Raw genomic sequence first — 109807 nt, forward strand, 5'->3', positions numbered from 1 at the left:
CCGGCTTCATCCATTTTTCCGGCCACGGCGAGGTCAATCAGCCAAGCAGCGGCCGGCCGGTCTTTGCCATCGATCTCGTCGACCAGTCGCTCGATCCCGACACGTGGCGCGCGCTGGTCGCGGCCGCGCATGGCAAGGGCAATCCCTTCTATTTCTTCAATGCCTGCGACACGGGCAAGTCGCAGATGCTCGGCGGCTTCGTCCAGGGCTGGGGGCCTGCGGTGCTGGCTGGCGGCGCGTCCGGCTTCATCGGCGGCATGTGGCCGCTGACCGACCGCGCCGCGGCCGCCTTCTCGAGCGATTTCTACGGCGGCATCAGCGCCCGACTCAAGGATGGACCGGTTTACCTGGCCGACGTCCTTCAAGGTGTGCGCAAGCGCTTCTATGAAACCGGCGACCCGACCTACCTTGCCTACACGTTCTACGGCAATGCCAACCTGGAGGTGGTAGCGCAGTGAGCCGCAGGTTGGTCAGAGGAACCGGGCCGAAGCCCGGCGTCAGCCCGTAGTGGCTGCCGGAAGTGAGATCGTGTAGCGCGGTGGTGTCGATGCCTTCCGGCCTCTTCTCCACTGCTTAAACCTGTCTCTCAAGCGGATCGGAGGTTTCTCGTAGATTGGCGGAGCCAGGCCGGTGAGCCCATAGTAGCCGTCGAGAATATTGGTACGCAGCAATTGGCGTTCCTGCGGATAGAAGCTGAAATGCGCAACGATCAGGTCGCCAAAAATCTTGCCCGGCCGATCCAGTTTCATCGGCAGCGTTGCCGACAGCCACTCTTCCTCATCGCCTGACGGCGGGTGAAAGCGTTCCCCCAGACTGACAATGTCTGATCCGAAAAACCCGAGGGCGTTGATCGAAAATCGCGATAGCCTGATCTCCCGGTCCGGCACGCGGAAGTCATCAAGCCGGTTGGTCCGGACCGCTTCGATGAAGACCGGATGAAGCGCCTGCGGGAAGCTGGCATGGGCCCAGGAGAATTCGCACGAGGCCTGACAGGTGAGCGGGCCGTCCACCAGAACCCGGGAAAGCTGCTTGATCAGTGAATTGCAGATGGCGTTGTTGATGATCAACGGCGCGTACCAAATCGCCGATCCTCTTTCAGCCATGACCCTTGCCATGAACTTTTGAAAGAAGCCGTCCTCGACAAAAACCACATCGTCATCAAGGCGCAGATAGAAAGCTTCGGCATCGTCGCAGAAACGATAGAAATCGCCGATGACATTGAACCCACCATCGGCATGTGGAAGTTTTTTGATCCTGCAGCGTGGATCGGAAGCGGCCAGTCGTTCCAGGTAAGCCCGATCGGCTTCGTTGCGACAATTGTCCCAGAGGTGCCATTCATGCACTTCGGGGCTCTTCAGAACATGGTGGCTAAGCAAGCGAAGATATTTCTCGCGGCCGGCTGGGGTGACAACAATCAGCTTCATGGAATGCTCGTCTCGTATTAGCGGCGCATCTAACTGGCGCATCTTGATCATCGGCAACTGTCACAATGACAGCGTGATAGTTCATCGCTGCAGCAGCCATCGGCATGGCAGGCTTCGAGCCTATCGCTTGGAGTTCTATAATGAAGTGGGTCGAGATGTACCGTCTCGACGCCCTAATAGTACTGCCAGGACATCCCGTCCAGTCATGCCGGGAACAAGTCTCCCGCATAGTGGCCCTTCGCATTCATCCAGCTTTGGTGTAGGGGCTCGCCACGACGCACAACTCCGGACCAAGCATGACTGTCGAAAGCAGACCTTTGACGAATGCAGCTCGCAATCTCGTCGTCGTCAGGGCCGATGACAACTCTCTTCATCGCGGATGGGGGGCGGACGATCCTCGCTGTGAATTCGATTTGATAGTCAGCTACTACGGCAGCGATCCGTCAGCGTTTCGTCTGCCTTGTGAAAACCGTGTCGATTACAAGGGCGGAAAATGGGACGGCATACACGCTCTGTTCGCAGAGCGGCCCGAACTGCTAGATCACTACCGATATATCTGGTTCCCGGACGACGATATCGAGGCCGACCGGGCGACCATCGAAGCTTTGTTCGTCAATATGCGCCGGTTCGACCTGCACGTCGGCCAGCCAGCACTGACGCTGGATAGCTATTACACCCACCTGCCGTTTCTTCGCTGCAAGAGTTTCGAATTTCGCCTGATCGACAAGATCGAGGTCATGGCTCCCTGCATAAGGTCCGACATCGTGGCCAAGATGCTACCGCTTTTCGAACACTCCATGGGCGGTTTCGGTCTCGACTCCTTGTGGACGCGGCTTGCCGTACGAAACCTTGGAACATCAGCCGTATTCGACGCCTTACCTGTCCGCCATACGCGGCCAGTTGGAGTTCACTTGGCTACCACGATGCTCGGGTCCGGCCACACGGCGGAGTCGGAACTCCGCCAACTCGGGTTGCGATATGGATTTGGCGAGTTCTTTCCCCTGTCTTACGAGGCCGTTGATCTCAAAGGCAGGCGTTGGCGATCGCGGCCGATTATCGGCTTGCGCATGGTGGCTGACTATGTTCTGGGCCGAAGAGCCTTTCGTCAGCTGCACAAGTGGAAAAGGCGACTTTGGCACCTGCTGCGCAGGCAGTATTCCAAGGCGGTCGAACTGTCTCAGATCAAACTCTAACCATAAGTCGGCAGATCCGGGAATGGACAAGAACCAGCTCAGCGAAGCCGACATTCTCATTGTCGGCGCGGGCTTTTATGGCGCGACGCTCGCCGAGCGCATCGCCACGCAACTCGGCCGGCGCGTGCTGGTGATCGACCGGCGCCGACACATCGGCGGCAATGCCTACACCGAACAGGATCCCGCCACCGGCGTCGAGATCCACCGCTACGGGCCGCATCTGTTCCACACATCCAACGAAGAGGTCTGGAATTATCTGCGCGGCTTCACCGGCTTCACGGCCTATCGCCATCGCGCGTTTTCGACCTATCGCGACAAGGTCTATCCGCTGCCGATCAACCTGGCCACGATCTGCCAGTTCTTCGGCAAGCGGCTGAGCCCGGACGAGGCGCGCGGCATGATCACCGAGCAGGCGGCGGAACTCGGCGACCGCCCGCCCGCCAATCTCGAGGAGAAGGCGATCTCCCTCGTCGGGCGTCCGCTCTACGAGGCCTTCATCAAGGGATATACCGCCAAGCAGTGGCAGACCGACCCGCGCGAATTGCCGGCGCAGATCATCGCCCGCCTGCCGGTCCGCTACACATTCGAGGACGGCTATTTCAATGACCGTTTCCAGGGCCAGCCTCTGGATGGCTACACGGCGATCTTCGAAAAAATGCTCGCGCACGAGCTCATCGAAACGCGGCTCGGCATCGACTTCTTTGACATCAAGGCCTTGCTGCCAAAGGACCTGCCGGTCGTCTATACCGGTCCGATCGACCGTTATTTCGACTATTGCGAGGGCGAGCTTGGCTGGCGGACCATCGACATCGACCTCGAGGTCATGAACACGCCGGACTATCAGGGCACGGCGATCATGAACTATGCCGACGAGGCCGTGCCCTATACCCGCGTGGTCGAATACCGGCATTTCAACCCGGAACGCCAGCACAAGACCGACAAGACACTCATCGGCCGCGAGTACTCCCGTTTCGCGCGCCGCGCCGACGAGCCCTACTATCCGATCGACACACGCAACGATCAGGCGATCTACCGCCGTTACCTCGACCGGGCCGCCAACGAGAAAACGCTGCATCTCGGCGGCAGGCTGGGCACGTACCGCTATCTCGACATGCACCAGGCGATCGCCGCGGCCCTCAAGGCCTTCGAAACCGTCTTTGAACCCCATTTCGCGGGTAATTCCCTTTCACGCTCGGCGTGAGCGACTGATCCTGGAACGCGCGGAAGGCCTCCCGGCGTTTCAGCCCGCCGAAGCCACGTTGCTTGCGGTGACAATCTGCTGGCTTGCGGTGGTGGCAATCTGCCGGCGAAACCATTCGAAGGTGCGCTGGATGCCGTCCTGATAGCTGGTCCTTGCTTCCCAGCCTGGAAGAACACGCCTCGCCTGGGTCAGATCCGGACACCGGTTTGTCGGGTCCTGGGGAACCGGAGGATGGTGCTGGATGCGGCTGCCAGGGACAAGCGAGCTGACGAACTTGGCCGTCTGCAGAACCGAAACCTCGTGATTGTTGCCGATGTTCAGGGGACCACGGTGCGTGATGCTGTCGCGCCAGAAGAAACGTTCCAATCCATCGACAATGTCGTCGACATAACCCCAGCTGCGCGATTGGGAGCCATCGCCGTAGACGGTGAGGACGCCTGTTGTCAGGGCCTGGCTGACAAAGTTCGAAATGGCGCGGCCGTCATCGATGCGGGTTCGCGGCCCATAGGCGTTGAACAGCCTCACGACACGAACATCGAGCCCGCTGACGCGCTGCTGCTCGAACAAAAGCGCCTCGGTGCAGCGCTTGCTTTCATCATAGGAGGCCCGAGGACCGGTGCAGTCCACGGAACCCCTGTAGCTCTCGGGTTGCGGGGAAACCAGGGGGTCGCCGTAAACTTCCGAGGTCGAGGCAAAGCAGAAACGACCACCTGGCCTGAGCAACGCCAGAAGATTGAGCGCGCCTCCTATGTTGGCCTTGATGGTGCGCGCTGGCTCGCGCATGTACCATACCGGCGAAGCCGGCGATGCGAGATGTATGATCTCATCGAAGCGCTGAATGGATGCGAAGCTCTCGGCGTCGGCAATCTGCAGGCTGAAACGCGGGTCGGCGACATGCGCGATGTTGTCGCGCACCCCGGTCCACAGATTGTCGACGACGACCAGCTTCTCCACGTCGCTTCGCCGCAGCAGGCGGTCGACCAGATGCGAGCCCAGGAAACCGCAACCACCAGAAACCAATACGCTGCGCGACATGGAAAATTCCCCCTCCAGACACTCGGCTAGTCAACGAGCCGCAGGGCTTGTTTCCCAAGGAATACGAGGCCATCGCCACCGAATCCCAAAACCTTTCCGCCAGTCAATGCGCTCATCTACGCCGCGAAGGGCCACAAGCGCAACGAGCAAGCTCTGGCAATCCACACGGACTGGCGGCGGCCACCGGCCTCCGCTTTGAGAAGAAAAGCTGCTGAGCGAGGAGCGGCCGGGTCCCGGCGCGGAGCGCCGCCGAAGCAATCGTCGGGCAGACGATTGGTGTCCTCAGGCGATCTACAGCGCCCTTTGCGGGCATGGCGCTCCGGCTGCATCACCGCAGCGCGACGCCGTGGGCTGGGGTCGGAAACTCATCTCCCCGGACTGGCGCACCAACTCGGCGAAGACAAGAGCGAAACTTCCCAGCATCAGAAAGACGATGATCAGGCGTGTCACCGGCAACGGATCGGCCTCGACTGGCTAGGCCCCACGCCACCCGTCCAATGCCGGCTAACATGAACGGTCCGCCTTTACGAGAGTTTAAGCTCCGCCTTAACCATCACTTTCACCTGTCTCGCGACACGAAACGCGAGCCACCGAGACAGCGTCCTTGCTGCTTCACCCGAAAGGAGGCGGTCTCTCTTTGCAGACGTGCCCCGCCCATGCTACCCCGGCGCTGGCGCGGCCCGGCAACCTGCCGCAGCCAATCGCTCGCCATCGGGGAACCATGAGCACAGCCGCCAGCAGCATCGCCTTCGTCTCGTCCGACACAGCAGACGCCAAGGCGGCGCTGGAGAGCCTGTCGGCGCGCTATGGCCAGTGCTCGGTCGCGGATGCCGGGGTTGTCGTTGCCTTGGGCGGCGACGGCTTCCTGCTGCAGACCTTGCGCGACACGATGGGAACGGGAAAGAAGGTCTACGGCATGAACCGTGGCACCATCGGGTTCCTGATGAACGAGTACCGTTACGGTGGCCTGACGGAGCGTATAGCGGCCGCGGTCGCCGAAACGATCCGCCCGCTGGAGATGCTGGCCGTCACCTCTGAAGGCGAAACGGTTTCGGCATTGGCCATCAACGAGGTGGCGCTGTGGCGCCAGTCCTATCAGACGGCCAAGATCCGCATCAGCGTCGATGAACAGATCCGGCTCGAGGAATTGAGCTGCGACGGCGTGATGATCGCGACGCCGGCGGGTTCCACGGCCTACAATCTTTCCGCGCACGGGCCGATCCTGCCGCTCGACGCGCCACTGCTGGCGCTTACCCCGGTCAGCCCGTTTCGTCCGCGCCGCTGGCGCGGCGCCCTGCTCTCCAACAAGGCGACCGTCCGCTTGGACATCCTCGAGCCGGAAAAGCGACCAGTGAACGCCGCCGCCGATCATACCGAGGTCAAGGCCGTGACCTCGGTAACGGTGCGGGAATCGCCGACGGCGACGGCGACGCTGCTGTTCGATCCCAATCATTCCTGGAACGAGCGCATCCTGGCCGAACAGTTCCGTTACTGAGCCGGCACACAGACAAGCGGCCGAATTAAGCATCGCGATTAAGGTTACAACTTCACAATCGTTCCAATCCCGCCCGTTTGTGTTGACAAATCGCGGACTTGCGCCTAATCGCAATACCAATCTTGCAGGCGCGTGGCGCTTGCCGCGACAGACGCCGTTGCGCTTCCCCGAACCAGCCAAAGACAACAACACTTGTCCTCAGACACCACGATCGCTCAAGAAGCGTTGACCTTCGCAGACCTCGGCCTGTCGCCGAAGGTCCTTTCCGCAGTCACCGATGCCGGCTACACCCAGCCGACGCCGATCCAGGCCGGCGCCATCCCGCATGCCTTGCTCGGCAAGGATATTTTGGGCATCGCCCAGACCGGCACCGGCAAAACGGCGTCCTTTGTGCTGCCGATGCTAACCCGGCTGGAAAAAGGCCGGGCGCGCGCCCGCATGCCACGCACGCTGATCCTGGAGCCGACTCGCGAACTCGCGGCACAGGTCGAAGAGAATTTCATTCGATACGGCAAGAACCACAAGCTCAACATCGCGCTGTTGATCGGCGGTGTGTCCTTCGACGAACAGGACAAGAAGCTGGAGCGCGGCGCCGACGTGCTGATCGCGACGCCCGGCCGCCTGCTCGACCATCGCGAGCGCGGCAAGCTGCTGCTCAACGGCGTCGAGATCCTCGTCATCGACGAAGCCGACCGCATGCTCGACATGGGCTTCATCCCCGACATCGAGCGCATCTGCGAGATGATCCCGTTCACCCGGCAGACGCTGTTCTTCTCGGCGACGATGCCGCCGGAAATCACCAAGCTCACCGAGAAATTCCTGCACGCGCCGGTGCGCGTCGAGGTTTCGAAGGCGGCGTCCGCCGCAACCAACATCATCCAGAGACTGGTCAAGTCAGGCTCGAAGCCTTGGGACAAGCGCGAGACGCTGCGCAACCTGATGAAGGCCGAAGACGCCGAACTGAAGAACGCCATCATCTTCTGCAACCGCAAGGTCGAGGTGTCGGAGCTGTTCCGCTCACTGCTGAAGTATGATTTCGACGCTGGTGCGCTGCATGGCGACATGGACCAGCGGGCGCGCATGCAGATGCTGGCCAATTTCCGCGATGGCAAACTTCGCTATCTGGTCGCCTCCGACGTCGCGGCGCGCGGTCTCGACATTCCCGACGTCAGCCACGTCTTCAATTATGACGTGCCTATCCATGCCGAGGACTATGTCCACCGCATCGGCCGCACAGGCCGCGCGGGGCGCTCTGGCAAATCCTTCACCATCGCGACCAAGACGGACACCAAGTATATCGACGCCATCGAACGGCTGATCGGCACCAAGATCGAGTGGCATGACGGCGACCTGTCGACGGTGGTCGCCAGCGAAGGCGAGGACGATGCTCCGCGCCGTGGCAAAGGCGCGCCGCGCCGTGCCGGCCGCAAGGACGACGATCGCAAGGACAGGGGCGAGCGCAAGAGGGGCGGCGAACACCGTGCCGGACGCAGCGAGGAAGTTGCCCCAGCCGTCGTTGCACAGCAGCACGAGCAGCCTGACGTGGCTGAGACCGCCGCCGCCGAGAACGGTGAACGGCGCGCGCGCAAGGACGCAATCCGCTCGGACAACACCGAACGCAAATCCTCCGATCGCAACGAGCAGCGCGCACCTGAACGTGGTGACACCAGGCCGCAGCGAGACAACAGCCGCCCTGCCCGCCAACGCCACCAGGAAGACAACGATGCCACCGTCGGCTTTGGTGATGACATGCCGGCGTTCATGCGGATCGTCGCCAAGGTCTGATTCCAGGCCGCCTTCGAAGGCAAGCCGGCCATCCGGCTTGCGCTCTCGGTAAAGCCTCCTGAAGCACGTCGCTTTCGAACGGATCAAGGCGACGCGCTTTAGGTCTTTGTTTGATGCATGTCGTGCTCCCAAAACCGGGTCCACTTTTGGGCGACATGCATCGGCCTGGCTCGCCCGTTACATCGGCCCAGGCATCATCTTGGTCGGTTTCTCCAGCATCGGAAACTCGGCCTTGGTGCATTTCACGTTCGGGTTCGTCGGACTGAACATGCCGTTCGGATTGTCACTGAACAGCCAGGCGTGAAGATCGTAGTGGACGAACTCCCTCGGGATGAGCGGATAGTGTCCCTCCATCGGGCCCATGAAGGTTTGGCCAAACAGCTTCGGCGGCGCTTTGACGTCCGGCGTCAGCGGCACCAGCCATTCCACCCCGACCAACTTCAAGCCTTTCTTGGTCGGCTCGTAGATCAGGACGTTGGGCTTCATCGGGTCCAGTTTCTGGCCGACGCTTGGAACGTTGACAAAATGGATGCCCATGGCGCCTTTCGGGTATTCCATCGAGCCCGGTATCTTTTCTCCGCTGTAGTAGACGCAGCCGACTGTCGACAGATAGAGGTCGCGAACGGCGGCGGTGTAGTCCTCATATTTGGCGAGCGATTTTTTCAAGGCATCGATGTCGGCCTTGTTGGCGTCCTCGGCCCGAGCCGTGGCGACGCCCAACCATGCGCCGACAAGACTTGTCAAAGCGAGGACGCCGCAGCGCCCAAGGCTGGCTATTCTTGTCATGCATTCCTCCCAGATTTTCTGATCTGGCCGTGCAAGACCGAGGCGGAAAAATGCTGATTGCGCGGCCAGTTGTACCGCCTCATCCCCTCCGGAACAGCGACGATGCTATTCCTTTCCATGGTTGCCGGAAAGTAGCTATTTAGAACTAGCTAATTCTATGGTGCGCCAATCCGAAGAGCGCCGACGTCCGCTCTGTCGACGTCCGCTCAAACAAAAAACGGCCCCACATGGGGCCGTTTCGCATTCGCTTGCCGAACAGATCAGGTGAGCGGCGACAGCTGGATCTCGACGCGGCGATTCTGGGCGCGGCCTTCGGCCGTCGCGTTGGATGCGACCGGACGAGTCTCGCCGAAGCCGGTGACGGCGAAGCGGCGCTGATCGACGCCCTGACCGGCCAGATAGTTGGCCACCGCCAGCGCACGACGCTGCGACAGATCGAAATTGTGCTGGTCGCCGCCGGTCGAATCGGTGTGGCCGAAGACGTCGACCGTGGTCTGTTTGAACTTCTTCAGCACCAGAGCGACCGAGTTCAGCACCTGGTAGAAGCCGGGCTTCACAGCATCCTGATCCGTGTTGAAGGTGATGTCGGACGGCATGTTGAGGATGATCTGGTCGCCGCTGCGGGTGACGCTGACACCGGTGCCCTCGAGCTGCCGGCGCAGTTCGGCCTCGTTCTGGTCCATTGTGGCGCCGATGGCGCCGCCGGCCAGCGCGCCGATACCGGCGCCGATCAGTGCGTTGCGGCGGTCATTGCCACCGGCAAGCAGGCCAAGGCTGGCACCCGCCAGAGCGCCAAGCCCGGCACCGGCGGCCGTGTTGGAAATCTTCTGGTCCCCGGTATACGGATCGGTGGTGGTGCAGGCACTCACGAACAGAGCCGTCGCCACAACGACGAGCACGGTCTTCTTCATAGGATGGTCCCTCTCCAAGTCGCGCCTTGAGACGGCGCCAAATCAGCCCTTCCCGCGTCTTGTACATGAAATGCGGCAAAAAGCGGAACGGCAAAAGCGCCGCCCACGGCTTTTCCCGAGGGACCGAATTGATCCGCAAAGCGCCATTGCCGGTTGGGCTACCAGAGATTCTTGCCGTCGATAATCACCACTTCGACCTTGTCGAGATCGAAATCATCGAACAGCCGCGAATTGACGCTGATCTTTGGGTTGTCGAAATCCGGCTTGCCAGTCGACCAGTCCGGTGTCTCCGTAAACGTGCCGCAGCCGCAGGTGGCGCAAAAACCATGCTTTACGGTTTTCGATCCCCACTCGTAGACAGAAACGTTTTCCGGTGGACTGGTCAGCTTGAATTGCGACGGCGTGTAGTAGGCCCACAGCGAACCCCGTTTCGAGCAGAATGAACAGGTGCACTGCGTTACCGTCTGCGGTGCCTGCGAAACCTCGAATGTCGTCGCCCTGCAATGACAGCTTGCCTTGATGGTCATCAACGAACTTCCTCCTGTCGCCCGCCGCCTCGCGCGGCAAGGGCAGCATAAAGGGGCGCTCCTGACAACTGTCCGTCAGCAGATCCGGCCAGAGAGCCTGATTCCTCCCTGGCTTGGTCCAAACCAAGAAGAGGCCTAGTAAGACGATGGCGGCACGAACAGGCAGATGGTCTTGCCGGCATCGAGCCCGGCCTGATGCGCGCACCAATGGAATTCGCCGTCGGGCGAATCCTTGATCCGCCTGTCGCTGTAGGCCACCACCTCTCCCGTGTCCTTGATGACATAGCCCTCCGGGCGCTCGCTGATCGAGGTCTGCGACACCTCGCGGCAGTCGTAATTCGCGCAGCAGGCGAACGGGTAGCTCCAGCCTTGCGGCTTCGCCGCGGTCGGCTTGGCGTCATGCGCCAAGGCCGGCGCCATCAGCGCCAAGACCGCAAAGGTTGCGCACAAGGAGAGGAGAAGCTGGCCAACCGATTGAACGGCAATGGCCGATCTGGACCTGGCGGCAAACATGGGAACATTCCTTTCAAACGAGATTCAAGCGTTTCGCTTGCCCGTTCCCGGAACGTGTCTTCCCAGCGGCCGATCGTCAGCTTGCAGATACGCCGCGCCCGGCCATAGATGCTTTTTCTCCCCTCAACGCCGTGATGGTGAGCCGAAATGTGAGTCGGCGCAAGAAATTGCTGGTGGCCGGCCGACGCTATTCGTCGACGGCTTTGGCAGTCACGACATGCTCTTCATATTGCGGCAACTCGTCGGTGATGGTGAACCAGCTTGCCTTCGAACCCACGAAGATGTGGGCGGACGGACGAATCGATGGCTCGTCGACCAGGGTCCCCATGGCGACATGGAAGAAGGTTGCTTCGCGCACCAGCGAATAGAGCAGTGAACCACACAGCCCGCAGTGCGCGTCATGGCCGCTTTGGTCGCCAAAGATCAGAAGGTTGCCCTCGCCTTGCGTCAAGACAAGCTTGTTGCGCTCGATACCGGCGAACGGCTTGAAGGCCGAGCCGGTGGCTCGTCGGCAATTGGAACAGTGGCAGTTGGCCGCGTAAGCGAATTCGTCCGTCACGGCGTATTGCACAGCGCCGCAGAGGCATTTTCCGGCAAGCTTGCGCGCCATCGCCCAACCCGGATCCATTTCAGGCCGCAGTCCCAAGGCCTGAAGCGCGCTGCGTTGAAGCCGAGTCACGCAACGCGCTTTAAGCCCTTGTTTTTATGCATTTCGTTGCCCCAAAAATGCTGCGCGCATTTGAGCAACATGCATCAATCCAGGTCGGCCACAACCTCACCCGCACCGCCCTCGATGCGCTGCGACAGCGAGGCTTCCATGAAATCGTCGAGGTCGCCATCGAGCACACTTGACGGGCTGGTGCTCTCGACGCCGGTGCGAAGATCCTTCACCAGCTGATACGGCTGCAACACATAGGAGCGGATCTGGTGACCCCAGCCGATATCGCTCTTCGACGCCTCGGTGGCGTTCGCAACCGCTTCACGCTTCTTCAGCTCTTCTTCGTAGAGGCGCGAGCGCAGCATCTCCCAGGCCTTGGCCTTGTTCTTGTGCTGCGAGCGTTCGGCCTGGCAAGCGACCGCGATGCCGGTGGCGAGATGGGTGATGCGCACGGCCGAATCGGTGGTGTTGACGTGCTGGCCGCCCGAACCGGACGAGCGATAAGTGTCGATGCGGACATCGGATTCGGAAACATCGATCTCGATCGTGTCGTCGATGACCGGATAGACCCAGATGCTGGCAAATGAGGTGTGGCGGCGCGCATTGCTGTCGTAAGGCGAAATGCGCACCAGGCGATGGACGCCTGATTCCGTCTTCAGCCAGCCATAGGCATTGTGGCCCTTGATCAGCAGCGTGGCGGACTTGATGCCGGCTTCTTCGCCGTCATGCACTTCCAGAATCTCGACCTTGAAGCGGCGACGCTCGGCCCAGCGCGTGTACATGCGCAGCAGCATCGAGGCCCAGTCCTGGCTCTCGGTGCCGCCGGCGCCCGCATGGACTTCGAGATAGGTGTCGTTGGCGTCGGCCTCACCCGACAGCAGCGTCTCGATCTGGCGGGCCTTCGCCTCGCCACGCATCGAACGGATCGCTGCTTCGGCCTCGGCGACGACGCCTTCGTCGTGCTCTTCCTCACCGAGTTCAATCAGGCCGATATTGTCCTCCAGCGCCTGCGTCAGCCCCTTCACCGACGCGATGCCTTCCTCGAGGCCCTGGCGTTCGCGCATCAGTTTCTGCGCTTCCAGCGGTTCGTTCCAGAGGCTGGCGTCCTCGGCGCGCACATTGAGGTATTCAAGCCGCTTTATGGCCTGATCCCAGTCAAAGATGCCTCCTCAGCAGGGTTATCGCCTGCCTGATCTCGTCGACGATGTTTTGCGTTTCCGCGCGCATGGCTGGCTGTTCGTCCTGTTTGCTGAAATGGCAATCGGTCGGCGCGATACATAGGGAGGCTGCCGCCGGCTGTAAAGCAAAATGGGCTGGCGCAAGGCCAGCCCATCCGCCCATGAAAATCGTCAGTAAAGGCCGCCGCCGCCGTCCTGGATCTCCTGGTTGGCCTGCGGCGACAGTGCTCCGCCGGAACCATTGGAACCGTCGGCGCCCATGCCGATCACCCAGTAGCTGTCGGCGGGACCGGTACCCGGCTTGAAGGCTTCGATGATGGTGCCCGGATCGCCCGACGTGGCACGCATGCCGGTCTTGCGATTGATGGCGACCAGATTCATGCCATCCGGAACCTTGAAGTCGACATTGGGTGTGCCGTCCAGCGCCACCCGCATGAAGTCCTTGAAGATCGGCGCGGCGAGACCACCACCGGTGGCGCCATGGCCAAGGCCGCGCGGCGTGTCGTAGCCCATGTAGAGACCGACGACGAGGTTGGGCGTGTAACCGATGAACCAGGCGTCTTTTTCGTCGTTCGTCGTTCCGGTCTTGCCCGCGATGTGGCGGCCAAGTTCGCCGATGGTGGCGCCAGTGCCGCGCTGCACGACACCTTCCATCATCGAGGTGATCTGATAGGCCGTCATCGGATCGAGCACCTGCTCGGAATTGTCGACCAGCTCCGGCTCCGGCTGGTTCTGCCATTCGGCCGCGTTGCAGCCTTCGCAGCCGCGTTCGTCCTGCTTGAACACCGTCTTGCCGTAGCGATCCTGGATGCGGTCGATCAGCGACGGCTTGATCGACTTGCCGCCATTGGCCATGATCGAATAGGCCGACACCATGCGCATCACGGTCGTTTCGCCGGAGCCCAGCGCCATCGGCAGATACGGCGCCAGGTGATCGTAGACGCCGAAGCGCTCGGCGTATTCCACCACCAGCTTCATGCCCATGTCATTGGCAAGCCGCACCGTCATCAGGTTGCGCGACTTCTCGATGCCGGAGCGCAGGGTTGCCGGCCCCGCCACCGTGCCGTCGTAGTTCTTCGGTGTCCAGGTGGTGTTGCCGCTCTGGATGGTGATCGGCCCGTCCATGATCACCGAGGCCGGCGTATAGCCATTGTCGAGCGCGGCCGAATAAACGATCGGCTTGAACGAAGAGCCCGGCTGACGCATGGCTTGCGTCGCACGATTGAATTCCGACTGTGCGTAGGAGAAGCCGCCGACCATGGCCAGCACGCGACCGGTGTGCGGATCCATGGCGATCAGGCCGCCCTCCACCTCAGGAACCTGACGCAGGCTGTAGGCGCCATCGGCGCCGTCGTTCTTCTGCACAAAGATGACATCGCCCGGCTTCAACACGTCCGCCGGCGACTTTGCCTTGACGGTCTTGCCGCCGACCACATGGCGCATGGCAAAACCCATGTCCTCCTTGCTGACGGTGCCTTCGACGCGTTCCTTGACGATATCGCCCGACGCCTGGCGCGCGGGCTGCAGGCCGATCGACAGACCGGACTCCGAACTGTCGAGCACGACGGCGAGCGACCATTCGGGCACATCTTCCAGTCCTTTGACGGCACCCAGCCGGGCGCCCCAGTCACCGGACACGTCGATTGACGTCACCGGCCCGCGATAGCCGCGCAACGTGTCGTATTTTATCAACCCGTTCTGCATCGCTGTGCGGGCGATGAGCTGGACTTTCGGATCAAGGGTCGTGCGAATGGAAAGGCCGCCCTCATAGAGCGCATTCTCGCCATAGCGGGCGATGATCTGCCGACGAACCTCTTCGGTAAAATACTCGCCCGCGAACAAATAGGAGCCGGTGCGGCGTGGGACGACGCCAAGCGGCTCGGCCTTCGCCTTCGCACCCTCTTCGGGGGTCACGTAACCGTTCTCGACCATCTGGCCGATGACCCAGTTTCGCCGCTCAAGCGCACGATCGGCGTGTTTGAAGGGATTGTAGTTGGCCGGACCTTTCGGGAGCGAAGCCAGATAGGCGGCTTCGGCCACGGTCAGTTCGTTCACCGATTTATCGAAATAGGTCAGTGCGGCGCCGGCGACACCATAGGCGTTGAAGCCAAAGAAAATCTCATTGAGATAGAGCTCAAGGATACGATCCTTGGAATAGGCCTGTTCGATGCGGAACGAAAGGATGGCCTCCTTGGCCTTGCGTTCCAGGGAGCGCTCGTTGGTGAGAAGGAAGTTCTTGGCAACCTGTTGGGTGATGGTCGAACCACCCTGCATCGGCCCCCCCGAAACGTAAGTAAGCATGGCCCGGCCCAGTCCGGTTATGTCCACGCCAGGGTGGGTATAGAAGTTCTTGTCCTCGGCGGACAAAAAGGCCGCCTTGACGCGATCCGGGATCGCCTGGATCGGCAAATACAGGCGCCGTTCGCGCGCATACTCCGCCATCAGCGAGCCATCCGAGGCATGGATGCGGGTGGTCACCGGCGGCTCGTACTTGGCCAGCACTTCGTAGTCAGGCAGATCCTTTGCTACATGGCTGATGTAAAGCGCAACGCCCGCCGCGACCAGAAGGGCCAGCGTCGTGCCGATGCCGAAAAAATAGCCAATGAGACGAATCATACCCGCTCCAGTCCTTGGTTCGGGAATTTCCTAAACGAAGCCGCCTTTCGCGCAAGCTTTCGAACCGGTCCCAAACCGCAATCGAAAACCCATGTCGCCACCATGTGGACAAAATACGGCAATGCCTGATTTCGTGACCGCAAGGCGGAAATAAAGGCACCAGGTGTTGTCGTCGCGCAACGCCGCCTCTGGTTGCAGGCCCGCCGAGCCTGTCAGCCTCCGGCGCCCGCTCCGGTGCGGGCGGAGGCGAACAACGCGACGGCATTGGTGATGCTTTGAGCCGCCTTGCCGCGCCAATCGGCGTCGAGCAGCTGCGCCTCGTCCTTGGCGTTGGAGAGATAACCGAGTTCGACCAGAACGGATGGCACGTCCGGCGCCTTCAGCACCTTGAATCCCGCGGAACGCTGCGGATTGTTGATGAGGCCGACACTGGTCGAAAGCTGTCCGACCAGCGTGTGGGCGAAACTCATCGAGAAATTGTGCGTCTCGCGGCGGATCAGGTCGATCAGGATGTCGGTCACTTCCTTGTTGTCGTTCTTGATTTCCAGGCCGGCGAACTGGTCGGAGAGGTTTTCGCGGTCGGCGAGCGCCTGCGCCTCGGGATCCGAAGCCTTGTCGGAGACGGTGTAGACGGTGGCGCCGCGGATGCCCTTGACGCTGATGGTGTCGGCATGGATGGAAATGAGCAGATCGGCCTCGTGCTGCCTGGCGATGCGCACGCGGTCGTCCAGGCGCAGGTACTCGTCGGTATCGCGCGTCATGTAGACATCGTATTTGTCGACGGCTGCGAGCTTGTCCCGCAACTCCGTGGCGAAGGCGAGCGTGACATTCTTCTCGATAGTGCCGTTCAGGCCCTCGGCGCCGCCGTCGATGCCGCCATGGCCAGGATCGATGACGACGGTGAAGCGGTGGCCCGGATTGGAGACCGGCCCGGTGCCGACCCGCCCCCCCTTGTCGGTCGAAACCGTCGAGCCAGTGGTCAGTGCTTGGTTGGCAAGCGCGGCGTCAAACTCCCGTTCGGAGGCCGCCGACATGTCGATGGCGATGCGGTAGCCGGTTCCATCCTCGTTCTTGAGCACATCGAGCTTGTCGACGGCGAACGGCCCCTTGCCGGTGAGAATCAGCCGCGAAACGCCCTCGCCGAGCGCGCCCAGGCGCACGCCCCTGACCAAGCCGCGCGCCTTCAGGTCCTTGGCGCCAATTGCAAATCTCGCATTCGCAAGATCGATGACAAGGCGGTTGGGCCCCCGCAGCAGGAACCATTTGACATCAGGTTCGCGATTGAAATCGATGACGATGCGCGTCTTGGTGGCATCGCCCGCCATCTTGTAGCCGGTTGCCACCAGCGGTGCGTCGGCGGCATTGGCAACGGTGGAAGAAGCAGAAGAGACCACCAGCAGCAGCAAAAGACAAAAAACGCCGAGAATCTGGCCGCCAACACGACATCCCTTGTCTGTGAAGTCCGCCAGTCCCATCTCTTTCCAGTCGCTCCCGGTTTGGCGCAGGCGCCCGGTCGTTTCGTCGAAGTGCCGGTTAGGCCGCGAACTCGATTAACGATTGGTATCCAGAGAAGGTTAACCAAGCCTTTTCATGCAAGGGTCTTAGCCTGTTCTTACGCTACGGAACCGCTTTTTGCCGGCATCGGAAATCGGGGTTGCCTTCCACCCCGCCAAATCATAAAAGCGATGGTGGATCACTGCAATCCTGGAACCGCCCTCCTCCGCAGCTTCCTGCTACAGGGTCAGACGAAGGGCGGCTCCTTTCGCTTCACGCGAAAAGGCCTCAGGTGATCGCGACGAATTTCGCAGGTGTGCGCCCGTGGCGGGGGAATCGCCTGCGTGAGGAAAACGGCCGGGTTTGTTCCCGCGCCGGCTCTGTATGAGCAAACAAGCTGGTCCGGTTTGCCGGGCTTTGGTTCAAAAGGTTCTGCTGGTGACGATGGCTTCAAGCGCAATCATGGAAAGGTCCGCATCAAACCGCGCCATTATGGCTGCGGGCGGCACCGCCATGGCGCTCAAGCGGCGGCCGGCGGACATTCAGACATCCGGCACCCACACTCCAGACACGCAGCAGCGGGCCTTGCCTTGCAAGCTGCGGCTGGCGGCTGCCGGGAGGAAACGAAATAATGCCCAACAAAATGCTGATAGACGCCTCCCACCCGGAGGAAACACGAGTTGTCGTCGTACGCGGTAACCGTATCGAAGAATTCGACTTTGAATCCCAGGACAAGAAGCAGCTCAAAGGAAATATCTACCTCGCCCGCGTAACGCGCGTCGAACCCTCCCTCCAGGCAGCCTTTGTCGAATATGGCGGCAACCGTCACGGTTTTCTCGCCTTCAGTGAAATACACCCCGACTACTACCAGATTCCGGTCGCCGACCGTCAGGCACTGCTGCGCGCGGAAGCGCAGGAGGCTGAGGACGAGGAGGACGAGGACGGCGAAGGCGACGATCGCCAGAGCCGCGATCGCGGACGACGCGGGCGCCGGCGTGGCGGCAAGAGCCGCGACCGCGGTGAACACAGGCGCGATGCAGGCGCAGCCGATTCCGGTGAGGCAGGCGAAGGCAACGACAACAGCGCCGATGCCGATGCGGTTGCTGAAGACGCCTCTCCCGCTTTCGAGACCATCGAACACGCTGCCGATACATCGGAACACGCCGATACGTCCGACCATGACGAGGATTCCGCCGACCAGGGCGAAACCGAACCCCGCGAAGGCGGTCCTACGTCGATCGCGGCCTCCATCGAGGCCGATGTGATTTCCGAAGCCGTCCCGCAGGCGGAACAGGGAAGCGAAGCGACGTCCGGCGACAACGATCGTGGCATGCTGGAGGAGGTGCAGTCATCGCATCCGGATGATCACGAGATCGAATCCGTCGGCGCCGAGGATGCGCTGGAGGAAGTGCGCAACCGCCGCAAGCCGGTGCGCCGCCAGTACAAGATCCAGGAAGTGATCAAGCGCCGGCAGATTCTGCTGGTGCAGGTCGTCAAGGAAGAACGCGGCAACAAGGGCGCCGCACTGACCACCTATCTTTCGCTGGCCGGCCGCTATTCGGTGCTGATGCCGAACACGGCGCGCGGCGGCGGCATTTCGCGCAAGATCACCAGCGCGGTCGACCGCAAGCGCCTCAAGGAGGTGGTTGCCGATCTCGAAGTGCCGCAGGGCATGGGCGTCATCCTGCGCACCGCCGGCGAGAGCCGCACCAAGGCCGAGATCAAGCGCGACTACGAATACCTGATGCGACTTTGGGAAAACGTCCGCAATCTCACCTTGCAGTCCACGGCCCCTGCCCTCGTCTATGAGGAAGGCAGCCTGATCAAGCGTTCGGTGCGCGACCTCTACAACAAGGATATCGACGAGATTCTCGTCTCCGGCGAGGAAGGCTATCGCGAGGCCAAGGACTTCATGCGCATGCTGATGCCCAGCCATGCCAAGGTCGTCCAGCCCTTCCGCGACACGACGCCGATCTTCGTGCGCAACGGCATCGAGGCGCAGCTCGACCGCATGCTGCAGCCGCAGGTGACGTTGAAAAGTGGCGGCTACATCATCATCAACCAGACCGAGGCGCTGGTCGCCATCGACGTCAATTCGGGCCGCTCCACCAAGGAGCACTCGATCGAGGACACGGCGCTCCATACCAATCTGGAAGCGGCGGAGGAAGTCGCCCGCCAGCTCAGGCTGCGCGATCTCGCCGGCCTGATCGTCATCGACTTCATCGACATGGAGGAGAATCGCAACAACCGCTCCGTCGAGAAGCGGTTGAAGGACCACCTCAAGAACGACCGCGCGCGCATACAGGTTGGCCGGATCTCGCATTTCGGCCTGATGGAGATGTCACGCCAGCGCATCCGCGCCAGCGTGCTGGAATCGACCATGAAGCCCTGCCCGCATTGCGGCGGCACCGGCCATGTGCGTTCCGATTCGTCCGTCGCGCTGATGGTGGTGCGGGCGATCGAGGAATTCCTGCTCAAGGATCTCGCGCAGCCACATCACCGTGCGGACACCGGCGGCCACTGCGCTCTACGTGCTCAACCACAAGCGCGGTACATTGGTGGAACTCGAAAGCCGCTTCGGCCTGACCATCACCATCGAGGCCGACGATTCGGTCGGTGCGCAGCACTATGCGATCTTCCGCGGCGCGCTGGCTGAAAAGCCCGAAGGCTTTGTCGAGGCCCGGAGCTTCCCGGCCTATGTCGAGCCGGACGAGCCCGAGGACGAGACTGTCGTGGTGGAGGAAGACGACGAGACACCGGCGCAGGCCGAGCAGCCCCGCCAGCAGCCGCAGCAACAACAGCCGCGACCTGCCAGCGGAGAGGAAGGCGAAGGCCGTGACCGCAAGCGTCGCAAACGCCGCAGGCGGCGCGGCGGCAAGGATCGCGATCGCGAACATGGCGCCGCTACGGACGGTGCTTCTGTCTCCGCTCCGGCGGGCGATTCCTCTGAATCAGCGAACCTGACCGACGACGACACCGAAACCGAGGACACAGCTCCGCTCGGCGCCGCCGAAACGGACGAAACGGTCCAGGCTTCGGATGAGGGCCAGGGCAAGAAGCGCCGGCGCGGCAAGCGCGGCGGCAAGCGCAACCGCCGTGAAGACGGTGAAGGCGAGACCGAGGCAAGTGTCGGCGAAACGACCGAACCGTCCGAGGGCGACGCCTCCGCAAGCGAGGCTGCCTCGATCGAGCCGGCAATCGCCGCGCCCGTCGAAGAGCCAGTGGCTGCGGTGAGCGACGAAGCGCCGAGCGCCGAGAAGCCCAAGAAGCCGCGTCGCGCAGCCAAGCCGAAGAAGGCAGCGGCCGAGGTCGTCGCCGAGGCGACTTCTGTCGAAGCCGCCGAGGAAGCACCAATCGAGGCTCCGGTTGCGGTCGCGGACGAAACGGTGGTCGCGGCTGTCGAGGAAAAGCCCTCGAAGGCCCGGCCGTCACGGCGCAAGCCGGCAGCAGTCGATGCGCCGGTCGTGCCGGTGGTCTCTTCGATCGTTGTGGACGAGCCGGCAGCCAAAACCGAGGACAAGCCGAAGCGCGCAGGCTGGTGGCAGCGGAAGGGCTTTTTCTAAGCCTTTCAGTCGCTTGAATTGATCTTTTGACAAAGAGAATCCCGTGCCGTTCGAAAACGGCGCGGGATTTTTCATATCTGGCGCTCTGCTAGCTGGCGATATGCTATGGCGCGAAGATCGACCAGTTCATCATCCTGGCCAACTTCTCCAGCGCGATCGAGCCCAGCTTGGAATTGCCGTTGGCGTTGAGGCCGGGTGACCAGACGGCAAGCGAGGCGATGCCCGGCACGATGCCCAATATGCCGCCGCCGACGCCGCTTTTTCCCGGAATGCCGACGCGAAAGGCAAAGTCGCCGGAGCCGTCATAGTGGCCACAGGTCAGCATCATCGCGCCGATGCGGCGCGCGCGCTCGGCCGACACCACGGAATGCCCGGTCGCTGGATTCTTGCCGCCATGCGCAAGGAAGCGGCCGGCGAGCGCCAATTGCCGGCAGCTCATGGCGATGGCGCAATGGTGGAAATAGACGCCCAGCGCCAGCTCCGGCTCGTGATGGAGATTGCCGAAGGATTTCATATAGTTGGCGAGCGCGAAATTGCGATAACCGGTAGCCCTTTCGGAAGCGGCGACCTCGCGATCGATGATAATAGTCTCGTCATCGGCCAGGAACTGGATGAAGCGCAGGATTTCGCCGATCGCCTCGCGCGGCTGGTGGCCGGCAAGCAGGATGTCGGAAACGACAATGGCGCCGGCATTGATGAACGGATTGCGCGGAATGCCGTTCTCCTGCTCGAGCTGCACGATCGAGTTGAACGGATTGCCCGACGGCTCGCGTCCGACCCGCTGCCATAACGCGTCGCCGACATTGCCGAGCGCCAAAGTCAGCGTGAACACTTTCGAGATGCTCTGGATCGAAAAAGCCTGATCGGCATCGCCCGCCATCAGCACGCGGCCGTCATTGGTGACGGCGGCGATGCCGAACTTCTTGGGATCGACCTTGCCGAGTTGCGGAATGTAGGTGGCGACATCGCCACGATCGGTGCGTTCGGCCATTTCGGCGGCGACTTCGGCCAGCGCCTGCTCGAGCTCCGGCATGATGCTACCTCAACCAGCGTTCGATGCGCGCCATCGCCTCGACCATGTCGTCGTGGCTGCCGGCATAGGAGAAACGCATGGTGCGGTGCCCAGCCTGGGTGTCGAAGTCGCGGCCGGGCGTTGCCGCCACATGCGCTTCCGCAAGCATCTTTCGCGCGAAGGCCATGCTGTCATTGGTGTGCCTGGTGACATCGCAAAAGGCATAGAAGGCGCCATCCATGGGTGCAGCCAGCGGAAAGCCGAGTTCCGGCAGACGCTTCATCAGCAGTTCACGATTCCAGGCGTAGCGGCCCTTGACCGCTTCCAGCTCTTCGGTCGCGGCGAAGGCCTCGATCGCGGCGATCTGCGACAGCTCCGGCGGCGAGATGTAGAGGCTCTGGGCGATGCGCTCGACCGGCCGCACCAGCTCTTCCGGCAGCACCATCCAGCCGATGCGCCAGCCGGTCATGCAATAGTATTTGGAGAAGGAATTGATCACCGTCACGCTGCTTCCATAGGCAAGAGCCGTGGTGTCTGGGGCAGCGTAGGCCAGCCGATGGTAGATCTCGTCGGAAATCACGGCGATGCCGAGGTCTTCCGCCGTCTTCACCAACGCCGACAGTTCGGCGGCGGGAATGACAGCGCCAGTTGGGTTGGCCGGGCTAGCAAACAGAACGCCCTTCAGCGGCTTCTCGCGATGCGCGGTCTCGAGATGGCCGGCATGCAGGTAGGCCTCGTCGCCAAGCTCGATCTCGACCACCTCGATGCCGAGCGCTGCCATGATGTTGCGATAGGCGGGATAGCCGGGCGCGGCGATGGCGACGCGGTCGCCAGGGTCGAACATTGCCAGAAAGGCGAGGTTGAAAGCGGCCGACGATCCGGTGGTCACCGCGATCCGGCTGGGTGGAACATCGAGGCCATAGTGATCGGCGTAGTGTTCGGCGACCGCCTTGCGCAGGGCGGCGAGGCCGAGCGTGTCGGTGTAGCCGATGCGTCCGTCCTGCAAGGCCTTGACCGCCGCCTCGCGGACACGAGCCGGTGCCGGATCGGAGGGCTGTCCGACGGCCATGGAAACGACAGACACCCCTCGTGCCTTCAGCCGGTTTGCTTCGGCCAGGATGTCCATCGCGTGGAATGGCTCGACATTGCCACGGCGTGAAAGCGAAACGACCATTTAACCAATATTCCCGATGGCTGAGGGCGCCAACTTCTGGCGCATGCGCCGCACAAATGCCCGATTGATGTGAGGATCACAAGTTGAGGAAGTTTCCGGCGCCGACTTTTCATCCTTCGCCCGCTCGTCTACCAGTGGACACGTCATGTTGAGCCGACCCAGATCGACGATTGCCCAGGCAGCGCGCGTCTTCGCGAGGCTTTCGCTCGGGGCTGTCGTTGCGGTGACGAGTTCGGTCAGCGCCCTCGCCCAGAACGTGCCCGTGATACGCGATGCCGAGATCGAGGCACTGGTGCGCGACTATGCGCGGCCGATCTTCAAGGCGGCGGGACTGGCGAATGACGGGATCGACATCGTCCTGGTCAACGATCAGAGCTTCAATGCCTTCGTCACCGGACGCCGGTTGTTCATCAACACCGGCGCGCTGATGACGGCCGAAACGCCCAACGAGATCATCGGCGTCATCGCGCACGAAGCCGGCCATATCGCCGGCGGCCACCAGCAGAAACTGCGCGACCAGCTCGAACGCGCCAAGACGATGGCGATCATCGCCACATTGCTTGGCGCCGGCGCCATCGCTGCCGGCGCCGCTACCAACAGCCGCGGCCTTGCCGGCGCCGGCATGGGTGTGGCGGCCGGCGGCGGCGAGATGGCACAGCGCAGCATCCTCGCCTATCAGCGGACCGAGGAGATGACCGCCGACCGTTCGGCGATCACCTACCTCAACGCCACCGGCCAATCCGGGATGGGCATGCTGAAGACGTTCCGCCGTTTCCAGACGGCGCTGTCGCTATCGGGCGCACAGGTCGATCCCTACCGGATCAGCCATCCGATGCCGCAGGATCGTATCGCCAATCTGGAAGTGCTGGTGAAGCAGAGCCCTTACGTCGACAGGGTCGACCCACCGGCGCTGCAGCAGCGGCACGACATGATGCGTGTGAAGATCGCCGTCTACATGGACGGCCAGGCGGCCGCGTCGCGGCTGATACGCAAGATGCCGGGCAGCCTCGCCGCGCAATATGGCGATGCTCAGGCAACCTACCTGTTCGGCGACATCGCCACCGCGCTCGCCAAGACCAATGTACTGATCAAGACCCAACCGAAAAACGCCTATTTTCAGGAATTGCGTGGCGATATCCTGATGAAGGCGAACAGGCCCAAGGATGCCGCGGACGCCTATGCCAAGGCGGTCAGCCTCGATCCGGCGCGGTCAGGGCTGCTGCCGGTTTCCTGGGGCCAGGCGCTGATGGCCATCGGCACGCCAGACTCCTTGAAAAAGGCAGTGGTGCAGATCAACAATGGTCTGGGGCGCGACAAGGAAAATTCCGCCGGATACCGTTACCTGGCGCAGGCCTATGGCGAACTGGGTGACATCCCGGGCGCCGAACTTGCCACCGCCGAAGGTCACTTCTATTCCGGCAACTACAAGGATGCGAAGATTTTCGCCATGCGGGCGCAGCAGCAGATGAAGCGCGGCGAGCCGCGCTGGCTGCGCGCTCAGGACATCATAAACTACACACCGTCAAACAAGATCAAGATCAAATGAACCTTCCGGCCACGCGCTGCGACAGAGCCAGGCATACCGGGCCGGAAAACAGGCAAAAGGAACAGGAACGATGAAAAAAGCACTGCTGCTGGGCACCACGGGGATTGCGGTCGCCCTTGCCATGCTGGCTTTCGGATTCGTGGCCGGAAGCCCGCAGATTGCAAAGGCCGGCACGGCGCAGCCTGTCCAGATGGCGGGCGACACCAAGATCGACCGCGCCGAGGTCGAAGGCATCATCCGCGACTACCTCTTGAAGAACCCGGAAGTGCTTCTGGAGGTTCAGGACGCGCTTGAGGCCAAGCAGAAGGAAGAGCAGCGCATCGCCCATCTGGGCGTGATCAAGGACGCCAAGGACCAGATCTTCAACTCGGCTTTCGACGGCGTCGTCGGCAACCCGAGCGGCAAGGTCACCATCGTCGAGTTCTATGACTACAATTGCGGCTTCTGCAAACGCGCCATCGACGATATGCGGGCGCTGACCAAGGCCGATCCGGATCTGCGCTTCGTGCTCAAGGAATTTCCCATCCTCGGACCGGATTCGCAGAAAGCGAGCGTCGTCTCGATGGCGTTCCACCTGATGATGCCGGAAAAGTACGGCGAATTCCACAACGCGCTGCTCGGCGGTCAGGGACGCGCCACGGAGGCAGCGGCCATCAAGATCGCGCTTTCGCTCGGCGCCGACGAGGCCACGCTGCGCGAGAAAATGAAGGACCCGTCGATCCCCGAGGCTTTCTCCAAGACCTATGATCTTGCCAACAAGCTGGCGATCACCGGAACGCCATCCTATGTGGTCGGCAACGAGGTCGTGTTCGGGGCGCTCGGACAGGAAGTGCTCGCGGAAAAGATCCAGGCGGCGAAAGCCGCGCTTTGATCAACCTCGCTTTTCTTCACGGGCGCATTTCCGCCTGTTGTGGACAGTGAAAGAACGCACTTGCGCTCTTTTCGCGGACGTCTATGCCCATTATAGAGGGCCCAGCGCGCCGGCTTGACGTCGGCGCCTAAGAAGGTCGGCTTTTTTGAAAACTGTTTTCGTCCTGAACGGTCCCAATCTCAACGCGCTCGGCAAGCGCGAGCCGGGCATCTATGGCGGCAAGACGCTTGCCTCGATCGCCGACGACTGCAAACAGGCCGGCGCGTCGCTTGGGTTCGAGATCGATTTCCGCCAGTCGAACCACGAGGGCGACCTTGTCGACTGGATTCAGGAAGCCGGAGACAAGGCTGTCGGCATCGTCATCAATCCGGGCGCCTACAGCCACACCTCGATCGCGATCCACGACGCCATCCGCGCCGTCGCGCCGCTGCCAGTCGCCGAAGTCCACCTTTCAAACATCCATGCGCGGGAATCATTCCGCCACGTCTCCATGGTCGCGCCGGTTGCCGTCGGCATGATCTGTGGCTTTGGGCCGCTCGGCTACACGCTGGCGCTGCAGGCGCTGGCCGCACGCCTATGACCGGCCAACAAACAGAAGGCTCGAAAATGTCGATAAAGAAGACCGGTGTTGACCAGCAACTGATCCGCGATCTGGCGGGCATACTGAACGACACCAACCTGACCGAGATCGAGGTTGAACTGGGCGACCTGAAGGTGCGCGTCTCGCGGCAGGCACCTGCCGTCCATGCGATCGCAGCGCCGCAACCAGCCTATGCGCCAGCAGCGGCCCAGCCCGCTGCCGCGGCTGGCCCGGCAACGGTTGACGTGTCGAAGAACGCGGTGGCCTCGCCGATGGTCGGCACCGCCTATTTGGCGCCGTCGCCCGACGCCAAGGCGTTCATCGAAGTCGGCCAGAAGGTCAAGGAAGGCCAGACACTGCTGATCATCGAGGCTATGAAGACGATGAACCAGATCCCCTCGCCCCGCGCCGGCACGGTGACGGCGATCCTGTTCGAGGACGCGCAGCCGGTCGAGTACGGCATGCCGCTCGTCGTGATCGAGTAGAGCGGGCCGGATGTTTCAGAAGATTCTCATCGCCAATCGCGGCGAAATCGCGCTTCGGGTGCTGCGCGCCTGCAAGGAACTCGGCATCCAGACGGTGGTCGTGCATTCGACCGCCGACGCCGACGCCATGCATGTGCGGCTGGCCGACGAGAGCGTCTGCATCGGGCCGCCGCCATCGCGCGATAGCTATCTCAACATCCATCAGATCGTCGCCGCCTGCGAGATCACCGGCGCCGACGCGGTGCATCCGGGCTACGGCTTCCTGTCGGAGAACGCCAAGTTCGCCGACATCCTGGCCGCACACAACATCACCTTCATCGGCCCATCGGGCGACCACATCCGCATCATGGGCGACAAGATCGAGGCCAAGCGCACAGCAAAGCGCCTCGGCATCCCGGTGGTGCCCGGTTCGGACGGCGCTGTGACCGATCAAAAGGAAGCCAGGCGCATTGCCGCCGAGATCGGCTATCCCGTGATCATCAAGGCATCGGCTGGCGGTGGCGGGCGCGGTATGAAGGTCGCCCTTACCGAGGCTGACCTTGAGATCGCCTTGCAGACAGCGAGCACGGAAGCGGGTGCCGCGTTCGGCGACGATGCCGTCTATATCGAGAAATACCTGGAAAAGCCGCGCCACATCGAGGTGCAGGTGTTCGGCGACGGCTTCGGCCGCGGCGTCCATTTCGGCGAGCGCGACTGCTCGCTGCAACGCCGTCACCAGAAAGTCTGGGAAGAGGCGCCCTCGCCGGCACTCAATGCCGAGGAGCGCGCCCGCATCGGTGACATCTGCGCCAAGGCCATTGCCGACCTTGGCTACTCCGGCGCCGGCACGATCGAGTTTCTCTACGAGAATGGCGAATTCTACTTTATCGAGATGAACACGCGCCTGCAGGTCGAGCATCCGGTGACGGAAGCGATCACCGGTATCGATCTGGTGCACGAACAGATCCGCGTCGCCTCCGGCGGCGGCCTCTCGGTGAAGCAGGAGGACATCAAGTTCAACGGCCACGCCATCGAATGCCGCATCAATGCCGAGGACCCGCGCACCTTCACCCCCTCGCCCGGCACCATCACCCACTTCCACACGCCTGGCGGCCTTGGTATCCGCGTCGATTCCGGCGTCTATTCCGGCTACAAGATCCCGCCCTACTACGACAGCCTGATCGGCAAGCTGATCGTCCACGGGCGCAACCGCGTGGAGTGCATGATGCGGCTGCGGCGGGCCCTGGATGAGTTCGTCGTCGACGGCATCAAGACGACGCTGCCGCTGTTTCGCGATCTTGTCGGCAATGCGGACATCGCCAATGGCGACTACGACATCCACTGGCTGGAAAAATACCTGGCCAAAGGCGAATAGCGCGGGAACGCGATGACCCGTCCCTACGCGCCCGGCTATCGCATCCCCACCGACCTGCTGCTCAAGGCCTATGCCTCGGGCGTCTTTCCGATGGCCGAAAGCGCCAGCGATCCCGAAGTGTTCTGGGTGCGGCCGGAAACGCGCGGCATCATCCCGCTCGAAGGTTTTCACACGCCCAAGAGCTTGAAGAAGACGATCCGCAAGCACCCGTTCGACATCCGTTTCGATTTCGATTTCGAAGCGACGATCGATGGCTGCGCCGAAAGGCGCGAGGAGCGCCGGTCGACCTGGATCAATGCGCCGATCCGTGAGGCCTATGTGCAACTGCATCGGCTGGGCCACTGCCATTCGGTCGAGGCCTGGCGCCAGGACCGGCTGGTCGGCGGCCTCTATGGCGTGTCGCTCGGCCGGGTGTTCTTTGGCGAAAGCATGTTCGCCAGGGAGACCGATGCCTCCAAGACCTGCCTGTTTTATCTGGTCGAGCGGTTGAAGGAACGGGGCTTCGCATTGCTTGATACGCAGTTCACCACCGAGCACCTGAAGCGCTTCGGCGCGGTCGACGTGCCGCGTGGCAAGTATGAGAAGATGCTGGCCGAAGCGCTTAAGGGCGAGGCGATCTTTTTCCCTGACGATCAAGCCTCTCACTTCCGGGTCGCGGTCTCCAACGGTGTCTGCGAATGGAACATCATTTTCCAGCCGTTGACGCGATGGACATAGCCGGTGCTGACCAACGCCGCGTAGGGTTCGCCATTCTCGCGTGTCGCATGGGCCTCGTAGGTCAGCATGATGATATCGCTGCCCGGCTCGATTATTCCCTTGAGCTCGATATCGAGGTCGCGCCAGCGGTTGGGCTTGGTCGCGGTCTTGGCGAGATCGGCATTGTCCATCGCCTTTGCCATCTGCGGAAAGGCAACCAGGCATTCGGTGTCGGCATTGGCCGCGTAGTAGGCCGCATCGCCTGTCCAGAACCCCTTTTCGAGTTCGAGCAGCTCTTTCTTGCTGGCGGTGATCCGCTTGTGGTCTGACATGGGAAAATCATCCTCCAGGCGCATTGATGCGCTGTCGTTCGTGGCCCCAACGCATGATGGCGGCGACGGTTCCGGAGGATCAGTTGGCTTCGGTGGTATCCGGTTATGCGGGATCGGGCTGCGCCACATCCGGGGTGGGTGCAGTCTCCGGCTTGGCTGCAGCAGGCTTCGCAGCGTCGGCGTTGGTCCCGTCAGCCTTGGCGGCGTCTGGCGCAGGGACATCCGACTTCTGCTTGCAGGCCTTCAGCCAGACGTCATAGACGGCATGCTCGACGGCGTTGAGGCCAGGGCTTTCGGCGAACATCCAGCCGGTGAAGATACGGCGAATCTTGCGGTCGAGCGTGATCTCGTCGACCTCGACGAAGGAATCCGTCTTCGGCTCCTCGGTCTGCGGCCGCGAATAACAGACGCGCGGCGTCACCTGCAAAGCGCCGAACTGCACCGTCTCGTCGATATAGACGTCAAAGGTGATGATGCGGCCGGTGATCTTGTCGATGCCGGCGAACTCGGCAACCGGATTGGTGATGCGATCCGACCCCGCGGGCGCCGCCGGCGCGGGCGCGGCGGGTGTGGGCGAAGCGGCAAAGGCTGCGGTGCTCACGGCAAGGCCGGCGGCTACCGTCAGGCCGCCCATCGATGTCAGGCTGAAAAAGCTCATATAGGGATACCGGTGGTTCGCGCCCGGGTGATTCTGTCGATCGCCAAGGCTAGTCGCCGTTTTCTGATCAGCAAGCAGCTAAACACCAATTGTGGCGATAAAGGATCGGCCTGCACTTGCGCCGTTACAAGCCGGGGCCGTTACGACCCGGGCGTCCAGGCGTCGTAATCGCCAGTGACCTGCGGGCGATGCTGATTGGTCAGCACCGAGCCCTTCGGCCGATAGGCCGCCGGGCTGCCGGTCAAATTGGGCTGATGCGGCTTCTGCCAGTCGCGTGGCTTGTAGTCCTCGCTCGGCGGCGCGACATCGACACGGTGATGGATCCAGCCGTGCCAGCCGGGCGGAATGGCCGAAGCTTCCGAATAGTTGCGATAGATGACCCAGCGGCGCGTGCGGCCTTCCGAATCGGTGCCGCCCTCGTAGTAGACGTTGCCCGTCTCGTCCTGGCCGACCTTCCTGCCATGCCGCCAGGTGTGCAGGCGCGTTCCCAGCGTCTGGCTGTTCCACCAGGTGAAAAACTGCGTAAGGAAAGTCTTCATCTCAGAACCCTCGCGCCGACGGCGCCCGTTTCCTGCTTATGGCGTCAGGCCTTCGGGAAGGCAAGGCTTTTGCCGCAGGGAGCGCGCAAATGGCTTGCCGGAGACCCGACAAAAGCCCGCGATCTTGTCCTTCGCCGGATGCGCGCTTGCCAAGCCTTTGCGGTCTTTCTAAAGCTCTGCGCGCCCATGCGGGTATCAACCCGGCTGCGGCCGAAGGAGGTGACGATTGGCCCCGGAATTGCCGACCACCGACATTCGCATCAGCGCCGATCTGATTCGCCGCCGCAAGGGCGGCACGCCGATCGTCTGCCTGACCGCTTATACCTATCCCTTTGCCCGTTTGCTTGACGAGCATGTCGATCTGCTTCTGGTCGGCGACAGCGTCGCCATGGTCCTGCATGGCCACCAGACGACGCTGGGTGCCTCGCTCGAGATGATGATCGCGCATGGGCAAGCGGTGATGCGCGGTTCGGCCAAGGCCTGCGTCGTCGTCGACCTGCCGGCCGGCAGCTATGAGGATTCGGCAGCGCAGGCCGTTGCCTCGGCGCGGCGGGTGGTCGAAGAAACCGGCTGCCAGGCGGTGAAACTCGAAGGCGGCGTCGACATGGCCCGGCAGATCGCGGCGATCGTGGCCGCCGGCGTTGCGGTCATGGGGCATATCGGCCTGCTGCCGCAATCGGTTGAGAAGGATGGCGGCTACAAGATCAAGGGCCGGACCGAGGAGAACGTGGCAGCATTGGTTCGCGACGCGCTCGCCGTCGAGGAAGCCGGTGCGTTCTCGGTGGTTATCGAAGGCACGGTCGAGACAGTTGCGGCCGATATTACCCACCGCATCGCCATTCCAACCATCGGCATCGGCGCCAGCCGCGATTGCGACGGCCAGATCCTGGTCATCGACGACATGGTCGGGCTGACCGTCGACCGGGTGCCGAAATTCGTCAAGGAATATGCCGATCTGCGCAGCGTGATCTCTCATGCCGCGGCAAGCTACGCATCGGAGGTGCGAAGCCGGGCATTCCCCGGCTCCGGCCATGTCTTCCCGGCCAAAAACCGTAGGGATGACGCATGAGCCGGCCCGTAGTCGTCGATAGCGTTGCCGCACTGCGCGCGCAGGTCCATGGCTGGCGGCGCGACGGCCTTCGCATCGCCATGGTGCCGACCATGGGCGCGTTGCATGACGGGCACATCTCGCTGATCAGGATCGCGCTCGAAAAAGCCGAACGCTGCGTCGTGTCGATCTTCGTCAATCCGACACAGTTCGCACCGTCCGAAGACCTCGACAAATACCCGCGCCAGCTCGCCCGCGACCTCGACCGGCTGGGACTGGCTCGGGCCGACCTTGCCTTCACACCAACGGTCGGCGAGATGTACCCCGCCGGCTTTGCCACCAAAGTCTCGGTCGGCGGCCCAGCCGCCGGGCTCGAATCGGACTTTCGCCCGACCTTTTTCGATGGCGTCGCCACAGTGGTGGCAAAGCTCTTCCTGCAGGCAACGCCCGACTGCGCGGTCTTTGGCGAAAAGGACTACCAGCAGCTTTGCGTCGTCAGGCAGCTCTGCCGCGACCTGGACCTGCCCGTCGAAATCATCGGCGCACCGACGATCCGCGACGCGCATGGCCTCGCCATGTCGTCACGCAACGCCTATCTCGGCGAAGCCGAACTCAGCATCGCCCGCCAATTGAACGTTATCCTGCGAAAGGCGGCCGCGGAGATGGCGGCCGGCGCCGACCAAAAAGACGCGACCGCCGAAGCCAGCCGTGCCCTCATCGCGACCGGTTTCACTGAGGTCGACTATGTCGAGGCGCGCGAAAGCCTGACGCTCGCGCCATGGCGTCGCGACCGTCAAGGGCGCCTGCTCGCGGCGACATGGCTCGGCAAGACCAGGCTGATCGACAATGTGGAAGTCCCCACCATCTAGGGCGCAGGTTCGATCAGTCGCTTTTCGCTTCCTGCCGCGCCTAACCCTGTCTTTTTCGCACGCTGGTCCTGACGAACAATTGCCCCACGACGATCCCGATAGCCCCGGCTGATGCTTTCACGAGTGCGTCGGCAAGGTGCGCGTGGCGGCCGGGATCAATGATCTGAAGCAATTCCAGCATGCCGGCGGTCATGACAACAAAGATCAAGGCTTGATACAGACGGCTGGGGAAGCCCAGTGCCAAGGCGAAACCCAACAACACATAAGCCAGGGCGCGCTCAACATTCGCCTCCGCCATGTGGGGCCGCATCTGGATCGGCGACAAGGTCGCGAAAATGATGATGGCGAGCAGCGCCAGCGCTGTGATGCGAAACAGTTTGGTCATGCCCTTGCATATCTGTCGTGAGCCGGCACAGCAAATGCGAGGATGACGCAGGGCCGCACCTGGGGCGATCTTCATCGCCGCCGCCGGCACCGCCCCGATCCCTGCACTGGAGGCGATCGGCGCGCTGTTTGGCCTGACCGCGGCGGAAAAGCGCGTTGCCGGCCATGTCGCCGCCGGCAAGACGCGTAAGGAGATTGCCGCTGCCAGCGGCGTCTCGGATGGTACGATCAAGTCGCAACTGGCGACGATCTTCGACAAGACCGGAACCGGCGATCAACGCCAACTCGAATTGCTGATCCGCGAATTGTCGCCGCCCTTGCGTTCACGCAACGGGGCGTGACCTGACGCATCGGCGCCTATTCCTCGCTCGGCATATGCAGATACATCGACTGGATGCCGACCCGGCCAGGGCCAGTAAAGCGGTTGACGATGAAGTTCATGTTGGCGCCGAAGAAGCCGCTCGACAGGCGGTCGATCTTCGTTTCCATCTTGACCGAGACATCCTTGAACAGCCAGCCGCCCGGCTCAATATCGATGGTCTCGCCGGCGGCAAGCGTCTTTTCGAAGACATTGCCGTAGCCGTGCAGCCAGACGATGCCGTCGCCGGCATCGCCGCGAAAACGGTCGATGAAAAAGCCGCTTTGGCCGAACAGCATCGTCGCCAGGCCGCGCACACGCTCGAAGGTGTAATCGACGTTGCCGGTCGCGGCGAGAAACTGGTGCTCGCGCACCTGAATCTCCTCGCCGTGCCTGAGGTGGATCGGCACGATATGGCCGGGCCCATCGCGGCTGAAAGCAATGATGCCTGCTCCTGACGCCTCGGTGACGAATATCTGCATGCCGGCCATCATGCGCTTCAGCGCGCCCTTCAGCGATTTCAAGCCGATGTTGATGGTGGAGTTCTTCCAAAGCAGGATGTGGTGCTCGAAATAGACTGGCATCCGCGTCACATCGACCGAAAGCACGGGCACCAGTTCGCCCGCTATGTGATAGGTGACGCCACCAAAGGTTTCGTCCGACACCTGTGTCGGCATCAGTTCCGGTAAGCTCGGCATGGTTTCCCCCCAGCGCTACCCAGCGTGCCGGTCCATTCCGGCTTCCGCGCGGTCAGCACGGCAGCTTTGGGGCGGGGCCCCCAGGCCGTCAAACAAAAACGGGGCGCATGCCGCGCCGCTCGCGCGAAGGTGATCCAGACAGGTGCGCGCCGAAGCGATCAGCCGGCAAGAGGCCGGCGATAGACCAGCATCGGCTCGCGGGAGACATCGGTGTCCTCGCTGGCATCGCCGGGTCGCACGAAGCCGTTTGCTTCGTAGAAGGCGATGGCGCGCGTGTTCTGCGCCTCCACTTCCAGACGGATGGAGTCGGCCTCGGGAAAACTTTCGATGATCTCGTCGAGCAGCATGCCGCCGATGCCCCGCCCCTGCAGGCTTGGAAGCACGTAGAGCTGCCTCAGGACAACCATCTTGCCGCTGTCGGTGCTTTCGGCGAAAGCCACGCCGCCAATGCGCTTGCCGTCATCGGCGACGAGAAACTCGCTGACCGGCTTGGTCAGCCGCGCCTTCAGCGAGGCAATCGAGTGCCCTTCATCGGTGATTTCGGTGACCTTGGCGGCGCCGTAGATAGCATCATAGGTTGCATGCCAGGTTTCAACCAGCAGCGCCCGGATGGCAGCCAGGTCGCGTTCCCCGGCAGTGCGGACAAACATGATTCACTCTCCAGCCTATGCCGCGACGCGATTGCGTCTGAAATCGATTGCCGCAAGCAGCACGACCCAGACCAGGAGGACCATGCTGCCCGGCATGTTGGCAGCCATGGCAACGCCGGAGAAACCGGTTGCCGCGGTGGCAAAGCCACCGAACAGGACGCCTACGGCGCCGGCGGCGCCCAGCAGCGACAGCCACAACGGACAGCGCCTGGCCCGATACAGCGCAACGTTGGCGAACAGAACCGTCAGGCCAAGCAGCATGGCGCTGATCGCGGCAAAGCCGACCTCGACCTGGCGCACCGCGAAGGCGGCGCTGAACAGCGACGGCTTTGTCGCCGCATCGGCCATCGCCCAGGCGTTGACCACCGCCTTCAGCGCAATGCCATCGACAGCCTGCAAGGCAGCGGCGGCCGCCAGCGATGCCGCGCCGAACACGATCGTCAGAAGGGTCCAGCCGCGGGCCGGCCCCTCCGACAGACGGCCAAGGATCAGCAGCAACCCCGCTACCATCGCGAAGACACCGGCAAGCTGTGCCATGTGGCTATAGAGCCAGATATGGTCGGCTGCATATTCGCCGAAGGCGGCAAGCGCGTCATTCGGATCTTCATGCATCGGATGCAGCGACGTGCCGACAAAAAGCAGCACGGCACCGGCAATCAACAGGACCGACGAGACGCTTGCGGAATTGCCCGGCTTTGCGTCTCCGCTCATTGATCCGATATGCCGAGCTTGGCCTTGACGAGGTCGTTGACCGCCTGCGGGTTGGCCTTGCCGCCCGTCGCCTTCATCACCTGGCCGACGAACCAGCCGGCCATGCTCGGCTTGGCGCGTGCCTGTTCGACCTTGTCCGGGTTGGCTGCGATCACCTCGTCGACAGCCTTCTCGATGGCGCCAGTGTCGGTGACCTGCTTCATGCCGCGGCTCTCGACCAGCTGGCGTGGATCGCCGCCCTCGTTCCAGACGATCTCGAACAGATCCTTGGCGATCTTGCCGGAGATGGTGCCATCCTTGATCAGATCGATGACCGCGCCGAGCTGATCGGGCGAAACCGGAGCATTTTCAATACCCTTGCCGGCCTTGTTCAATTGCCCGAGCAGATCGTTGATGACCCAGTTGGCAGCAAGCTTGCCGTCGCGGCCGGCGGCCACCTTTTCGAAATAGTCGGCGATCGGCTTTTCCGACACCAGGATCGACGCATCATAGATCGACAGGCCGAGCGAGGAGATCAGCCGCGCCTTCTTGTCGTCGGGCAGTTCCGGCAATTCCTTCGCCAATGCGTCGACATAGGCTTGGTCGAATTCCAGCGGCAAGAGGTCGGGGTCAGGGAAATAGCGGTAGTCGTGCGCCTCTTCCTTGGAGCGCATCGAGCGCGTCTCGCCCTTGACGGCGTCGAAAAGCCGCGTCTCCTGGTCGATCTTGCCGCCATCCTCGAGGATGGCGATCTGCCGGCGGGCCTCATAATCGATGGCCTGGCCGATGAAGCGGATCGAGTTGACGTTCTTGATCTCGCAGCGCGTGCCGAACTCGCCGCCGGGCTTGCGCACCGAAACGTTGACGTCGGCGCGCATCGAGCCTTCGTCCATGTTGCCGTCGCAGGTACCGAGATAGCGCACGATGGTGCGCAGCTTGGTGACGTAGGCCTTGGCCTCATCGGCCGAGCGCATGTCGGGTTTCGAGACGATCTCCATCAGCGCCACGCCGGAGCGGTTGAGATCGACATAGGACATGGTCGGATGCTGGTCGTGCATCGACTTGCCGGCATCCTGCTCCAGATGCAGCCGCTCGATACCGACCTCGATGTCCTCGAACTCGCCCTGACGGTCGGGCCCGACCGAGACGATCACGGTGCCCTCGCCGACGATCGGCTGCTTGAACTGCGAGATCTGGTAGCCCTGAGGCAGGTCGGGATAGAAGTAATTCTTCCGGTCGAAGACGGACTTGTGGTTGATCTGCGCCTTCAGTCCGAGGCCGGTGCGGATCGCCTGCTTGACGCATTCCTCGTTGATGACTGGCAGCATGCCCGGCATTGCCGCGTCGACCAGGCTGACATTGGCGTTGGGCGCAGCGCCGAAAGCGGTCGAGGCGCCGGAAAACAGCTTTGCCTCCGAGGTCACCTGCGCATGCACCTCAAGGCCGATGATGATCTCCCAGTCGCCGGTGGCGCCCGGGATCAGGCGCTTCGTGTCGGGAGTGCGGGTGTCGATGAGGGTCATGGCGGGCCTGCGAATTACGGGAGTGAACTCACTTTTGAACGTGACTTTCACGTCTGGCGTGAAAGCCATTCGCTAGTGCAAACAGCCAAAAGAGACAAGCGCAGAAAGCTGAAGCGGAAGAAAGCCGTTTCGTCGTCGGCTGGCGGATCCTACCAAATAACCCAGCGCGGGCTCGCACTCGTCCGCCCCGAGCTCGACAACAGGTGACCCCGCCGGTCGGGTCTCCGGCCGGCGGTTCCTTTCGCCGATCACGCGGTGGCGATGTAGGCCCTGATCTCGTCGGCCTCGCGCTCGACGTCCTCGATGCGGCGCTTGACCACGTCGCCGATGGAGATGATGCCATCGAGCATGCCGTCCTTTTCCACCGGCAGATGGCGGAAACGGTGCCTGGTCATGATTTCCATGACCTCGTTGACCGTGTGGTTCTCGTTGCAGATCTTCACTTTCGGCGTCATCGCCGAACGCACGGCGATATCGAGCGCCGCAGCGCCTTCCTTGGCGACGACCCGCACGATGTCGCGTTCCGACAGAATGCCGACAATCTTGCGATCGCCATTGGTGATGACCAGCGCTCCGATCTTGTGTTCAGCCAGGATACGGATCGCTTCGCTCAGTTTTTCGTTCGGCCCGAGCGTCAACACGTCATGGCCTTTTCTTTCGAGAATTGCCTTAACCGTCATGGCGTCCTCCTCTGCTTTTGCCTGCCGGTTCCTGCCCTGACCGGCTTCACGTAAGAGTGAACATCGTGCGCCGTGATCGGTTGCATTTCAAGTGCGGCGGTCGGTGGTCTCCCACTCAGGCGCCTGCCATCGCCTGTCGAACCAGCGCAGGCCGAAGAAGCCGGCGACAAAGCCGCCAATATGGGCCTCCCAGGCGATCTGCCCGTCTGTTCCCGGGGCAAAGCCGAGAAGGCCGGTGGCGAGATTGATGATCATCCACATGGCGAGGAAGATCACCGCGCCGCGCGAGCGCAGCACCATTGCGATCGGCAACACAGGGCCAGCGAAGGCAGCCTTGCCGGCCGAGCGGTCGGTGCGGAAACCGAAACGCGCGGCAGCGCCCATCATGCCAGAAATGGCGCCCGACGCACCAACCAGAGGCGCCTCTCCGTACGGATGCATGGCCCAGAAAAGCACAACCGACGCCAACCCGGTCAGGGCGAAGAACAGCGCGAACCAGAGCGCGCCGAGACGGTTGGCCAGCGGCGAGCCAAAGGCTGCGAGCCACACCATGTTGATGGCGATATGGGCAAAACCGCCATGCATGAAGGCATAGGTGAAGGGGCGAGAGAACAGGAACCAGTCGAAGCCGTATTTCCCGGTGTAGAGAACGGGGATGAAAGCCCCATCGTAAAGCAGGGTCAGCTGTTGCGTTTCAGTCAGCACATACTGCTGCAGCAGATAGACCACGACGCAGATTCCGATTACCGCCAGCACGATCGGCGGCAGGTTGAACACCGGCTCGCGACGCGGCTCGGGCTCGCGCTCCGTCTGTTCCATTTCCGGTGGGCTTACGGGCTCGTTCATGCGTGCTAGCACTCGGTCCAGGGTTTGAATCAGGTGAGCATCTAGACCACCGCCCGCCGACTCACAAATGGCGAATCGCCTCGGCGCGAGATCAAAAAAAACCGTTCAAGGTTTCCCTTGAACGGTTGGTCGAGCCCCCTGCTCCCCTAAAACTCTTGACTGAAGTGCTGCCGATCGTCGCGAAACGACCGCTTCTGGAGTGGTTTTTATGTGCCACGGGCCTCGCCTCGGCGCAACGTAAACCACTTGTTAACCTTAACGGTCCCGACCCGTGAACAAGTGTTAACGACGCTGGCACGCTTCCTGCTGCGCAACGCATGTAAGTCATCGGAGGGCGCCCTTCTGTTCACCGATGGGACATCAGACGACAGATTGCGCGGAGCAGCATAGCATGAACCAGAACGGATCGATCACGCTGTTCCAATATTGGAATCGCCTGCGTGACGGACGCCCCGCTCCGAAGCGTTCGGAGGTCGAGCCGGCCGACATCAAGTCGCTTTTGGCCGATACGTTCATCCTGGAAAGGGACACCCGCGGGCAAGCCGTATTCCGGTTGGCTGGTACAAGACTTTGCGCCTACTATGGCCGCGAGCTGAAGGGCTTTTCCTTTCCGTCGCTGTGGCGCGAGAAGGACCAGCGGCTCGTCTCGCGCCTGATTCATGGCGTCTTCGACCAGAAATCCGTTGTTCTCATTGCCTTTGAGGGTTTCAGCCGCAGTGGCCGCTCCAACAGGTTCGAACTGCTTGCCTTGCCGCTTGACGGCGGTGTCGAAAGTCCGCGCTGCCTCGGCGTGATCAGCGCCGTGGAAAAGCCCTTCTGGCTGGGCGCTGACCCGATCACCGACGCATTGATCGATTCCATCCGCGTCATCGATCCGGAGAAGGAGCTGCTGAACAACCGTCCGGCGATCAATGTTCCCTCGCTCGTTCCCGACGACCTCGAGGCACCCGAGACGATTTCGGCGCTCGGCCGGGTTCGTCGTATCCGCCATCTCGTCGTCTTCGACGGCGGGCGTGAGGAATAGTCCGGAATCCGGCGGCGTAGAGCGCCCGCTTTTCCCCTTTGTTAACCCGTTTTGTTGTACTTCTGCGATGAAGTTCCTCGCATCGACGCGTGGGATGCCAAAAGGGGTGTAGGCAGTTATGAGGTCAGCGGCGGTCGACTACTCGCCGTCCCAAGCTGAAAGGCGTAACTTTCAGCGCGTCCGGGTCAAGATATACGGGCGCTTCATGCTGGAAGACCGCACCGAACACCCCTGCCAGGTGGTCGACATGTCACCCGGCAACGTAGCGCTTCGCACCGACCGCGTCGGCATGCCCGGCGAAAAGGTCATCGCCTATATCGACCATATCGGCCGCATTGAAGGTGTCGTTACCCGCACCTTGCAGGATGGTTTCGCGATGACCGTCATCGCGTCGGACCGCAAGAAGGACAAGCTTGCGGCGCAGTTGACCTGGCTTGCCAACAAGCACGAGCTCGACCTGCCCGAAGACCGCAGGCACGAGCGCGTAGCGCCACGCAATCCAACCAGCGTGCTGCAACTCACCGATGGCCGTCAGTACCAGTGCCGTATCATCGACCTGTCGCTTTCCGGCGCGGCGATCGAGATCGACGTCAAGCCGGCGATCGGCGTCCAGGTCATGCTTGGCACCATGCGCGGGCAGATCGTTCGCCATTTCGAGGATGGCGTCGCCATCGAGTTCGCCGTCATCCAGCGCCCTGAAACGCTCGATTCCGAATTCAACACGCCGCGCGTCTGACAAGGGCCGACAGACGTACACGAGAAACCGGCCGTTGCTGCCGGTTTTTTTCGTTCATAGCATCAGCGATCGAGATGCTCCGGCCAGGATCGAGACCGCTGCGGCAAGGTCCTATACCGAGGCTCGGAAGGATTAATCCTCCGGGGAATTCCAAACAATTCAATACTTAAATGAATCAAATTTTATGTTTATTCTACAGGCGTTTTACTTAAAATCTACTTCGCGCTTTTGCGTCAAATAAATCCACTTGTGGCAATGTCTCCCTCGAACGGGGAGACTACAACAATGAAAAGAACGAGGGGCAGGCTGTTGCTGGTGGCAATGGCGATGCAGCTTTCCGCCTGGGGATCGGCATATGCGGCGGGACCCGCATTCATGCACACCGGCGGACGCACCACACAACCTGTTGGCCACTATGAATTCTGCCAGCGCATGCCTGGCGAATGCAGCGAACGGACCCCCAGCGGGGCGCCGGTCGAACTGACCCGCAAACTATGGGCGGCGATCGTCAACATCAACAATTCAGTCAACACACGAATCAAGCCGCGCACCGACATGGAAAACTACGGTGTCGAGGAATACTGGGCCTATCCCGACAATGGCTATGGCGATTGCGAGGACTACGCGCTGGAAAAGCGTCGCGAACTGATGGATGCGGGCGTGCCCGCCGGCAATCTGCTGATGACGGTTGCGCGCCAGCCAAATGGCGACGGCCACGCGGTGCTGACCGTGCGCACCAGCCTGGGAGAATTCATCCTCGATAATCTGGAAACCAAGGTGCTGTCCTGGACGGACACCGACTACACCTACCTCAAGCGCCAGTCAGACCAGAATTCGGGCGTTTGGGTGACGATCAACGACGGCCGCTCCGATGCGGTCGCCAGCGTCCGCTAGGGACGCCGACGCATGTCACCCAAAAGCGCCAAGCGGTTTTGGGATAACGACATGCACAAAGCAGAGGTCAAGTGCGCCGCATGAATGCAACGCGCTTAAGGAGAAACCCGGTCGAGTCCCCACCCTCCCCGTCCCCAACGACCGGGTCAAAGGAGCCGGCCCCGTCCCCGGGCCGGCTCCGCCATTTCTGGCGGTACGTCATTGTTGCGTCGCGCGAGGACAACCACCGGCCCTAGTACGACGAGTGGATCAGGGGCGAGGCTCAGACGTTCTTCAACCCGGCCTTGAAGCGCTTGCCGTTGGCGACGTAGTGCGCCGCCGAGCCGCGCAATCTTTCCACGGCAGCGTCGTCCAGCACCCTGATCACCTTGGCCGGCGAGCCGACGATCAGCGAATTGTCCGGAAACTCCTTGCCTTCGGTGACCAGCGCACCGGCGCCGACCAGTGAGTTCTTGCCGATCTTCGCACCGTTCAGCACGATGGCGCCCATGCCGATCAGGCTGTTGTCACCGATCGTGCAGCCATGCAGCAAGGCACGGTGGCCGATCGTGCAGCCCTGCCCGATCGTCAGCGGGAAGCCGGGATCGGTGTGCATGACCGTGTGTTCCTGCACATTGGTGTCGGCGCCGATGACGATGGGCTCATTGTCGCCACGGATGACGACACCGAACCAGAGGCCGGCGTTGCGGCCGACGCGCACATCGCCGATCAATGTCGCATCGGGCGCGATCCAGTTCGAGTCCGGATCCGCGAAACCGGGCTCCTTTCCATCAATCGCATAAAGCGGCATTTCGGTCTCCGAATCGTCTCAGGCTGGGAAGCTGGAGCCTAGGAGACCGGCCGTCCACGAGGCAATGGCAAGCACGACGACGCCCAGCGCCAAAGCCCAAGCCGCCGCCGTGCAGCCGCAGGACATCAGCGCCACTGTTGAAATGCGGCGCTCGCGCCGGGCATCGAGGGCGTCGTTGACCAGCATGAAGGGCCCGGCACAGGCAGCGGCGACCAGCGAGCGCAGCACATGCGACGGCGACACGTAGGGCTCGGTGAAGGCGACCTTGCGCCCATAAACCAGCTCCATCGCCGATCCGACCAGCCCGCAGGTCGTGAGCCCGACGACAAAAGCGAACAGAGTGAGTTCCAGCTGGCCCATCTTTACTTTCCATTTACCATGAAATCGCACAGTCGTGCGTAGCGCGCTGCAAAAGCCATGCCGCGCGATGTGTGCCGCCCGAGGACACCCAGGGGCACAGCAGAGGTAGCCGAGGAACTGAGATGAAGCAGGCAGTGATTGCCGACGGCCCCGAACTCACCGTGGTCGATTCCACGCTGATGAAGCGGGTGTTCTACGTGTTCGCGGCGTTGGCCTTGCTTTCGATAGCGATCAGCCTTGGCGGCAAATGGTTCGGCCGTTCGATCGCGATGGCCGGATACACCGACGATGCAACGATCCACGAGGTCGTGATCGGCAACAATGTCGTCGCCGTGCCGGCCAACGTCATCCGTTTCGACCAGGCCCGTCGCGACGGCATCGCCTCACGTCTCGACCTCTATCTGCGCTACCCTCAGATGGACGGCTACAGCGAGGCCGCGCGCGACGATTTCAACCATACGGGGGCGAGCAGGAACATCATCTTCCTGTCCTTCGAGCAACAGATGATGTCGCGTGACATGAGCGGCCGTTTCGCGCCGATCTACAGCGCGCTGATCACGCAGGCCGGCATTGCGGGACCTGGCGGCACGACGGTCTACGGCTTCAATGAAAAATCAGGCTATCTGAACGAGGTGCTGGTTGTCGGCAAGCGTCCCGGCAAGGACCCCTTCGTGGCCCGCTGCCTGAGCGGGCCGACTGCCGACGAATCGCTGGCGCCCTGCGAGCGTGATATCCAAGTTGGCGATGAGCTCAGCCTCACCTATCGCTTCCCCAGGGAGTTTCTGGGCGATTGGCAGGCGCTTGACGCGGCGATCGCCACCGAAGCCGCGCGCATGCTGAAAACGAGACATTGAGAGATTTGGGTGGCAAGGCCGGCCGCCGCCGTGCTGCCCGGCCAGCCTTGGCTCCGCAGGCTCACGCCAGATCGATGTCGAGGATCGCCATCGAGAAATTGTAGTCGCCGTCGTCCTCGTCCTTGAAGACGATGCCGAGGAACTCGTCACCGACATAGACCTCGGCCGAATCTTCCTTGCGCGGCCGTGCCTTGACCTCGATCTTGGGATTCTGGAAGACGCGCTTGAAATAGGCGTCCAGCTTTCTGATTTCGTCCGGCTTCAACAGTCTTCTCCGATCATCGGGCTTGCTCGTTCGAACGCGCTTCTGGCACGTCGACAAGGGCGATGTAAAGGCAAGCGGCTTGATAAGACGAGAACAACCGCCACTCATACCCACGGCCGGAATCCGGCCGCGGCCGGCGTGTGCGTGAAAATCAGATGTCGAAGCTGACGACCTGATCCATCGTCTGCGAAGGCAGAAGCTGGTCCATCTGACGCGACGGCTGATCGCAGCCGGTTTCGCCGACGACCCGGGCCGGCACGCCGGCAACCGTCTTGTTGTGCGGCACTGGCGACAGCACCACCGAGCCGGCCGCGATCTTCGAGCAATGGCCGACTTCGATGTTGCCGAGGATCTTGGCGCCGGCGCCGATCAGCACGCCGTAGCGGATCTTGGGATGACGGTCGCCACCGGCCTTGCCGGTGCCGCCCAGCGTCACGCCGTGCAGGATCGACACGTCGTCCTCGATCACCGCCGTCTCGCCGACCACAAGCCCGGTGGCATGATCGATGAAGATGCCCTTGCCGATGCGGGCAGCCGGATTGATATCGGTCTGGAAGACCGAGGATGAACGGCTCTGCAGGTAGAGCGCGAAATCCTTGCGACCCTGGTTCCACAACCAATGCGCCAGCCGATGCGTCTGGATGGCGTGGAAGCCCTTGAAATAGAGCACCGGCATGATGAAACGGTCGCACGCAGGGTCGCGGTCATAATAGGCCTGGATGTCGACGCGCACGGTCGTCGGCCAGTCCTTGTCGTCGGCCAGCATGGACTTGAAGGTCTGGCGGATGAGATCGGAGCCGATGTCCTGATGGGCGAGCCGCTCGGCCAGCCGGTGGATGACCGCCTCCTCCAGGCTGTCCTGGTTGAGGATCGTCGAATAGAGGAACGCTGCCAGCAGCGGGTCGCGGTTGACCGCTTCCATCGCCTCGTCGCGGATAGAGCGCCAGATCGGATCGACCGGCTGCAACGCGTTGTGTCGGGAAATGCTGATGCTGTTCATCGACGTCTCGTCCTGCCGGCTTGTCTAGTATCCGGCCGCACATATAGGCCAGATCGTAGCATGATTGAACTCAATTTTCCTTAGTGCTTTGTCAAATGGATTTGGTTCGCGGGATTTCAAGCAGCCATGGAAAACGAACCCTTGATCGACAACGCGCTGAGAAGCGCTCTTACCGCGCGGTGCAACGATCTGGCTCCAGTGAGCTCAAACTCACCGCGACGTCGACGACACTGCGCTGCGATGGCGGCTTTTCACGTCGGCAGCGGCTTGCCGGCCTGTTCCGCCACCAGGTATTCGGCGTACCAGTCTGGCCAGTTCTCATCGCGCTGTCCGCCGGTCCGCTTCTCGTGCTCGCCATGTGCGGCCGCCGCACGCCGCAGCGCTGCGGCAAGCTCGGCCGATGAGGTGAATGTCGTGTCATGGGCATCCACGCGCCCAGGCAATCGATGGGTGATCTCCTGCAGCAGCCAGCTGTTGCCGTCCGGATCGCTGAACGAGGCATAGGAGGAATAACTGCGCCCCTCCGGATCTCTGCCGCTGACCGGCGGCTGCCCGGGGCCCGCACGGTGGAACACTTCGCTCGCATCGACCCCACGCGCCACCAGTTCGGCACGTGCCGCCTCGATATCGGAGACCACGAGATAAAGACCCTTTGCCGAGCCTGGCACGGCGGTCGTGAGCCCCTTGCCGAAATGGATCGAGCTTGGTGATCCCGGAGGCGTGAACTGTACGACCCGAAACACATCGCCAACGACGAAGTCGGCGTCGAGCCTCCAACCCAGGCCACCATAAAAACGCTTGGAGCGGTCGGCATCCGCAACGGCGATGATGACGGCCTCCAGCTTCATATCGATGGTTCCCGGTCGCGGCGTTTCGCTGCTGGACGACGAGGTAGTGGTCATATCAGCCTCCTTGAGTACTCTCGGAATGGCAACATTCCTCAGAGCCCCTCCCGGTGCAAGGGTTCAGAGTGATTGGTTTTGACTCGGAGTGGCTAAGATCGATTAACTGGATGGATGACAGAAATGAAAGACCAGCCCTTGATCGACGAGCCGCTGAAACAGGAACTCTCGGCACTCTATCGGGCCGAAACCCGCCACTATCACAACCTCGCCCATATCGAAGCGATGCTGGTGCTGGCCGGAGACTATCGGGGGGTGCTCGGCGATCCCGAAGGCGTCGAAGCCGCGATCTGGTTCCACGATGCCATCTATGACAGCAAGGCCAAGGACAACGAGGCACGAAGTGCTGCCCTTGCCGAGAAAAAGCTCGCCGGCCGCGTCGATGCCGAGCGCCTCGGCCGTATCACGGCGATGATCCTCGCCACCGCCACGCACCAACTGCCGCAGGTTGGTGACGCGACGGCCATGCGGGACGCCAGTCTTTTCCTCGACATGGACCTGTCGATCCTGGGCGCCGCGCCGGACGCCTTCGACGCTTATGAGCGCGCGATCCGCCGCGAATACGACTGGGTGGAAGAGCCGATGTGGCGCGCTGGCCGCGGCACGGTCCTGAAGAGTTTCCTCACCCGCCAGCACATCTTCCACACCGAGGAGTTTCGCCAGCGTTTCGAAGAACAGGCCAGGCTGAACATGGCACGGTCGCTGGAGGCGCTCGCCACAGGCTAAGGTCAATCAGGCAAAAGCGCCTATCGTCGACGCCGTCGCCGTGAGAATGCCAAGCCCTGCCAGCACCGACAGACTGTTGAGGACTATCCCCAGAAGGCCAATCGAGCGACTGTCGTTAGGACGCGCCGCCACCAGGCTGGTTATCGCGATTGCCCCGGCGGCGAATGCCAACAATGCCGACCGACTGTTTGCCGAATTTACCTTGCGCCACCGCGCCCGGCATCACGACGGTGCCGCCCCATTGTGCCACTGTTGCCCGCTCCCCGCTCAAAGCGGATTTTCGGCGTAGAACTCCAGCACGCGCTGCTTGAAGGTCTTGTCCCCGACGGCCAGCATATGGTCGCGACCCTCGATGTGGAAGGCCCTGGCGTTCGGCATCAACGCCGCCAGTTCGTCGGGCGAGCCGCCAATGTCGTCCGTTGTGCCGACAGCGATCAGCGTCGGCTGTGCGATACGGGCAACTTCTTCCTCGCTCAGCAGCTCCCGCGAGGCGACGATGCAGGCGGCCAGCGCCCGGCGATCACTCCGGGTCTGGTCGGCAAAGGCGCGAAACGATCGGCCGCGCGGATGGCCGGTGGTGGCGGGATCATCGGCGAGCAGAGCCGCGGCGATCGGATCCCAATCGCCGACACCGTCGATCATACCGATGCCGAGGCCACCAAAGACCAGCGTCGCCACCTTGTCCGGATCGGACAGTGCCAGGAACGCCGCTATGCGCGCTCCCATTGAATAGCCCATGACATGGGCGCGCTCGATGCCGAGATGATCCAGCAAGGCGGCGGCATCCGAGGCCATCTTGGCCGGCGTATAGTTGGCCTCGTCATAACTCTTGGACGACGAACCGTGGCCGCGATTGTCGAAGGCGATGGCGCGGTAACCAGCGTCGTTCAGTGTCTTGAACCAGCCGGGCGACACCCAGTTGACATAGTGGGTCGAGGCGAAGCCATGGATCATGAGCACGGGATCGCCCTCGCCCGAGGCCGGCTGGCGGTCGAGGAAGGCAAGATCGAAGCCGTCATGGGAAAAAAACTGCATCGAAAGGCGATCCTTCACGCTCAGTCGGGATCGACGCTCGGCGAATCGCCCTTGTCCGCCGGCGGCATGCCGGGAGATGACGCGGTGCCGATTGCCGGATGACGCAACAGATCGCCATCGGCGATCCCATCCCTGGCAGCTGTGCCGGCCTTGAGCTCGAGCACGAAGCGGATCGGCTCACCGGGCGAGATGATCGCCTCGGATTGCGGCTCGCCTGGTTTGATCGCGCGGATCCTGCCGTCCTGGCCGACGAATATAAGGTCCAGCGGCATCGGCGTATTCTTCATCCAGAAATTGACGTCGCGTGTCTCCTCGAAGACGAACAGCATGCCATGATCGCCAGCCATGTCTTCGCGAAACATCAGGCCGGCCTCGCGCTCGGCCTCGGTATCGGCGACTTCGATCGAGAAGGAGCGTTCGCCGCTTTTTGTCACCACGACCAATGGCGTCGGGTCGACAGGCAGGATCATCGCCTGGCCATCGGCCGCGCTGGAGTTCTCGGAATAGAAGAAGGCGCCAGCGGCGACGATGACGGCAATCACGGCGCACATCACGCCCGCCGTCAGCCAGTTCCTGTGGGTCATAAGAAGTCCTCGGCCGGAACCGCCCTAGTGCGAAACCGGCAAGGTGCCCATATCGGGGTGAATTTCGGCGGCCATAAGGCCTTTGTCGCCGCGCCCGAAACGAACAAGCACGACCTGCCCCGGCCGAAGCTCGGTGATGCCGTAGCGGCGCAAGGTCTCCATGTGAACGAAGATGTCCTCGGTGCCCTCGCCGCGCGTCAGGAAACCAAACCCCTTGGTGCGGTTGAACCATTTCACCAAAGCGCGTTCGAGGCCGCTCTCCGGGGTCACCGCGACATGGGTGCGCTGCTCCTGCATCTCGGCCGGATGGACCGCGGTGGTGACATCCATGGAGAGCACCCGGAAAGCCTGTAGTCCGCGTTCGCCCTGCTTGACGAGACAGACCACGCGCGCGCCCTCCAGGGCAGTCTGGAAACCATCGCGTCGAAGACATGTCACATGGAGGAGAATATCGCCCGAAACGCCGTCATCCGGGAGAATGAAACCGTAGCCCTTGGCCACATCGAACCACTTGATGGCGCCGGCAATTTCGGTCAAGTCGGCAGCATCGCCGCCTTCGTCGTGCCTCAAGGCGTCGCCAAGGGTTCCGGCCCGCCCCGTCAAAGAGGCCTTTTCCCCCATAAGAATGCCCCCTTTTTTCAAGAACACCGCAACTGATTCTTGACACCAGATTAACACTGGGGCTTCCGGTGTGTGCAAGACCTGCCGTGCCTTTTTTCACGGTTCATTGCGGCAATACCGGATTTGTTCTTTGCCGGCATTGCCCGCCGCAGGCGGATTGCCCTTTGACCGGGCCGACCCTATCTTGCGCCGCACCCAACAGATCGAGGAAAAATACATGCGCTATCTGCACACCATGGTCCGCGTCGCCGATGTCGATGCCTCGCTCGATTTCTACTGCAACAAGCTCGGCCTGAAGGAAGTGCGCCGCCATGAGAGCGAGCAGGGCCGCTACACGCTGATCTTTCTGGCGGCCCCCGAAGACGAGCAGAGCGGCATCGCCGACAAGGCTCCACTCGTCGAACTGACCTACAATTGGGACCCGGAAGATTACAAGGGTGGGCGCAATTTCGGCCACCTCGCCTATGAGGTCGACGATATCTACGCCACCTGCCAGCGGCTGATGGACAGCGGCGTCACCATCAATCGCCCGCCGCGCGACGGCAACATGGCTTTCATCAAGTCGCCGGACGGCATCTCGATCGAGCTTTTGCAGAAGGGTCCGGCGAAGGCCAAGGCCGAACCCTGGGCGTCAATGCCCAACACGGGAAGCTGGTAGCCAATCACGCTATCTTGAGCGGACAATGCTCGGCTGACAGGCGTGGTGCCGTTTGGCATTTCCCGGGACGGCTCACTATCTGTCCGGCTACGGCGCCTGCCCCCCAGGCTGGCGCCATGTCACGCAAACAGGCGCTGTCCAGGAGAGTTCATGCCGACCAGCCATGCCGACGTCACCACCGAACATGCCAGCCGCTACCTGCAGCAGCTCTGCAAGCACTGGGCGCACAAATTCCCCGTCGAGTTCGATCCCACCCATGGCACCATCGACCTCTCGCTCGGCCGCACCGTCATGGATGCCGATGCGGCCGCACTGCACATCACGGTGTCGACGGACGAAGCCGGGTCGATCGAGCGCCTGGAGAGTGTCGTCGCCGATCACATCAAGCGCTTTGCTTTCCGCGAGGAACTGACCTTCGACTGGAAGCCGGCCTAGGCAGCGCAGCGGTCTACTTTCCGCCGGCCATCTCCAGCAGCGCCAGCACCGAGCGCCAGTTGCGCGCGGTACCGGGCACCTTCAGGGTGCGCGGGATCAGCCCGGCAAACACCGATTTGCCAAGCCCATCCGGCGCGTGCAGGTAGAGCACGTCACCCTTGATCTCGAAGCTTTCAGGACCGGTGCACTTTTCAGCCAGCCGCGCCGCCTCGTCGGCAGTCGGCTCGCGCTCCAGCACATAGGCGTGCAGCTTCGTGTGCTCCGCCGCCGCTTCCGGATAGGGATTTTCGGCCACCAGCCGCTCGAACCAGCCGAGATCACGCACCATGATGCGCGAATGGAAACCCCATTTCTTCTCGAAGGCTGCTTCGATCTGTTTCGTCAGCGCGGCCGCGTCGCCCTTCTTCGCCCGGAACACGGCGTTGCCGCTCTGCACATAGGTGGCGACATCGGCAAAGCCGAGATCCTCGAAGAACGACCTCAACTCCGCCATCTTGACGATGCGGTTGCCGCCAACGTTGATGCCGGAAAACAGCGCGATGAAGACTTTTCCCGCACCGCTCATATGATGAACCCCGCCAGCGTCTCATTGTCGGTGATGTCCTGGTACTGGACGCCCTCGGCCTCGAAATTCGCCTTGAGCAGGTCGAAATTGCGACGGTCCTTGGTTTCGATGCCGATCAGCACGGAACCGAAATTGCGCGCCGATTTCTTCAGATATTCGAACCGGGCGATGTCGTCGTCGGGCCCCAGCATTTCAAGGAAGTCGCGCAGTGCGCCCGGCCGCTGCGGGAAGCGGATGATGAAGTATTTCTTCAGCCCCTCGAAGCGCAGCGCCCGCTCCTTCACGTCCGGCAGCCGCTCGAAGTCGAAATTGCCGCCCGAAACCACGGCCACGATGGTCTTGCCGCGGATCTCCTTCCTCGAAAAATCCTTCAGCGCATCGATCGCCAGGGCGCCGGCCGGTTCCAGCACGACGCCTTCGACATTGAGCATCTCGATCATGGTGGCGCAGAGCCGGTTCTCCGGGATCAGCCGCACGGTGTCGGCCGGAAAATCCTTGAGATGCCGCAACGGTTCGCGGCCGATCTCCGCCACCGCCGCGCCATCGACGAAATTGTCGACCTTTGCGAGCTTCAACCGCTTTCCGGCCGCCAGGCTCTCGTGCAGGCTCGGCGCGCCGGCCGGCTCGCAGAAGACGTAGCGGGTTTCCCGGTCCTGATCGGCGAAATAATGCGTGACGCCAGCGGCAAGCCCGCCGCCGCCAACCGGCAGCATGATGATGTCGGGCATGCGCGCGCCCGGCATCTGGTCAGCGATCTCATAGGCGACCGTCGCCTGGCCTTCGATGATGTCCTTGTGATCAAAGGGCGGCACCATGTGGGCGCCCGAGCTTTCGGTGAATTCGAAGGCGGCACGATAACAATCGTCGAAGAAATCGCCGACGAGCCTGATCTCGACGAAATCGCCACCGAACAGCCGTGTCTTGTCGATCTTCTGCTGCGGCGTCGTTACCGGCATGAACACCACGCCCATCTTGCCGAAATGGCGGCAGACAAAAGCGAAGCCCTGCGCATGGTTGCCGGCGGAAGCGCAGACGAACAGTTCGGCCTGGTTGCCCGCCGCAAGCGCCTTGCGGAAGAAATTGAAGGCTCCGCGGATCTTGTAGGAGCGCACCGGCGATAGGTCCTCGCGCTTCAACAGCACCCGCGCACCGGTCTTTTTCGACAGATAGTCGTTTTCCTGCAGCGGCGTTTCCGGGAAGATCTGGCGGATCGCGGAGGCAGCAACAGCGACGCGGGAAGAGAAACTGGTCATTGGAAAATCACTTTGCACCGCATGTCTTGTGCCGACCTCTATCATCGATCAGGCCGCGCACCCTTTGTTTGTTGCGCGCCCTGGCCTCGTGCAGCCGATCCTGCCTATTGCATATCCGGCCCCTCGACGCCATTGCCCGGCCATTCATGCCCCTCCGAAACAGGTATTCGCAGAATCCTAGCAAGCACTTGGAGGCGTTTGTTCATGCTGTTGCATCGCCCGGCCTCAAAACCATGTCGCGGCCGGAATTCGGTGAGCCGACGGTGATGCCCTTGGTTGAGCGCCCCCACGAGGCCCGCATTCCGGCATTTCTCCCGCCGTTCTGGCTTTCACGCAACAGTGCGATGGTTGTCGCAAGGCGCTGATCACATTTCGACCGGAAATGACTTACTTCCGCCGCACTTAAACTGTCCGGGAGGTGTCGCGGGGGTAGACAGGCCTTTTGGCCGGAGTGGAATTTCAGACGTGCCTTTGAAGAAGATTTTTGCGGTTGCCCTTGCCCTGCTCGTTGCCGGCTGCGCCGGCCAGCAAACACAGGAATTGCTTGGCAGCGCCATCGTCGCGACGCCGGTGACGGAGATTGCCGGCAATCACAGCATCTTCATCGCCACGACGCGCAAGAAGTCCGACGATCCGAACAAGGTTTTCGACGGCGAGCGCTCGGCCACGCTGAATTATGCCCGCGTCAACGTCACCGTGCCCGGAATCCATCAGACTGGCCAGATCGAGCGGCGTTCGCGCGGCAAGTCGGATGATCCGGCCAAGTACTTCATGGCTTCCGAGGTCGTCGGCTACGACGCACAGCCGAAATTCTCCAGCGCGCTCAACGCCGACATCGCGGCACGCGGCGGCCGTGTCATGGTCTTCGTGCACGGCTACAACACGGGCTTTGACGACGCGGTCTACCGCCTGACCCAGATCGTCCATGATTCCGGCTATCCGGGTACACCGGTGCTGTTTTCCTGGGCCTCGGGCGCCCGGACCACCGACTATGTCTATGACAAGGAAAGTGCGAGTGCCGCCCGCGACCAGCTGGAAGTGACGTTGCGCATGCTGGAGCAGTCCGGCGCGCGGCGCATCGACATCGTCGCGCATTCGATGGGAACCTGGGTGACCATGGAAACGCTGCGCCAGATGGCCATCAGCGGCGACCGCGATCTCGGCGGCAAACTTGGCGACGTGGTGCTCGCCTCGCCCGACATCGATGTCGACGTGTTCAAGAGCCAGATGCGCCGCTACGGCAAGCCCGACAAGCCGTTCATCCTGCTCTTGTCGGATGACGATCGCGCGCTGAGGCTTTCCGGCCTGATCGCCGGCTCACGGCCACGCGTCGGCGACTACAAGGATGCCGCCGACCTTGCCTCCTATGGCGTGACGGTCGTCGACCTCTCCAAGGTCAAGGGAACCGATAGCTTCAACCACACGAAATTTGCCGACAATCCGGCACTGGTGAAGATGATCGGCCAGCGGCTGCGCGAGGATGACGGCTTTGCCAGCGACCGTGAGGTGACTGACCGCATCGGCCTGCTCGGACAATAGATGCACTGGCGAGGCGTTCGCCCCGCCCGTCACCCTTGCGGAAGCCTCGGCGCACTTTGAACTGGACCGCGCCGGCCTATGGCTTTATCGGAATAGCCAGCGACGTCATGCGTTTGACGTCCCCCTTTGCGGGAGCCGGCGTGTGACCGTGCGTTTGAAAAGCTTAGTCATCGTCGCGTTCGCGCTCGCTGTCACCGGCTGCGCCGGCCGGAACACGCATGACCTGCTCAACAGGACGACGGTCGCCGCCGCTGCGTCCGACATTGCGGCCACGCATGAGATTTTCGTTGCCACGACACGCCGCAAGGCCACGAAGTACCCTCGGCAGGTTTTCGACGGCGATCGCTCGCTGACCACCAGCTACGCCCGCGTCGACGTGACTGTTCCCAAAACCCACCAGGTGGGAGCGATCGAGCGGGCCAAGGGATCCGCCAACAGCAATCCGGCCAAGGATTTCACGGCGAAGGACGTCACCTTCTATGACGGCTCGCCGCAATTCGCCAAGGCGGTCGGCGCAGACATCGCCATGCGCGGCGGCCGTGCGCTGGTTTTCGTGCACGGCTTCAACAATGGTTTCGATGACGGTATCTACCGGCTGACACAGATCGCGCACGACACCAAGTTTCCCGGCACACCGGTGCTGTTCTCCTGGGCGTCCAGCGGCAAGACGACCGGCTATATCTACGACAAGGAAAGCGCCAACGCCGCCCGCGATGACCTTGAAGCGACGCTCAGGATGCTGGCCAAGACCCAGGTCAAGAGCATCGACATCATCGCCCATTCGATGGGAACCTGGGTGACTATGGAGGCGCTGCGCCAGCTCGCCATCACCGGCGACCGCGATCTCGGCGGCAAGCTCGGTTATGTTATCCTGGCCTCGCCCGATATCGATGTCGACGTGTTCAAGAAGCAGATGATCCGCTATGGCAAACCCGATAAGCCGTTCGCCATCCTGCTCTCCGCCGATGATCGGGCCCTCAAGCTCTCTTCCCTGATCTCGGGCGACAAGCCGCGTGTCGGTGACTATGGCAACGCCGCTGATCTCGCCAGCTATGGCGTGTCGGTCGTCGACCTTTCCCAAGCCAAGGGCGGTGATCGCCTGAACCATGCCAAATTCGCCGACAATCCGATCCTGGTGCAATTGCTCGGCGACCGGCTGCGCACGCCGGCCGGCCTGGCGTCGGACGAGACATCGCCCGCGCAGCTCGACAATCTTGGCCAGGGCCTCGGCAAGGCCGTCGGCTCGGTCGCCGAAATAGTCATCACCACGCCATTCAAGGTGCTGACCATCGCCACCGGTGGGTAAGCAACGAAGCGCGGACGGCTGATCTCAGACGAACAGATCGACCTTCTGGAAAGTCGTCACGTCGATCAGGCCGACATCGGAGATCCTCAACTCCGGAATGACGACCAGCGCCAGCAGCGAGTGCTGCATGTAGGCGTTGTTCAGCGAACAGCCCATCTTGCGCATCGCCTCGGTCAGTTTCTCCGCCTTTGCCGCCACGATTTCGGCGCGCTCGTCCGACATCAGCCCGGCGATCGGCATCTCGACCAGCGCCAGTTCCTTACCCTTGGAGAACAGCACGACGCCGCCGCCGACCTCGCCCAGCCGGTTGACCGCCAACGCCATGTCCTGCTTGTTGGTGCCGACAACGATGATGTGGTGGCTGTCATGCGCGACGCTGGAGGCCATGGCACAGTCGCCCATGTAGCCGAAACCGGAGACGAAGGCGTTGGTGACGCCGCCCGTGCCTCTGTGGCGTTCGACCAGCGCGATCTGGCAGACGTCGTTGCGGCGATCCATGGCGACCAGCCCGTCCTCGACGGGAAGGTCGGCCTCGAGCGCGCGCGTTGGCGCCTGGTTCTCGATGACGCCGATGACGCGCACCCGCACTTCGTTGGCGCCCTTGGGGGCAACGATGTCGAAGTCGCCGGCCTTTAGCCTCTTGCCGAGCTTGACGGTGTTCTTCGCCGTCCGGGGATAGTCATAGGCCGGAATGTCGATTTCGAGCTTGCCGCCCTTCGCCAGCCTGACGCCACGCGCATAGACCTCATCGATGGCCATCGCGGTCAGATCCGAGACGATCAGCAGGTCGGCAAGCCGGCCCGGCGCGATCGAGCCGATCTCGCGCTCCAGTTTGAAATGCTGGGCGGTGTTGAGCGTCGCCATCTGGATCGCCGTCACCGGCTTCAACCCCTGTTGGATGGCGTGGCGCACCACCCGGTCCATATGACCTTCGTGGACCAGCGTGCCTGAATGACTGTCATCGGTGCACAGGATGAAGTTGCGCGGATCGATGCCGCCTTCCGTGACCGCCTTGATTTGCGAGGCGACGTCGTACCACGCCGAACCCAGGCGCAGCATCGCCTTCATGCCCTGGCGCACACGAGCGATGGCGTCCTCGGCGCGCGTGCCCTCGTGGTCGTCCTCCGGGCCACCCGCGACATAGCCATGGAACGGCAGGCCGAGATCGCGCGACGCATAGTGACCGCCAACCGTCTTGCCCGCTTTCACCGTGGCGGCGATCTCACCCGACATCACCGGGTCGTTGGCGACGACGCCAGGGAAATTCATCACTTCGCCAAGGCCGATGATGTTCTCCCAGGTCATCGCTTCCGCGACATCGGCGACCGTCAGCTCGGCGCCGGCGTGTTCCAGCCCCGGTGCCGAGGGCACGCAGGACGGCATCTGCACGTGCACGTTGATGGGCATGGCGACGGCCTCGTCATGCATCAGCCGCACGCCAGGCAGGCCCAACACATTGGCAATCTCGTGCGGATCGATGAACATCGAGGTGGTGCCGTGCGGAATGACCGCACGGCAGAACTCGGTCACCGTCACCATGCCGCTCTCGACATGCATGTGCGCGTCGCAGAGGCCGGGCACCAGATAGCGGCCGCCGGCGTCGACCACTTTGGTGCCCTGACCGATGGCGTGGCTGGCGTTCGGCCCGCAATAGGCGAAGCGACCGCCGGCAATGGCGATGTCGGTGCCGGCGATGATCTCACCCGAATGAACGTTCACCCAGCGCCCGTTTCGGATGACCATATCGGCGGGTTTTCGGCCCATGGCGACGTCGACCAGATGCGTCGCCATCTCGGTCCACGGTCTGGGTTTCGTCGCATGCGCCGACGGCTTCTTTGCCATGAAGGACTCCTGTTTGCCCGACTGTGCCAAGCCAGCGTGGTTTTGACCAGCGCCAAACAGTGGATCGCTTGAGGCCCACCCCCATCTTCACGGAGCTAACCCGGCTTTCACGAGGGCTGTTCAGCCTTTACGACCGTGACTTTTGCCTTTCCGGCCGAAATCCACTCCGCGAGGCGCCTCAGTTCGCCCCTGGCGAAAGTACCACTGACCGTGACCTCGCCGCCGAGTATGGGTTCGACCAGCCGCGACAATGCCGTCTGTCCTCGCCTTGCCGATGCCGGCGCGGCGAGAGATATTTACCAGAGTCAGAAATAAGATTCCGTTTTGGCGCAAATCGCGTTACTTTCCGCGGAAGGACCTTTCTGAATCCTCTTTCGGGGAGTTCGATGCGTCGCCTGATGGTCGCAAGTGCCGGTTTTCTTGCCGCTCTGGCCGTGCCGGCTTTCGCGGCCGACCCGGCAGTCGATGTGCCGATGACCGCGCCCGGCTTCGACTGGACCGGCTACTATGCCGGTCTGCAGGCCGGCTATGGCTGGGGCCAATCCGATATATCAGGGACAGATGGTGGGCCATTTTCCGTCTCGCCCGACATCGACGGCGGTTTCGTCGGCGGCCATGTCGCCGGCCTGTGGCAGTTCGACCAGGCGGTGCTCGGCGCCGAGGCAGACCTCAACTATTCCTCGATCAACGGCACCGCCGAAGCAGGCCCGGGAAACACGTTCGGCACCGACATCAAATGGTTCGGATCTGTCAACGCCAAGGCCGGATACGCGATGGATCGCCTGCTGGTCTATGGCATCGGCGGCGTCGCCTTTGGCGGTATCGAAACCTCGCAAGCCGTGGGTTCGGCGTTCTCCAGGACACGCACGAATGTCGGCTGGACCGTGGGAGCAGGCATCGACTACGCGCTGACCGACAAGTTCGTCGTCGGCGCGCAATATCGCTACTACGATTTCGGTTCCGAGCACTACGACACGCCGGATCCCTTCGTCGATCGCGATCAGAATGTGAAGCTGAACACGGTCGGCATCAACCTGAGCTACAAGTTCTGAACCTCACCGGCAACGTGACGCCACCGGCCAAGGCGGTAGCTCGAGGAGCTATCTCAGTGGAAGGGAGCGGCCGACGCCCCCAGTGGGCGGGGGAATGGGGTGGGCCTGAGAAGCGCCGGCCTAGGCGGATCCGATCCGCCGAGCGACATAATAGCGATGCCTGCAGGGCGGGTAATTCCGTGATCACGCCACATCACCACGCCACAAGGTCTGGTTTGCGCGTTCAGGCGGCCAAGATCACGACTTGACGGCCTGTGTCTGGCGTCTGAAAAGGGCTGGCCTGCGGACGTGGCGGAATTGGTAGACGCAAGGGACTTAAAATCCCTCGATCTCTGATCGTACGGGTTCGATTCCCGTCGTCCGCACCACCACTGCTGCTATTTTGCAACTTGTCGGTTCGACTTTCAGGCAGCCTGGAAGCGACGGTGTTTTCGGCGCTGCCATCACATGTCGAGCATTGCGATACGAACAGGGTGCGCCCGGGATCGCCGCGCGCCCCGTGAATTAGATAGGCGCAACGCCGTTCACGAAGACATCAGACACGATGGCCGTTAAATCAGCTGTGTCCCGCTCGCAGTGACGCCATGCCGACCAGGGTTTGCGCGTGAGCATGGAGCTCGCGGGCAGCCCGCCGGTACTCGATCTCGTCGCCGCTGCAAACGACCATGAACTGCGCCGCGAACTCATGGGTGCTCGTGGCCGGGGTTGCGAACATGGTTTCCACGATCTCGGACATGCTCCTGTGGACACGCTTCAGATCTTTGTCGGAAATGCCAAAAGTGATCGAATTCCTGAGCGCTTCCCAACGCCGGAAGCCGGCCAGGATCGGGCTTTCGTTCACGTTCGCGGCAGAAGCCCTCTCCACTGCAGCGGCTCCCATGGCTGGAATGGAGACGACCGTGCCGAGCGCGGCGCTTCTGGTCGTTGCATGAAAAATCATGTCCAAGTCCCTACGGTTGAACCCGACCTCTACGGCCGGCGACCCGACGCCGCATTGCTCTGAGTCAAATCGTCGGCGAGGGCCAAAAGCCGGAAGCGTGGAACAAACAGGGGATTCAAGCATGGATCGGGTTCAGCTTCAGATGCTGGATCAGAATGATGGTCTTGGCATCGATGATGCGGCCATCGGCAATGCCGGCCAGCGCCTCGTCGAGCGGCATTTCCAGAACCTCGATGTCCTCGCCCTCTTCCGGCGCGCCGCCGCCAGCCGAGATGCGGTCTGCCGGTGAATAGCGCGCAACGAAGAACCACAGCCGCTCGGTGACGCTGCCCGGGCTCATGTAAGGCGAAAACAACCGCTCGACATCTTTCAACCGGTAGCCGAGTTCTTCCTCGGCTTCCTTGCGGATGCAGGTTTCCGGATCGTTTTCGTCCAACAGACCGGCACAGGCCTCGATCAACGGCTCGCGATGGCCCGTGACGTAGGCGGGATAACGGAACTGGCGCACCAGAAGCACGGTCGAGCGCGCCGGATCGTATGGCAGGATCACCGCACCGTCGCCACGATCATAGGTTTGGCGAATCTGCGTCTCCCACTGTCCGTCCCGCCGGCGATAGTCGAGGACGGTTTTCTTCAGGACGGCCCAGTCGTCGGAGAGTACCTCCTCCGAACGGATGCGAACGCGATCTTCCATCATGGTCTCCATGCTGTTGGTCGAGGCGTAGCCGCGAACCGGCATTTGCGCAATGTGGGCAATCGGTCCAAAAAGGCCGTCTCACCGTCTCGTGTCTGGCGCGCCTTCCATCCATTGCCTAGATAACGGCTTACCCCTCCCGGAGCCTCATTTCATGACAGCATCGCTCTTCCAGCCGATCACCCTTGACGGCCTCACCTTCCCCAATCGTATCGCCGTCGCGCCGATGTGCCAGTATTCGGCCGAAGACGGCTCGGCCAGCGACTGGCACCTCTACCACTGGATGAACCTTGCCATGTCCGGCGCCGGCATGGTCACCGTCGAGATGACCGATGTCGAGCGGCGCGGACGCATCACGCATGGCTGCCTCGGCCTTTACTCCGAAGACAACGAGGCGGGCGCCCGCCGGGCGCTGGACGCGGCCAGGCGCGTCGCTGCTCCCGGCACCAGGTTCGGCACCCAGCTTGCCCATGCCGGCCGCAAGGCCTCGAACCGCAAGCCTTGGGAGGGCGGCGGGCCGCTGCAGCCAAACGAGGATCCCTGGCAGACTGTCTCGGCTTCGGCCATCGCCTACGACACCGGCTGGAATGTGCCGCGCGCGCTGGAGGAGGAGGAAATCCTGCAGCTCATCGAGCGGTTCGCCGAGGCGGCAAGGCGGGCCGAGCGCGCCGGCTTCGACTTCATCGAACTGCACGCCGCGCATGGCTACCTGATCTTCCAGTTCCTGTCGCCATTGTCCAACCAGCGCACCGACCGCTGGGGCGGCTCGCTGGAAAACCGCATGCGCCTGGTGGTCGAGATCGCCAAGGCCGTGAAGAAAGCGGTTCCAAACCTGATGCTCGGCGCGCGACTGTCGGTGAAGGATTGGGTCGACGGCGGCTTCGACGTTGAAGACGCGATCGAGGTGGCAAAGGCGTTGAAGGCCGTCGGCGTCGCCTATCTCTGCTGCTCGAGCGGCGGCAACTCGCCGTTGCAGAAATTGCCCACCGGCCCCGGTTACCAGGTGCATCTTGCGGAAGCCGTGCGCAAGGGGGCGGGCATTCCGACCCGCGCGGTGGGCCTGATCGATGACCCGAAGCAGGCCGAGGCAATCGTCGCCGAGGGCCGCGCCGACATGGTGGCGCTGGCGCGTGCCTTCCTGGCCGACCCGCGTTGGGGATGGCGCGCGGCCGCCACGTTCAGCGAGACAATCCACCCGGCGCCGCAGCTGGCCCGTTCGGTCACCACGATGCAGCACTGGATGAAGGCGGCGGGCTGACCGGCCGTTCTCCCGATACCGGCGCGGCCTTGCCGTGGTTCTGGACAGCTGCACTGCTTCAATTTTGTCCGCGACCTGTTACGTTGGGTGAGGCCGCGGAGGGCGCGGCCAGGCTTGGGAGGAAATCATGTCGTTCAGGACATTCTTGCCGGTTGCAGCGCTGACGGCTGTGGCTGGGCTTTGGATCGGCGCGGCGACGCCGGCCGGCGCGCAATATTGCGAGGGCACGGTGCACGGCCTGTCCGGCCGCTACAATCTGGCGACTGGCAGCGGCTTTCTCGCCGTGCGGGCACGGCCGAATTCGTCGTCGCGCATGATCGGACAGCTGTTCAATGGCGATCATACCGAGATCTTCGACAGGCGCGGCAACTGGTATCAAGTCGAGATCGGCGGCACGACCGGCTGGGCAAACGCACGCTGGCTGCGCAACGATTGCGGCTACTGAGACGCCGTGCACGTCACCCAAAAATGGATCCGGTTTTGGGACAACGACATGCATCGAACAAAGAGCTAAAGCGCGTCGCAAACGCGACGCGACGTTTGGGCGCAGGCTGAAGGACATGGTTGCAACCAAATTGGCTGCTTTGCGTTGCGGCCATGATGGATAAAAAACCTTTCGAAACGCCAGTCGTGGTCGAGCTCGGCCATGTCGGCAAATATCGCCATATCCACAGCACCCAGGAGGCGGCGGAGTGCCTGATGACGGTGTGGCCGCTCAATCGCGGCCAGCGACATCGTGATGCCCTCGACACTTGCCTCAAAGTGCTGGAAGGTTATCGTTCGACAGCGGATGCGCGCCGGGCGCTGATTGAAGCCGCCAAGGAAGCGGAAGTGCTGGTGCCCGACGACAGACTGCCCGACGACCGGCTGCATTGAGCAGCGGACCTTTCAACCGGAGGATTTCATGGCGAAGCTGACTTACAAGATCGTCGAGCATGACGGCGGCTGGGCCTACAAGGTCGGAGCGACCTTCTCGGAGACGTTTCCCACCCATCACGATGCATTGCGCGCCGCCGAAATCGCTTCGGCCGAGCAGCAGGTTGCCGGGGCCACTGACGGCATCCAGTACGAGGATGCCGACGGCAAATGGCACGATGAACTGGCCGACGGCCGGGACCGGCCGCAGACAGAAATCTCCGACTGAATTTGGATCGGCGACCAGTTTCGGCGACGCACAGCCCAGGGCGCTGATCGCGGACGTCCGGAGAGAAGACGTTCCGCGGCCAGCGCCCACCCTGCAGGCTCTATCTGTTTAGCGTGGTCTTTCCCGAAAACCGGTAAGCCCTTTCGGGATCGTGCTCTGACTACTTGCCGCAATACTGATCGTTGACGTTCCGTCCGGCATTGGCGTCGGGGCCGGCCGTGTTGGAGGCACAAGGCCCGACGGCCCCCGGATTGCCCAGGCTGTTCAATCCGGAGCGATCGCCGTTGATACTGCCGGTGGTCGTGGTGTCGACGGTCGCGGAATCCTCGTTGCCGAAGAGCCAGTTGTGGTGGTTGGAATAAGTGCTGTCCGCCGACTGCGCCAGCGCCGACGTGGCGAGACCGATCGTCAGAACGGATGCTGCGAGAAGTTTCGTGTACATTGAATTACTCCGTATCTTGGCCGCCTTGGGTGCGACACGGGGTAAACCCGGCAATCAGCCGAATGGTTCAGTGAAATTGTCGTGAGGCCGTGGTGATGTCCGAACGGAAAACGCGCGGGCTGCAATGCGCTCGACGAAGGCAATGACCCGTTCCGGCTCGACGAATTGTGGCATGTGGCCGAGATCGTCGACAGCTTCGAAATCAAGCCCTTCGATCTTGTCCTGCATCGGCTCCCCATGAGTGCGGATGTCGATGACGCGATCCGCGGCCCCGAAGAGAATGCCGGCCGGCATCGCGATCTCCCCATAGCGGCCCTCGATGCGGCCGAGATCGCGTTCGATCGCCACGACATCGGAGGACGTGGCATAGAAATGGGCTGGCCTGAGCCCGAGCCATCCGCCTGCCGCGACCATGTAGTCGGCGGGCGGGACTTGCGGCGCGAAGATGAATTCCATTGTCGGCCGCGCATATCTGAGGCTTGTCGGGATGGCCATCGTATAGGCCATGACCCGGCGCAGCAGGCGTGAGGGAATATAGAGCGGGCCGAACTTTTCGCGCCCGCCACCTTCCAGATGGGTCAATGGCGCCAGCAGGGCGATGCCGGAAATCGCCTCGGGATGTTCCACGGCCAGGGTCAGCGCGATGGCGCCGCCCAGGGAATGACCGACCACCAGCGGCTTTTCCAGCCGCAGCGTTTCGATGAAGCACCGCACGATCTCGGCCTGTTCCGGCAGCCGGCCCGTGGCGCCGCGCGCCCGCACCGAATAGCCCGACCCCGGGCGATCGAGCGCGATCAGCCGGTAGCCCGGATCGAACCGCCCGAACAGGGTGGACCTGAAATGATGAAGCTGGGCGCCGAGCCCGTGCAGGAAGACGATCGGCCGCCCCTCGCCCACATCGACATAGTGGATGCGGTTGCCATCTATCTCGATGAATTTTCCGACCGGCGGCACCAGCCTTTCGGCCTTCGCCGCGATCCACTGCGTCGCCAGCACCAGACTGGCGATCCCGAGGACCGCCAGCAGGATAAGCACGGCCAGCAGCCACGACAGAATTGAAAACAGCATTGTTCACCCGGACCAGAACCAGCGTCAGCTTAGCCGCATCCGGTCGTGCCGCAACCTTGCATAGAACCGGATGGTGCGAGGCCGCTCGTACAGGGTGGCATTGCGGCCGCAGCCATGGCGCGCTATCTGACTTGGACCCGTCCCTCCGGAGCCTTCCATGCCCGAAATCGTTACCGCCGCCATGCTCGTCATCGGTGACGAGATACTGTCCGGCCGCACCAAGGACAAGAACATCGGCCATCTCGCCGACATCATGACCGCGATCGGCATCGACCTGAAGGAAGTGCGTATCGTTCCGGACGAGGAAGACGAGATCGTCGCGGCGGTGAATGCCGTGCGCGCACGCTACACCTATGTGTTCACCACCGGTGGCATCGGCCCGACCCACGACGACATCACCGCGGATTCGATTTCCAAGGCCTTCGGCGTGCCTTGCGAATACCATGCCGATGCCTATGCGATGCTGGAGGCAAGCTACGCCGCGCGCGGCATCGAATACACCGAGGCCCGCAAGCGCATGGCGCGGATGCCGCGCGGTGCCGATCTCATCGTCAATCCAGTGTCCGTCGCGCCCGGTTTCCGCATCGGCAACGTCCATGTCATGGCCGGCGTGCCGTCGATCTTCCAGGCCATGCTCGACAATGTCGTGCCGACGCTGAAGGCCGGCACCAAGATGCTGTCGGCAACCGTGCCCTGTCCATTCGGCGAGGGCCTCATCGGCGGGCCGTTGGGCGACATCCAGAAAGCGCATCCGGACACGATCATCGGCTCCTACCCGAAATATGGCGATGGCAAGTTCTGGACTGAACTGGTCGTGCGTGCCCGCAGCCAGGACGCGCTGGACGCGGCGCGCGCCGATGTCGAGGCGATGGTGGCCGGCTTCGCCAGCAATCCGGGCTGATCTGGTGCAGCCCGGAACCAAGCACGACGCCGCAACGTTTCGTCCGCGCGAGTTCGATCGCCCGTAAACCGAGGGATTACCATGCGATTCAAAACCATCGTCGCCATTCTGCAGAACGAACAGGATGCGGAGCGCGTGCTGGACTGCGCCATTCCGCTCGCCAGCCGGTTCGAGAGCCATTTGATCGGCATCCATGCCGAAACGCTTCCGGTGCCCTACACCTCGGCCACCGGCTTTCCGGACACCGAGTTCCTGCAGGTCTCGGCCGACATGAACCGGGAGCGGGCCGAGAAGCTGCAGGCCGTTTTTCTCAAGTATATCGAGAATTCCGGCCTTTCCTTCGAGTGGCGCAGCCTGGAGAGTTTTTCGGGCGACAGCGCGCTGACCGGCATTTCGAGCGTCCGCGCCGCCGATCTGATCATCGCCGCGCAGCGCGAGACAGGCGGTGACCCGAGCGCTGATGTCGACACGCTGGTCTACGACGCCGGCAGGCCGGTGCTGGTGGTGCCGCATTCGGGCCCCCTGATCACCACCTTCAAACGCGTGCTGCTCGCCTGGAACGGCAGCAAGGAAGCGGCCCGCGCCGCCTTCGACGCGCTGCCCTTCATCATCGAAGCAGAGAAAACAGACATACTGGTCATTGACCCACCCGACTCGCTCGACGAGAGCCCGGAGGCCGCCGGCGCCGAGATCGCTTCCGCCCTGTCGCGCCACGGCGCCAACGTCAGCGTCTCGGTGCAGAGATCGGGGGGCAGTTCGGTCGATGACATCATCCAGACCCGGATCACCGAGACCGGCGCCGATCTGCTGGTGCTCGGCGCCTACAGCCACTCATGGCTGCGCCAGCTTCTGTTCGGCGGGGTAACCCGCACTGTGCTGCGCACGGCGCCGATAGCGGCCTTCCTGTCGCGCTGAGTCCACAGCGATCGCTCAGGCCCGCCCTTGCCAAGGCCAAGGCTTTCCAGTTAATTCCGCGCGCATTCCCCTGTTTTCTTGCGCGCGGCACTCGCGCGCTGCGGAGTGCGCGAAATGTCCCTTCCCGAAAAAGCTTTTCCGGTCTCCTGGGACCAGTTCCATCGCGACGCCCGTGCGCTCGCCTGGCGGCTGGCGGGCACCAACAAGGGGCAATGGAAAGCGATCGTCTGCATCACCCGCGGCGGCCTCGTTCCCGCGGCGATCATCTCGCGCGAGCTTGGCATCCGCGTCATCGAGACGGTCTGTGTCGCCTCCTACCACGACTATACCAGCCAGGGGCAGCTGCAGGTGCTGAAGGAGGTGACGCCGGCGTTGCTGGCTGACGACGGCGCCGGCGTGCTGATCGTCGACGACCTGACCGATACCGGCAAGACGGCGGCAATCGTGCGCGCGATGATGCCGAAGGCGCATTTCGCAACCGTCTACGCCAAGCCGAAGGGCCGGCCACTGGTCGATACTTTCGTCACCGAAGTCAGCCAGGACACCTGGATCTATTTTCCATGGGACATGGGCTTCACCTATCAGAAACCGATAGCCGACGACCACGCCGGCTGATTCGTAACCCCTGCCTGTTCCAGATCAGCTGCCGCCGTTGGGCATCGTTTGCTTTCGCAAATGGTCCCGGCAGGCCGGATATTTTGCGGAATCGACGTCTATTGGCGGTAATCGGCGAGATAAGTGAAAGTTTTTACTTTTATTGCGGACAATTGGCCGTAAGATTCGTGAGACGGCAAACGATTCTGGAGGCTGGGGCTAGCTTCTCCGATGTTGACGAGGCCAACGACGCACAATCATCTGGCCGAAAGGGTCCGACGACTCTTCGGCACGGCGCCGTGCCGCCTGCAGGTTGCCGCCCTGCCCTGGCGCGATACCGGGAACGGCGTCGAGGTCATGCTGATTACCAGCCGCGATACCGGTCGCTGGGTGCTTCCCAAGGGTTGGCCGGAGGCCAGGGAGCCGCTCTGCGAGGCCGCGGCGCGCGAGGCCGGCGAGGAAGCCGGACTGCGCGGAAGTGTCTCCCATCTCGAAGCCGGCCGCTACTTCTATGCCAAGGTGTTGGCTTCCGGCGAGGAAGTCCCGTGTGAAGTTCTCGTGTTTCCCCTGCAAGTCGACAAGGTCGCCGACCGCTGGAAGGAAAAGCGCTCCCGCATCCGCAAATGGGTAAGTTCCAGCGAAGCGGTGCGCATGATCAATGAACCCGACCTTTGCCAGATCATCGCCTATTTTTGCGCCGACCCGCACAGCTTCCCCTGACCCTGACGTCAGGCGGTCGCGCCGCGCTGCATTGCCAGACAAAATACGCATCAATGTGAATGCTTTGCTAACGAATCAGGAATACGATTCGGCGGCTTTGGCAAATTCATCGATGGCAACCCCTGCAAAACCAGTTCCGGACGAATCCGATGAGCCCCGGCGCGAGCGCCGCCAGCGTGTCCTCAAGGGTGGCGCCATCATCACCGGAATTTCGAATTCGGAAGTCAGCTGCACGCTGCGCAATCAGCATGAAGGCGGCGCCGAACTGAAGATTACGGTCGAAGCCAGGGTGCCGGATCGCTTTCTGCTCTATGTGCCGGTCGACGGCATTGCCTATCGCTGCGAGGTTCGCTGGCGCCGCAACGACCGGATCGGGGTGCGGTTCACCGGCACCGAACCAAAACCCAGGCTGCATTACGGCTGAACGTGGCGGTCGGGCCTGGCAAGCTCGCGCTCGGCTGGATTGTCGGCCGCGCATTCATTGCCCTCAGGCGGCAAATCGCCGTCGCCGCACCGCAATTCTTTCCCCGTTATCCACATATGTGACACACAAGATGTTGGGGTCACAAAAGCTACGCAAACGAATCCTTGACGGCGCAAAACGAGTCGCCTTTTATAGGCCATGTGCTCCTGTTGAGAGCGCGACCGGAAAGTTCTGAGGCCGGTCTTTTTCCCGGATTATGTGAGTTTTTTCCCGCATTTCCGCCTGTTTGCGAGGCCGGCGGAAGCGTTGGAATTGTGGCGGGCTTGGGGGACGATAGGGAGAATTGTCGGACTGGAATAAATTGTCTGTTAATACTATATTTAGTGTTTGCAGCTAGGTTCGACGCTAGATAGTGTGAATTTCCCTCGGTCGAGGGAATCGGAAAAAAATCAGTTTTGAGGGACCCGTGGGGTTCGTCAGCGAGTTGGACAGGCGCTTCGCAAGGAGTTTGACCAGCAGAGCGGGCGAAGGCTGCGAAATGGAGAGCCGGCCGTTTTCGAACGCCGGCAGACGGCGGACATGCGCGTTTCGCGTTGGGGGCAGAAATCCCCGGGGAAAAGCGCTATATATAGACAAAAGGGACCGGACCAATGCGCATCGAGCGGCGTTTCACCAAGCAAGGGCAATCGGCTTACGCGGAGATCGAATTCCGCAAGGCGCTTTCGGAGATCAAGAATCCGGATGGCTCGGTGGTGTTCCGCCTCGACAACATCGATGTGCCGGCGCAGTTCTCCCAGGTCGCCGCCGACATCCTGGCGCAGAAGTATTTCCGCAAGGCCGGTGTCCCCGCGCGGCTGAAGAAGGTCGAGGAGAACGACGTCCCCTCCTTCCTGTGGCGCTCCGTCGCCGACGAGGCCGAACTTGCCAAGCTGCCGGAAGCCGAGCGCTATGGCTCCGAGATCGACGCCCGCCAGGTCTTCGACCGGCTGGCCGGCACCTGGACCTATTGGGGCTGGAAGGGCGGCTACTTCAAGGCGTCGGAGGAAGACGCGCGCGCCTTCCGCGACGAGCTTGCCTACATGCTGGCCACGCAGCGCGTCGCGCCGAACTCGCCGCAATGGTTCAACACCGGCCTGCACTGGGCTTATGGCATCGACGGCCCGAGCCAGGGCCACTTCTATGTCGACCCGTTCACCGGCAAGCTGACCAAGTCGAAGTCCTCCTACGAGCACCCGCAGCCGCATGCCTGCTTCATCCAGGGCGTGCAGGACGACCTCGTCAACGAGGGAGGCATCATGGACCTTTGGGTGCGTGAAGCGCGCCTGTTCAAATATGGCTCGGGCACCGGCTCCAATTTCTCGCTGCTGCGCGGCGAAGGCGAAAAGCTGTCCGGCGGCGGCCGCTCGTCCGGCCTGATGAGCTTCCTCAAGATCGGCGACCGCGCCGCCGGCGCCATCAAGTCGGGCGGCACGACGCGCCGCGCCGCCAAGATGGTCATCGTCGACGCCGACCACCCCGATATCGAGGAATTCATCGACTGGAAGGTCAATGAAGAGCAGAAGGTCGCCTCGTTGGTGACCGGCTCCAAGATCGTCAAGAAGCATCTCGAAGCGATCATGAAGGCCTGCGTCAACTGCGAAGGCAATGGCGACGACTGCTTCGACCCGTCGATCAACACCGCGCTGAAGCGCGAGATCAAGCTGGCCAAGAAGGACGCGGTGCCGGAAAACTACATCTACCGCGTCATCCAGTTCGCCAAGCAAGGCTACACCTCGATGTCGTTCAAGACCTACGACACCGACTGGGATTCGGACGCCTACCTCACGGTTTCGGGCCAGAACTCCAACAATTCAGTGTCGCTGAAGGACAATTTCCTGCGCGCCGTCGAGGATGACGCCGACTGGCACCTCACCGCCCGCAAGGACGGCAAGGTCCTGAAGACGCTGAAGGCGCGCGATCTCTGGGAAAAGATCGGCTACGCCGCCTGGGCGTCGGCCGATCCGGGCCTGCATTTCAACACGACGATGAACGACTGGCACACCTGCGCCTCCGCCGGTGCGATCCGGGCGTCCAACCCGTGCTCGGAATACATGTTCCTCGACGACACCGCCTGCAACCTCGCCTCGATCAACCTCTTGCCCTACCGCAACGCGGACGGCACCATCGACATATCGGCCTACGAGCACACCGTGCGGCTGTGGACCATCGTGCTGGAGATCTCGGTGATGATGGCGCAGTTCCCGTCGAAGGAGATCGCCAAGCTCTCCTACGAATACCGCACGCTCGGCCTCGGCTATGCCAATATCGGCGGCCTGCTGATGACCTCGGGCATTCCCTATGATTCCGACGAGGGCCGCGCCATCTGCGCCGCACTCACCGCGATCATGACCGGCACCGCCTATGCCACCTCCGCCGAGATGGCTTCCGAGCTCGGCGCCTTCGCCGATTACGACCGCAACGCGCAGAACATGCTGCGCGTCATGCGCAACCATCGCCGCGCCGCCTATGGCGACAAGGACGGCTACGAGAAGCTGGCCGTCAACCCGGTGCCGCTGGTCGCTTCCGACCTCAAGCAGCAGGCGCTTGCCGAGCATGCGAAAGCCGCCTGGGACCGCGCCATCGAGCTCGGCGAGGAGCATGGCTACCGCAACGCGCAGGCGACCGTGATCGCGCCGACCGGCACGATCGGCCTGGTCATGGATTGCGACACCACCGGCATCGAACCCGACTTCGCGCTGGTGAAGTTCAAGAAGCTGGCCGGCGGCGGCTACTTCAAGATCATCAACCGCGCCGTACCGGAAGCGCTGCGCACGCTCGGCTATTCGGAAGCCCAGATCGCCGAGATGGAGGCCTATGCGGTCGGCCACGGCAATCTCAACCAGGCACCCGGCGTCAATCCCGGCTCGCTCAAGGCAAAGGGCTTCACCGACGACAAGATCGCGGCGCTCAACGCGGCGCTGAAGTCGGCCTTCGACATCAAGTTCGTCTTCAACCAGTGGACGCTGGGCGCCGACTGGGTGAAGGAGACATTCGGGTTCACCGACGAGCAGCTCAACGACTTCTCGTTCGAGATGCTGCCGGCGCTCGGCTTCGCCAAGAAGGACATCGAGGCCGCCAACATCCATGTCTGCGGTGCCATGACGCTGGAAGGCGCGCCCTTCCTCAAGGCCGAACACCTTGCCGTGTTCGACTGCGCCAGCCCGTGCGGCAAGATCGGCAAGCGTTCGCTGTCGATCAACAGCCACATCCAGATGATGGCGGCGGCGCAGCCCTTCATCTCGGGCGCCATCTCCAAGACCATCAACATGCCGAACGATGCGACGGTGGAGGACGCCAAGGGCGCCTACATGCTGTCGTGGAAGCTGGCGTTGAAGGCCAACGCGCTCTATCGCGACGGCTCGAAGCTGTCGCAGCCGCTGAATTCCTCGCTGCTCGCCGATGGCGAGGACGACGAGGAGGAAGCCGTCGAGCAGCTGATCGCCGCGCCCGCCGCGCAGCGTGCGGTGCAGATCACCGAACGGATCGTCGAGCGCATTATCGAGCGCGTGTCGCGCGAGCAGGAAAAGCTGCCCGGCCGCCGCAAGGGCTACACCCAGAAGGCCAAGATCGGTGGCAACACCATATTCCTGCGCACCGGCGAATATGATGATGGCCGCCTCGGCGAGATCTTCATCGACATGAACAAGGAAGGCGCGACCCTGCGTGGCCTTCTCAACAACTTCGCCATCGCCATCTCGCTCGGCCTGCAATATGGCGTGCCGCTCGACGAATATGTCCACGCCTTCACCTTCACCAAGTTCGAGCCGGCCGGCATGGTGCAGGGCAACGACGCCATCAAGAGCGCGACGTCGATCCTCGACTACGTGTTCCGCGAACTGGCCATCTCCTATCTCGGCCGCAACGACCTCGCTCATGTCGACCAGTCGGACTTCTCCAACACCGCGCTTGGCCGCAACATCAGCGAAGGCAAGACCGACGCCGTCTCCAAGGGCCTGACCCGTGGCGCCTCGCCGGTGAAGCTGGTGTCGCGCGTCAGCGGCAACGAGCCGAAGGGATTTGCCGGTTCAGCACCTTCCGGCGCCCCTGCCCGCTCGGCGCCCACCGCCTTCTCCGGCTCCAACGTGCTGGCGCTGAAGCCGGCCAGCGACGAGGCGGTCGCCTACAAGCGCGACTATGAGGAGCGGGCCAAGGAACTGGCCGAGGAGATCGCCTTCGAGGGAGCGGCGGGCGCTGCTTCCGAGGCTTCGGACGCCACGGCGGCGCTGTTCACCGACGCCGCGGCCAATGAAGCAGCCGAAGCGAAGAAACTCGCCGCCGACCGCCGCGCCAGGTCGTTGCTCCAGGGCTACACCGGCAATTCCTGCTCCGAGTGCCAGAACTTTACGATGGTGCGGAACGGGACCTGCGAGAAGTGCGACACCTGTGGTGCGACGAGCGGGTGCAGCTGAGAAAGACGGAATCGCGAGTCCCTCCTGACCTGACGCGCCACGACATCTTGCTCAAGGTCAAAGATAGATGGCTCGCCTGACACTCGAAGTTGGCTCACCCTAGGAAAAAGAAGGCCCGGACGCTTTGGCGTCCGGGCCTTCGACTATTTGTGCCAACGCGACGATCCGAACCGCTTAAACGACGCGGGATGATCGCGGCTCAAAAGGCCCGCTAAGCGCGCTAGGAGCATTCCAGGAAAAGTGTGAAACGGTTTTCCCGGGAAAAGCGCACAGCGCTTTCCCTTGGGAATTGCGTCAAAACGAAGAGTTAGAGCGGTTTGCCGTTTCCGTGAAACGGTGAACTGCTCTAGGAGGGGCCATCTCAGCCCGCGCTAGGAAATAGGCCCGCAGGCGGACTGACGGTGGGCCGCGCTATCGACCCAAGTCGTACGCTGGGGATGACCGCTTGCAGGCACTTGTCCACTGCAAGCATCGCCAGCGACCTGCCGCGCGTCAGTCGCGCGATATGGACAGTCCCGCGAGAAGCGGCGCGTACGCGGCGAGCCTGCGGGATATGAATTCGGTGAAGAGCCGCACGCGCTTTGTCTTGCGAGTCTCACCCTGTGTGAGAAGCCAAACGGTTCCGTACATGTGCAGGTCGGTGCCCGGCACCCTCACCAGCAGCGGGTCGGCATCTCCGACGAAGCACGGCAGCGTCGTCATCCCGACCCCTTGCCGTACGGCAACGATCTGCGCCTCACCGTCCGTGGTCCTGAACGGAACCCCCGTGGTGCGAACCTCGCGGACCCAATCGGGGATTCCATGCATGCTTATGACGATCCACCGGATGGGACCAGGCGCGCCCGCACGCGACACGGTTAGCCGATCCCGGGACATGTAGACGCCTCCGAACAGCTCCGGTCCCTTCAGTCCGTGAAGATTGAGCGGTAAAGTTTTGCGGTCGTAGACGACGCGGATCGCCACGTCGGCCTCTCGGTTGGTCAGATTTGCCAGCTCGCCGGACGACACGATTTCCATCTCGATGTCCGGATACAGACGTGCGAAATCGGCGAAGTCCGGCATTAGCAGGTGTGTCGCGAGGGTCGGAGCCAGCGTCACCCTCAGAAGCCCGCGCACGCCTTGGTCGCGCCCGAGGACGCGCGTTTGTAGCTGATGGGACGACGCTTCCATCTGTTCCGCGAGCTCGAGAACCTCCTCGCCCGCGGCCGTCAGGCGGTAGCCCGAGGGCAGCTTTTCGAACATGTGTGCCCCAAGGCGTTCCTCGAGCTGGGCGATGCGTCGCAGCACGGTTGAATGATTCACCCCGAGGTGTGCGGCGGCAGCCCGCACCGAGCCTCCGCGTGCGACGGCAAGAAAGTAGCGAACGTCATCCCAGTCTATCATGGTGCAATCCCGCACCGCGCGGCGCGCCTTCCAAGCCCGTGTCTAGCACGCCAACCACAGGCATGGCGACCGTCACGGTGACATCAGTCGCCCAGCCGGATCGATTTCGCACCACCGATGTGCGCGCTTGCGCACTGAACGTCTCACTCCGGCGGACCCATCTAGAGCGTCTCGGGACGTTCCCGAATGGCCAAGGCGGAAGCCTGGAAGGATGCACGACATGACCAGATTGAATGGAAAGACCGCCGTGATCACCGGCGGCGCCACCGGCATCGGCCGCGCGGCGGCAAAGCGCTTCATCGACGAAGGCGCCTTCGTCTTTATCTTCGGCCGCCGCCAGGAAGCGCTCGACGCCGCTGTGGCTGACCTCGGGCCCAATGCCCGCGCGGTGAAGGGCTCGGTCTCGGATGAGGCCGACCTCGACCGGCTCTACGCGGCGGTGAAGGCCGAGCGCGGAACCCTCGACATCGTCTTCGCCAATGCCGGGGCCGGAGGCCCGCTGCCGCTCGGCCAGATCACCGCCGAGCACATTGATGAAACCTTCGACACCAATGTGAAGGGTACGATCTTCACGGTCCAGAAGGCGTTGCCGCTGATGGGCCCGGGCGGTTCGATCATCCTGACCGGATCGAGCGCCGGCACCACGGGCGCCCCGGGATTCACCGCCTACAGTGCCAGCAAGGCGGCCGTGCGCAATCTCGCGCGGACCTGGGCGGAGGACCTGAAGGGCACCGGCATCCGGGTAAATGTATTGTCGCCCGGGGCGACGGCGACCGAACTCGCGAAGGAAGCGCTGGGCGAGGAGGGCCAGAAGGCCTACGGCGCGATGACTCCGCTCCAGCGCATGGCCGATCCGACGGAGATCGGTGCGGTGGCCGCCTTCCTGGCGTCGCCGGACAGCAGCTTCATGACCGCCAGCGAGGTCGCCGTCGACGGCGGACTGGCGCAACTCTGACCCCAGCGCGGTCCGTGCCTGGCCCGCGCGCAAAGAAAGACAAAGATTATGAAAAAACTCGAAGGTAAGATCGCAGTCATCACGGGCGGAAGCAGCGGGATCGGATTGGCCACAGCCAAGCGCTTCGTAGAAGAAGGAGCGCACGTCGTGATTACCGGGCGAAGAGAGAAAGAGTTGAAGGAGGCCGCGGCCTTCATCATGAGAAACGTTACGGCGGTCGTGGGCGACGTGTCGCTCTTGGAAGATCTGGATCGCCTCTATGCGGTCGTGAAGGAGAAACATGGTCACATCGACATTCTCTTCGCGAACGCGGGCGCGGGGACAATCGCACCGCTCGCGGTCGCCACTGAGGCACATTTTGATCAGACCTTCGATGTGAACGTGAAGGGTCTGTTCTTTACGGTGCAGAAGGCCCTTCCCCTGTTCAAAGACGGCGGTTCGATCATCCTGAACTCTTCAGTGTCGAACGTGTTGGGGCTTCCTGGGTTTAGCACCTACGCCGCGAGTAAGGCGGCTGTACGCAACTTCGCGCGCGCTTGGACACTGGAGCTCAAAGACCGCAAAATCCGCGTCAATGCGATGAGTCCCGGAGCAATCGAGACGCCGGCCTTAGAGACAACGACTGGCCTTACCCCTGAGCAAGCCGAGCAAGCGGCCGCCCAGTTTGCGTCACAGATCCCAATGGGTCGCAGGGGCAAACCAGAGGAAATCGCGGCTGCCGTCACGTTCCTCGCCTCCGATGAAAGTTCTTTCATCACTGGCGTGGATCTCGCCGTCGACGGAGGCATGGCGCAGGTCTGACCCCGGCGTTCAAACAAGATCGGAAAAGCATTATGAGCTATTCAATTATTGGATTCGGCAATATCGGCCGCGCATTGGCCAAGGCGTTTGCCCGCAAAGGCATCGAAGTATCCGTTGCAACCACGCGCGACCCGGAAAGCTTTGCATCCGCTGCGGCCGCGGTCGGTCCCACGATCATTCCTAAAAAACTGGCGGAAGCGGTCAAGGCGGACATCATCTTTTTGGCTGTCCGTTTCGAGTCGCACCCGGAGGTCGCGAAGGCGCTCGCCAGCTGGCAGGGGAAGACCATCGTCGACGTGACCAATGCCTACGGCGTGCCTCCTGAAAAACTGGGGGGACAGCCTTCTACCAAGTTCGTTGCACAGGCATTCTCTGGTGCAAAACTGGTCAAGGGCTTCAACCATCTGGTCGCTGCCGTGCTTGACCAGGATCCGGCCGTGCATGGTGGCAGGAGGGTCGTGTTCCTGGCGAGCGACGATGACGCTGCCGCAGCGGAGATTGGTGTGCTTGCGGAAAAGCTCGGCTTCGCGCCGATCAAACTTGGCGGGCTTTCGGAAGGCGGATTGCTCGTCCAGGCGCGCGGAAACAGCTGGGGTCAACTGATCTTCAAGGACCTGGTCAAGTTCGACGGATGAACAAGCCGTGCCAACCGGCGGGGCCACGAAGCACGGATCGGATCGAGCACGATGCGATCCGTGCGAAATGGAGAAATTCCCATGAGCATTGAGAAGAACATCCAGACGGTGAAGGACTTCTTCGCCGCGATCGGCCGCGGCGACAGGGAGGCTCTGTTGGCGCTGGCCGCCGAAGACATCGAGTGGATCATCCCCGGCAAGGACTGGCCGTTGGCCGGAACGCGCCATGGACACGCCGGCTTGGCGGATTTGCTTGAGACGGCATCCAGGTCGATAGAAACGTCCACGGAACCCCGGGAGTTCGTGGCGCAAGGAGACCGGGTCCTCGTCGTCGGATTCGCCAAGGGGAAGATCAAAGCCACGAACAAGACGTTCGAGGACGACTGGGTCTTCGCCATCACGGTCCGGGACGGCAGGCTGACCAACATCCGGGAATACGTCGACACGCAAGCACTGGCCGGGGCCTCGCAGATGGACGTGTCCGGGCCTGCGTAGCTCCGGCCATCTTCGGCTATCAGGTCGAGTAGACGGTAGATCAGCCGAAAATCGCCTCATTGTACGCCGCGCACTCGTCGAATGCCCAACCCTAAAGGAGATTCCGATGTACGACCAATCCAAGCTATCCGAGTTGATCCGGTTCGCACGTGTAGATGCGGGCTCCACTGTCATTGACGTTTACCCAGGCGACGGCGACTGGACGCGCCTGTTCTCCGACATCGTCGGACCCAAAGGACGGGTCTACAGCTTCGTGCCGGCCGAAGTCGCCCACTTCAAGAACGATCCGGTCGGCCTCATGCGGACGCTCGCGAAGGAGCCGGGCCGAGAGAACGTCGAGGCCGTCTCGGCGGACCTCGTCGCGATGCCGGAGGTCACCCAGCCAGCCGATGTCGTGTGGTTGCACCTGTTCTACCACGATCTCCACACCGCGCTGATTCAGAAGAAGGGCGCGACCGCGGGCCTCTTCAATCGAGCCGTCTACGAGCGGCTGAAGCCCGGTGGGTTCTACGTCATCGTCGACCACGCCGCCGCAGCAGGGTCGGGCACGAGCGACACCCAGGCGCTGCATCGGATCGATCCTGCCTCCGTCCGCGAGGAGGTGGAGGCGGCCGGCTTCGTACTGGACGCGCAAAGCACCATGCTCGCGAGCAACGATGATGCGCACTCGATCAAGGTGTTCGATCCTTCGATCAAGGGCGAGACCGATCGCTTCGCCTATCGGTTCGTGAAGCCCTGACAGGTCCCGGCACCGACTTCATGTCGACCTCCTCGATGGGTGCAGCAAGCCCATCGAGGACATCGAGGCAACCCTGCTTGCCGCCACGTCAGGCACCTACTCGTCCCGCAACACACGCAGCGTCTGCTCGTCAAACAGCGGCTCATCCTGGCCGATGCGGACGAACAGCAGTTTGCGAGCCTCGCCCGCCGGCACCTCGAAATACTGGATGCCGTCAGGCATTTCGCCCCAGTCGCCGCAGGGCGGTTCGGGCACCTCATCGGGGTTGGCGAGCGCCTTCAGTTCTTTCGCGTAAGCTGCGTCGGGGCTGAATGTGTAGCGTTTGACGCCGGTGGGCACGGTTCCCTCGGTGTAAGGCGCCAGCACGCAGCGCGCGCTGACGGCCTTGTCGGTCTTTTCCAGGAACAGCCGCAGCAAGGCAGCCTCGGCGGTTTCGCCGGGCTCGATGTCGAACAGTTCGACAAGAGGGTCGGCCGCACCGCCGTCGCTGTATTTGATGGCGAGAGTGTTGCCGGCGAACTCGAAGTGGATCTGGCGGAAGCCGAAGTCGCAGCGCTGCACCCAGGCGGCAAGACCGATCGTCTTGTCGGCCAGTCTTTCCCAGGCACATTTGTCGACCGGCGGGCGCGACGGCGCCAGCTCGTCCGCACGTGCCATGGCGGATATCGTCAGGGATGCCAACAGGGCGCAGATCCTCATGGCGCTATTCATTGCTGCAACCTGTCAAGGTGAAGGCATCCCACGCCGAGCCATCGGGATTGGCTTTGGCGAAATCGGCTCCTTCGATGAAAGCCGCGCCGAAATCGGGCAGCAACAGCCCTTTCAGCGCAGGAGTTGCTTCGCGGGAATTCAACTGCTCGGCGCCGCCGCCGGTCAAGGCATAGACCTGCCCATCCCATATCCTGCACAGTCCGCTACCGTCCTCCAGTCCGGCTTCGCGATCCTCGTCGGTGCAGGTGTGGCGGATGGTGCCGAGCGGAAACGAATTCTTACCATTGGTCCAGGTGATGTCGGCCGGCAGGCGGATATCGGTATGCGGCACGGTCAGCGAAAACACCTCGGTCGTCGCCGCCGCCGGCTCGTTGTCGATCGGCCGGAACTGCATCACCGCGCCCGAGCGCGGCTCCCGATAGGTGGCGTGGCTCAACAGGCAGTCCTTTGCGCCCGCTGCCTGCATCGGGCCGAGCAGCCCCAGGAAAACCAAGGCCAGTTTGCGAATGATCATCAATGTCCCTGGGAAAGCGTTGTGAGGCCGGGATGCGTGCTGGCCCATACAGTCGCATCATCCGCGCGAAACCATAAGCGAAATTCCAAACAGCTGCCTTTGTGACACCTCGAACGAAAACTTGCCCCGCACGGCCCCCAAACAGTCTGTATGGTCGAGCACAGGGGCCCGAGGAGACAAATGATGCGGCGTTTGGTGATGACGATGGCAATGTCCGCATTCGCGGGCGGCACGGTACTGGCGGCGCCGCCCTATGTCGGGACGTGGTCCAGGGACAGGCAGAACTGCAGCGCGGCCGCGGATGTCCAGCGCCAGACTGTCTTCACCGTGGATCAGTCGGCCCTGTCGCTTCCCGAATTCGGCTGCGAGCACGCGACATTTCACAAATCCGCCACCGGCTGGGTGGCGCATGCGAGCCAGTGCTACGGCGCGGACCCGTCGCTCGCTGAGCCGTTTTCCCGTATCGTCCATATGGTCAGGCACGGCGCCAGGGTGCGGTTCACCTGGCCTGGCTTCGACAGCGGGCCTCTCGCACGCTGCTGAAAGGAAGCCGGCCTCAGACCAGCCCGGCCAGCAAGGCAGCGCCGCCGAGAAAGCCAACGGAACAGACCCAAAGCACCCAGAGCCCGCGCACCCGGCATTCAAGCACCGCCGAGGCGGGGTTGGCGGGATCATAGTGCACGTCGACCTTGCCGCCCTCGACATAGCGCGCCGCCTGGCCGCCGACGAGGCCAGGCAGCGAAGCCGTCACGGTGGCGCCGAAGGCGACGCGGTCGGCGCTGTAGCGCTGGCCGGCGACGCCATAGCTGTAGACGATGCGCGACTTGAAAACAGTGCGCCAGGGTCGATAGCCTTCGAACCGGTCGCGGGTCTTGATTGCCTGCAGGCCCGACGCATCGATGCGGCCGGCGGCGACCGGCCATTTCGCCGCCTGCTCGGCCATCGCTTTCTGGACGAAGCCCATGCGCAGCACGAACAGGCCCATGAACAGCAGCAGCGCTGCCGCACCGAGGTTTTGCGGCTTGGGCAAATGCGGGCCGATTGCCTCCAGCACACCGCCGACGGAGAACACCAGCACCAGCGCGCCGATCACCAGCCCCGCCGAAAGCTGGACCATGAACTTGAAGGCGCCGTCCGGCATGGTGCGCTCGATCACCGCCTTGGCCGGATCGGACGGGTTATAGAAGACGGTCACCTTGGCGCCGCGGGGAAACCGCGCCAGGGTCTCGGTGACTTCGAAATTCCCGAGGTTCTCCTGCACGCTGTAGTGCGAACTCTGGAAAGTCTTGCCGCCCACCTTGTATTCGTAGGTGATCGCCGGAAAATTCCTGATCTCGGTGGCATCGCTGCTCTCCGAGCCGGAGCCCGAGCTTCGGACCTCGCGCGCCTCGACGCGCGAGGAGATGATCTTCCCCGGCGCCGGCAACCAGCGGCTGACCGCCTTCACCTCTCGCCATTTCAGGAAAGTAACGATCGACAGCCCGCCGGCGACCGCGCAGGCAAAGCCGACCAACAGGAACTTGAGCTCCACCTCGTCTCCAATGCCCCAGGGAGTGCAGGAGCCTGCACATAGACAGCAAGGCGACGGCAATGTCTTGTCCAATCGCAAAGGCCGCACTATTCGGTTGATCCAGGTCAACGCGCATCGAGCGCTCGTCCTGTCTCCTCGGCAATCCTCGGAGGGAGAACAACATGTCGACTTACGACCTCATGGTTACCACCGCTGTCCTGCTCAGTTTCGGGTCATTTTCCGCGGTTCTGGCCTATGCCACCATCGACGAGTCGTACCGCCGGCAACCAAGCCGGCAACCAAGATAGGATCCGGCCGTAGCGTTGGCGGCACTGCTAACCGTCGGATTGCGCTGTTTCAGTTGGCGTTGGCGACGATCGTTTGTCCGCCGGCGAAAGCGCGCCATTGCCGTTCATCGCCCTGGAATACGTTGAGGTCGATGCGGCCGGTGACGCCATGCGACAGGCCGGAGCCGGAATACTGCCAGAACAGCCACTTGCGGCCGGGATAGACCTTTGACGGGTGCGCCGCCACCGCGCGCAGCCAGAACGGGTAGTCGAGGAATTCGCTCCTGAGATTGTCGCGATAGAAATCGGGCGAGGTGTAGATGATGGGCCGCTGGCCGTAGTGGCGCTCCAGCTTGTCCATGAACACCTGCATCTTCTCCAGTACCTTTTCGCGCGACGGCCGCCTCTTGCAGCTGGATTCGCCGTTCCACTCGACGTCGATCACCGGTGGCAGCGCGCCATCCATCTTCGGCACATTGCGGATGAACCAGTCGGCCTGTTCGCCCGCGGTGCGGCACCAGTAGAAGAAGTGATAAGCCCCGCGCTTCAGGCCGGCGGCGTCGGCGTTGCGCCAGTTCTTCATGAACATCGGATCGAGATGGTCGCCGCCATCTGTCGCCTTGATGTAGGCGAAGTTGGCGCCTTGCGCGCGCAGCTTTTCCCAGTTGACGTTGCCTTGCCAGCGCGAGACGTCGACGCCATGAACGGCGAGGTGCCGGGGCGAAGCCTTGCCGAAATTGATCGGCTTGGCGTCGCGAAAGCCGTAGCGGGTGAGCGGCCCGGCAAGCATTGGCGGGGCGGCGCGGCTCAACAGCCTTGGCTTCGATACCAGCGCGGCCGGCTCGACCGGCAGCCCGCCGACATCCGACACTTCAGGCGCCGGAAACGCCACCGTCTCTTCCTCCGCCAGGCCGAAAGGCCGTGCATTGTCGTCCACCGGCGCCTTTTCGGCCCTCGGCGCCCTGCTGGCCATCGCCGCCGGGACTGCCGTCAACGGTGCCGGCGGGCGCACCACGGAACTGGTGGTCTCGCTCGACGGTTTCTGCAAATCCAGCGCATCGATGCCGGCCGTCGACGTGCAACCGGCAAGGCAAAGCGATGCGATCAAGAAACTGATGACGCCCGGTATCCGCATCTGGACCTGTACTCAAAACACAACAGACCGAGGGCAAAACGGCAGCCGACGGACAAACCAGATCGAGTTATGAACGAGAAATTACCAATAAAGTTTGAATCAAGTTTTTTCGTGCATGCCGGGCGGCGAAATCCGGCCTTCGGCACCAACGGCCAGGCCAGCCTTGACAGCGCCACGATGTCCCTGTTGAGACAATACGCACCGTCTCGCGCTTGCCGCCGACACGATCCCCGCAAAGGCGCCCGATGATTGCATTGCAGCGACTGGACCTTGCCCTCCTGCTCGCCATCCCTTCAGGCGCCTGCTCGACAGTGGCAGCTGAGTAGCGTTTTCATCACGGAGCCGGCGTGCAATCCTTCATCGATCAAAGTGTTTCTTTCATCGAGACGCACCAGGCCTGGGCCGGTGTCATCGTAGGGCTGCTGGCTTTCGGTGAATCGCTGATCCTGATCGGCATCTTTTTGCCTGGCACCACCGTGCTGGTGATCGTCGGCGGCCTGGTTGGCGCGGGCATCGTCGAGCCGTTGCCCGTTCTGCTCGCCGCAATGATCGGGGCAGCACTTGGCGACACTATCTCCTATCTTCTCGGCAGATGGCTGGGACGCGGTGTCGTCCATAAATGGCCGCTCAACCGCTACCGCCGCGAGATCGCCAGGGCACGCCTGTTCTTCCGGCGCTATGGTTTCGCCGCGATCTTCGCCGGCCGCTTCTTCGGTCCGGTGCGCGCCACCGTGCCGCTGGTCGCAGGCATGATGGGCATGAACCGGCGCCTGTTCCAGATCGCCAACATCCTGTCGGCGATCATCTGGGCGCCGGTCGTGCTGTCGCCGGGATGGCTGGTTGCCAAGGGCGCCGGCGGTTTCGCGGAGCCCGGCGCGACCAGCCGGTTCGGCATGGCGGCGATCGCGGCCGTGACGGTGATCATCGTCGCCGTGGCCGTCGTCAAGCTCCGCGGCAGGCGCGACGCGCGACACTAGCCCTTCCTGAAGACACCGATCATCGGCCCCAGGTTCCAGTAGTCATCGTTGCGGCCGATCGCCGGCGCAAGCAGGCTTGATATCGTGCCGTCGAGGAACAGCGCGTTGTCGCAGCCGAGCGCATCGCGAAACAGGCGGGCGAACGCATGGAAGGTCACCGTGCCGTTCGAAATCGCGAAGATGGCGACACCGTCCTTGCGCACCCCGACACCGTCGCGGATCTTGCGCGAGGTGCTGTCGGCCAGGAACTTTGGATGCAGACGGCCATCGATCACCAGCATCGGCCCGGATTGCGTCGCGTAGTCGACGGGCGGCCGAGCTCTGAGGAAATCCCTGGTCGAACGGACCGCGGCCTTGCCGCCGCTCATGTAGAAAATGCCGTTCGGCTGCATGGAAAAATTGCCGCTTCCCGAACCGACCTTCGCGGATGTGATTTCCTGGCCATGCTCGACATAGAGACCAACCGGATCAAGGTTCGGGTGATACATGCCGGCATTGATGGCAAACAGCATCGTGCGCCCAGCCGCCTGTTGCGAGGCATGGAGATTGTGCAGCGACTGAAAGGGCTTGCCCGCCGGATCCTTCCAGAACAGTTCGATCGCATAGCGTTTCGGGTCGACCTCGCAAACAAGATAGCTGGTCGCCTCAAAGGCCACGTCCCGGCATGGCGGCAGCGAGGCGACCCATTGGCCAAAGCCCATGCCGAGTGCCGCCACCGACGGCAGCGCGCCCTTGGCCAGCGCCAGCAGCAGCGGCATTGATTGGAGGAGGGTCAAGAGATCCATGCGCGTACCGGAATCGAACTTCAGGGTCCGGTACGGGTATAGCCCGTTTCAAGCGATACTGTGGAAGCCCTAGACGAGCCACCCCATGGCGACGCTCAACAGCAGGACGACGCCAAGCACGCCGCGATAGATGACGAACGGCCAGGCCGAGAAGCGCTCCAGCACGCGCATCAGGCCCCATATGGCGAAGAAGGCGGAAACCGAGGCGACGACCAACCCCACCGCCAGCACCGACCAGCCGTGGGCGTCGAGATGGACCTTGTGCAGTTCCCAAAGTTCCTTGAGACCGGCGAGTGCAATGGCGGGCAGCCCGAGCAGGAAGGAGAAACGCGCCGCCTCGGCCCGCTTGAAGCCGAGCCCCAGTGCTGCCGTCAGGGTCGAGCCCGAGCGTGAGACGCCGGGAATCAGCGCGCCGATCTGGGCGACGCCGACAAGCAGCGCATCGGTTAGCGACGCTTCGCCGATGGTGCGCCGGTGGCGGGCGAAAATCTCGGCCAACGCCAGCAGGATCGCCATCGCGATGCAGGCCCAACCGATGACCGTCAGGCTGCGGAGCGGCGAATTGCAGGCGTTGAGTACGCCCGACAGCGCCACTCCGGCGATAACGATCGGGATGGTCGCCAGCACGATCCACAGCGCCAGCCTGAAATGCTGGTTGGCGAAATCGCGTCGCGTCAGAGCGTTGAGCGAACCAAACAGGATATCCCTGACATCGCTCCAGAAATAGCTGACCACCGCGGCAAGGGCCGCCAGCTGCATGGCGGCGGAGAAGGCGGAACCCGGATCCTGCCAGCCGAGCACGGCCGGGACGATGCGCATATGGGCGGTCGACGAAATCGGCAGCAATTCGGTGATGCCTTGCACCACGCCGAGAAACGCCACCTTGGCGAATCCCAAACCGACGAAGCCGGTGTCCACGCCTTGAGTACACATTCCGGCCATGTCGAATTCCGTGCGAGAGATCGAACTTGCGCGGGACCAACCGGTGCCGGTCAGCCCCGCGGGAGCCTTACCCTCATGCAGCGGAGAATCAATTTACGGATTTGTAAGCTTGGCGCCGCCGCGCCGAAATACGCGTCATTCCCCAGCGAAGGCCCACGGGCCGGTCTGTGTTTTCATAGGGGACAATCGCAACACGATTACGGGCACAGCCAGAGTTTCTGGCAGGTCCTGGCGATCACATGCGCCGGCGGCACGACAGGCTCATCGACGTAAGGCCGGCGAACCCGTTCGAGCAGCATGCGCACCTGTTCCGGGCGCACACGGTCGCGCTCCATCACAAGCAGGACCATCGGATCGCTCAAAAGCTCGTCCAGGGTGCTGATGCTGTCGTTCATCCGTCGTCTCCTCGAATGCCGGGCCCGCACCTGCTAGATAGGGAGACAATAATGGCCCGCCAATGACGCTTTGCCGGCTATCTCGTGTCTCTTTGGATCAAATTTTGGTCAGACTTGCGCGCTCCCGTCCCACCTCGCGAGAGAACGCAAGAACCTAGTTCGGCGGCGGTGCGCCGTCATATTGCGGCAGGCCGTCATCGAGCATCACCCAAGGCTGCTTCGAATCCGTGAAAATATGCATTTGCGGCTTGAAGACCGTGGGATCATCGAGCGAACCGGTGGTGATGCCGATGATGCCGGCGGAATCGCGCCGGGAAAACATCGTCGTGCCGCAGCTTGGACAAAAGCCCCGCTTGAGGTCCGGCGACGTGTTCACCGTCGCCAGCGGCCCCTCGATCTTCACATCGTCGATGCGAAACAGCACGCGCGCGTTGAAGGCGGCGCCGATCGCCTTCTGGCACAGCCGGCAGTGGCATATGCGTTCGTTGATGGGGTCGGCGTCCGCGCGATAGCGCACCGCCTTGCACAGGCATCCGCCTTCATATCTTGCCATTGCCCGGATCCATTGGTGGAGTGAATGAGCGGCAAGGTAATGGCGGGGCCGATTGGGTCAATTGAAAAGCTTTGATACAACGTCATCGATTATCGTGATGCGGGGATCTAAAGCCATGACGCCAGACATCGAAACCTTGGGCATCGCAGCCCTGTTCGGGCCGCCCTCGCCCGCCCGCGACCACACCGACGCCAGGATCATGGCCGCCGCCGCTGGCATCGGCTTCATGGCGGTCCGGAATTTTCCCGGCGATGACTGGCTGACGCCGGACAAACGAGCACTATTGCTGCCTATCTTCGCGCTTTCCGACGCGGAGAAGCAGAAATTGCTGCGTTGGAATTTCGATCGGACGAAGAAGAACGTCTATCGCGGCTGGTTCCCGCTGCAGCCGACAGCCGTTTCCTACAAGGAAGGCATCGACATGGGACCGGATCTTGCCCATGCGGTTGATATCTTGGCGTCCGACGATCCGCTCCGCGAGCCGACACCCTTGCCGGCCGAAGAGGCCCTGCCCGGCTGGCGCACGGCGGCGGCGGATTACTATCGCGCGATGGAAGCGGTCGGCAACGCGCTGATGCGCTCGATCGCCCGCGGGCTTGGCCTGCCGGAAACGATCTTCGATGGCCATTTCGAGCATGGCATCTCGACGCTGCGCCTGATCCGTTACCCCTTGCGTGACGCCAATGCGGGCGTCGATACCAGCGGGCCGGAATTTTCCATCGTCCACAAGGGCGAGACGCGCACCGTCATCGGCCGCGAACATGCCGATTCCGGCTTCGTCACCTTGCTGGCGCAGGACGGCGTCGAGGGTTTGCAGGCAAAGAACCTGGCCGGCGAATGGATCGACGTGCCGCCGGCCGACGGCACGCTGGCGGTGAATTTCGGCCAGTTGCTGGAGCGCTGGACCGGCGGGCGTGTCCGGGCGACGCGGCACCGGGTGATTGCGCCGAAGACAGCGCGGTTCTCGATCCCGTTCTTCTACGAACCGCGCGTCGACGCCGAGATAGCACCGTTGCCGCTGAGCGGCACGGAGCCCTTCGAGCCGTTTCTCTATGGCGACTATCTCTGGGACTCGGCGACGAACTTCGTCGAGATGAGTGGCATCAAGCATCTCAGGCAACCGCGCCGTGCCAAGGCTTCCTGAGCCGGGTGCGGTCGTCGTCGGGGCAGTCCTGTATCAAAGCGTTCTGGCGAGCTCTTCAAGCTGGTCCGTGCACTGGCCTCAGCCCACGTGGAAACCCATCTTCTCGTGCTGTTCGCGGTCAGCCACGCTCCAATGCCGAACGCGGGCGACGTAGCGGGTCCTGCCCTCGCCTTCATCCTCGAACGCGACAACATCCATGCCGCGTCGATCTGGTGGGGAAAGAGGGAAGCGTCAGTGGCGCTTGGCCTGCACCAGGTAAGCGTCGATCTCGGTCTCGCCGAGCCACTTGGCTGCTTCCAGCCGATGCAGGCCTTCGACGAGGATATGGCGCTTGCCGTCATGGCGGACCTGGATCGGCGTCTTCATGCCATTCTCCAGCATGTCCTCTGCCAGATGCCGAACCGTCTCCGGATGCAGCGTCTTCTTGCGCGCTGTCGGCACATAGATATCGTCGACCTTGACCTTCTGGACTCTGAGCATGCCTATCCCCGTGGCGGAAAACGCCGCACCCCTGAGATAGTCCGTTTGCTGGAGCCGGCCAAGGGCGCGGCTAACGAATACAGGCCACATAGCCGGTTTGCCTGTCGTCGCGCATTTCGATATTGCGTGTCCGCAATCGCGGACGGCACGATCCGGCATGGCCACGGAGCAATCCCCATGAGCAAATCTCTCGTTACCTTCGTCGGCGTTGCTCATCCCTGGATGTGCGATGTGATGGGGCACATGAATGTGCGTCACTACGCGGCGATGTTCGACGATGCCAGCTTCCAGCTTCTCGGCCATGTCGCCGGGCAGGACGGCAACCAGCCATCGCAAACCGGATGGGCCGATGTGCGCACCGAGATCGACTATCGGCATGAAACGAAGGCCGGCTCGCTCATCACCATCCGTTCGCATGTCGTCAAGATCGGCCGTACGTCCGTCACCTTCGAACAGGTGATGTCGGGATCGCTCGACGGCATTGTCCATGCCTCGAGCCGGACGACCTGCGTGCGCTTCGATCTTATGGCGCGTGCCTCGGTGGCGCTGGACGAGCCGATGCGGAGCCGCGCGGCGGCCTTCCTGATTGAGCAGCCAGAAGTTTCGGCCGGTCAGCCGTTGTAGATGCGGTCCTCGATCGGCGTTTCGGCGATCAGCGCCTGAACTCCTGACAGCAGCGCCTTCTCGGCGCGATTCATCGCCTTGTCGGGATTGACCAGCAGGAAGATGTCGATAGCGGGTGGCGCGTCGTAGGGCGGCAGCCGCCACAGCGTCCCGTCGGCCACGTCGCGCCGCGCGACATGCAACGGCAGCGGACCGATGCCGAGCCCGGCGACGATCATGCGCCGTACCTCCTCCAGGCTGGAGGACACGCCGACGACATCGGCGTTCAGCCGGGCCTCGCTGCGCAGCAGCGCGACCGGCCGAAGCGCGTCCGAAATATGGTCGGTCTGGAACGATACGGAGGGCTCGCCCCGCAGGTCCGCCAGCGTCAGTCCGGTTTGCCCGTAGAGCCTGTGCTGCGGACCGCAGAAGAAGCCGAAGAACTCGCGATACACCATTGCGTATTCCAGCGCCGGATCGCGCTGACTGACCAGGCAGATGCCGAAGGAGGCGCGGCGCTCCCTCACCTGCTTGGCCACTTCGGTGCTTGCCGCGACCGAGATGGTGATGCTGGCGCGCGGGTAGTTGCGGTGAAACTCCGAAAGCGCCTGGTCGAACAGCGGCGAAACGACATGGCTGGCGGTGGCGATCATGACGTGGCCGGTGACGTCGTCGCTTATGCCCCGCATCAGCAGCGGCAGCTGCGATATGGTGCCGAACACCTCGACGCTCTGCTCATAGAGGAGCCGCCCGACCTCGGTGAGTTCGAAGCGTGTCGCATCGCGCTCTACCAGCCGCCGTCCAACCCGGTCTTCCAGCCGCCGTAGCGCATTGCTGACGCTCGGCTGCTTGAGGTTCAGCCGCTCGGCGGCGCGCGTGATGCTCTTCACCTCGGCGATGACAACGAATGTCCGCAGAAGGTTCCAGTCCAGATCCCAGACCAGCCGTTCGGGGCGAGGCAAAGCCATTCCTGATATCTATGCTCCCTATTCCCATTATCTATTTGCGCAATGCATGCGCAAAGGCAATCATTGAAGTCAGGAAAGCGTCCCCGCGCCTCCCAAGAACAAGACTTCGCGCTCCATCCAGAGGACAAGGACACCAGATGAACAGAGTATTTTCCGGCATCGCGCTTGCGGCACTGCTGCTTGCGTCGACCTTCACGACAGCGTCGGCCAGGGCCGACGACCTTGAGAAGATCAAGGCGGCGGGCGAACTGAAGATTTCCATGAGCGGGCAGTATCCGCCGTTCAACTTCGTCAACGACCAGAATGAGGTCGTCGGCTTCGACGCGGATATCGGCAAGGCCATCGCCGAGCGCATCGGCGTCAAGGGCACCATTATCACCACGGCGTGGGACGGCATCATCGCCGGGTTGCTTGCCAACAAGTACGACACCGTCGTCGGCTCGATGACGATTACGCCAGAGCGCGAGAAGGTGGTCGATTTCGTCGGCCCGTACTACCACGCTGGCCGCGCCGTTTTCGTGAACGAGGATTCTAAGGTGCAGAGCCTCGACGATCTCAAGGGCAAGACCCTTGGCGTGACGCTGGGCGAGACGCATGAGAAATGGGCCCGCGAACAGGGTGGATGGGACATCCGCACCTACAAGGGCCTGCCGGAGCTTCTGCTCGAATTGAAGGCCGGTCGCGTCGACGCCATCGTCGTCGACAACATTCCGGTCATGGTCGCCGTCAAGGAGACGGGCGAGAAGGTTCGCAAGCTCGACACGCCGAACATCGAAGGCGGCAGCGTCGCCATCGGCATCGCCATCCGCAAGGACAACCCGCAGCTGAAGGCCGCCATGCAGAAGGCGCTCGACGACATGATGGCTGACGGCACCTACAAGAAGATCTCCACGCAGTGGGTCGGCAGCGACATCCGCTGACCCCTATGGGCTCCCGGCGGCCCCAAAGCCGCCCGGAGCACTCCTCTTGCTGGGCTATCCCATGGATTTCTCCTTGATGCAGCGCGTCTTCCCGTTCTTCGTGGAAGCCGCGTTGGTGACGATCGAGATCACAGTGCTGGCCCTGATCCTGGGCCTGGCAGCCGCGGCACTGGCCGCGGCCGCCAAGATGTCGAGGTCCGCGATCCTGCGGGCTATCGGCACCCTCTATGTCAGCCTGTTTCGCGGCACGCCCTGCCTGATCCAGCTCTTCGTGCTCTATTTCGGCGGCCCGCAAATCGGCATCAATCTGGATCCGTTCGCGGCAGGCGTCATCGGCCTCGGCCTCAACATCGGCGCCTATATGGCGGAATCGATCCGCGGCGCGCTGGTCGCGGTCGACAGAGGCCAGACCGAAGCCGCGCGCACAATCGGCTTCAGCCGTTTGCAGACGTTGCGCAAGGTCGTGCTGCCGCAGGCCGCGCGGCTGATGATACGGCCGCTCGGCGTCAATACGGTCGCTCTGTTGAAGGGATCAGCACTGGTGTCGACAATTTCGGTCGTGGAACTCACCTACACGGCCCAACGCTTTATCGGCTCCACCTATAAGCCGTTCGAGATCTTCGGCGTTGCCGCCCTGCTCTACATGATCATGGTCTACGCCGTCGCCCGCATCGTCGATTTGCTCGACAAGCGCTTTGCAATCGTCTGATCGGAGAGCGCGATGCAAGGTCTCGATTTCACCGTCGTCGCGCCCTACTGGGACCTCTTGCTGACTGGTGCCTGGTGGACTGCGCTGCTCACGGTCTCGGCAGGAGCGCTCAGCTTCGTCTTCGGTATTCTGTTCGCGGTCACAGTGCTCTACGCGCCGTTGATCGTCTCCTATCCCGTGCGTGTCTTCATGTGGGTTTTCATGGGCACGCCGCTATTGCTGCAGCTCTTCCTGATCTATTTCGGCCTGGTGCAGATAGGCATCGATATTCCCGCCCTTGCCGCCGGCATCGTCGGGCTTGGCCTGCATTTTGCCGTCTACAATGCAGACGTCATCCGCGCCGGCATCGTCGCCGTCGATGTCGGCCAGACAGAAGGCGCACGCAGCATCGGCTTCGGCAAATGGCGGACGCTGCGCTACGTCGTGATACCGCAGGCTATCCGCAACACGGCCCCGCCGATCGGAAGCAACCTGATCGCGCTACTGAAAGAATCCTCCATCGTCTCGGTCATCGGCATCGCCGAGCTGGTTCATTCGGCCCAGCAGGCGATCAGCGAAACGTTCCGGCCGTTCGAATTCTACATCACGGCGGCGGCGCTCTACTATATTCTCAACCTCGTGCTCGAAGCAGGTCTGCGTCGGTTCGAACGGAACGTGGAGGTTTCCCGATGAGCTTGCGCCAGCCAATGGTCGAGGTTCGCGGCGCGCGCAAATCGTTCGGCGCCGTTGAAGTCCTCAAAGGCATTGACCTGTCGGTCGAACGTGGGCAGATCGTGGCGATCATCGGGCCGAGCGGCTCCGGCAAGAGCACGCTGCTGCGGTCCATCAACCATCTGGAATCGCTCAACGGCGGCGAAGTCTGGCTTGACGGCGTGCAGGTCAACCAGCCGCTTCATGGCCAGGCTTTCGAACGGCACATCAACAAGGTGCGCCAGCAGATGGGCATGGTGTTTCAGCACTTCAACCTGTTCCCGCATCTGACCGTGATCGAGAACATCACGATGGGGCCAGTGATCCTGAAAGGCATGCCGAAAGCCGAAGCCCGTGCGCTGGCGCTTGCTCTCTTGTCCAAGGTCGGGCTCGCCGACAAGATCGACGCCTATCCCTCGCGGCTTTCGGGCGGACAGAAGCAGCGTGTGGCGATTGCCCGCGCGCTGGCGATGCAGCCCAAGGTGATGCTGTTCGACGAAGCCACCTCGGCGCTCGATCCCGAACTCGTCGACGAAGTCAACGCGGTGATGAAACAGCTTGCCGCCGAACACATGACCATGCTCATCGTAACGCATGAGATGCGCTTTGCCGGCGAAGTGGCGGACAGAGTGCTGTTCATGGACGGCGGCGTGGTGGTGGAAGAAGGCCCGCCGGCCGACATCTTCCGCGCGCCGCAGAAAGAACGCACCCGCACCTTCCTCAAGAAATACCTTTCCGCCTGAGTACGATGATGACCAGATTGATCACGGAATTTCCCGATTTCGGACTGACGCCGGAGCAGCGCCGGCACGCGGTACGCGGCCACTATTATGAATGGCCGGGCATGGATGGCGAGCGCGGCGAGATCTGGTGCTATAGCGACCGCTTTTCCTATCGCGCTGGCGAAACGGTGGCGTTGCATGTCAGTTCAACGGCACCGGCATTCAGCATGACGATCACCCGGGACGGCGGCAGCGAAACCAGGGTGTTCGAGAAATCGGGCATCGCGGCGCGCTGGCAGGACACGCCCGACCAGTGCTCGGCCGAGGGTTGCGGCTGGGAAGCTTCGTTCGAATTTCCCGTCGGGAGCGATTGGCCCTCCGGCGCCTACCGGGTGACGCTGACCGCCGATGGCCGCGACGGCAAGCCGATCCAATGCCACCATATTTTCATCGTCGCTCCCTTGCCCGGCAAGAAACCCGGCCGTGTGCTGCAAGTGGCGGCGACGGGAACCTGGCTTGCCTACAACACCTGGGGCGGCTCCAACCACTACCAGGGCATTACCGGGCCGGATCGCAACCAGTATTCGCCCATCGTGTCGACGCAACGCCCGTGGTGCCGTGGCTTCGTCGTGCTGCCGAAAGACGCACCGCGCGTGCCGCTGGAAGTCGCCGTGCCGCCGAAGACGATACCGCGCTATCCGCATATGGAGTGGGCGCTCGCCACCGGTCATTCGAAGAAATACGCCTCGTCGGGCTGGGCCAGCTACGACAGCCACTTCTTCCGCTTCGCCGAACGGGCTGGCTATGCCGTCGATCTCGTCAGCCAGCACGATCTGCATTTCTCGCCTGATATTCTCGACGGCTACGACTGCGCGGCTTTCGTTGGTCACGACGAATACTGGACATGGGAGATGCGTGATGCCGTCGACCATTATGTCGAACGCGGCGGCCATGCGGCGCGCTTTGCCGGCAATTTCATGTGGCAGACGCGGCTGGAGGACGAGGGCCGTCGGCAGGTCTGCTTCAAATACCGCGCCCGAGCCGAGGACCCAGCCTATCTCCAAGGCGGCGACGTCACCCGCGCCACCAATTCCTGGGAGGCGCCGGAAATCGGCCGGCCGGGTTCGGCGACCTTCGGGCTCAACGCGACGCGTGGCGTCTACACCGGCTGGGGCGGCTGTGCGCCGCGCGGCGTGCGCGGCTTTCCGGTCTACAGGCCGGAGCATTGGGCCTTCGCGGGCACCGGCATCTATTATGGCGACCTGCTCGGCTCCGACAGCCATGTCTATGGCTATGAGGTTGACGGGCTCGACTTCGAGATACGCGGCGGCCTGCCCTACCCCACCGCCACCAGCGGTGCCCCGGATGGCCTGCAGGTTCTCGCCGTCGGCATGGCCAGCCAGGTGGAGGAAAGCGCCGATATCCCGATCGAGGACCAGTTCCTCACCGACGAGGATGGCCGCTTCACCGCCGAAACGCTGTTCGGCGAGGCGAGCGACGCCAATTTGGAAAAAGTCAAACGCGGCAATGGCATGATCGTCAATTTCCCGCGCGGCAAGGGCGAGGTGTTCCACGCCGGAAGCTGCGAATGGGTGGCCGGCCTGCTAAGACAAGACCCGATGGTCGAACGCGTCACCCAGAATGTCCTCGATCGTTACCTCAGAAAGTCCTGACATGTCTAAAGCCCTTCCTCAGACCGCCGCTGCCAACACTGACGCCCGGCCACCTTCGCATCTGTTCTACCTGTCTAGCCTGCGCCGGCCGCTGATCGATCGCGCCGAAGGCATCTATATGTGGACGCAGGACGGCCGCCGCTTCATCGACGGCTCGAGCGGCCCGATGGTCGCCAATATCGGCCATTCCAACCGCAACGTGCTCGACGCGATGAAACGGCAGATGGATCGTGCCACCTTCGCCTATCGGCTGCATTTCGAAAACGAGCCGGCGGAGGCGTTGGCGCGGGAACTGGCCGGCAAGCTGCCGGAAGGCATGGACCGTATCTTCTTCGTTTCGGGTGGCTCGGAAGCGACGGAGTCCTGCATCAAGCTGGCGCGGCAGTGGGCGGTCGCCACCGGCCAGGCAAGCCGCTGGAAAGTGATCACGCGCTTCCCCTCCTATCATGGCGGCACCTTGGGTTCGCTCTCCATTACCGGCGACGATGCGCTGGCCGAGACCTTCACGCCGATGATGCGGGTGATGCCGACCGTGCCGGCGCCGACCGCTTGGCGTGACCGCGACAATCTTTCGATGGAACAGCGCGGCATCCGCTATGCCGACATGCTGGAGGAGAAGATCCTGGCCGAGGGTCCAGACAGCGTGGTTGCCTTCATCATGGAACCGATCGGCGGTGCGGCCACCGCGGCGCTGGTGGCGCCGGACAGCTACTATCCGCGCATTCGTGAGATCTGCGACCGCTACGGCATCCTGCTGATCCACGACGAAGTGATGTGCGGCGCCGGCCGCACCGGAAAATTCCTCGGCGGCGATCACTGGAACTGCAAACCCGACATAGTCGCACTGTCGAAGGGGCTGGGCTCGGGCTACGCGCCGCTTGGCGCGCTCGCCGCACCGATGCGGCTGGTGCAGCCGCTGCTCGCCTCGGGCGGATTCCAGCACGGCCACACCTATGCCGGCAACCCGCTGGCCTGTGCCGCCGGGCTTGCCGTGCTCGGCGAAATGGATCGGCTCGACCTAATCGCCAATGCGGCTGCCATGGGCGACGTGCTGATGGACGGGCTGAAGGGGCTGGCGAAGCGGTTTCCGTTCATCGCCGACGTGCGCGGCAAGGGCCTTCTCACGGGCGCAGAGATGGTTGCCGATCCCGAGACCTTGAGACCGATCGACCAGAACAAGAAAGCCACGCAGCGGCTGCTCGACCTCGCCTATGAGCGCGGACTGATCATCTACGGCCGCAGGGTCAAGGGCGGCGTCGACGGCGACAATTTCATGGTCGCGCCGCCGATGATCGTCACCAGGGAGCAGGTTGGCGAGATCGTCTCCATTATCGGAGACTCGCTGGAAGTTCTGGCCGCCGAACTCGACCTGCCGGTCGCAGGCCAGGGGTAAGAAATGGCGCCACGTAAAGTCATCATCACCTGCGCCGTTACCGGATCGGTGCACACGCCGTCGATGTCGCCCTATCTGCCGGTGACGCCGGACCAGATCGCCACCGAGGCCATCGCCGCCGCCGAAGCCGGTGCCTCCATCCTGCATCTTCATGCCCGCGACCCCAAGGATGGGCGGCCGACCGCCGATCCGGACGTGTTCATGCAGTTCCTGCCGCGCATCAAGCAGGCAACCGACGCGGTGATCAACATCACCACCGGCGGCTCCTCGCTGATGACATTGGACCAGCGGCTGGCGGCGCCGCTTCGGGCCGAACCCGAAATGTGCTCACTCAACATGGGCTCGATGAACTTCGCGCTGTTTCCTATGCTCGACAAGCCAAGGGAGTGGCAGCACGAGTGGGAGCCGAAGCTGCTGGAAGCCACGCGAGACACCATCTTCAAGAACACGTTCGCCGACATGGAAGGCGTTCTCGAGAGGCTGGGCAAGGGCTGCGGCACACGCTTCGAATTCGAGTGCTACGATGTCGGCCACCTCTATTCGCTGGCGCATTTCCGCGACCGGGGGCTGGTGACGGGACCGCTGTTCATCCAGTTCGTGCTGGGCATTCTGGGCGGCATCGGCGCCGATCCGGACAATCTCGTCCACATGAAGCGGATCGCCGACAAACTGTTCGGCGACAGCTACCAGTTCTCGGTGCTGGCCGCCGGCCGCAATCAGATGCCGCTGATCTCGATTGCCGCGGCAATGGGCGGCAATGTCCGTGTCGGGCTGGAGGACAGTCTCTATGACGGCCGCCAGTTGGCGAAATCCAATGCCGATCAGGTGCGCCGCATCCGTGGCATTCTCGATGGTCTGTCGCTGGAGGTTGCCACGCCCACCGAAGCGCGCGACATGCTGGCTCTCAAGGGTGGCGACCGGGTGGCGTTCTGAGATACGATCGTGATCAAACCAACATCCAATGACGTCCTCATCCGCCCCGGCCGGATCGACGATGTCGAAACGATCCACGCGGCGATCCTGAAACTCGGCACGCACATCGGCGCGCCCGAGGAAATCATCTCGACAGCGGACGATCTCAGAACCTACGGCTTTGGTGAAAAACCGGCCTTCTCGACACTGATTGCCGAAGTCGGCGGCGAATTCGCTGGCCTGTGCCTCTATTTCCCGATCTTTTCGACCTGGATGGGGCGGCCTGGCGTCTATGTGCAGGACCTCTATGTCGAGGACCGGTTTCGCGGCCGCAAGATCGGCGAGCGCCTGCTGCGGCGCGTCGCGGCGCAGTGCCGAGAGGAAGGCGGCGTTTATCTCCGACTGTCCGTCGACAGCGACAATGAGGGCGCCAAGGCCTTTTACGAAAGGCTGGGCATCGCCTGGTCGAGCTATGAGCAGACGCAGAAGATCGTCGGCAAGGCCTTTTTTGCCTTCGCCGACGCGCCGGAGAATGGGGAGCAGGAATGAAAGCCTTCTATGCGGAGGAGCAAAAGCGCCATGACCCCAAGGCGTTCCTTTCGAGCGGTGCCGCGCAGCCCAATCCCGAAAAACCGGAGCGGGTCGAAAGATTGTTAGCCGGTGCAAAATCCGCCGGCTGCACGATCGAGCGGCCGCGCAATCACGGGCTCGGTCCGGTCGCGGCGGTGCACACGCCGGAGTATCTCGATTTCCTCGAACACATCTATACGCGCTGGCAGCGCATCGAGGGCGCGTCGGCGGAAGTGATCCCCAACATCCATCCGATCGCGCGCAGTGGCTCCTACCCGGCCTCGGCAGTCGGCCAGGCCGGCTACCACATGGCCGACACCGCCTGCCCTGTCTCGGGAGAAACCTGGCAAAGCGCGCTGTGGAGCGCCTGGAGCGCGGTCGAAGCCGCTGAAGCCGTGATGGCAGGCGCACCGGCCGCCTATGCGCTGTGTCGCCCGCCAGGCCACCATGCGTTTGCCGATGTCGCCGGCGGCTTCTGCTTCATCAACAATTCGGCGGTTGCGGCCCAGGTTCTGCGCAAGACGGCATCGCGCGTGGCGATCCTCGATGTCGACCTGCATCACGGCAATGGCACGCAAGGCATCTTTTATGCACGGCCGGATGTGCTCACCGTCTCGCTGCATGCCGACCCGGTGCGTTTCTATCCATTCTTCTGGGGCCACGCCGACGAACGCGGCGAAGGGCCGGGCCTCGGCTACAATTTCAACCTGCCTCTGCCGCGCAAATCCGCCGACGCCGCGTTTCTCGGGGCGCTTGAGGTTGCGTTCCAGCGCATCCGTGCCTTCTCGCCAGACGCGCTGGTGGTGGCGCTCGGTCTCGACGCGTTCGAGGGTGACCCGTTCGGCGGGCTTTCCGTAACCACGCCAGGCTTCTCGCGCATCGGCGAGGCCATCGCCAAGCTCGGCCTGCCGACGGTCATCGTGCAGGAAGGTGGCTATCTCTGCGACGAACTCGGTGACAATCTCACCGCATTCCTCACCGGCTTCGGCGACAAGGCGCGGTGAAGATGCAAGCCGGCCTCAGGGGCGCTGCTGCCTGAGCATGGCGATCACCCGGTGCACGCTCTCCAATGTCTGGTCGATTTCGTCGGATGTGTTGTAGTGGGCGATGCCTATGCGCACGACGCCATGCTCGGCCGGGATGCCGAGCTGGTGGACGATCTCCCACGCGTAGTTATGGCCGGACCACAGGAAGATGTTTTCGGCGTTCATCTGGCGAACGATCGTCTCCGGCACGATGCCATCGACGGTGAAGGAAACGGTCGGTACGCGATCACTGACCCGCTTCGGATCGGTAATGCCATGGATGGTCAGGCCTGAAATATCGGACAGGCCATCGATCAGACTTTGCGCCAGCGGGTTCTCGTAGGCAATCGACACTGCGAACGCCCTGGCAATCTTCTGCCTTCGCGATCCCTTCTCGCCTGCCGCCGCGCCCAGCGTGGCAAAGTAGTCGACCGCAGCCGTGAGGCCGGCCATCAGTTCGATCTGCGGTGTTCCGAGTTCGAAACGCTCGGGCAGGCCGTTCGACGAGCAGCGGCATTTGTAGGGCTTCAGACCATCGATGATGTCACGCCGGCCCCACAAAATGCCCATGTGCGGACCGAAGAATTTGTAGGCCGAGCAGATCAGGAAATCGCAGCCGAGGTCCTGCACATCGATCAGGCCATGCGGCGCGAACTGCACCGCATCGACATAGACCAGAGCGCCTGCCTGTTTTGCGATCGCGGTCAGCGCCTTCACGCGATTGATCGAGCCGGTCAGGTTGCTGGCATAATTCAAAGCGACCAGCCGCGTCTTCTGCGACAGCAGCCCGGCCAGCGCCGCCTCCTCGACCTGCCAGCTCCTTTCGTCGAAAGGCAGCCAGCGCACGACGAGACCAAGGTCCTCGGCAAGTTGCAGCCAGGGCGACACATTGCCCTCATGGTCCATGCGGGTGAGGATGATCTCGGCGCCCGGCTTCATCGTCCGGCCGAGCGTACGCGACATGTGGTAGGTCAGCGTCGTCATGTTGGCGCCGATGATGATTTCCTCGGGGCTCACCGCACCGAGGAAATCGGCCATCGCCTGATGCGCCTCGTCGACGACGGCTTGAGCGGCGATCGTCGTTTCGAAATAGCCGCCGAGATTGGCATTGGTGGTGAGCAGGCAGCGCGACACCGCATCGGCCACCGCCTGTGGCACCTGCGTGCCGGCGGGGTTGTCGAGGTAGATGCGCCGCCGTCCTTTGTCGTTCAGGGAGAGAGCGGGAAATTTTCCACGCACTGCCTCGATAGGAAAGTCCACCATTGTCTCCACCCCTTTGTTACTCCTCTTCAATTCCGCACTCTGGTCCGATCAGGGACAGGGATTGCCGACCCGCTGGTGAATGGAATCCACCGCCTTCTGCATCTCTTCGGTCCAGGCGACGTCCACGGAAGACAGCGCCATGTCGAGCTGCTCGACACTGGTGGCCCCGACAATGTTCGACGTGACGAAGGGCCTGCTCGACACATAGGCATTGGCAAACAGCGCCGGTTCCAGACCAAAGGAGCGCGCCAGTTCGTTGTACTCAAGCTGTGCCTCGGCGGCATTCGGCGTCTCGTAGCGCTGGCCGCGGTTGAACAGCTGCGAACGCGAGCCCTGCGGGCGCGCGCCATGGTCGTATTTGCCGGTCAGGTAGCCCTGCGCCAGCGGCGAATAGGCGAGCAAGGACACCCGTTCGCGCTCGCAGACTTCGGCGAGGTTCACCTCGAAGGTGCGGTTGACGAGATTGTAGGCGTTTTGGATCGACGCGACGCGCGGACCGATCCCTTTGTCGGCCTCGGCAAGAAACCGCATCACGCCCCAGGAGCTCTCGTTCGACAGGCCGAAATGACGGATTTTTCCCGCCTTCACCAATTCATCGAAGACGGCAAGCGTCTCGGCGATCGGCGTTTCGTTGGTCGGGGCGCCGTCGGCATCGGCGCGCCGAGCCACCGCCCCGACACGCGTCGGATTGGCGCCCCAGGGAATATCCCGTTCCGGCCAGTGGATCTGGTAGAGGTCAAGATAGTCGGTGCCGAGCTTGGCCAGCGACTTGTCGATGGCATCAAAAATATCCGCACGCACCAATTGCGAGGGTCGGTCGCCACGAAACCAGCTGTTGGCCGTGCGGCCGACGACCTTGGAGGCAAGGATCACCTTGTCGCGATTGCCCTTGGCCTTCATCCAGCTGCCGATGATCGTTTCCGTTCGCCCTTGCGTCTCCGCCTTGGGCGGGATCGGGTAGAGTTCGGCGGTGTCGATGAAGTTGACGCCGCGCGAGAAGGCGAGGTCCATCTGGGCGTGGCCTTCGGCCTCGGTGTTCTGCTGGCCCCAGGTCATCGAACCCAGGCATATCTGGGTAACAAGGAGATCGGTCCGACCGAGACGGCGTTTGTGCATGGAATTCTGCTCCGGAGGGAAGGCTGGCGCGGCTGCGCGGGGAGGAAGCCGCACCTTACAGGAAAGCAGAGGCGCTCTCCAAGCCTTGGCAAGCCGACTTTTGCGTGAACCGAAGCGTTTAGCGGCGAGTGCCGGCCAGCGCGCGGCGCTTGGCCTCGTCGATCAGCATGTTGGCCACCTGCATCCGGATCATGGCGCGCTGGCGCAGATGCGGAGCGACACGATCGGGGTGGTTGGCGAAGGCAAAGCTGCGGCGCATGCGGCCGAAATCGGCGAGCTGTTTCGGCTGATCAAGGCCGAGTTCGACGGCGATCGATTCCGGATCGATCGGCGGCAATTTTTCCTCGGGCTTTGATTCTTCGCCTGCGAGAGCCAGCTTGGCGTGGTCGAGCAAGGCGGCGAATTCCGTCGCCAGATCAGCGCCAGCCTCGCGATATTCGGTGGTAAAGCCGCTGCCCGACACCTTGATGCGGCCGGAATGGAGCTCGTCGGCAACGGAGAGATAATCGAACGGGATCGACGGACGAGCGCCGGCCTCGTCGCCCTCAATCGCGTCGCTCTTGTCGGAGGCGACGAAGAGGTCGTCGAGCAACGAAGCGAAATCCCGCTTGGCGGTGGTAGCGATGTCAGCCTCCCTCTAGCCCGACCATGCGAGCTTCAGAGCATAGAACCGGCTCGTTAAAAATGCATGCCATCGATGTTGACGAATTTAGCCGTCCCCAGACCGCTGCTCGGGCAGTTGTCGTCCTCTAACAAAAAGCCGGACTGCATTTTCATGCAGTCCGGAATTCGCCAGGAGTGGCGAGGAAAAGCCGGCCATGTGCCAGCGTTCAAGCCTACGGTCCGTGCCGGGCAAAAGTTTCACTCGGTCGCCAAATACGGCCGAAAAAAATCACCAGCACATGGCAGGCATGCAAATGCTGCACTGCACAATTGTCACGATTCATCTATATTGGCAGCCGTGGAGGACCAATCAGGAGCCTGAATCATGGGTTTCTTCACTGAAATGTTCGCCCGGCCGCGGCCGCAGGAACATCTTAGGTATCGCGCGGCACTTGCGTTGCTTCATTCGATGAGCAATGCGGACCGTGCCGACATCGGCATCAAACCCGCCGATTTTCCGCGCATCGCACGCGAAATGTCCATTCGCTAGACGCTTGCCAGGGGTTTCCCGGCTGTTGCCGGGAAACCCCTCGACGGCCCGCAATCGTCAGCGCGTTCCCAGGAATGTCGCCTTGCCCAGCGGTACGCCATTGTGGCGAAGGATGTCGTAAGCGGTGGTGAGGTGGAAATAGAAGTTGGGCATGGCCACATGCAGCAGATACTGCATGCCAGCCATCGAGGTTTCGCGTCCGCCAAGCTTCAGTTCGATCACTTTGTTATCGGAGCCGTCGATGTCGGCGGCCGAAAAAGTCGCCAGATGCGCGATCGTCTTGGCGATCCTCGCCTCCAGATCGGCGAAGCTCGCTTCATTGTCCTCGTATTTCGGCACTTCGCGGCCGGCCAACCGCGACGGTGCCCCCTTGGCATGGTCGGTGGCGATCTGCACCTGCCTGGTCAGGGCGAACATGTCGGGCGCCAGCCGCGCCGTCAGAAACACCTGTGGGTCGATCTTGCGGTCAAGCGCATTCTGTTCGGCTGCCGCCAGCACGTGGGAAAGCGCTTTCAGTCTTGCCGAAAACACTGGCACGGAGGCCTCGTACATCGATATCGTCACGTCAAATCTCCTGTCCGGTCGGAACGCCGGAGGACAGGACCTAGCGCCTTCATGCACGATTCTTCAAGCGTCCTGACACCGCGTCACCACGCTGCCGCAATCGCCATAGTAGAATCTCCCTATCGAGCGGAGATTCCCGATGAGACGCGCCCTTTTCGCAGCGACTGCCTTTCTCTCCCTTGCCACCATCGGCCCAAAAGCCCTCGCCGCCGAAGATACTACCGAAGCACCCTATGTGGACGATCGGTCGAGCGCCGACGCGGTCATCCGGTCGCTCTACAGCGCCATCAACCGGCATGAATTCGCTCGCGCCTGGGGTTATTTCGGAGAGACCAAGCCGGCGAAGGATTTCGACAGTTTCGTCAAGGGCTATGACGGCACCGACAAGGTCGAGGTCGAGACCGGCAGCGTCTCCGACGAAGGCGCGGCCGGCAGTATTTTCTACAACGTGCCTGTCGCCATCCGTGCCACGGACAAGACCGGCGGCGAAAAGGTCTTTGCCGGTTGCTACACGCTGCGCCAGGTGAATGCGCAGATACAGGCGGCGCCGCCCTTCGATCCGATCCACATCGAAAAAGGGGCGTTGAAACCCTCCACTGCCGATTTCGAGGCAGCTCTACCATCAAGCTGCGGCGACGGGCCGCCGCCACCGAAGAAGGACGCGGCGCTGGAGCAGGCCAAGAAGGCCTTTCTGGCGACCTATGGTGCCCAGTGCGACAAGAACCTTCTCGCCAACGAACCGGATACTTTCTCGATCAAGTACAAGGACAAGGATGCGGCTGCCAGCGACCCCGAAAAGGAAACGCGGCTTTTCCATTTCTCCTGTTCGGCCGCCGCCTACAATGAAAGCTCCATCTACTACGTAAGCGACGATGTATCCGGCGTAAGGCAGCTACAGTTCACCGAACCGGAGATGGATATCCGCTACGTGAACAACGACAGCGAAGGCAAGGTCGAATCCATGCATATCATCGGCTTCCAGACGACTGGCTGGGCGACCAACTCGGACTATGACCAGGATGCCCGCACGATCACTACCTTCAACAAATGGCGCGGCGTCGGAGATGCCTCGTCATCGGGCACCTATCTGTTCCGCAACGGCGATTTTTCGCTGGTCCAGTACGATGTCGACGCATCCTATGACGGCGAGGAGAACCCCCAGACGGTCGTCGACTACAACACCGCGCCCTGAAGGTCGCTTCCGGGCAGCGTTGGTCAGGGCGCCTTCGACAGCATCCAGTTCAATGTACCGCGCCAGTCGGTCATGCGGATCGGCGTGCCGTGCGTGCCCGTCTCGAAACGGACGAAGCGGGTTGGGTAGCTCTTTGTCTTGGCCAGTATCGAGCGAAAGAATGCTTCCTGGGTTGCCACGGGAAAAACCACGTCGTGGCTGCCCTGGCCGAAGAACACCGGTACGCGGCGCTTGAAGGCGGGACTGGCGAAAAAACTCTCGTCCCATAGCGAGCCGAGCAGCAGCAAGCCGTTGATACGGCCACCGGTTTCCTTGCGGGCGGCGAGCTTCCAGCATAGAGCGCCGCCCATCGAGCCGCAGGCGACGAAGATTTTCGCGCCCGGCGACTGATGGGCATAGTGATCGATCAGCGCCGCGACCTGCGCGGCGCCGGTATCGCCGAAATCCGGAAAGTCAGGTGACAGATAGAGGCCGCCATTTTCGGCCATCAGGTTCTTGAGGCGATTGAAATTGCCACCGAAGGTGAAGTCGTCGACGCCTTGCTTGCGGCTGCCGCCCTGCCCATGCAGATAAAGCACGATGATGCCGGCACCCTCGGTCTTGCCGACGGCAACATGTCTGACATCGCCGGCATCGGTTTTCAGCAGCAGATCCTGCTGCACCTTGCGCACGCCGGTGTCTGTGTATTGAGGGTGCACGCGGCGCTCGGGCACCTCGTCGCGCTGGTTGATGTCGCGCATCTCGCGATAGTCGATGACCGTGTAGGCGCCGTTGGTGTCGGACGAGAGCGTGGCCGGATAGGCGAAGAGATCGTCCTTGAAGGGTTTTAGCGACAGCGTCTGACCTTGGGTGGCCGACGACACCAATGCTGCCGCGGTTGCAAGGACACAGAAAAATTGGAACCGGAAAGACATGCCAGCAGGCATGCGTAATTCGGCTTGGGTTTGTCAATCCTGCAGCACACCGCCGGCACCTTCGAGCGCTTCGCGGGTATCGACGTCGACGGACGCCGCTTCGCCGATCTCGACATCGATGACATCGAGCCCCTCGGCTTCGACCAGATGCCGCGCGCCGGTATCGCCTTCGAGATGGGCGATCGCCGCAAACAGCGAGCGTGGCAACAGCACCGGGTTGCCGCGCTTGCCCTGGTGCGAGGCGCGGACCACCGAATTGCCTCCAGCCTTGCGGAAGGCTTCGACCAACCTGTCGAGGTCATCAGACGAGACACCGGGCATGTCACCGAGAACGATCATCACGCCGGCGGCGTCCTCAGGCAGATAGGCAATGCCGGCTTTCAGCGAGGTGGACAGGCCGTCGGCAAAATCGGGATTGTCGGCGAAGGTCACATCCAGCCCCGCCAGCGCAGCGCGCACCCGCTCGCGCTGATGGCCGGTGACGACGATCGTGCCCGAAGCCTTCGAGCCGAGTGCGCGCTCGGCGGTGCGGCGCACCAGCGGCTTGCCGTCGAACAGCGCCAGGAGCTTGTTCGGCCCGCCCATGCGGCTCGATCGCCCCGCCGCCAGCAGCACGATCCCGACCTTGAGCTGGCTTTTGGGCGGCAGCGGTTCGCGCGGTTGCGGCCGCGTCGGGATTTCCATCAACAACCCGCCGACGCCCATGCCGGCGATGTCGCTCGCGGTGACGTCGAGGCCGGCAACCAACCGGTCGAGTACCCAGTCGAAGCCGTTCTCCTTCGGGCTGCGGGCGCAACCGGGCGCGCCGATGACACGCTTGCCGCCAAGCGTGCCGAGCACCAGCAGATTGCCGGGATCGACCGGCATGCCGGCGCGGATAACAGTCCCCCCGCCTTCTCAATCGCCGCCGGAACGACATCGGAGAAATCGCTCATCGCCGAGGCGCCGAAAATCACCACCAGATCGTTGTCCCGCGCCAGCGAGGCCGCTGCCTCCGCCACCGGCGCGATCTCATGCGGCGTGCGGCGCTCCGCCGTCAGCCTGCCGCCGGAGCGCGCCAGCCGCGCTTCGGTGACGCGAAGCGTCTTGTCGAGCACACTCGGCTTGATCCCCGGCAGCACCGTCTGGATGACGCCGACGCGCACTGGTTGATAGGCGTTGACGGCAAAGATCTCGCCGCCGGCACAGATTTTCATGACCGCATCGACCAGGGCTGAGCCGACGGCGAAGGGAATGATCTTCACGGTCGCGACCATCTGGCCTTTCTCGACCGGCGCATGCCGAGCCAGCGTTGCGATGGTGATGGTCGGATCGACGGCGTTGATGGCGTCGATCATCGCCGCGTCGACGGTGAAGATGCCGGCCGCCTCAGCATGGAGGTTAACCCGGCCGGTGGCCGCGGGCTTTGCCTCGACATTGCGATGGCGCATGCTGGCGGCGATCTTTTCGGCTGCCGCATCCTCGCCGAGATCATCGGGGGCAAGCACGGCGGCGACGACTTCGGTGATCCCGGCGGCTTTCAGCTCCGACAAATCATCCGCGCTCAGGCGGTGCGCCTTGCGGAAGCGCCGCTCTCCGGCGGTGGTGGCATGAGCCAGCACCGCCCCCTCAGCCGCCTCGATCGGTATCGGGCCGAATTTCACGCCGCCGCGCCCTTGGCGTCGAGGCCGCGCGAGCGGAAGGCATGGATGGTCTGAGCGAGAACGGCGACAGCGATCTCGGCTGGGCTGGCGGCACCAATGTCGAGCCCGATGGGGGCGTGGATACGGGCGATCTGGTCGGCGGTCGCGCCCAGCGCCAGCAAGCGTTCGACGCGCTTGGCGTGTGTCTTGCGGCTGCCAAGCGCCCCAACATAGAAACAGTTGGCGTCGAGCGCCGCCTTCAGCGCGAAATCGTCGATCTTCGGATCATGGGTGACGGCGGCAAGCGCCGTGTAACTGTCGAGCGGCTGGCGCTTCAGCACATCCTCCGGCCATTCGGCATGCAAGGCGACATCGGGAAAGCGCTCGGGCGTGGCGAAGGCCGTGCGCGGATCGATGATCTCGACAGGGTAGCCGGCGATTTTCGCCATCGGCGCCAGCGCCTGGCTGATATGGACCGCGCCGATCACCACCAGGCGCGGCCGCGGCAGGTGCGCATTAAGAAAGAAGGTCCGCCCTTCGGCCTCGACCGAACCGGAATTACCGGTGCGGAACGCCTTGGCGATCGCGGCGCCGAGATCACCGGCGACCTGATCGCCTTCGCGCACGATGCGGTCGCGTCCATCACCAAGGTCGGTGACAAGGATCGCCGCGCGGCGGGCGCGGCGTTCGGCGTTGAGGGTTTTCAGCGCATAGGGATCCATCGCAGATCAGCCCAGTCTTTCCACGTACACCTTGATGCGGCCGCCACAGGACAGGCCGACCTGCCATGCGGTTTCATCGGCAACACCAAATTCCAGCATCCTGGCCCTGCCGCTGTCGATCACGTCGATCGCTTCGGTCACCACCGCGCCTTCGACGCAACCGCCCGAAACAGAGCCGTGGAAATTGCCGTCGGCGTCGATGACCAGATGGCTGCCTACAGGGCGAGGCGCCGACCCCCAGGTCTCGACCACCGTGGCGATGGCCACGTCCTTGCCGTCCCTCATCCAGCCCTCGGCTATGACAAGTGGGTCGCGGGCTTCATCGAGATAGATGCTGTTTTCCATGACCGTTTCTCTAAGAGTCTGTTTTTCGGGTAGGAAAGATATGGCTATGCGGCGTGCCTCGCGCCAGCGTCCATCCATCGGCGTGGATTCACGGATTGCGCCGATGTCTTGTCGAGCGACGCGCAGAGATCGACAAGCGCATCAAGGTTGTGCACCGACCGGAATTCGTCGACATGCGGCAGCATCGCCTTGACGCCGCGGGCACGTGCCTGGAAACCGTCAAAGCGCAGCAACGGGTTCAGCCAGATCAGCCGCCGGCAGGACTTGTGCAGGCGCTCCATTTCTTCCGACAGGCCGGCGACATCGTCGCGTTCCAGCCCGTCGGTGATCAGAAGCACCACCGCGCCCTGCCCCAGCACACGCCGCGACCACAGCCGGTTGAACTCGGCCAGCGTGTCACCGATGCGCGTGCCGCCTGACCAGTCCTTCACCGCCGCCGAACAGTCGGCAAGTGCGGCATCGGGATCGCGGTGGCGCATCTGCCGGGTCAGATTTGTCAGCCTGGTGCCGAAGACGAACGTGTGCACGCGCCGGCGCTTTTCGGTCAGCGCATGCAGGAAATGCAGGAAGATGCGCGTGTATTGGCTCATCGAGCCGGAAATGTCGGCCAGCACAACCAGCCGCGGGTGAACTTCGCGCGGTGAGCGGAATTTCGGCAGGATCAGGTCGCCGCCGGTTCGCGCCGCCGAGCGCATCATGGCGCGCGGGTCAATGCGGCGACCATGCGCGTCGGCCTTGAAACGCCGGGTCCTCACCATGTCGAAGGGCAAGCGCAGCCTAGCGATTGCCTTCCTGGCATCCGCCATCTCGGCGGCATTCATTTGGGCAAAGTCCTTGCCGCGCAGCACCTCGTTGCCAGAGAAGGTGAAGCGGGCATCGACCTCGATCTCCGGGATTTCCTGCGCCGGCTGGTTCTTCTGATGACCCTCGAACATCGCCTGGCTGACGCGATTCTCGGCGGCGCGCGGTTTCTGCTTCTCCCTGACCTCAGGCGCCACCGGCGAAAACATCGCCAGCATCTTTTCGATCAGTTCGCGCGATTTCCAGAACAGCCGGAAGGCTTCATCGAAAATGGCGTGATCCTCGTGCCGCGAAACAAGCACGGCGTGCAGCGTCCAGTAGAAATCGTCGCGCGAGCCGATGCCGGCAACCAGCACCGCCTCGATGGCGTCCTTGACCGAAGCCGGTCCGACCCGCATGCCGGCCTTGCGCAAGGTGCGGGCGAAATAGACGATGTTGTCGGCGATACGTCCGTCCGGCCGGGCTTCCTTCGGTTCGGGGCGGGACACCGGCATGGCGCTACCCTACTCCGCCGCCGAAAGCTCGGCCTTCACCTCGTTGAGGATGCGCCGGCCTTCGCCCTGTTCGATGCGGGCAATGTCGTCCTGGTATTTCAACAGCACGCCGATCGTGTCGGACACGGTTTCCGGATCGAGCGCGACCTTGTCGAGTTCGGTCAGCGCGCCGGCCCAGTCGATGGTTTCGGCGACACCCGGCACCTTGAACAGTTCGATCTGGCGCAGCTTCTGGATGAAGGAAACCACCTCGGCCGAGAGCCGCTGGTTGGCTTGCGGCACCTTTCGGCGCACGATCTCCAATTCGCGCTCGGCGTTGGGATAGTCGACCCAGTGATAGAGACAGCGCCGTTTCAGCGCGTCGTGGATCTCGCGGGTGCGGTTGGTGGTGATGATGACGATCGGCGGCTCTTCCGCCTTGATGGTGCCGAGTTCGGGCACCGTTACCTGGAAGTCGGACAGGATTTCCAGCAGGAAGGCTTCGAAGGCCTCGTCGGTACGATCCAGCTCATCGATCAGGAAGACTGGGGCAGCACCAGCCTTGCCGGTGAGCGCATCGAGCACCGGACGGCGGATCAGGTATTTTTCGGAGAAGACGTTGCGCTCCATGTCGGAGCGATCGACCTTGCCCGCCGCCTCCTCCATACGGATTTCGATCATTTGCGCGGCATAATTCCACTCGTAAACGGCGGACGAGACGTCGAGGCCTTCGTAACACTGCAGGCGGATCAGCCGGCGACCAAGCGCTTGCGCCAACACCTTGGCGATCTCGGTCTTGCCGACGCCGGCCTCGCCCTCGAGGAACAGCGGCCGTTTCATGCGCAGCGACAGGAAAAGCACGGTCGCCAGCGCCCGGTCCGCCACATAGTCCGCACCGGTCAGGAGATCGAGTGTCTCGTCGATCGTCCGCGGCGCGGCGCGCGGTTTCAGCTCGCTCATTCTTTCTCCGTGAACGCCGCCGCTCCGCTGTCCAGAACGTGGTAGCCGCGGGCGTGGTAGATCAGCGGCCGCAAATTATCGCCCATACGCAGGCCTGTCACCTTGCCAAAAAGCACACGATGAGTGGCCAGATCCTTGGTGTCGATCAGTTCGCAGTCGAAAACGGCGAGCGCACCCTTCAGCGTTGGCGCGCCGGTCGAGATCACGTCCCATTCGCCGAGCGCGAAACGCTCCTCCACCGACAGTCCGGTGATACCGGAAAAGCCGATCGACAGTGGCTCCTGATGCGACGCCAGCGTGTTCAAGGCAAATCTGCCGTTCTCCACGAACAGCTCATTCTTGGCATTTTCGCGGTTGAGACAGACCAGAATGGTCGGCGGCGTGTCCGACACCGAACAGGCCGCGATGACCGTCGTACCACGCTTGCCGGCCGGCCCGTCGGTGGTAACCACATGGACGTGGCCGGCAAAATGGCTCATCGCGTCGCGATAGGCCTGTGGCCCAATGTCGTTTTTCTTCAGCACCGGAAATTTTCCACAGCCAGAACCCTACCGCTATATATGGCTAGACATGACATGCCACAAGCGAAGTGCTTGGCCCATCTCCTGAAATTCGCGTGTTGCACCAAGGCCAGCCAGCCTTTAGGTCTTGGCGGGAACTGGCGCCAGCGAGATGTCGCCAGCTTGGAGGAACTCTTCAACAGGATGCGATCCGGGGCAACGATATCTGCCGCACTGGTCTGGCTGTTTGTGGCCAGCGCCGCCAGCGCCCAGACGCTGCTGGTCGGCGTCGCAGCACCCTTGTCCGGACCATCGGCAATCCTCGGCAAGCAGATCGAGGCCGGCACCAGCCTGGCAGCCGAAGCGAACGGCATCGAGCTCAAGCTCATGGATGATGCCTGTACTGCCGATGGCGGTAGCGCCGCGGCGAAGGAATTCGTGGCGGCCAAGGTCAATGTCGTGGTCGGCTTTCTCTGCACCGATGCGATCGAGGCAGCAATGCCGATCCTGAAGGACGCCAACATTCCGGTCATTACCGTTGGCGTGCGAACCGAAAGCCTGACCGACCGCCGCGCCAAGACCGGCTGGCCGGTCTATCGCCTCGGGCCACGCGGCGACGATGAGCGCAATGCCGTCGCCTCTGCCCTCACCCGTCTGTGGCAGAACGAGCTGTTCGCCATCATCGACGACGGCACCATCTATGGCCGCGAGATCGCCGAGACGCTGCGGGCGGCGGCCGAACAGGCGGCGCTGAAGCCGGTGTTCGTCGACACGTTCCGACCACAGCTCGACAACCAGATCGGGATGGTTGGCCGCCTGAAGAAGGCCGGCGCGACGCATGTCTTCGCCGGCGGCGACGGCGAGGACATCGCCATCATGGGCCGCGATGCCGCGCAACTCTCTGCCGGTATCGTCTTTGCCGGCGGTGAGAATCTGCGCACGCCACCCGGCGAGGTTCCATACGCCACCGGCACGCTGATGATCGCCCCGCCTGAATGGGCCGATGTCGCCGATCCAAAAGTTCTGGAGAGCTTCTCTGGCCGAAAGATCGTGCCGGACGGTTACGCGCTGCCGGCCTATGCGGCGGTCGAGATCGCCAAGGCGGCGTCAAGCTTGTCCGAAACCTCGGGCAAGCCGCTGACCGAAGTCCTGACCGGACCGGATTTCACCACTGCGATCGGGCCGGTCCGCTTCGACGCGAAAGGCGACCTCAGCCAGAGCCCCTACCGCGTCTTCCGCTTCGATGGCACGCGTTTCGTACCCCTGGAAAGCAACTGATGTTTCGCACCGGCCCGCGAAATCTGATCACGGACGTTGTCGGCCTGCGCGTCGGCAATGCTTCCGATGCGAGGCTGAAATCCGGCGTCACGACCATCCTTTGCGATCAACCGGCGGTAGCGGGGGTGCAGATCCTGGGCGGTGCGCCCGGCACACGCGAAACCGATCTGCTGGAACCGCACAATTCGGTCGAGGCGGTCCACGCCGTGGTGCTTTCGGGAGGTTCCGCTTTCGGCCTCGACGCTGCGTCCGGCGTGCAGGCGGCGCTGCGTGAACGCGGCATCGGTTTCGAGGTGGGCGGCTTCCGCGTGCCGATCGTGCCGGCGGCGATCCTGTTCGACCTGCGCAATGGTGGCGACAAGGATTGGGGCCGCTATCCACCCTATCGCGACCTCGGCTATGAAGCAGCGCAAACCGCCACCGCCGATTTCCAGTTCGGCACGATCGGCGCCGGCACCGGCGCTTTAACCGCGGGGCTGAAGGGTGGCCTCGGCTCGGCCTCGACGCTGCTGGAAAGCGGCGTCACGGTTGGCGCACTGGCCGCCGTCAACCCGACCGGCTCGGTGACCGTCGGCCGAACCCGTTATTTTTGGGCGGCCCCGTTCGAAATCGGCGACGAATTCGGCGGACTTGGCTACCCCTCGCCAATGCCGGATGACGCCAAAAAGATCCTGCTGAAATTCCGCGAAAAGGATGTCGGAAGGCAGATGGAGACCGGCGGCAGCACCACCATCGCCGTCATTGCCACGGACGCGGTTCTCACCAAGGCCGCCGCGAAACGCCTGGCGATATCAGCGCATGACGGCTTCGTGCGCGCCATCTGGCCGACACATACGCCGGCCGATGGCGACCTCGTGTTCGCGCTGGCAACCGGCCGGAGTGGCATCGCACTCACCGCGGACGCGGCAATCGATCTCTATGCCGCGGCCGGTGCCACCATGGCGCGCGCCATCAGCCGCGGCGTCCACGCGGCGAGGCCAGCCGACGGCGACCTGTTTCCCGTCTGGTCGTCACGCCTGGGGTGAAGTGGTCGATCAGACCGGATCGGACTTTTCTTCCTCGAACGTCACCGCGACATCCGAATTCGCGGACAGCCACACCTTCTTGCCATCAACCTCGGCAACAAGGCTCAGGGGAATGTAGTGGTGATGGCCCTTGTGGGCGCCCTCGCCGCTGTCGACCTTGGTCAGTTTGATGCGCTTGCCCTCGACCTTGTCGACGGTGCCGACATGCACGCCATCGGCGCCGACGACTTCCATATGCTCACGAATTTTGCTGGTGTCGGTCATGGTGGTTCTCCATTGGGACTGCCGACAATAACAAATGACGGGCCGATTGGATGCATCGGCTTTCAGACCGCACGACGTTTTGATTCCGTCGTGGTAGGGGGATCGCAACGATCACCGGCTGCCGGAGTGACGAACCGATGCGAATGCTTTTTCTGTTTGCCGTTTTCCTGCTTGCGCAGCTTACGACGTCGGTCGCCGGCGATGTCGCCGAGCTGGAGATCCTCGGTTTCACAAGGGATGGCGGTGTGTTCGCCTTCGAGGAATACGGCGTGCAGGACGGCTCTGGCTTCCCCTACGCCAACCGCTACTATATCGACACCAGCAGCGACAGTTTTCTTAAGGGCACCCCGATCCGGGTCCGGCTTGACGACGAGAATGCCAAGCTCGACGCGGCGCGCCTTCAGGCACGGCAAAAAGGCGAGGCCATTGTCAGCGATGCGGAGTTGGCCGCCAACAAGGGCATCACCGCAGGTTTCAACCCGGTGACCGAGCTTTCGGCCGATCCGCATCGGATGGCGGTCAATCCGCGTCCGATCTTTTCGCCGGTCGACCCACCCCTCGAGTTTCGGCTCGATGAGATCGGCATGAACAACACTGGAGGCTGCGAGAGCCAGGGCGAGATCAACGGCTTCCGGCTGCTGCGCATCGAGGCGCAGGATGGCGGCGCGACCAAGCTGCTGCACGAGGACAAGTCGATCCCCAAGAGCCGGGGATGCCCGAACGGCTACCGGATCGGCGCGGTGCAGACGTTTTCAATGAATAGTCTCAGCGCCTATGCGGTGCTGATCGCGGTGCGCCAATATGGCTTCGAGGGGCCGGACTTTCGCTGGATCGCGGTGACTGGCCGCCTGTGACACCGCACGCCGCCATTCCCAGCCGCGCCCCGAGCTACATCCGCCGCGCCTTGCCAGGGTGGCGGACAGCGTTTTTCGGCGCCTTGTTGTGGGCCATGACGATGGGCGCCAGCGTGCTCGTCAACCTGGACGCCTGGGAGACGCCGGAGAAAATCCGCACCGTGTCGTTGCTGTTTGCTGGTGGCGGAGCCCTCGCCTTTCCGGTTGGCCTGTTCGCCGCGCGGCTGGTCTCACTCGGAAGGCACTGGGAGGTCGCCTTCGCGGCGGCATTCGTGTGCCTTGCCGCCGCGACCATCGGCCTGACTAGCGGACTGTTTGCGCTGCAATACCGCTCCTACTATGCCGAATGGCATGCGCCCGCTTTCACCCTCACCTGGGTCTTCCAGTTCGTCTTCACGACGCTGGTGGCGCTCTACCAGTTTGTGGTGCTGGGCATCCGGCTGTATTTCCCGACTGGTTTCGTCGCCTTGTTTGCCGCGAGCGTCTGGTTTGCGCGGCAGCAGCGTTGAGCATTTTGTCTGCCTCTGTTAGGACGCGGGCAAACTCCTCGACACGTCAGGACTGACCGATGATCCCACGCTATTCCAGACCGGAAATGGTCGCCATCTGGTCGCCGGAAACCCGGTTCCGCATCTGGTTCGAGATCGAGGCTCATGCCTGCGACGCGCTGGCCGAGCTCGGTGTCATTCCGAAAGAGGCCGCGAAAACCATCTGGGAAAAAGGTGGCGCGGCAAAGTTCGACGTCGCGGCCATTGACGAGATCGAGCGCGTTAC

General features: G+C 62.7%; 119 protein-coding genes, 1 tRNA gene and 4 pseudogenes (2 of these 124 running past the window's edge). 62 read left to right on the forward strand and 62 right to left on the reverse strand.

What is annotated here, in order from left to right; genetic code table 11:
- Positions 1-458: the end of a caspase family protein gene (locus AC56QP_RS02170; RefSeq protein WP_489861132.1), read on the forward strand. 2503 nt of this gene lie to the left of the window's left edge; 458 of the gene's 2961 nt are visible here — the last part of the coding sequence; its start codon lies off the left edge, out of view; the stop codon is at positions 456-458.
- Between the two features lie 39 nt (positions 459-497).
- On the opposite strand, the gene AC56QP_RS02175 is transcribed toward AC56QP_RS02170, so the two are convergent.
- Positions 498-1475 (reverse strand): hypothetical protein, encoded by a 978-nt coding sequence (locus AC56QP_RS02175; protein WP_489861131.1) that lies wholly within the window; start codon positions 1473-1475, stop codon positions 498-500.
- A 245-nt stretch (positions 1476-1720) separates the two neighbouring features.
- Here AC56QP_RS02175 and AC56QP_RS02180 point away from each other — a divergent pair, with 245 nt between their 5' ends.
- Both AC56QP_RS02180 and glf read left to right on the forward strand, forming a co-directional pair.
- Entirely contained in the window at positions 1721-2617 is an 897-nt protein-coding gene (locus AC56QP_RS02180) for a hypothetical protein (protein ID WP_256750995.1), read from the forward strand.
- A gap of 22 nt (positions 2618-2639) precedes the next feature.
- Positions 2640-3818: a UDP-galactopyranose mutase gene (gene glf / locus AC56QP_RS02185; protein WP_489861129.1), complete on the forward strand. Its 1179-nt coding sequence runs from the start codon at positions 2640-2642 to the stop codon at positions 3816-3818.
- Between the two features lie 39 nt (positions 3819-3857).
- Here the strand turns inward: glf and AC56QP_RS02190 are convergent, their stop codons facing one another.
- Positions 3858-4853, reverse strand: a complete 996-nt coding sequence (locus AC56QP_RS02190) for an NAD-dependent epimerase/dehydratase family protein (RefSeq protein ID WP_497100786.1) — start codon at positions 4851-4853, stop codon at positions 3858-3860.
- A gap of 721 nt (positions 4854-5574) precedes the next feature.
- Here AC56QP_RS02190 and AC56QP_RS02195 point away from each other — a divergent pair.
- On the forward strand, positions 5575-6348 hold the full coding sequence (locus AC56QP_RS02195; protein ID WP_489861128.1) for an NAD kinase: 774 nt from the start codon (positions 5575-5577) through the stop codon (positions 6346-6348).
- 192 nt (positions 6349-6540) lie between these two features.
- On the forward strand, positions 6541-8133 hold the full coding sequence (locus tag AC56QP_RS02200) for a DEAD/DEAH box helicase (RefSeq protein ID WP_489861127.1): 1593 nt from the start codon (positions 6541-6543) through the stop codon (positions 8131-8133).
- A gap of 177 nt (positions 8134-8310) precedes the next feature.
- Here AC56QP_RS02200 and AC56QP_RS02205 read toward each other — a convergent pair whose 3' ends face one another.
- The 8 genes from AC56QP_RS02205 to AC56QP_RS02240 all read right to left on the reverse strand — a co-directional run bounded on the left by AC56QP_RS02205 (position 8311) and on the right by AC56QP_RS02240 (position 16797).
- The gene (locus AC56QP_RS02205; RefSeq protein ID WP_489861126.1) at positions 8311-8919 is read right to left on the reverse strand and encodes a hypothetical protein; all 609 of its coding nucleotides are present in this window, start codon (positions 8917-8919) and stop codon (positions 8311-8313) included.
- A gap of 260 nt (positions 8920-9179) precedes the next feature.
- Positions 9180-9830, reverse strand: a complete 651-nt coding sequence (locus AC56QP_RS02210) for a YiaD family glycine zipper/OmpA-like lipoprotein (protein WP_256750989.1) — start codon at positions 9828-9830, stop codon at positions 9180-9182.
- 158 nt (positions 9831-9988) lie between these two features.
- Positions 9989-10357: a GFA family protein gene (locus tag AC56QP_RS02215; protein WP_489861125.1), complete on the reverse strand. Its 369-nt coding sequence runs from the start codon at positions 10355-10357 to the stop codon at positions 9989-9991.
- A gap of 135 nt (positions 10358-10492) precedes the next feature.
- A complete protein-coding gene (locus tag AC56QP_RS02220) occupies positions 10493-10870 on the reverse strand; it encodes a hypothetical protein (protein WP_489861124.1) in 378 nt (125 codons plus the stop codon).
- Between the two features lie 187 nt (positions 10871-11057).
- A complete protein-coding gene (locus AC56QP_RS02225) occupies positions 11058-11480 on the reverse strand; it encodes a GFA family protein (RefSeq protein WP_489861123.1) in 423 nt (140 codons plus the stop codon).
- 143 nt (positions 11481-11623) lie between these two features.
- Positions 11624-12755 (reverse strand): peptide chain release factor 2 gene (prfB, locus tag AC56QP_RS02230; RefSeq protein ID WP_256750985.1). Its coding sequence is split into 2 segments (ribosomal slippage): positions 11624-12688 and positions 12690-12755, totalling 1131 coding nucleotides; the frame shifts between segments, so codons are not numbered across the junction.
- 122 nt (positions 12756-12877) lie between these two features.
- Positions 12878-15322 (reverse strand): penicillin-binding protein 1A, encoded by a 2445-nt coding sequence (locus AC56QP_RS02235; protein WP_497100785.1) that lies wholly within the window; start codon positions 15320-15322, stop codon positions 12878-12880.
- 212 nt (positions 15323-15534) lie between these two features.
- Positions 15535-16797 carry an N-acetylmuramoyl-L-alanine amidase gene (locus AC56QP_RS02240; RefSeq protein WP_489861122.1) on the reverse strand — a complete coding sequence of 421 codons (1263 nt, stop codon included), beginning with the start codon at positions 16795-16797 and terminating at the stop codon, positions 15535-15537.
- Positions 16798-17447: 650 nt separating this feature from the next.
- Here AC56QP_RS02240 and AC56QP_RS02245 point away from each other — a divergent pair.
- A pseudogene (locus tag AC56QP_RS02245) lies at positions 17448-20379 on the forward strand (Rne/Rng family ribonuclease).
- Between the two features lie 103 nt (positions 20380-20482).
- Here AC56QP_RS02245 and AC56QP_RS02250 read toward each other — a convergent pair.
- Positions 20483-21412 carry a glutaminase gene (locus tag AC56QP_RS02250; RefSeq protein WP_489861120.1) on the reverse strand — a complete coding sequence of 310 codons (930 nt, stop codon included), beginning with the start codon at positions 21410-21412 and terminating at the stop codon, positions 20483-20485.
- Positions 21413-21416: 4 nt separating this feature from the next.
- A complete protein-coding gene (locus tag AC56QP_RS02255) occupies positions 21417-22565 on the reverse strand; it encodes a pyridoxal phosphate-dependent aminotransferase (protein WP_489861119.1) in 1149 nt (382 codons plus the stop codon).
- A 145-nt stretch (positions 22566-22710) separates the two neighbouring features.
- Here AC56QP_RS02255 and AC56QP_RS02260 point away from each other — a divergent pair, with 145 nt between their 5' ends.
- The 6 genes from AC56QP_RS02260 (at position 22711) to aat (ending at position 28118) form a co-directional block, all read left to right on the forward strand.
- Positions 22711-24111, forward strand: a complete 1401-nt coding sequence (locus AC56QP_RS02260; RefSeq protein ID WP_489861118.1) for a M48 family metalloprotease — start codon at positions 22711-22713, stop codon at positions 24109-24111.
- A 70-nt stretch (positions 24112-24181) separates the two neighbouring features.
- Positions 24182-24982: a DsbA family protein gene (locus tag AC56QP_RS02265; protein ID WP_489861117.1), complete on the forward strand. Its 801-nt coding sequence runs from the start codon at positions 24182-24184 to the stop codon at positions 24980-24982.
- 145 nt (positions 24983-25127) lie between these two features.
- Complete coding sequence (gene aroQ, locus AC56QP_RS02270; RefSeq protein ID WP_489861116.1) at positions 25128-25562, forward strand: type II 3-dehydroquinate dehydratase; 435 nt, start codon at positions 25128-25130, stop codon at positions 25560-25562.
- A 26-nt stretch (positions 25563-25588) separates the two neighbouring features.
- Positions 25589-26047 carry an acetyl-CoA carboxylase biotin carboxyl carrier protein gene (accB, locus tag AC56QP_RS02275; RefSeq protein WP_091578528.1) on the forward strand — a complete coding sequence of 153 codons (459 nt, stop codon included), beginning with the start codon at positions 25589-25591 and terminating at the stop codon, positions 26045-26047.
- A gap of 10 nt (positions 26048-26057) precedes the next feature.
- The gene (gene accC / locus AC56QP_RS02280) at positions 26058-27401 is read left to right on the forward strand and encodes an acetyl-CoA carboxylase biotin carboxylase subunit (RefSeq protein ID WP_489861115.1); all 1344 of its coding nucleotides are present in this window, start codon (positions 26058-26060) and stop codon (positions 27399-27401) included.
- Positions 27402-27413: 12 nt separating this feature from the next.
- Positions 27414-28118, forward strand: a complete 705-nt coding sequence (aat, locus tag AC56QP_RS02285) for a leucyl/phenylalanyl-tRNA--protein transferase (RefSeq protein WP_497109019.1) — start codon at positions 27414-27416, stop codon at positions 28116-28118.
- Here aat and AC56QP_RS02290 read toward each other — a convergent pair.
- The 3 genes from AC56QP_RS02290 to AC56QP_RS02300 all read right to left on the reverse strand — a co-directional run bounded on the left by AC56QP_RS02290 (position 28043) and on the right by AC56QP_RS02300 (position 29626).
- Positions 28043-28429 carry a hypothetical protein gene (locus tag AC56QP_RS02290; protein ID WP_489861113.1) on the reverse strand — a complete coding sequence of 129 codons (387 nt, stop codon included), beginning with the start codon at positions 28427-28429 and terminating at the stop codon, positions 28043-28045. The two genes, aat and AC56QP_RS02290, sit on opposite strands and share 76 nt — an antisense overlap.
- Positions 28430-28532: 103 nt before the next feature.
- Complete coding sequence (locus tag AC56QP_RS02295; protein ID WP_489861112.1) at positions 28533-29087, reverse strand: DUF2155 domain-containing protein; 555 nt, start codon at positions 29085-29087, stop codon at positions 28533-28535.
- 140 nt (positions 29088-29227) lie between these two features.
- Entirely contained in the window at positions 29228-29626 is a 399-nt protein-coding gene (locus tag AC56QP_RS02300; RefSeq protein ID WP_489861111.1) for an NADH:ubiquinone oxidoreductase subunit NDUFA12, read from the reverse strand.
- A 226-nt stretch (positions 29627-29852) separates the two neighbouring features.
- Here AC56QP_RS02300 and panB point away from each other — a divergent pair, with 226 nt between their 5' ends.
- Together panB and panC are read left to right on the forward strand one after the other, a co-directional pair.
- Positions 29853-30695 (forward strand): 3-methyl-2-oxobutanoate hydroxymethyltransferase, encoded by an 843-nt coding sequence (gene panB / locus AC56QP_RS02305; protein ID WP_489861110.1) that lies wholly within the window; start codon positions 29853-29855, stop codon positions 30693-30695.
- Positions 30692-31543: a pantoate--beta-alanine ligase gene (gene panC / locus AC56QP_RS02310; RefSeq protein WP_489861109.1), complete on the forward strand. Its 852-nt coding sequence runs from the start codon at positions 30692-30694 to the stop codon at positions 31541-31543. The genes panB and panC overlap by 4 nt, the downstream gene beginning before the upstream one ends.
- 40 nt (positions 31544-31583) lie before the next feature.
- Here the strand turns inward: panC and AC56QP_RS02315 are convergent, their stop codons facing one another.
- The gene (locus AC56QP_RS02315) at positions 31584-32186 is read right to left on the reverse strand and encodes a VanZ family protein (protein ID WP_489861108.1); all 603 of its coding nucleotides are present in this window, start codon (positions 32184-32186) and stop codon (positions 31584-31586) included.
- Here AC56QP_RS02315 and AC56QP_RS02320 point away from each other — a divergent pair.
- Positions 32122-32268 carry a hypothetical protein gene (locus tag AC56QP_RS02320; RefSeq protein ID WP_489863705.1) on the forward strand — a complete coding sequence of 49 codons (147 nt, stop codon included), beginning with the start codon at positions 32122-32124 and terminating at the stop codon, positions 32266-32268. The two genes, AC56QP_RS02315 and AC56QP_RS02320, sit on opposite strands and share 65 nt — an antisense overlap.
- Positions 32269-32284: 16 nt before the next feature.
- Here the strand turns inward: AC56QP_RS02320 and AC56QP_RS02325 are convergent, their stop codons facing one another.
- From AC56QP_RS02325 to gatB, 4 genes are all read right to left on the reverse strand, one after another.
- Positions 32285-32983: an AIM24 family protein gene (locus AC56QP_RS02325; protein ID WP_489861107.1), complete on the reverse strand. Its 699-nt coding sequence runs from the start codon at positions 32981-32983 to the stop codon at positions 32285-32287.
- Positions 32984-33141: 158 nt separating this feature from the next.
- Entirely contained in the window at positions 33142-33633 is a 492-nt protein-coding gene (locus AC56QP_RS02330) for a GNAT family N-acetyltransferase (RefSeq protein ID WP_489861106.1), read from the reverse strand.
- Positions 33634-33648: 15 nt separating this feature from the next.
- Positions 33649-34344 (reverse strand): hypothetical protein, encoded by a 696-nt coding sequence (locus AC56QP_RS02335; RefSeq protein WP_489861105.1) that lies wholly within the window; start codon positions 34342-34344, stop codon positions 33649-33651.
- On the reverse strand, positions 34341-35846 hold the full coding sequence (gene gatB, locus AC56QP_RS02340; protein ID WP_489861104.1) for an Asp-tRNA(Asn)/Glu-tRNA(Gln) amidotransferase subunit GatB: 1506 nt from the start codon (positions 35844-35846) through the stop codon (positions 34341-34343). The genes AC56QP_RS02335 and gatB overlap by 4 nt, the downstream gene beginning before the upstream one ends.
- A 102-nt stretch (positions 35847-35948) precedes the next feature.
- Between gatB and AC56QP_RS02345 the strand changes: the two are divergent.
- Positions 35949-36053: pseudogene (locus AC56QP_RS02345) on the forward strand (YjhX family toxin); the annotation flags it as partial.
- Between the two features lie 41 nt (positions 36054-36094).
- Here AC56QP_RS02345 and AC56QP_RS02350 read toward each other — a convergent pair.
- On the reverse strand, positions 36095-36526 hold the full coding sequence (locus AC56QP_RS02350) for a CBS domain-containing protein (protein ID WP_091578414.1): 432 nt from the start codon (positions 36524-36526) through the stop codon (positions 36095-36097).
- An 87-nt stretch (positions 36527-36613) separates the two neighbouring features.
- Complete coding sequence (locus AC56QP_RS02355; protein WP_489861103.1) at positions 36614-37372, reverse strand: rhomboid family intramembrane serine protease; 759 nt, start codon at positions 37370-37372, stop codon at positions 36614-36616.
- A gap of 391 nt (positions 37373-37763) precedes the next feature.
- Between AC56QP_RS02355 and AC56QP_RS02360 the strand changes: the two genes are divergently transcribed.
- The 3 genes from AC56QP_RS02360 to AC56QP_RS02370 all read left to right on the forward strand — a co-directional run bounded on the left by AC56QP_RS02360 (position 37764) and on the right by AC56QP_RS02370 (position 40026).
- Positions 37764-38396, forward strand: coding sequence for a PAS domain-containing protein (locus tag AC56QP_RS02360; protein WP_489861101.1), 633 nt, complete (start codon positions 37764-37766; stop codon positions 38394-38396).
- Between the two features lie 118 nt (positions 38397-38514).
- Positions 38515-39132, forward strand: coding sequence for a PilZ domain-containing protein (locus AC56QP_RS02365; RefSeq protein ID WP_489861100.1), 618 nt, complete (start codon positions 38515-38517; stop codon positions 39130-39132).
- A gap of 285 nt (positions 39133-39417) precedes the next feature.
- Positions 39418-40026 (forward strand): transglutaminase-like cysteine peptidase, encoded by a 609-nt coding sequence (locus tag AC56QP_RS02370; RefSeq protein WP_489861099.1) that lies wholly within the window; start codon positions 39418-39420, stop codon positions 40024-40026.
- A 262-nt stretch (positions 40027-40288) separates the two neighbouring features.
- Here AC56QP_RS02370 and AC56QP_RS02375 read toward each other — a convergent pair whose 3' ends face one another.
- Together AC56QP_RS02375 and AC56QP_RS02380 are read right to left on the reverse strand one after the other, a co-directional pair.
- Positions 40289-40816, reverse strand: coding sequence for a gamma carbonic anhydrase family protein (locus AC56QP_RS02375; RefSeq protein ID WP_489861098.1), 528 nt, complete (start codon positions 40814-40816; stop codon positions 40289-40291).
- A gap of 18 nt (positions 40817-40834) precedes the next feature.
- Entirely contained in the window at positions 40835-41176 is a 342-nt protein-coding gene (locus tag AC56QP_RS02380; RefSeq protein ID WP_489861097.1) for a DUF6949 family protein, read from the reverse strand.
- A 122-nt stretch (positions 41177-41298) separates the two neighbouring features.
- Here AC56QP_RS02380 and AC56QP_RS02385 point away from each other — a divergent pair, with 122 nt between their 5' ends.
- Positions 41299-42030 carry a hypothetical protein gene (locus AC56QP_RS02385; RefSeq protein WP_489861096.1) on the forward strand — a complete coding sequence of 244 codons (732 nt, stop codon included), beginning with the start codon at positions 41299-41301 and terminating at the stop codon, positions 42028-42030.
- A gap of 61 nt (positions 42031-42091) precedes the next feature.
- Here the strand turns inward: AC56QP_RS02385 and AC56QP_RS02390 are convergent, their stop codons facing one another.
- The 3 genes from AC56QP_RS02390 to AC56QP_RS02400 form a co-directional block, all read right to left on the reverse strand.
- The gene (locus tag AC56QP_RS02390) at positions 42092-42295 is read right to left on the reverse strand and encodes a DUF3126 family protein (protein ID WP_091578397.1); all 204 of its coding nucleotides are present in this window, start codon (positions 42293-42295) and stop codon (positions 42092-42094) included.
- A gap of 151 nt (positions 42296-42446) precedes the next feature.
- Positions 42447-43295, reverse strand: coding sequence for a serine O-acetyltransferase (gene cysE, locus AC56QP_RS02395; RefSeq protein ID WP_489861095.1), 849 nt, complete (start codon positions 43293-43295; stop codon positions 42447-42449).
- A gap of 251 nt (positions 43296-43546) precedes the next feature.
- Complete coding sequence (locus AC56QP_RS02400) at positions 43547-44197, reverse strand: VOC family protein (RefSeq protein WP_489861094.1); 651 nt, start codon at positions 44195-44197, stop codon at positions 43547-43549.
- A gap of 123 nt (positions 44198-44320) precedes the next feature.
- Here AC56QP_RS02400 and AC56QP_RS02405 point away from each other — a divergent pair, with 123 nt between their 5' ends.
- Positions 44321-44923 carry an HD domain-containing protein gene (locus AC56QP_RS02405; RefSeq protein WP_489861093.1) on the forward strand — a complete coding sequence of 201 codons (603 nt, stop codon included), beginning with the start codon at positions 44321-44323 and terminating at the stop codon, positions 44921-44923.
- A 115-nt stretch (positions 44924-45038) separates the two neighbouring features.
- Here AC56QP_RS02405 and AC56QP_RS02410 read toward each other — a convergent pair whose 3' ends face one another.
- From AC56QP_RS02410 to AC56QP_RS02425, 4 genes are read right to left on the reverse strand one after another with little or no spacing between them, the layout of a single operon-like run.
- On the reverse strand, positions 45039-45173 hold the full coding sequence (locus AC56QP_RS02410) for a hypothetical protein (protein ID WP_489861092.1): 135 nt from the start codon (positions 45171-45173) through the stop codon (positions 45039-45041).
- A 17-nt stretch (positions 45174-45190) separates the two neighbouring features.
- Positions 45191-45958, reverse strand: coding sequence for an alpha/beta fold hydrolase (locus AC56QP_RS02415; RefSeq protein WP_489861091.1), 768 nt, complete (start codon positions 45956-45958; stop codon positions 45191-45193).
- Positions 45959-45978: 20 nt separating this feature from the next.
- Entirely contained in the window at positions 45979-46542 is a 564-nt protein-coding gene (locus AC56QP_RS02420; RefSeq protein WP_489861090.1) for a DUF192 domain-containing protein, read from the reverse strand.
- 24 nt (positions 46543-46566) lie between these two features.
- A complete protein-coding gene (locus AC56QP_RS02425) occupies positions 46567-47163 on the reverse strand; it encodes a cold-shock protein (RefSeq protein WP_256751030.1) in 597 nt (198 codons plus the stop codon).
- A gap of 217 nt (positions 47164-47380) precedes the next feature.
- On the opposite strand from AC56QP_RS02425, the gene gloA reads away from it, so the two are divergent.
- Together gloA and AC56QP_RS02435 are read left to right on the forward strand one after the other, a co-directional pair.
- On the forward strand, positions 47381-47821 hold the full coding sequence (gene gloA / locus AC56QP_RS02430; protein WP_489861089.1) for a lactoylglutathione lyase: 441 nt from the start codon (positions 47381-47383) through the stop codon (positions 47819-47821).
- A gap of 150 nt (positions 47822-47971) precedes the next feature.
- Positions 47972-48256, forward strand: coding sequence for a DUF2218 domain-containing protein (locus tag AC56QP_RS02435; RefSeq protein ID WP_489861088.1), 285 nt, complete (start codon positions 47972-47974; stop codon positions 48254-48256).
- A 13-nt stretch (positions 48257-48269) separates the two neighbouring features.
- Here the strand turns inward: AC56QP_RS02435 and AC56QP_RS02440 are convergent, their stop codons facing one another.
- Together AC56QP_RS02440 and ilvA are read right to left on the reverse strand one after the other, a co-directional pair.
- Entirely contained in the window at positions 48270-48821 is a 552-nt protein-coding gene (locus AC56QP_RS02440) for a DUF1697 domain-containing protein (RefSeq protein WP_489861087.1), read from the reverse strand.
- Positions 48818-50074 carry a threonine ammonia-lyase IlvA gene (ilvA, locus tag AC56QP_RS02445; RefSeq protein WP_489861086.1) on the reverse strand — a complete coding sequence of 419 codons (1257 nt, stop codon included), beginning with the start codon at positions 50072-50074 and terminating at the stop codon, positions 48818-48820. The genes AC56QP_RS02440 and ilvA overlap by 4 nt, the downstream gene beginning before the upstream one ends.
- Before the next feature lie 465 nt (positions 50075-50539).
- Here ilvA and AC56QP_RS02450 point away from each other — a divergent pair, with 465 nt between their 5' ends.
- Positions 50540-51613: an alpha/beta hydrolase gene (locus tag AC56QP_RS02450; protein WP_489861085.1), complete on the forward strand. Its 1074-nt coding sequence runs from the start codon at positions 50540-50542 to the stop codon at positions 51611-51613.
- A gap of 142 nt (positions 51614-51755) precedes the next feature.
- On the forward strand, positions 51756-52919 hold the full coding sequence (locus tag AC56QP_RS02455; RefSeq protein ID WP_489861084.1) for an alpha/beta hydrolase: 1164 nt from the start codon (positions 51756-51758) through the stop codon (positions 52917-52919).
- Between the two features lie 24 nt (positions 52920-52943).
- Here AC56QP_RS02455 and ade read toward each other — a convergent pair whose 3' ends face one another.
- Positions 52944-54761: an adenine deaminase gene (gene ade, locus AC56QP_RS02460; RefSeq protein WP_489861083.1), complete on the reverse strand. Its 1818-nt coding sequence runs from the start codon at positions 54759-54761 to the stop codon at positions 52944-52946.
- 386 nt (positions 54762-55147) lie between these two features.
- Between ade and AC56QP_RS02465 the strand changes: the two genes are divergently transcribed.
- Both AC56QP_RS02465 and AC56QP_RS02470 read left to right on the forward strand, forming a co-directional pair.
- Positions 55148-55813 (forward strand): outer membrane protein, encoded by a 666-nt coding sequence (locus AC56QP_RS02465; protein WP_489861082.1) that lies wholly within the window; start codon positions 55148-55150, stop codon positions 55811-55813.
- Positions 55814-56095: 282 nt separating this feature from the next.
- A tRNA-Leu gene (locus tag AC56QP_RS02470) sits at positions 56096-56181 on the forward strand.
- 188 nt (positions 56182-56369) lie between these two features.
- On the opposite strand, the gene AC56QP_RS02475 is transcribed toward AC56QP_RS02470, so the two are convergent.
- The gene (locus AC56QP_RS02475) at positions 56370-56753 is read right to left on the reverse strand and encodes a hypothetical protein (RefSeq protein ID WP_489861081.1); all 384 of its coding nucleotides are present in this window, start codon (positions 56751-56753) and stop codon (positions 56370-56372) included.
- 115 nt (positions 56754-56868) lie between these two features.
- Positions 56869-57447: an NUDIX domain-containing protein gene (locus AC56QP_RS02480; protein WP_489861080.1), complete on the reverse strand. Its 579-nt coding sequence runs from the start codon at positions 57445-57447 to the stop codon at positions 56869-56871.
- Between the two features lie 154 nt (positions 57448-57601).
- Here AC56QP_RS02480 and AC56QP_RS02485 point away from each other — a divergent pair, with 154 nt between their 5' ends.
- From AC56QP_RS02485 to AC56QP_RS02500, 4 genes are all read left to right on the forward strand, one after another.
- Positions 57602-58705: an NADH:flavin oxidoreductase/NADH oxidase gene (locus AC56QP_RS02485; RefSeq protein WP_489861079.1), complete on the forward strand. Its 1104-nt coding sequence runs from the start codon at positions 57602-57604 to the stop codon at positions 58703-58705.
- A 127-nt stretch (positions 58706-58832) separates the two neighbouring features.
- A complete protein-coding gene (locus AC56QP_RS02490) occupies positions 58833-59150 on the forward strand; it encodes an SH3 domain-containing protein (protein ID WP_269905802.1) in 318 nt (105 codons plus the stop codon).
- A gap of 152 nt (positions 59151-59302) precedes the next feature.
- Entirely contained in the window at positions 59303-59581 is a 279-nt protein-coding gene (locus AC56QP_RS02495; protein ID WP_489861078.1) for a DUF982 domain-containing protein, read from the forward strand.
- Between the two features lie 28 nt (positions 59582-59609).
- Positions 59610-59849 (forward strand): DUF2188 domain-containing protein, encoded by a 240-nt coding sequence (locus AC56QP_RS02500; RefSeq protein WP_091578370.1) that lies wholly within the window; start codon positions 59610-59612, stop codon positions 59847-59849.
- A gap of 160 nt (positions 59850-60009) precedes the next feature.
- Here the strand turns inward: AC56QP_RS02500 and AC56QP_RS02505 are convergent, their stop codons facing one another.
- Both AC56QP_RS02505 and AC56QP_RS02510 read right to left on the reverse strand, forming a co-directional pair.
- On the reverse strand, positions 60010-60291 hold the full coding sequence (locus AC56QP_RS02505) for a hypothetical protein (protein ID WP_489861077.1): 282 nt from the start codon (positions 60289-60291) through the stop codon (positions 60010-60012).
- A gap of 54 nt (positions 60292-60345) precedes the next feature.
- Entirely contained in the window at positions 60346-61359 is a 1014-nt protein-coding gene (locus AC56QP_RS02510) for an alpha/beta fold hydrolase (protein ID WP_489861076.1), read from the reverse strand.
- 157 nt (positions 61360-61516) lie between these two features.
- On the opposite strand from AC56QP_RS02510, the gene AC56QP_RS02515 reads away from it, so the two are divergent.
- The 6 genes from AC56QP_RS02515 to AC56QP_RS02540 all read left to right on the forward strand — a co-directional run bounded on the left by AC56QP_RS02515 (position 61517) and on the right by AC56QP_RS02540 (position 69361).
- Positions 61517-62260, forward strand: coding sequence for a competence/damage-inducible protein A (locus AC56QP_RS02515; RefSeq protein WP_489861075.1), 744 nt, complete (start codon positions 61517-61519; stop codon positions 62258-62260).
- 81 nt (positions 62261-62341) lie between these two features.
- A complete protein-coding gene (locus tag AC56QP_RS02520) occupies positions 62342-63175 on the forward strand; it encodes a universal stress protein (protein WP_489861074.1) in 834 nt (277 codons plus the stop codon).
- A gap of 114 nt (positions 63176-63289) precedes the next feature.
- Complete coding sequence (gene gpt, locus AC56QP_RS02525; protein ID WP_489861073.1) at positions 63290-63790, forward strand: xanthine phosphoribosyltransferase; 501 nt, start codon at positions 63290-63292, stop codon at positions 63788-63790.
- A gap of 210 nt (positions 63791-64000) precedes the next feature.
- On the forward strand, positions 64001-64489 hold the full coding sequence (locus tag AC56QP_RS02530; RefSeq protein WP_256750935.1) for an NUDIX hydrolase: 489 nt from the start codon (positions 64001-64003) through the stop codon (positions 64487-64489).
- A gap of 112 nt (positions 64490-64601) precedes the next feature.
- Entirely contained in the window at positions 64602-64913 is a 312-nt protein-coding gene (locus AC56QP_RS02535; protein WP_489861072.1) for a PilZ domain-containing protein, read from the forward strand.
- Between the two features lie 650 nt (positions 64914-65563).
- The gene (locus AC56QP_RS02540; RefSeq protein WP_489861071.1) at positions 65564-69361 is read left to right on the forward strand and encodes a vitamin B12-dependent ribonucleotide reductase; all 3798 of its coding nucleotides are present in this window, start codon (positions 65564-65566) and stop codon (positions 69359-69361) included.
- 492 nt (positions 69362-69853) lie between these two features.
- On the opposite strand, the gene AC56QP_RS02545 is transcribed toward AC56QP_RS02540, so the two are convergent.
- A complete protein-coding gene (locus tag AC56QP_RS02545) occupies positions 69854-70744 on the reverse strand; it encodes a LysR family transcriptional regulator (RefSeq protein ID WP_489861070.1) in 891 nt (296 codons plus the stop codon).
- A 220-nt stretch (positions 70745-70964) separates the two neighbouring features.
- Here AC56QP_RS02545 and AC56QP_RS02550 point away from each other — a divergent pair, with 220 nt between their 5' ends.
- The 5 genes from AC56QP_RS02550 (at position 70965) to AC56QP_RS02570 (ending at position 74369) form a co-directional block, all read left to right on the forward strand.
- A complete protein-coding gene (locus tag AC56QP_RS02550) occupies positions 70965-71699 on the forward strand; it encodes an SDR family NAD(P)-dependent oxidoreductase (protein WP_489861069.1) in 735 nt (244 codons plus the stop codon).
- A gap of 48 nt (positions 71700-71747) precedes the next feature.
- Positions 71748-72500 (forward strand): SDR family NAD(P)-dependent oxidoreductase, encoded by a 753-nt coding sequence (locus AC56QP_RS02555; RefSeq protein ID WP_192384179.1) that lies wholly within the window; start codon positions 71748-71750, stop codon positions 72498-72500.
- A gap of 32 nt (positions 72501-72532) precedes the next feature.
- Positions 72533-73135 carry an NADPH-dependent F420 reductase gene (locus tag AC56QP_RS02560; protein WP_489861068.1) on the forward strand — a complete coding sequence of 201 codons (603 nt, stop codon included), beginning with the start codon at positions 72533-72535 and terminating at the stop codon, positions 73133-73135.
- Between the two features lie 81 nt (positions 73136-73216).
- A complete protein-coding gene (locus AC56QP_RS02565; protein ID WP_489861067.1) occupies positions 73217-73630 on the forward strand; it encodes a nuclear transport factor 2 family protein in 414 nt (137 codons plus the stop codon).
- 106 nt (positions 73631-73736) lie between these two features.
- Positions 73737-74369: a class I SAM-dependent methyltransferase gene (locus tag AC56QP_RS02570; RefSeq protein WP_489861066.1), complete on the forward strand. Its 633-nt coding sequence runs from the start codon at positions 73737-73739 to the stop codon at positions 74367-74369.
- Positions 74370-74465: 96 nt separating this feature from the next.
- Here the strand turns inward: AC56QP_RS02570 and AC56QP_RS02575 are convergent, their stop codons facing one another.
- Positions 74466-75026, reverse strand: coding sequence for a hypothetical protein (locus AC56QP_RS02575; protein WP_489861065.1), 561 nt, complete (start codon positions 75024-75026; stop codon positions 74466-74468).
- 46 nt (positions 75027-75072) lie between these two features.
- Complete coding sequence (locus AC56QP_RS02580; RefSeq protein ID WP_489861064.1) at positions 75073-75594, reverse strand: hypothetical protein; 522 nt, start codon at positions 75592-75594, stop codon at positions 75073-75075.
- Positions 75595-75798: 204 nt separating this feature from the next.
- On the opposite strand from AC56QP_RS02580, the gene AC56QP_RS02585 reads away from it, so the two are divergent.
- Positions 75799-76137: a hypothetical protein gene (locus AC56QP_RS02585; protein ID WP_497109020.1), complete on the forward strand. Its 339-nt coding sequence runs from the start codon at positions 75799-75801 to the stop codon at positions 76135-76137.
- Between the two features lie 13 nt (positions 76138-76150).
- Here AC56QP_RS02585 and AC56QP_RS02590 read toward each other — a convergent pair whose 3' ends face one another.
- Positions 76151-77125, reverse strand: coding sequence for a DUF3592 domain-containing protein (locus AC56QP_RS02590; RefSeq protein ID WP_489861062.1), 975 nt, complete (start codon positions 77123-77125; stop codon positions 76151-76153).
- Positions 77126-77461: 336 nt separating this feature from the next.
- A complete protein-coding gene (locus AC56QP_RS02595) occupies positions 77462-78526 on the reverse strand; it encodes a glycoside hydrolase family 25 protein (RefSeq protein ID WP_489861061.1) in 1065 nt (354 codons plus the stop codon).
- Positions 78527-78873: 347 nt separating this feature from the next.
- Between AC56QP_RS02595 and AC56QP_RS02600 the strand changes: the two genes are divergently transcribed.
- On the forward strand, positions 78874-79503 hold the full coding sequence (locus tag AC56QP_RS02600; RefSeq protein ID WP_489861060.1) for a DedA family protein: 630 nt from the start codon (positions 78874-78876) through the stop codon (positions 79501-79503).
- Here AC56QP_RS02600 and AC56QP_RS02605 read toward each other — a convergent pair.
- The 4 genes from AC56QP_RS02605 to AC56QP_RS02620 all read right to left on the reverse strand — a co-directional run bounded on the left by AC56QP_RS02605 (position 79500) and on the right by AC56QP_RS02620 (position 82178).
- Positions 79500-80288: a phosphodiester glycosidase family protein gene (locus AC56QP_RS02605; protein WP_489861059.1), complete on the reverse strand. Its 789-nt coding sequence runs from the start codon at positions 80286-80288 to the stop codon at positions 79500-79502. The two genes, AC56QP_RS02600 and AC56QP_RS02605, sit on opposite strands and share 4 nt — an antisense overlap.
- A gap of 69 nt (positions 80289-80357) precedes the next feature.
- Positions 80358-81230: an undecaprenyl-diphosphatase UppP gene (gene uppP, locus AC56QP_RS02610; RefSeq protein ID WP_489861058.1), complete on the reverse strand. Its 873-nt coding sequence runs from the start codon at positions 81228-81230 to the stop codon at positions 80358-80360.
- A gap of 197 nt (positions 81231-81427) precedes the next feature.
- Positions 81428-81625 carry a hypothetical protein gene (locus tag AC56QP_RS02615; protein ID WP_489861057.1) on the reverse strand — a complete coding sequence of 66 codons (198 nt, stop codon included), beginning with the start codon at positions 81623-81625 and terminating at the stop codon, positions 81428-81430.
- A gap of 154 nt (positions 81626-81779) precedes the next feature.
- Positions 81780-82178, reverse strand: coding sequence for a GFA family protein (locus AC56QP_RS02620; RefSeq protein WP_489861056.1), 399 nt, complete (start codon positions 82176-82178; stop codon positions 81780-81782).
- A gap of 115 nt (positions 82179-82293) precedes the next feature.
- On the opposite strand from AC56QP_RS02620, the gene AC56QP_RS02625 reads away from it, so the two are divergent.
- Positions 82294-83322 (forward strand): isopenicillin N synthase family dioxygenase, encoded by a 1029-nt coding sequence (locus AC56QP_RS02625; protein WP_489861055.1) that lies wholly within the window; start codon positions 82294-82296, stop codon positions 83320-83322.
- Between the two features lie 78 nt (positions 83323-83400).
- Here AC56QP_RS02625 and AC56QP_RS02630 read toward each other — a convergent pair.
- A pseudogene (locus AC56QP_RS02630) lies at positions 83401-83514 on the reverse strand (polyketide cyclase); the annotation flags it as partial.
- A 39-nt stretch (positions 83515-83553) separates the two neighbouring features.
- The gene (locus tag AC56QP_RS02635; RefSeq protein ID WP_489861054.1) at positions 83554-83802 is read right to left on the reverse strand and encodes a ParB N-terminal domain-containing protein; all 249 of its coding nucleotides are present in this window, start codon (positions 83800-83802) and stop codon (positions 83554-83556) included.
- A 177-nt stretch (positions 83803-83979) separates the two neighbouring features.
- Here AC56QP_RS02635 and AC56QP_RS02640 point away from each other — a divergent pair, with 177 nt between their 5' ends.
- Entirely contained in the window at positions 83980-84426 is a 447-nt protein-coding gene (locus AC56QP_RS02640; RefSeq protein ID WP_489861053.1) for an acyl-CoA thioesterase, read from the forward strand.
- On the opposite strand, the gene AC56QP_RS02645 is transcribed toward AC56QP_RS02640, so the two are convergent.
- Positions 84414-85373 (reverse strand): LysR family transcriptional regulator, encoded by a 960-nt coding sequence (locus AC56QP_RS02645; RefSeq protein WP_489861052.1) that lies wholly within the window; start codon positions 85371-85373, stop codon positions 84414-84416. The two genes, AC56QP_RS02640 and AC56QP_RS02645, sit on opposite strands and share 13 nt — an antisense overlap.
- A gap of 137 nt (positions 85374-85510) precedes the next feature.
- On the opposite strand from AC56QP_RS02645, the gene AC56QP_RS02650 reads away from it, so the two are divergent.
- The 9 genes from AC56QP_RS02650 to AC56QP_RS02690 all read left to right on the forward strand — a co-directional run bounded on the left by AC56QP_RS02650 (position 85511) and on the right by AC56QP_RS02690 (position 93966).
- On the forward strand, positions 85511-86293 hold the full coding sequence (locus AC56QP_RS02650; RefSeq protein WP_489861051.1) for an ABC transporter substrate-binding protein: 783 nt from the start codon (positions 85511-85513) through the stop codon (positions 86291-86293).
- A 61-nt stretch (positions 86294-86354) separates the two neighbouring features.
- A complete protein-coding gene (locus AC56QP_RS02655; protein ID WP_489863704.1) occupies positions 86355-87002 on the forward strand; it encodes an amino acid ABC transporter permease in 648 nt (215 codons plus the stop codon).
- 12 nt (positions 87003-87014) lie between these two features.
- Positions 87015-87674, forward strand: coding sequence for an amino acid ABC transporter permease (locus AC56QP_RS02660; protein ID WP_489861050.1), 660 nt, complete (start codon positions 87015-87017; stop codon positions 87672-87674).
- Positions 87671-88435: an amino acid ABC transporter ATP-binding protein gene (locus tag AC56QP_RS02665; protein WP_489861049.1), complete on the forward strand. Its 765-nt coding sequence runs from the start codon at positions 87671-87673 to the stop codon at positions 88433-88435. Before AC56QP_RS02660 ends, AC56QP_RS02665 begins: the two co-directional genes overlap by 4 nt.
- Positions 88436-88443: 8 nt before the next feature.
- The gene (locus AC56QP_RS02670) at positions 88444-90087 is read left to right on the forward strand and encodes a N,N-dimethylformamidase beta subunit family domain-containing protein (RefSeq protein ID WP_489861048.1); all 1644 of its coding nucleotides are present in this window, start codon (positions 88444-88446) and stop codon (positions 90085-90087) included.
- 1 nt (position 90088) lies between these two features.
- The gene (locus AC56QP_RS02675) at positions 90089-91480 is read left to right on the forward strand and encodes an aminotransferase family protein (RefSeq protein WP_489861047.1); all 1392 of its coding nucleotides are present in this window, start codon (positions 90089-90091) and stop codon (positions 91478-91480) included.
- Positions 91481-91483: 3 nt separating this feature from the next.
- Positions 91484-92413, forward strand: coding sequence for a 3,5-dioxohexanoate:acetyl-CoA acetone transferase (gene kce, locus AC56QP_RS02680; RefSeq protein WP_489861046.1), 930 nt, complete (start codon positions 91484-91486; stop codon positions 92411-92413).
- A gap of 12 nt (positions 92414-92425) precedes the next feature.
- Positions 92426-92941 carry a GNAT family N-acetyltransferase gene (locus AC56QP_RS02685; RefSeq protein ID WP_489863703.1) on the forward strand — a complete coding sequence of 172 codons (516 nt, stop codon included), beginning with the start codon at positions 92426-92428 and terminating at the stop codon, positions 92939-92941.
- Positions 92938-93966: a histone deacetylase family protein gene (locus AC56QP_RS02690; protein ID WP_489861045.1), complete on the forward strand. Its 1029-nt coding sequence runs from the start codon at positions 92938-92940 to the stop codon at positions 93964-93966. The genes AC56QP_RS02685 and AC56QP_RS02690 overlap by 4 nt, the downstream gene beginning before the upstream one ends.
- Before the next feature lie 15 nt (positions 93967-93981).
- On the opposite strand, the gene AC56QP_RS02695 is transcribed toward AC56QP_RS02690, so the two are convergent.
- The 3 genes from AC56QP_RS02695 to AC56QP_RS02705 all read right to left on the reverse strand — a co-directional run bounded on the left by AC56QP_RS02695 (position 93982) and on the right by AC56QP_RS02705 (position 96958).
- A complete protein-coding gene (locus AC56QP_RS02695) occupies positions 93982-95250 on the reverse strand; it encodes a cysteine desulfurase-like protein (RefSeq protein WP_489861044.1) in 1269 nt (422 codons plus the stop codon).
- A gap of 48 nt (positions 95251-95298) precedes the next feature.
- Positions 95299-96366, reverse strand: a complete 1068-nt coding sequence (locus tag AC56QP_RS02700; RefSeq protein ID WP_489861043.1) for an aldo/keto reductase — start codon at positions 96364-96366, stop codon at positions 95299-95301.
- Between the two features lie 118 nt (positions 96367-96484).
- A complete protein-coding gene (locus AC56QP_RS02705; RefSeq protein WP_489861042.1) occupies positions 96485-96958 on the reverse strand; it encodes a hypothetical protein in 474 nt (157 codons plus the stop codon).
- A 396-nt stretch (positions 96959-97354) separates the two neighbouring features.
- Between AC56QP_RS02705 and AC56QP_RS02710 the strand changes: the two genes are divergently transcribed.
- Entirely contained in the window at positions 97355-97519 is a 165-nt protein-coding gene (locus tag AC56QP_RS02710) for a hypothetical protein (protein WP_081294723.1), read from the forward strand.
- Positions 97520-97576: 57 nt separating this feature from the next.
- Here AC56QP_RS02710 and AC56QP_RS02715 read toward each other — a convergent pair whose 3' ends face one another.
- A complete protein-coding gene (locus AC56QP_RS02715) occupies positions 97577-98083 on the reverse strand; it encodes a DUF1993 domain-containing protein (protein WP_489861041.1) in 507 nt (168 codons plus the stop codon).
- A 139-nt stretch (positions 98084-98222) separates the two neighbouring features.
- On the opposite strand from AC56QP_RS02715, the gene AC56QP_RS02720 reads away from it, so the two are divergent.
- A complete protein-coding gene (locus AC56QP_RS02720) occupies positions 98223-99275 on the forward strand; it encodes a DUF1176 domain-containing protein (RefSeq protein WP_489861040.1) in 1053 nt (350 codons plus the stop codon).
- A gap of 23 nt (positions 99276-99298) precedes the next feature.
- On the opposite strand, the gene AC56QP_RS02725 is transcribed toward AC56QP_RS02720, so the two are convergent.
- The 7 genes and pseudogenes from AC56QP_RS02725 to AC56QP_RS02755 all read right to left on the reverse strand — a co-directional run bounded on the left by AC56QP_RS02725 (position 99299) and on the right by AC56QP_RS02755 (position 105636).
- On the reverse strand, positions 99299-100189 hold the full coding sequence (locus tag AC56QP_RS02725) for an alpha/beta hydrolase (RefSeq protein ID WP_489861039.1): 891 nt from the start codon (positions 100187-100189) through the stop codon (positions 99299-99301).
- 33 nt (positions 100190-100222) lie between these two features.
- Positions 100223-101832 (reverse strand): annotated as a pseudogene (locus tag AC56QP_RS02730) (NTP transferase domain-containing protein).
- The gene (locus AC56QP_RS02735) at positions 101829-102533 is read right to left on the reverse strand and encodes an XdhC family protein (RefSeq protein ID WP_489861037.1); all 705 of its coding nucleotides are present in this window, start codon (positions 102531-102533) and stop codon (positions 101829-101831) included. The pseudogene AC56QP_RS02730 and the gene AC56QP_RS02735 overlap by 4 nt, the downstream one beginning before the upstream one ends.
- 6 nt (positions 102534-102539) lie before the next feature.
- Complete coding sequence (locus AC56QP_RS02740; RefSeq protein ID WP_489861036.1) at positions 102540-102878, reverse strand: XdhC family protein; 339 nt, start codon at positions 102876-102878, stop codon at positions 102540-102542.
- Between the two features lie 44 nt (positions 102879-102922).
- Complete coding sequence (locus AC56QP_RS02745; RefSeq protein ID WP_489861035.1) at positions 102923-104173, reverse strand: vWA domain-containing protein; 1251 nt, start codon at positions 104171-104173, stop codon at positions 102923-102925.
- Positions 104174-104182: 9 nt separating this feature from the next.
- Positions 104183-105112, reverse strand: coding sequence for an AAA family ATPase (locus AC56QP_RS02750; RefSeq protein ID WP_489861034.1), 930 nt, complete (start codon positions 105110-105112; stop codon positions 104183-104185).
- Positions 105109-105636, reverse strand: a complete 528-nt coding sequence (locus tag AC56QP_RS02755) for a flavin reductase (protein ID WP_489861033.1) — start codon at positions 105634-105636, stop codon at positions 105109-105111. Before AC56QP_RS02755 ends, AC56QP_RS02750 begins: the two co-directional genes overlap by 4 nt.
- Positions 105637-105816: 180 nt before the next feature.
- Here AC56QP_RS02755 and AC56QP_RS02760 point away from each other — a divergent pair, with 180 nt between their 5' ends.
- Complete coding sequence (locus tag AC56QP_RS02760; protein ID WP_489861032.1) at positions 105817-106890, forward strand: branched-chain amino acid ABC transporter substrate-binding protein; 1074 nt, start codon at positions 105817-105819, stop codon at positions 106888-106890.
- Complete coding sequence (locus AC56QP_RS02765) at positions 106890-107915, forward strand: P1 family peptidase (RefSeq protein WP_489861031.1); 1026 nt, start codon at positions 106890-106892, stop codon at positions 107913-107915. Before AC56QP_RS02760 ends, AC56QP_RS02765 begins: the two co-directional genes overlap by 1 nt.
- A gap of 9 nt (positions 107916-107924) precedes the next feature.
- Here AC56QP_RS02765 and AC56QP_RS02770 read toward each other — a convergent pair whose 3' ends face one another.
- Positions 107925-108179 carry a DUF2171 domain-containing protein gene (locus AC56QP_RS02770; protein WP_489861030.1) on the reverse strand — a complete coding sequence of 85 codons (255 nt, stop codon included), beginning with the start codon at positions 108177-108179 and terminating at the stop codon, positions 107925-107927.
- Between the two features lie 137 nt (positions 108180-108316).
- Between AC56QP_RS02770 and AC56QP_RS02775 the strand changes: the two genes are divergently transcribed.
- The 3 genes in view from AC56QP_RS02775 to purB are tightly spaced (at most 59 nt apart) and all read left to right on the forward strand, a layout consistent with a single transcriptional unit that may run on beyond the window.
- Positions 108317-109033: a DUF2259 domain-containing protein gene (locus AC56QP_RS02775; protein ID WP_489861029.1), complete on the forward strand. Its 717-nt coding sequence runs from the start codon at positions 108317-108319 to the stop codon at positions 109031-109033.
- Complete coding sequence (locus AC56QP_RS02780; protein WP_489861028.1) at positions 109030-109542, forward strand: hypothetical protein; 513 nt, start codon at positions 109030-109032, stop codon at positions 109540-109542. The genes AC56QP_RS02775 and AC56QP_RS02780 overlap by 4 nt, the downstream gene beginning before the upstream one ends.
- A 59-nt stretch (positions 109543-109601) precedes the next feature.
- Positions 109602-109807 carry the start of an adenylosuccinate lyase gene (purB, locus tag AC56QP_RS02785; protein ID WP_489861027.1) on the forward strand. It continues 1102 nt past the right edge of the window, so the window shows 206 of its 1308 coding nt (coding positions 1-206); its start codon is at positions 109602-109604; its stop codon lies beyond the right edge, outside the window.

Source organism: Mesorhizobium sp. RCAM 05104, from assembly GCF_059683645.1.

Coding starts and splice junctions, on each gene's coding strand:
- accB (WP_091578528.1), top strand. CDS start 25,589: ATGTCGATAAAGAAGACCGGTGTTGACCAGCAACTGATCCGCGATCTG.
- AC56QP_RS02640 (WP_489861053.1), top strand. CDS start 83,980: ATGAGCAAATCTCTCGTTACCTTCGTCGGCGTTGCTCATCCCTGGATG.
- AC56QP_RS02760 (WP_489861032.1), top strand. CDS start 105,817: ATGCGATCCGGGGCAACGATATCTGCCGCACTGGTCTGGCTGTTTGTG.
- AC56QP_RS02725 (WP_489861039.1), bottom strand. CDS start 100,189: ATGTCTTTCCGGTTCCAATTTTTCTGTGTCCTTGCAACCGCGGCAGCA.
- AC56QP_RS02220 (WP_489861124.1), bottom strand. CDS start 10,870: ATGTTTGCCGCCAGGTCCAGATCGGCCATTGCCGTTCAATCGGTTGGC.
- AC56QP_RS02750 (WP_489861034.1), bottom strand. CDS start 105,112: ATGAGCGAGCTGAAACCGCGCGCCGCGCCGCGGACGATCGACGAGACA.
- AC56QP_RS02480 (WP_489861080.1), bottom strand. CDS start 57,447: ATGGAAGATCGCGTTCGCATCCGTTCGGAGGAGGTACTCTCCGACGAC.
- AC56QP_RS02575 (WP_489861065.1), bottom strand. CDS start 75,026: ATGGCACGTGCGGACGAGCTGGCGCCGTCGCGCCCGCCGGTCGACAAA.
- glf (WP_489861129.1), top strand. CDS start 2,640: ATGGACAAGAACCAGCTCAGCGAAGCCGACATTCTCATTGTCGGCGCG.
- AC56QP_RS02215 (WP_489861125.1), bottom strand. CDS start 10,357: ATGACCATCAAGGCAAGCTGTCATTGCAGGGCGACGACATTCGAGGTT.
- AC56QP_RS02635 (WP_489861054.1), bottom strand. CDS start 83,802: ATGCTCAGAGTCCAGAAGGTCAAGGTCGACGATATCTATGTGCCGACA.
- ilvA (WP_489861086.1), bottom strand. CDS start 50,074: ATGACCAGTTTCTCTTCCCGCGTCGCTGTTGCTGCCTCCGCGATCCGC.
- AC56QP_RS02490 (WP_269905802.1), top strand. CDS start 58,833: ATGTCGTTCAGGACATTCTTGCCGGTTGCAGCGCTGACGGCTGTGGCT.
- AC56QP_RS02375 (WP_489861098.1), bottom strand. CDS start 40,816: ATGCCGCTTTATGCGATTGATGGAAAGGAGCCCGGTTTCGCGGATCCG.
- cysE (WP_489861095.1), bottom strand. CDS start 43,295: ATGAACAGCATCAGCATTTCCCGACACAACGCGTTGCAGCCGGTCGAT.
- AC56QP_RS02420 (WP_489861090.1), bottom strand. CDS start 46,542: ATGACCCACAGGAACTGGCTGACGGCGGGCGTGATGTGCGCCGTGATT.
- AC56QP_RS02745 (WP_489861035.1), bottom strand. CDS start 104,173: ATGCCGGTGTCCCGCCCCGAACCGAAGGAAGCCCGGCCGGACGGACGT.
- AC56QP_RS02615 (WP_489861057.1), bottom strand. CDS start 81,625: ATGAACGACAGCATCAGCACCCTGGACGAGCTTTTGAGCGATCCGATG.
- AC56QP_RS02435 (WP_489861088.1), top strand. CDS start 47,972: ATGCCGACCAGCCATGCCGACGTCACCACCGAACATGCCAGCCGCTAC.
- AC56QP_RS02510 (WP_489861076.1), bottom strand. CDS start 61,359: ATGCTGTTTTCAATTCTGTCGTGGCTGCTGGCCGTGCTTATCCTGCTG.
- AC56QP_RS02425 (WP_256751030.1), bottom strand. CDS start 47,163: ATGGGGGAAAAGGCCTCTTTGACGGGGCGGGCCGGAACCCTTGGCGAC.
- AC56QP_RS02655 (WP_489863704.1), top strand. CDS start 86,355: ATGGATTTCTCCTTGATGCAGCGCGTCTTCCCGTTCTTCGTGGAAGCC.
- AC56QP_RS02350 (WP_091578414.1), bottom strand. CDS start 36,526: ATGACGGTTAAGGCAATTCTCGAAAGAAAAGGCCATGACGTGTTGACG.
- AC56QP_RS02595 (WP_489861061.1), bottom strand. CDS start 78,526: ATGCGGATACCGGGCGTCATCAGTTTCTTGATCGCATCGCTTTGCCTT.
- AC56QP_RS02465 (WP_489861082.1), top strand. CDS start 55,148: ATGCGTCGCCTGATGGTCGCAAGTGCCGGTTTTCTTGCCGCTCTGGCC.
- AC56QP_RS02325 (WP_489861107.1), bottom strand. CDS start 32,983: ATGCCGAGCTTACCGGAACTGATGCCGACACAGGTGTCGGACGAAACC.
- AC56QP_RS02380 (WP_489861097.1), bottom strand. CDS start 41,176: ATGGGCCAGCTGGAACTCACTCTGTTCGCTTTTGTCGTCGGGCTCACG.
- AC56QP_RS02235 (WP_497100785.1), bottom strand. CDS start 15,322: ATGATTCGTCTCATTGGCTATTTTTTCGGCATCGGCACGACGCTGGCC.
- AC56QP_RS02415 (WP_489861091.1), bottom strand. CDS start 45,958: ATGCAGTTTTTTTCCCATGACGGCTTCGATCTTGCCTTCCTCGACCGC.
- AC56QP_RS02560 (WP_489861068.1), top strand. CDS start 72,533: ATGAGCTATTCAATTATTGGATTCGGCAATATCGGCCGCGCATTGGCC.
- AC56QP_RS02225 (WP_489861123.1), bottom strand. CDS start 11,480: ATGGCGCGCAAGCTTGCCGGAAAATGCCTCTGCGGCGCTGTGCAATAC.
- AC56QP_RS02330 (WP_489861106.1), bottom strand. CDS start 33,633: ATGTTTGTCCGCACTGCCGGGGAACGCGACCTGGCTGCCATCCGGGCG.
- kce (WP_489861046.1), top strand. CDS start 91,484: ATGGCGCCACGTAAAGTCATCATCACCTGCGCCGTTACCGGATCGGTG.
- AC56QP_RS02580 (WP_489861064.1), bottom strand. CDS start 75,594: ATGATCATTCGCAAACTGGCCTTGGTTTTCCTGGGGCTGCTCGGCCCG.
- AC56QP_RS02765 (WP_489861031.1), top strand. CDS start 106,890: ATGTTTCGCACCGGCCCGCGAAATCTGATCACGGACGTTGTCGGCCTG.
- AC56QP_RS02180 (WP_256750995.1), top strand. CDS start 1,721: ATGACTGTCGAAAGCAGACCTTTGACGAATGCAGCTCGCAATCTCGTC.
- AC56QP_RS02720 (WP_489861040.1), top strand. CDS start 98,223: ATGAGACGCGCCCTTTTCGCAGCGACTGCCTTTCTCTCCCTTGCCACC.
- AC56QP_RS02210 (WP_256750989.1), bottom strand. CDS start 9,830: ATGAAGAAGACCGTGCTCGTCGTTGTGGCGACGGCTCTGTTCGTGAGT.
- AC56QP_RS02530 (WP_256750935.1), top strand. CDS start 64,001: ATGTTGACGAGGCCAACGACGCACAATCATCTGGCCGAAAGGGTCCGA.
- AC56QP_RS02400 (WP_489861094.1), bottom strand. CDS start 44,197: ATGACCACTACCTCGTCGTCCAGCAGCGAAACGCCGCGACCGGGAACC.
- AC56QP_RS02335 (WP_489861105.1), bottom strand. CDS start 34,344: ATGAGCGGAGACGCAAAGCCGGGCAATTCCGCAAGCGTCTCGTCGGTC.
- AC56QP_RS02555 (WP_192384179.1), top strand. CDS start 71,748: ATGAAAAAACTCGAAGGTAAGATCGCAGTCATCACGGGCGGAAGCAGC.
- AC56QP_RS02355 (WP_489861103.1), bottom strand. CDS start 37,372: ATGAACGAGCCCGTAAGCCCACCGGAAATGGAACAGACGGAGCGCGAG.
- AC56QP_RS02695 (WP_489861044.1), bottom strand. CDS start 95,250: ATGGTGGACTTTCCTATCGAGGCAGTGCGTGGAAAATTTCCCGCTCTC.
- AC56QP_RS02550 (WP_489861069.1), top strand. CDS start 70,965: ATGACCAGATTGAATGGAAAGACCGCCGTGATCACCGGCGGCGCCACC.
- AC56QP_RS02295 (WP_489861112.1), bottom strand. CDS start 29,087: ATGAGCTTTTTCAGCCTGACATCGATGGGCGGCCTGACGGTAGCCGCC.
- AC56QP_RS02585 (WP_497109020.1), top strand. CDS start 75,799: ATGGCAATGTCCGCATTCGCGGGCGGCACGGTACTGGCGGCGCCGCCC.
- AC56QP_RS02405 (WP_489861093.1), top strand. CDS start 44,321: ATGAAAGACCAGCCCTTGATCGACGAGCCGCTGAAACAGGAACTCTCG.
- AC56QP_RS02485 (WP_489861079.1), top strand. CDS start 57,602: ATGACAGCATCGCTCTTCCAGCCGATCACCCTTGACGGCCTCACCTTC.
- AC56QP_RS02250 (WP_489861120.1), bottom strand. CDS start 21,412: ATGCCGGAGCTCGAGCAGGCGCTGGCCGAAGTCGCCGCCGAAATGGCC.
- AC56QP_RS02195 (WP_489861128.1), top strand. CDS start 5,575: ATGAGCACAGCCGCCAGCAGCATCGCCTTCGTCTCGTCCGACACAGCA.
- AC56QP_RS02565 (WP_489861067.1), top strand. CDS start 73,217: ATGAGCATTGAGAAGAACATCCAGACGGTGAAGGACTTCTTCGCCGCG.
- AC56QP_RS02205 (WP_489861126.1), bottom strand. CDS start 8,919: ATGACAAGAATAGCCAGCCTTGGGCGCTGCGGCGTCCTCGCTTTGACA.
- AC56QP_RS02440 (WP_489861087.1), bottom strand. CDS start 48,821: ATGAGCGGTGCGGGAAAAGTCTTCATCGCGCTGTTTTCCGGCATCAAC.
- AC56QP_RS02670 (WP_489861048.1), top strand. CDS start 88,444: ATGACCAGATTGATCACGGAATTTCCCGATTTCGGACTGACGCCGGAG.
- AC56QP_RS02360 (WP_489861101.1), top strand. CDS start 37,764: ATGAACCAGAACGGATCGATCACGCTGTTCCAATATTGGAATCGCCTG.
- aat (WP_497109019.1), top strand. CDS start 27,414: ATGACCCGTCCCTACGCGCCCGGCTATCGCATCCCCACCGACCTGCTG.
- AC56QP_RS02520 (WP_489861074.1), top strand. CDS start 62,342: ATGCGATTCAAAACCATCGTCGCCATTCTGCAGAACGAACAGGATGCG.
- AC56QP_RS02175 (WP_489861131.1), bottom strand. CDS start 1,475: ATGATCAAGATGCGCCAGTTAGATGCGCCGCTAATACGAGACGAGCAT.
- AC56QP_RS02300 (WP_489861111.1), bottom strand. CDS start 29,626: ATGAAGACTTTCCTTACGCAGTTTTTCACCTGGTGGAACAGCCAGACG.
- AC56QP_RS02255 (WP_489861119.1), bottom strand. CDS start 22,565: ATGGTCGTTTCGCTTTCACGCCGTGGCAATGTCGAGCCATTCCACGCG.
- accC (WP_489861115.1), top strand. CDS start 26,058: ATGTTTCAGAAGATTCTCATCGCCAATCGCGGCGAAATCGCGCTTCGG.
- AC56QP_RS02515 (WP_489861075.1), top strand. CDS start 61,517: ATGCCCGAAATCGTTACCGCCGCCATGCTCGTCATCGGTGACGAGATA.
- AC56QP_RS02650 (WP_489861051.1), top strand. CDS start 85,511: ATGAACAGAGTATTTTCCGGCATCGCGCTTGCGGCACTGCTGCTTGCG.
- AC56QP_RS02290 (WP_489861113.1), bottom strand. CDS start 28,429: ATGTCAGACCACAAGCGGATCACCGCCAGCAAGAAAGAGCTGCTCGAA.
- AC56QP_RS02770 (WP_489861030.1), bottom strand. CDS start 108,179: ATGACCGACACCAGCAAAATTCGTGAGCATATGGAAGTCGTCGGCGCC.
- AC56QP_RS02710 (WP_081294723.1), top strand. CDS start 97,355: ATGGGTTTCTTCACTGAAATGTTCGCCCGGCCGCGGCCGCAGGAACAT.
- AC56QP_RS02625 (WP_489861055.1), top strand. CDS start 82,294: ATGACGCCAGACATCGAAACCTTGGGCATCGCAGCCCTGTTCGGGCCG.
- AC56QP_RS02540 (WP_489861071.1), top strand. CDS start 65,564: ATGCGCATCGAGCGGCGTTTCACCAAGCAAGGGCAATCGGCTTACGCG.
- AC56QP_RS02365 (WP_489861100.1), top strand. CDS start 38,515: ATGAGGTCAGCGGCGGTCGACTACTCGCCGTCCCAAGCTGAAAGGCGT.
- gloA (WP_489861089.1), top strand. CDS start 47,381: ATGCGCTATCTGCACACCATGGTCCGCGTCGCCGATGTCGATGCCTCG.
- AC56QP_RS02620 (WP_489861056.1), bottom strand. CDS start 82,178: ATGGCAAGATATGAAGGCGGATGCCTGTGCAAGGCGGTGCGCTATCGC.
- AC56QP_RS02690 (WP_489861045.1), top strand. CDS start 92,938: ATGAAAGCCTTCTATGCGGAGGAGCAAAAGCGCCATGACCCCAAGGCG.
- AC56QP_RS02665 (WP_489861049.1), top strand. CDS start 87,671: ATGAGCTTGCGCCAGCCAATGGTCGAGGTTCGCGGCGCGCGCAAATCG.
- AC56QP_RS02505 (WP_489861077.1), bottom strand. CDS start 60,291: ATGTACACGAAACTTCTCGCAGCATCCGTTCTGACGATCGGTCTCGCC.
- AC56QP_RS02265 (WP_489861117.1), top strand. CDS start 24,182: ATGAAAAAAGCACTGCTGCTGGGCACCACGGGGATTGCGGTCGCCCTT.
- AC56QP_RS02240 (WP_489861122.1), bottom strand. CDS start 16,797: ATGGGACTGGCGGACTTCACAGACAAGGGATGTCGTGTTGGCGGCCAG.
- AC56QP_RS02740 (WP_489861036.1), bottom strand. CDS start 102,878: ATGGAAAACAGCATCTATCTCGATGAAGCCCGCGACCCACTTGTCATA.
- AC56QP_RS02535 (WP_489861072.1), top strand. CDS start 64,602: ATGGCAACCCCTGCAAAACCAGTTCCGGACGAATCCGATGAGCCCCGG.
- AC56QP_RS02190 (WP_497100786.1), bottom strand. CDS start 4,853: ATGTCGCGCAGCGTATTGGTTTCTGGTGGTTGCGGTTTCCTGGGCTCG.
- AC56QP_RS02700 (WP_489861043.1), bottom strand. CDS start 96,366: ATGCACAAACGCCGTCTCGGTCGGACCGATCTCCTTGTTACCCAGATA.
- AC56QP_RS02660 (WP_489861050.1), top strand. CDS start 87,015: ATGCAAGGTCTCGATTTCACCGTCGTCGCGCCCTACTGGGACCTCTTG.
- AC56QP_RS02500 (WP_091578370.1), top strand. CDS start 59,610: ATGGCGAAGCTGACTTACAAGATCGTCGAGCATGACGGCGGCTGGGCC.
- AC56QP_RS02675 (WP_489861047.1), top strand. CDS start 90,089: ATGTCTAAAGCCCTTCCTCAGACCGCCGCTGCCAACACTGACGCCCGG.
- gpt (WP_489861073.1), top strand. CDS start 63,290: ATGTCCCTTCCCGAAAAAGCTTTTCCGGTCTCCTGGGACCAGTTCCAT.
- AC56QP_RS02260 (WP_489861118.1), top strand. CDS start 22,711: ATGTTGAGCCGACCCAGATCGACGATTGCCCAGGCAGCGCGCGTCTTC.
- uppP (WP_489861058.1), bottom strand. CDS start 81,230: ATGGCCGGAATGTGTACTCAAGGCGTGGACACCGGCTTCGTCGGTTTG.
- AC56QP_RS02370 (WP_489861099.1), top strand. CDS start 39,418: ATGAAAAGAACGAGGGGCAGGCTGTTGCTGGTGGCAATGGCGATGCAG.
- AC56QP_RS02495 (WP_489861078.1), top strand. CDS start 59,303: ATGATGGATAAAAAACCTTTCGAAACGCCAGTCGTGGTCGAGCTCGGC.
- AC56QP_RS02545 (WP_489861070.1), bottom strand. CDS start 70,744: ATGATAGACTGGGATGACGTTCGCTACTTTCTTGCCGTCGCACGCGGA.
- AC56QP_RS02475 (WP_489861081.1), bottom strand. CDS start 56,753: ATGATTTTTCATGCAACGACCAGAAGCGCCGCGCTCGGCACGGTCGTC.
- AC56QP_RS02735 (WP_489861037.1), bottom strand. CDS start 102,533: ATGGATCCCTATGCGCTGAAAACCCTCAACGCCGAACGCCGCGCCCGC.
- AC56QP_RS02775 (WP_489861029.1), top strand. CDS start 108,317: ATGCGAATGCTTTTTCTGTTTGCCGTTTTCCTGCTTGCGCAGCTTACG.
- gatB (WP_489861104.1), bottom strand. CDS start 35,846: ATGACCCTCATCGACACCCGCACTCCCGACACGAAGCGCCTGATCCCG.
- panC (WP_489861109.1), top strand. CDS start 30,692: ATGAGCCGGCCCGTAGTCGTCGATAGCGTTGCCGCACTGCGCGCGCAG.
- AC56QP_RS02645 (WP_489861052.1), bottom strand. CDS start 85,373: ATGGCTTTGCCTCGCCCCGAACGGCTGGTCTGGGATCTGGACTGGAAC.
- AC56QP_RS02605 (WP_489861059.1), bottom strand. CDS start 80,288: ATGGATCTCTTGACCCTCCTCCAATCAATGCCGCTGCTGCTGGCGCTG.
- AC56QP_RS02385 (WP_489861096.1), top strand. CDS start 41,299: ATGAAGCAGGCAGTGATTGCCGACGGCCCCGAACTCACCGTGGTCGAT.
- ade (WP_489861083.1), bottom strand. CDS start 54,761: ATGGCAAAGAAGCCGTCGGCGCATGCGACGAAACCCAGACCGTGGACC.
- AC56QP_RS02570 (WP_489861066.1), top strand. CDS start 73,737: ATGTACGACCAATCCAAGCTATCCGAGTTGATCCGGTTCGCACGTGTA.